The 112,783-nt window shown below is 64.6% G+C and carries 108 protein-coding genes, 1 pseudogene and 1 riboswitch (1 of these 110 cut by a window edge); of the genes and pseudogenes, 30 read left to right on the top strand and 79 right to left on the bottom strand.

Translation table 11 applies throughout. From position 1 onward, the window contains the following. Positions 1–1,165 carry the 3' end of an aminopeptidase N gene (pepN, locus tag ING15_RS11165; RefSeq protein WP_206454883.1) on the top strand. It extends 1,484 nt beyond the left edge of the window, so only the last 1,165 of its 2,649 coding nucleotides appear in the window; its start codon lies beyond the left edge, outside the window; the stop codon is at positions 1,163–1,165. A gap of 132 nt (positions 1,166–1,297) precedes the next feature. Further along, the gene (locus ING15_RS11160) at positions 1,298–3,661 is read left to right on the top strand and encodes a PAS domain-containing sensor histidine kinase (RefSeq protein WP_206454882.1); all 2,364 of its coding nucleotides are present in this window, start codon (positions 1,298–1,300) and stop codon (positions 3,659–3,661) included. Positions 3,662–3,674: 13 nt separating this feature from the next. Here ING15_RS11160 and ING15_RS11155 read toward each other — a convergent pair whose 3' ends face one another. The 30 genes from ING15_RS11155 to ING15_RS11010 form a co-directional block, all read right to left on the bottom strand. After that, positions 3,675–6,677, bottom strand: a complete 3,003-nt coding sequence (locus tag ING15_RS11155) for a bifunctional [glutamine synthetase] adenylyltransferase/[glutamine synthetase]-adenylyl-L-tyrosine phosphorylase (RefSeq protein WP_206454881.1) — start codon at positions 6,675–6,677, stop codon at positions 3,675–3,677. Then, entirely contained in the window at positions 6,664–8,076 is a 1,413-nt protein-coding gene (locus ING15_RS11150; RefSeq protein ID WP_206454880.1) for a sensor histidine kinase, read from the bottom strand. Before ING15_RS11150 ends, ING15_RS11155 begins: the two co-directional genes overlap by 14 nt. 268 nt (positions 8,077–8,344) lie before the next feature. Next, the gene (locus ING15_RS11145) at positions 8,345–9,061 is read right to left on the bottom strand and encodes a response regulator transcription factor (protein ID WP_269812747.1); all 717 of its coding nucleotides are present in this window, start codon (positions 9,059–9,061) and stop codon (positions 8,345–8,347) included. 142 nt (positions 9,062–9,203) lie between these two features. Beyond that, positions 9,204–10,724, bottom strand: a complete 1,521-nt coding sequence (locus ING15_RS11140; RefSeq protein WP_206454879.1) for a Do family serine endopeptidase — start codon at positions 10,722–10,724, stop codon at positions 9,204–9,206. 186 nt (positions 10,725–10,910) lie between these two features. Then, positions 10,911–11,402 (bottom strand): cytochrome c-type biogenesis protein, encoded by a 492-nt coding sequence (locus ING15_RS11135; RefSeq protein ID WP_206454878.1) that lies wholly within the window; start codon positions 11,400–11,402, stop codon positions 10,911–10,913. Between the two features lie 3 nt (positions 11,403–11,405). Beyond that, positions 11,406–13,391, bottom strand: a complete 1,986-nt coding sequence (locus ING15_RS11130) for a heme lyase CcmF/NrfE family subunit (protein ID WP_206454877.1) — start codon at positions 13,389–13,391, stop codon at positions 11,406–11,408. Next, on the bottom strand, positions 13,388–13,885 hold the full coding sequence (gene ccmE, locus ING15_RS11125; RefSeq protein ID WP_206454876.1) for a cytochrome c maturation protein CcmE: 498 nt from the start codon (positions 13,883–13,885) through the stop codon (positions 13,388–13,390). The genes ING15_RS11130 and ccmE overlap by 4 nt, the downstream gene beginning before the upstream one ends. Further along, complete coding sequence (gene ccmI / locus ING15_RS11120; RefSeq protein WP_206454875.1) at positions 13,882–15,378, bottom strand: c-type cytochrome biogenesis protein CcmI; 1,497 nt, start codon at positions 15,376–15,378, stop codon at positions 13,882–13,884. The genes ccmE and ccmI overlap by 4 nt, the downstream gene beginning before the upstream one ends. A 142-nt stretch (positions 15,379–15,520) precedes the next feature. Beyond that, positions 15,521–15,925, bottom strand: coding sequence for a hypothetical protein (locus ING15_RS11115; protein WP_206454874.1), 405 nt, complete (start codon positions 15,923–15,925; stop codon positions 15,521–15,523). A 101-nt stretch (positions 15,926–16,026) separates the two neighbouring features. Further along, complete coding sequence (locus tag ING15_RS11110) at positions 16,027–17,412, bottom strand: ATP-binding protein (RefSeq protein WP_206454873.1); 1,386 nt, start codon at positions 17,410–17,412, stop codon at positions 16,027–16,029. Further along, positions 17,393–18,064 (bottom strand): response regulator transcription factor, encoded by a 672-nt coding sequence (locus ING15_RS11105; RefSeq protein ID WP_206454872.1) that lies wholly within the window; start codon positions 18,062–18,064, stop codon positions 17,393–17,395. Before ING15_RS11105 ends, ING15_RS11110 begins: the two co-directional genes overlap by 20 nt. 617 nt (positions 18,065–18,681) lie before the next feature. Then, positions 18,682–18,888 carry a hypothetical protein gene (locus ING15_RS11100; RefSeq protein ID WP_206454871.1) on the bottom strand — a complete coding sequence of 69 codons (207 nt, stop codon included), beginning with the start codon at positions 18,886–18,888 and terminating at the stop codon, positions 18,682–18,684. A 33-nt stretch (positions 18,889–18,921) separates the two neighbouring features. Next, a complete protein-coding gene (locus ING15_RS11095) occupies positions 18,922–22,812 on the bottom strand; it encodes a baseplate multidomain protein megatron (RefSeq protein ID WP_206454870.1) in 3,891 nt (1,296 codons plus the stop codon). 3 nt (positions 22,813–22,815) lie between these two features. Next, a complete protein-coding gene (locus ING15_RS11090) occupies positions 22,816–23,247 on the bottom strand; it encodes an NlpC/P60 family protein (protein ID WP_206454869.1) in 432 nt (143 codons plus the stop codon). Continuing rightward, positions 23,244–24,134: a DUF2163 domain-containing protein gene (locus ING15_RS11085; protein WP_206454868.1), complete on the bottom strand. Its 891-nt coding sequence runs from the start codon at positions 24,132–24,134 to the stop codon at positions 23,244–23,246. Before ING15_RS11085 ends, ING15_RS11090 begins: the two co-directional genes overlap by 4 nt. Further along, a complete protein-coding gene (locus ING15_RS11080) occupies positions 24,131–24,772 on the bottom strand; it encodes a phage distal tail protein, Rcc01695 family (RefSeq protein ID WP_206454867.1) in 642 nt (213 codons plus the stop codon). The genes ING15_RS11085 and ING15_RS11080 overlap by 4 nt, the downstream gene beginning before the upstream one ends. A 3-nt stretch (positions 24,773–24,775) precedes the next feature. After that, positions 24,776–25,348, bottom strand: a complete 573-nt coding sequence (locus tag ING15_RS11075) for a phage tail tape measure protein (protein WP_408628690.1) — start codon at positions 25,346–25,348, stop codon at positions 24,776–24,778. A gap of 4 nt (positions 25,349–25,352) precedes the next feature. Then, the gene (locus ING15_RS11070) at positions 25,353–25,562 is read right to left on the bottom strand and encodes a rcc01693 family protein (protein WP_206454866.1); all 210 of its coding nucleotides are present in this window, start codon (positions 25,560–25,562) and stop codon (positions 25,353–25,355) included. 32 nt (positions 25,563–25,594) lie between these two features. Further along, positions 25,595–25,939, bottom strand: coding sequence for a gene transfer agent family protein (locus ING15_RS11065; protein ID WP_206454865.1), 345 nt, complete (start codon positions 25,937–25,939; stop codon positions 25,595–25,597). A gap of 2 nt (positions 25,940–25,941) precedes the next feature. After that, a complete protein-coding gene (locus ING15_RS11060) occupies positions 25,942–26,355 on the bottom strand; it encodes a phage major tail protein, TP901-1 family (protein WP_206454864.1) in 414 nt (137 codons plus the stop codon). Between the two features lie 132 nt (positions 26,356–26,487). Further along, positions 26,488–26,898: a DUF3168 domain-containing protein gene (locus tag ING15_RS11055; protein WP_206454863.1), complete on the bottom strand. Its 411-nt coding sequence runs from the start codon at positions 26,896–26,898 to the stop codon at positions 26,488–26,490. 339 nt (positions 26,899–27,237) lie between these two features. After that, entirely contained in the window at positions 27,238–27,570 is a 333-nt protein-coding gene (locus ING15_RS11050; protein WP_206454862.1) for a phage head closure protein, read from the bottom strand. Further along, complete coding sequence (locus tag ING15_RS11045; protein ID WP_206454861.1) at positions 27,570–28,127, bottom strand: head-tail connector protein; 558 nt, start codon at positions 28,125–28,127, stop codon at positions 27,570–27,572. The genes ING15_RS11050 and ING15_RS11045 overlap by 1 nt, the downstream gene beginning before the upstream one ends. Before the next feature lie 65 nt (positions 28,128–28,192). Continuing rightward, complete coding sequence (locus ING15_RS11040) at positions 28,193–29,443, bottom strand: phage major capsid protein (protein WP_206454860.1); 1,251 nt, start codon at positions 29,441–29,443, stop codon at positions 28,193–28,195. Between the two features lie 59 nt (positions 29,444–29,502). Next, the gene (locus ING15_RS11035) at positions 29,503–30,033 is read right to left on the bottom strand and encodes an HK97 family phage prohead protease (protein ID WP_206454859.1); all 531 of its coding nucleotides are present in this window, start codon (positions 30,031–30,033) and stop codon (positions 29,503–29,505) included. After that, a complete protein-coding gene (locus tag ING15_RS11030) occupies positions 30,030–30,371 on the bottom strand; it encodes a DUF6107 family protein (RefSeq protein WP_206454858.1) in 342 nt (113 codons plus the stop codon). The genes ING15_RS11035 and ING15_RS11030 overlap by 4 nt, the downstream gene beginning before the upstream one ends. Positions 30,372–30,527: 156 nt before the next feature. After that, on the bottom strand, positions 30,528–31,736 hold the full coding sequence (locus tag ING15_RS11025) for a phage portal protein (RefSeq protein ID WP_206454961.1): 1,209 nt from the start codon (positions 31,734–31,736) through the stop codon (positions 30,528–30,530). Positions 31,737–31,786: 50 nt separating this feature from the next. Then, the gene (locus ING15_RS11020; protein ID WP_206454960.1) at positions 31,787–33,007 is read right to left on the bottom strand and encodes a DNA-packaging protein; all 1,221 of its coding nucleotides are present in this window, start codon (positions 33,005–33,007) and stop codon (positions 31,787–31,789) included. 137 nt (positions 33,008–33,144) lie between these two features. Next, the gene (locus ING15_RS11015; protein WP_206454857.1) at positions 33,145–33,630 is read right to left on the bottom strand and encodes a hypothetical protein; all 486 of its coding nucleotides are present in this window, start codon (positions 33,628–33,630) and stop codon (positions 33,145–33,147) included. A 172-nt stretch (positions 33,631–33,802) separates the two neighbouring features. Further along, entirely contained in the window at positions 33,803–34,279 is a 477-nt protein-coding gene (locus ING15_RS11010; protein ID WP_206454856.1) for a YcgN family cysteine cluster protein, read from the bottom strand. 161 nt (positions 34,280–34,440) lie between these two features. Between ING15_RS11010 and ING15_RS11005 the strand changes: the two genes are divergently transcribed. From ING15_RS11005 to ING15_RS10990, 4 genes are all read left to right on the top strand, one after another. Continuing rightward, positions 34,441–36,594 (top strand): transglycosylase domain-containing protein, encoded by a 2,154-nt coding sequence (locus ING15_RS11005; RefSeq protein ID WP_206454959.1) that lies wholly within the window; start codon positions 34,441–34,443, stop codon positions 36,592–36,594. Positions 36,595–36,635: 41 nt separating this feature from the next. After that, positions 36,636–37,220 carry a DUF1214 domain-containing protein gene (locus tag ING15_RS11000; protein ID WP_206454855.1) on the top strand — a complete coding sequence of 195 codons (585 nt, stop codon included), beginning with the start codon at positions 36,636–36,638 and terminating at the stop codon, positions 37,218–37,220. Further along, positions 37,213–37,836, top strand: a complete 624-nt coding sequence (locus ING15_RS10995; RefSeq protein ID WP_206454854.1) for a DUF1254 domain-containing protein — start codon at positions 37,213–37,215, stop codon at positions 37,834–37,836. The genes ING15_RS11000 and ING15_RS10995 overlap by 8 nt, the downstream gene beginning before the upstream one ends. Positions 37,837–38,230: 394 nt before the next feature. Further along, positions 38,231–39,280 (top strand): hypothetical protein, encoded by a 1,050-nt coding sequence (locus tag ING15_RS10990; protein WP_206454853.1) that lies wholly within the window; start codon positions 38,231–38,233, stop codon positions 39,278–39,280. Between the two features lie 93 nt (positions 39,281–39,373). Here ING15_RS10990 and ING15_RS10985 read toward each other — a convergent pair whose 3' ends face one another. Genes ING15_RS10985 through ING15_RS10975 form a run of 3 tightly spaced genes read right to left on the bottom strand, consistent with a single transcriptional unit; the run spans position 39,374 to position 42,285 of the window. Then, the gene (locus tag ING15_RS10985) at positions 39,374–39,706 is read right to left on the bottom strand and encodes a DUF1491 family protein (RefSeq protein ID WP_206454852.1); all 333 of its coding nucleotides are present in this window, start codon (positions 39,704–39,706) and stop codon (positions 39,374–39,376) included. Positions 39,707–39,722: 16 nt separating this feature from the next. Next, complete coding sequence (locus ING15_RS10980; protein WP_206454851.1) at positions 39,723–40,433, bottom strand: peptidoglycan-binding domain-containing protein; 711 nt, start codon at positions 40,431–40,433, stop codon at positions 39,723–39,725. Positions 40,434–40,473: 40 nt separating this feature from the next. After that, positions 40,474–42,285, bottom strand: coding sequence for a sensor histidine kinase (locus tag ING15_RS10975; RefSeq protein ID WP_206454850.1), 1,812 nt, complete (start codon positions 42,283–42,285; stop codon positions 40,474–40,476). A gap of 421 nt (positions 42,286–42,706) precedes the next feature. On the opposite strand from ING15_RS10975, the gene ING15_RS10970 reads away from it, so the two are divergent. Next, positions 42,707–43,228, top strand: coding sequence for a DUF5330 domain-containing protein (locus tag ING15_RS10970; RefSeq protein ID WP_206454849.1), 522 nt, complete (start codon positions 42,707–42,709; stop codon positions 43,226–43,228). A 74-nt stretch (positions 43,229–43,302) separates the two neighbouring features. Next, positions 43,303–43,725 (top strand): SufE family protein, encoded by a 423-nt coding sequence (locus ING15_RS10965; protein ID WP_206454848.1) that lies wholly within the window; start codon positions 43,303–43,305, stop codon positions 43,723–43,725. A 35-nt stretch (positions 43,726–43,760) separates the two neighbouring features. On the opposite strand, the gene ING15_RS10960 is transcribed toward ING15_RS10965, so the two are convergent. Next, positions 43,761–44,261, bottom strand: coding sequence for a DUF6456 domain-containing protein (locus ING15_RS10960; RefSeq protein WP_206454847.1), 501 nt, complete (start codon positions 44,259–44,261; stop codon positions 43,761–43,763). Then, a complete protein-coding gene (locus ING15_RS10955) occupies positions 44,261–44,722 on the bottom strand; it encodes a helix-turn-helix domain-containing protein (protein WP_206454846.1) in 462 nt (153 codons plus the stop codon). Before ING15_RS10955 ends, ING15_RS10960 begins: the two co-directional genes overlap by 1 nt. A gap of 210 nt (positions 44,723–44,932) precedes the next feature. On the opposite strand from ING15_RS10955, the gene ING15_RS10950 reads away from it, so the two are divergent. The 7 genes from ING15_RS10950 (at position 44,933) to ING15_RS10920 (ending at position 51,679) form a co-directional block, all read left to right on the top strand. Then, a complete protein-coding gene (locus ING15_RS10950; RefSeq protein WP_206454845.1) occupies positions 44,933–45,400 on the top strand; it encodes a hypothetical protein in 468 nt (155 codons plus the stop codon). A 166-nt stretch (positions 45,401–45,566) separates the two neighbouring features. After that, a complete protein-coding gene (locus tag ING15_RS10945) occupies positions 45,567–46,781 on the top strand; it encodes an ABC transporter substrate-binding protein (protein WP_206454958.1) in 1,215 nt (404 codons plus the stop codon). Between the two features lie 204 nt (positions 46,782–46,985). Beyond that, positions 46,986–48,215: an ABC transporter substrate-binding protein gene (locus ING15_RS10940; RefSeq protein WP_206454844.1), complete on the top strand. Its 1,230-nt coding sequence runs from the start codon at positions 46,986–46,988 to the stop codon at positions 48,213–48,215. A 75-nt stretch (positions 48,216–48,290) separates the two neighbouring features. Further along, the gene (locus ING15_RS10935; RefSeq protein ID WP_206454843.1) at positions 48,291–49,055 is read left to right on the top strand and encodes an ABC transporter ATP-binding protein; all 765 of its coding nucleotides are present in this window, start codon (positions 48,291–48,293) and stop codon (positions 49,053–49,055) included. Then, positions 49,048–49,767 (top strand): ABC transporter ATP-binding protein, encoded by a 720-nt coding sequence (locus ING15_RS10930; RefSeq protein ID WP_206454842.1) that lies wholly within the window; start codon positions 49,048–49,050, stop codon positions 49,765–49,767. The genes ING15_RS10935 and ING15_RS10930 overlap by 8 nt, the downstream gene beginning before the upstream one ends. A gap of 6 nt (positions 49,768–49,773) precedes the next feature. Then, positions 49,774–50,661 carry a branched-chain amino acid ABC transporter permease gene (locus ING15_RS10925; protein WP_206454841.1) on the top strand — a complete coding sequence of 296 codons (888 nt, stop codon included), beginning with the start codon at positions 49,774–49,776 and terminating at the stop codon, positions 50,659–50,661. A 1-nt stretch (position 50,662) separates the two neighbouring features. Continuing rightward, positions 50,663–51,679 (top strand): branched-chain amino acid ABC transporter permease, encoded by a 1,017-nt coding sequence (locus tag ING15_RS10920; RefSeq protein WP_206454840.1) that lies wholly within the window; start codon positions 50,663–50,665, stop codon positions 51,677–51,679. 39 nt (positions 51,680–51,718) lie between these two features. On the opposite strand, the gene pbpC is transcribed toward ING15_RS10920, so the two are convergent. The 4 genes from pbpC to ING15_RS10900 form a co-directional block, all read right to left on the bottom strand. Continuing rightward, positions 51,719–53,788 (bottom strand): penicillin-binding protein 1C, encoded by a 2,070-nt coding sequence (pbpC, locus tag ING15_RS10915; RefSeq protein ID WP_206454839.1) that lies wholly within the window; start codon positions 53,786–53,788, stop codon positions 51,719–51,721. Positions 53,789–53,817: 29 nt separating this feature from the next. Beyond that, a complete protein-coding gene (locus ING15_RS10910; RefSeq protein ID WP_232845697.1) occupies positions 53,818–59,310 on the bottom strand; it encodes an alpha-2-macroglobulin family protein in 5,493 nt (1,830 codons plus the stop codon). A gap of 93 nt (positions 59,311–59,403) precedes the next feature. Then, a complete protein-coding gene (locus ING15_RS10905) occupies positions 59,404–59,841 on the bottom strand; it encodes an alpha/beta hydrolase (protein ID WP_206454837.1) in 438 nt (145 codons plus the stop codon). Positions 59,842–59,861: 20 nt separating this feature from the next. Further along, positions 59,862–60,809 (bottom strand): ring-cleaving dioxygenase, encoded by a 948-nt coding sequence (locus ING15_RS10900; RefSeq protein ID WP_206454836.1) that lies wholly within the window; start codon positions 60,807–60,809, stop codon positions 59,862–59,864. Between the two features lie 141 nt (positions 60,810–60,950). On the opposite strand from ING15_RS10900, the gene ING15_RS10895 reads away from it, so the two are divergent. Next, a complete protein-coding gene (locus ING15_RS10895; RefSeq protein ID WP_332873815.1) occupies positions 60,951–61,616 on the top strand; it encodes a nucleoside/nucleotide kinase family protein in 666 nt (221 codons plus the stop codon). A gap of 250 nt (positions 61,617–61,866) precedes the next feature. Next, positions 61,867–63,297: an amidase gene (locus tag ING15_RS10890; RefSeq protein ID WP_206454835.1), complete on the top strand. Its 1,431-nt coding sequence runs from the start codon at positions 61,867–61,869 to the stop codon at positions 63,295–63,297. A 135-nt stretch (positions 63,298–63,432) separates the two neighbouring features. On the opposite strand, the gene cobO is transcribed toward ING15_RS10890, so the two are convergent. From cobO to metH, 14 genes are all read right to left on the bottom strand, one after another. After that, entirely contained in the window at positions 63,433–64,071 is a 639-nt protein-coding gene (gene cobO, locus ING15_RS10885; protein WP_206454834.1) for a cob(I)yrinic acid a,c-diamide adenosyltransferase, read from the bottom strand. Beyond that, on the bottom strand, positions 64,068–64,526 hold the full coding sequence (locus ING15_RS10880; protein WP_232845696.1) for a GNAT family N-acetyltransferase: 459 nt from the start codon (positions 64,524–64,526) through the stop codon (positions 64,068–64,070). Before ING15_RS10880 ends, cobO begins: the two co-directional genes overlap by 4 nt. Then, positions 64,523–68,404, bottom strand: coding sequence for a cobaltochelatase subunit CobN (gene cobN, locus ING15_RS10875; RefSeq protein ID WP_206454833.1), 3,882 nt, complete (start codon positions 68,402–68,404; stop codon positions 64,523–64,525). The genes ING15_RS10880 and cobN overlap by 4 nt, the downstream gene beginning before the upstream one ends. Positions 68,405–68,416: 12 nt before the next feature. Beyond that, entirely contained in the window at positions 68,417–69,493 is a 1,077-nt protein-coding gene (gene cobW, locus ING15_RS10870; protein WP_206454832.1) for a cobalamin biosynthesis protein CobW, read from the bottom strand. Positions 69,494–69,538: 45 nt separating this feature from the next. After that, positions 69,539–70,063 (bottom strand): bifunctional adenosylcobinamide kinase/adenosylcobinamide-phosphate guanylyltransferase, encoded by a 525-nt coding sequence (gene cobU, locus ING15_RS10865; RefSeq protein WP_206454955.1) that lies wholly within the window; start codon positions 70,061–70,063, stop codon positions 69,539–69,541. 2 nt (positions 70,064–70,065) lie between these two features. Then, positions 70,066–70,833, bottom strand: a complete 768-nt coding sequence (locus tag ING15_RS10860; RefSeq protein ID WP_206454831.1) for a CbtA family protein — start codon at positions 70,831–70,833, stop codon at positions 70,066–70,068. Between the two features lie 96 nt (positions 70,834–70,929). Beyond that, on the bottom strand, positions 70,930–71,106 hold the full coding sequence (locus ING15_RS10855) for a CbtB domain-containing protein (protein WP_206454830.1): 177 nt from the start codon (positions 71,104–71,106) through the stop codon (positions 70,930–70,932). Positions 71,107–71,133: 27 nt separating this feature from the next. After that, positions 71,134–71,395, bottom strand: a riboswitch (cobalamin riboswitch). A 164-nt stretch (positions 71,396–71,559) separates the two neighbouring features. Then, entirely contained in the window at positions 71,560–71,709 is a 150-nt protein-coding gene (locus ING15_RS10850; RefSeq protein WP_206454829.1) for a hypothetical protein, read from the bottom strand. 67 nt (positions 71,710–71,776) lie between these two features. After that, the gene (gene minE, locus ING15_RS10845; protein ID WP_206454828.1) at positions 71,777–72,040 is read right to left on the bottom strand and encodes a cell division topological specificity factor MinE; all 264 of its coding nucleotides are present in this window, start codon (positions 72,038–72,040) and stop codon (positions 71,777–71,779) included. After that, positions 72,037–72,852 (bottom strand): septum site-determining protein MinD, encoded by an 816-nt coding sequence (minD, locus tag ING15_RS10840; RefSeq protein ID WP_206454827.1) that lies wholly within the window; start codon positions 72,850–72,852, stop codon positions 72,037–72,039. Before minD ends, minE begins: the two co-directional genes overlap by 4 nt. A 32-nt stretch (positions 72,853–72,884) precedes the next feature. Beyond that, the gene (gene minC, locus ING15_RS10835; protein WP_206454826.1) at positions 72,885–73,646 is read right to left on the bottom strand and encodes a septum site-determining protein MinC; all 762 of its coding nucleotides are present in this window, start codon (positions 73,644–73,646) and stop codon (positions 72,885–72,887) included. Positions 73,647–73,849: 203 nt separating this feature from the next. Continuing rightward, positions 73,850–75,007 (bottom strand): CaiB/BaiF CoA transferase family protein, encoded by a 1,158-nt coding sequence (locus ING15_RS10830; protein WP_206454825.1) that lies wholly within the window; start codon positions 75,005–75,007, stop codon positions 73,850–73,852. Between the two features lie 69 nt (positions 75,008–75,076). Then, entirely contained in the window at positions 75,077–75,901 is an 825-nt protein-coding gene (locus ING15_RS10825; RefSeq protein WP_206454824.1) for a ferredoxin--NADP reductase, read from the bottom strand. 309 nt (positions 75,902–76,210) lie between these two features. Next, the gene (gene metH / locus ING15_RS10820; RefSeq protein WP_206454823.1) at positions 76,211–79,996 is read right to left on the bottom strand and encodes a methionine synthase; all 3,786 of its coding nucleotides are present in this window, start codon (positions 79,994–79,996) and stop codon (positions 76,211–76,213) included. Positions 79,997–80,186: 190 nt separating this feature from the next. On the opposite strand from metH, the gene ING15_RS10815 reads away from it, so the two are divergent. Next, complete coding sequence (locus ING15_RS10815) at positions 80,187–80,462, top strand: toxin (RefSeq protein WP_206454822.1); 276 nt, start codon at positions 80,187–80,189, stop codon at positions 80,460–80,462. Beyond that, positions 80,459–80,734 carry a CopG family antitoxin gene (locus ING15_RS10810; protein ID WP_206454821.1) on the top strand — a complete coding sequence of 92 codons (276 nt, stop codon included), beginning with the start codon at positions 80,459–80,461 and terminating at the stop codon, positions 80,732–80,734. The genes ING15_RS10815 and ING15_RS10810 overlap by 4 nt, the downstream gene beginning before the upstream one ends. 127 nt (positions 80,735–80,861) lie before the next feature. Here ING15_RS10810 and ING15_RS10805 read toward each other — a convergent pair whose 3' ends face one another. The 5 genes and pseudogenes from ING15_RS10805 to ING15_RS10785 form a co-directional block, all read right to left on the bottom strand. Further along, positions 80,862–82,226: an aspartate aminotransferase family protein gene (locus ING15_RS10805; protein ID WP_206454820.1), complete on the bottom strand. Its 1,365-nt coding sequence runs from the start codon at positions 82,224–82,226 to the stop codon at positions 80,862–80,864. A gap of 473 nt (positions 82,227–82,699) precedes the next feature. Then, positions 82,700–83,380: a copper chaperone PCu(A)C gene (locus ING15_RS10800; protein WP_206454819.1), complete on the bottom strand. Its 681-nt coding sequence runs from the start codon at positions 83,378–83,380 to the stop codon at positions 82,700–82,702. A gap of 58 nt (positions 83,381–83,438) precedes the next feature. Next, positions 83,439–83,813 carry a hypothetical protein gene (locus ING15_RS10795; protein WP_206454818.1) on the bottom strand — a complete coding sequence of 125 codons (375 nt, stop codon included), beginning with the start codon at positions 83,811–83,813 and terminating at the stop codon, positions 83,439–83,441. A gap of 92 nt (positions 83,814–83,905) precedes the next feature. Continuing rightward, positions 83,906–84,178, bottom strand: a pseudogene (locus tag ING15_RS10790) (DoxX family protein); the annotation flags it as partial. Then, complete coding sequence (locus tag ING15_RS10785) at positions 84,169–84,534, bottom strand: HvfC/BufC family peptide modification chaperone (RefSeq protein ID WP_232845695.1); 366 nt, start codon at positions 84,532–84,534, stop codon at positions 84,169–84,171. The pseudogene ING15_RS10790 and the gene ING15_RS10785, both read right to left, overlap by 10 nt. Before the next feature lie 236 nt (positions 84,535–84,770). On the opposite strand from ING15_RS10785, the gene ING15_RS10780 reads away from it, so the two are divergent. After that, positions 84,771–85,322, top strand: a complete 552-nt coding sequence (locus ING15_RS10780) for a sigma-70 family RNA polymerase sigma factor (RefSeq protein WP_206454817.1) — start codon at positions 84,771–84,773, stop codon at positions 85,320–85,322. 2 nt (positions 85,323–85,324) lie between these two features. Continuing rightward, on the top strand, positions 85,325–85,963 hold the full coding sequence (locus tag ING15_RS10775) for an NrsF family protein (protein WP_206454816.1): 639 nt from the start codon (positions 85,325–85,327) through the stop codon (positions 85,961–85,963). Positions 85,964–86,029: 66 nt separating this feature from the next. Here ING15_RS10775 and ING15_RS10770 read toward each other — a convergent pair whose 3' ends face one another. From ING15_RS10770 to ING15_RS10725, 10 genes are all read right to left on the bottom strand, one after another. Then, positions 86,030–86,548, bottom strand: coding sequence for a DsrE family protein (locus ING15_RS10770; RefSeq protein ID WP_206454815.1), 519 nt, complete (start codon positions 86,546–86,548; stop codon positions 86,030–86,032). 119 nt (positions 86,549–86,667) lie between these two features. Further along, positions 86,668–87,828: a c-type cytochrome gene (locus ING15_RS10765; protein WP_206454814.1), complete on the bottom strand. Its 1,161-nt coding sequence runs from the start codon at positions 87,826–87,828 to the stop codon at positions 86,668–86,670. Continuing rightward, positions 87,812–89,104 carry a sulfite dehydrogenase gene (gene soxC, locus ING15_RS10760; protein ID WP_206454813.1) on the bottom strand — a complete coding sequence of 431 codons (1,293 nt, stop codon included), beginning with the start codon at positions 89,102–89,104 and terminating at the stop codon, positions 87,812–87,814. Before soxC ends, ING15_RS10765 begins: the two co-directional genes overlap by 17 nt. 74 nt (positions 89,105–89,178) lie before the next feature. Continuing rightward, positions 89,179–90,873, bottom strand: a complete 1,695-nt coding sequence (soxB, locus tag ING15_RS10755; protein ID WP_206454812.1) for a thiosulfohydrolase SoxB — start codon at positions 90,871–90,873, stop codon at positions 89,179–89,181. A 106-nt stretch (positions 90,874–90,979) separates the two neighbouring features. Beyond that, complete coding sequence (gene soxA / locus ING15_RS10750) at positions 90,980–91,822, bottom strand: sulfur oxidation c-type cytochrome SoxA (protein WP_206454953.1); 843 nt, start codon at positions 91,820–91,822, stop codon at positions 90,980–90,982. Positions 91,823–91,912: 90 nt separating this feature from the next. Then, complete coding sequence (gene soxZ / locus ING15_RS10745) at positions 91,913–92,236, bottom strand: thiosulfate oxidation carrier complex protein SoxZ (protein ID WP_206454811.1); 324 nt, start codon at positions 92,234–92,236, stop codon at positions 91,913–91,915. Positions 92,237–92,329: 93 nt separating this feature from the next. Continuing rightward, complete coding sequence (gene soxY / locus ING15_RS10740) at positions 92,330–92,785, bottom strand: thiosulfate oxidation carrier protein SoxY (protein WP_206454810.1); 456 nt, start codon at positions 92,783–92,785, stop codon at positions 92,330–92,332. Between the two features lie 16 nt (positions 92,786–92,801). After that, on the bottom strand, positions 92,802–93,263 hold the full coding sequence (gene soxX, locus ING15_RS10735) for a sulfur oxidation c-type cytochrome SoxX (protein ID WP_206454809.1): 462 nt from the start codon (positions 93,261–93,263) through the stop codon (positions 92,802–92,804). A gap of 148 nt (positions 93,264–93,411) precedes the next feature. Next, the gene (locus ING15_RS10730) at positions 93,412–93,999 is read right to left on the bottom strand and encodes a thioredoxin family protein (protein WP_206454808.1); all 588 of its coding nucleotides are present in this window, start codon (positions 93,997–93,999) and stop codon (positions 93,412–93,414) included. 30 nt (positions 94,000–94,029) lie between these two features. Continuing rightward, positions 94,030–94,764 (bottom strand): cytochrome c biogenesis CcdA family protein, encoded by a 735-nt coding sequence (locus tag ING15_RS10725; RefSeq protein ID WP_206454807.1) that lies wholly within the window; start codon positions 94,762–94,764, stop codon positions 94,030–94,032. A gap of 24 nt (positions 94,765–94,788) precedes the next feature. On the opposite strand from ING15_RS10725, the gene ING15_RS19855 reads away from it, so the two are divergent. The 3 genes from ING15_RS19855 (at position 94,789) to ING15_RS10710 (ending at position 96,881) form a co-directional block, all read left to right on the top strand. After that, positions 94,789–95,280 carry a thioredoxin domain-containing protein gene (locus tag ING15_RS19855; RefSeq protein WP_332873814.1) on the top strand — a complete coding sequence of 164 codons (492 nt, stop codon included), beginning with the start codon at positions 94,789–94,791 and terminating at the stop codon, positions 95,278–95,280. A gap of 27 nt (positions 95,281–95,307) precedes the next feature. Beyond that, entirely contained in the window at positions 95,308–95,667 is a 360-nt protein-coding gene (locus ING15_RS10715) for an ArsR/SmtB family transcription factor (protein ID WP_206454949.1), read from the top strand. Positions 95,668–95,783: 116 nt separating this feature from the next. Continuing rightward, positions 95,784–96,881 (top strand): YeeE/YedE family protein, encoded by a 1,098-nt coding sequence (locus ING15_RS10710; protein ID WP_206454806.1) that lies wholly within the window; start codon positions 95,784–95,786, stop codon positions 96,879–96,881. Position 96,882: 1 nt separating this feature from the next. Here ING15_RS10710 and ING15_RS10705 read toward each other — a convergent pair whose 3' ends face one another. Next, positions 96,883–97,794, bottom strand: coding sequence for an MBL fold metallo-hydrolase (locus ING15_RS10705; RefSeq protein WP_206454805.1), 912 nt, complete (start codon positions 97,792–97,794; stop codon positions 96,883–96,885). A 305-nt stretch (positions 97,795–98,099) separates the two neighbouring features. Further along, positions 98,100–98,468, bottom strand: a complete 369-nt coding sequence (locus ING15_RS10700; RefSeq protein ID WP_206454804.1) for a flagellar export protein FliJ — start codon at positions 98,466–98,468, stop codon at positions 98,100–98,102. 365 nt (positions 98,469–98,833) lie between these two features. Here ING15_RS10700 and ctrA point away from each other — a divergent pair, with 365 nt between their 5' ends. Continuing rightward, a complete protein-coding gene (gene ctrA, locus ING15_RS10695) occupies positions 98,834–99,529 on the top strand; it encodes a response regulator transcription factor CtrA (RefSeq protein WP_206454803.1) in 696 nt (231 codons plus the stop codon). A gap of 246 nt (positions 99,530–99,775) precedes the next feature. On the opposite strand, the gene ING15_RS10690 is transcribed toward ctrA, so the two are convergent. Together ING15_RS10690 and chpT are read right to left on the bottom strand one after the other, a co-directional pair. Continuing rightward, positions 99,776–100,156 carry a response regulator gene (locus tag ING15_RS10690; RefSeq protein WP_206454802.1) on the bottom strand — a complete coding sequence of 127 codons (381 nt, stop codon included), beginning with the start codon at positions 100,154–100,156 and terminating at the stop codon, positions 99,776–99,778. A gap of 129 nt (positions 100,157–100,285) precedes the next feature. Continuing rightward, a complete protein-coding gene (gene chpT, locus ING15_RS10685) occupies positions 100,286–100,912 on the bottom strand; it encodes a histidine phosphotransferase ChpT (RefSeq protein ID WP_206454801.1) in 627 nt (208 codons plus the stop codon). Positions 100,913–101,177: 265 nt separating this feature from the next. Here chpT and ING15_RS10680 point away from each other — a divergent pair, with 265 nt between their 5' ends. Continuing rightward, complete coding sequence (locus ING15_RS10680) at positions 101,178–101,765, top strand: DUF1134 domain-containing protein (RefSeq protein WP_206454800.1); 588 nt, start codon at positions 101,178–101,180, stop codon at positions 101,763–101,765. 231 nt (positions 101,766–101,996) lie between these two features. Beyond that, on the top strand, positions 101,997–103,148 hold the full coding sequence (locus tag ING15_RS10675; RefSeq protein WP_206454799.1) for a hypothetical protein: 1,152 nt from the start codon (positions 101,997–101,999) through the stop codon (positions 103,146–103,148). Between the two features lie 125 nt (positions 103,149–103,273). Here the strand turns inward: ING15_RS10675 and ING15_RS10670 are convergent, their stop codons facing one another. The 6 genes from ING15_RS10670 to ING15_RS10645 form a co-directional block, all read right to left on the bottom strand. Further along, the gene (locus tag ING15_RS10670) at positions 103,274–104,086 is read right to left on the bottom strand and encodes a TrmH family RNA methyltransferase (protein WP_332873813.1); all 813 of its coding nucleotides are present in this window, start codon (positions 104,084–104,086) and stop codon (positions 103,274–103,276) included. A 9-nt stretch (positions 104,087–104,095) separates the two neighbouring features. Next, positions 104,096–104,932 carry an S-formylglutathione hydrolase gene (gene fghA, locus ING15_RS10665; protein WP_206454798.1) on the bottom strand — a complete coding sequence of 279 codons (837 nt, stop codon included), beginning with the start codon at positions 104,930–104,932 and terminating at the stop codon, positions 104,096–104,098. Positions 104,933–104,935: 3 nt separating this feature from the next. Continuing rightward, positions 104,936–106,045: an S-(hydroxymethyl)glutathione dehydrogenase/class III alcohol dehydrogenase gene (locus ING15_RS10660; protein ID WP_206454797.1), complete on the bottom strand. Its 1,110-nt coding sequence runs from the start codon at positions 106,043–106,045 to the stop codon at positions 104,936–104,938. 236 nt (positions 106,046–106,281) lie between these two features. After that, positions 106,282–107,457, bottom strand: coding sequence for a DegT/DnrJ/EryC1/StrS family aminotransferase (locus ING15_RS10655; protein ID WP_206454796.1), 1,176 nt, complete (start codon positions 107,455–107,457; stop codon positions 106,282–106,284). After that, on the bottom strand, positions 107,451–108,098 hold the full coding sequence (locus ING15_RS10650) for an acetyltransferase (protein WP_206454795.1): 648 nt from the start codon (positions 108,096–108,098) through the stop codon (positions 107,451–107,453). Before ING15_RS10650 ends, ING15_RS10655 begins: the two co-directional genes overlap by 7 nt. Next, complete coding sequence (locus ING15_RS10645) at positions 108,095–108,700, bottom strand: sugar transferase (protein ID WP_206454794.1); 606 nt, start codon at positions 108,698–108,700, stop codon at positions 108,095–108,097. Before ING15_RS10645 ends, ING15_RS10650 begins: the two co-directional genes overlap by 4 nt. A gap of 264 nt (positions 108,701–108,964) precedes the next feature. On the opposite strand from ING15_RS10645, the gene ING15_RS10640 reads away from it, so the two are divergent. From ING15_RS10640 to ING15_RS10630, 3 genes are all read left to right on the top strand, one after another. Beyond that, the gene (locus ING15_RS10640; RefSeq protein WP_206454793.1) at positions 108,965–110,299 is read left to right on the top strand and encodes a DUF2793 domain-containing protein; all 1,335 of its coding nucleotides are present in this window, start codon (positions 108,965–108,967) and stop codon (positions 110,297–110,299) included. A gap of 38 nt (positions 110,300–110,337) precedes the next feature. Beyond that, entirely contained in the window at positions 110,338–110,580 is a 243-nt protein-coding gene (locus tag ING15_RS10635) for a transposase (protein WP_206454792.1), read from the top strand. A gap of 292 nt (positions 110,581–110,872) precedes the next feature. Continuing rightward, entirely contained in the window at positions 110,873–112,132 is a 1,260-nt protein-coding gene (locus ING15_RS10630; RefSeq protein ID WP_232845694.1) for an integrase arm-type DNA-binding domain-containing protein, read from the top strand. Positions 112,133–112,449: 317 nt separating this feature from the next. Here the strand turns inward: ING15_RS10630 and ING15_RS10625 are convergent, their stop codons facing one another. Further along, the gene (locus tag ING15_RS10625) at positions 112,450–112,665 is read right to left on the bottom strand and encodes a helix-turn-helix transcriptional regulator (protein ID WP_206454790.1); all 216 of its coding nucleotides are present in this window, start codon (positions 112,663–112,665) and stop codon (positions 112,450–112,452) included. Positions 112,666–112,783 lie beyond the last annotated feature (118 nt).

The following is a 112,783-nucleotide window of genomic DNA, read 5'->3' as shown; positions in this document are numbered from 1 at the left end:
CGGTCTCGTCGGGTCCAACGGCCAGGACAAGGACGCGGCACCCGTCCAGGGCGCCGGCGTCGAGGGTGCTGTTGTCCATCTCACCGAGGCGGAAGCGAGCGTCGTCTTTGAAAATCTGGGCGAGCGCCCCTACCTGTCGGTGCTTAGGGACTTTTCGGCGCCAGTGACGCTCGATCACGCCCAGAGCGAGGCCGACCGCCTTGCCCTTGCCCGTCTTGACCCGAACCTGTTCAACCGCTGGCGCATCCTCAACGATCTCGTCGGCGCGGCGCTGACAAAGGCAAGCCGACGGCCATCGTCAGCGACCCAAGCACCGCTGGCATCCGAAATCATCGATGCCATCCTCGGCTCGGCCGGAGACGAAAGCCTGGAAGCGGCATTCCGCGCCCAGGCGCTCGCCTTGCCTGGAGAGGCTGAAATCGCACGTATGCTCGCGGAGAACGTCGACCCCGACGCCGTTCACGCCGTCATCGAGACCGCACGGGGCGACGTGGGCAAGCGCGGCGCCGCCCTGTTCGCCCGCCTCCATGCCGACCGGGAATCCAGCGTGGAATTTTCACCCGATGCCGAGAGCGTCGGAAAGCGGGCTCTCGCCAACGCCGCTCTTGGTTATCTCGCCGCAGCAACCGGCGATCCCGGCCCGGCCGAAGAACAATATACGATCGCTGGAAACATGACCGACCGCCTCGCCGCCCTGACGGTCCTGGTGCATCGCTTTCCCGACACGCCAGCCTCTACGTCCGCGCTGAACGATTTCTACGACCGCTTCGAACGTGATGGTCTCGTCATCGACAAATGGTTCGCGATCCAGGCGACGATTCCAAGTCCGAAGGCCGTCGAGATCGTTGCCGGCCTCGCCACGCATCCGAAGTTCTCCCTGAAGAACCCGAACCGCGTCCGGGCGCTTGTCGGTACATTCGCCGCGGCGAACCAACTGGCGTTTCACCGGGCCGACGGCGCAGGCTACCGCTGGGTCGCGGAGCGACTGGTGGAAATCGACCGGCTGAACCCGCAGGTCTCGGCACGAGTTGCGACCACCTTCCGCTCCTGGCGGAGCCTGGAGCCAGCTCGCCGCGACAAGGCAAGTGCGACATTACGGCAACTAATTGAACTTAAAGACATCTCGGCCGACCTGCGAGATATCTTGGGACGATCTCTGCGATAAGCGATCTGTTCATTGACTCCTTAATCTTGTCGTAATTCAACTCTGGACAAGGTGATTCGCCTCTGATCAATTGGCGGTGATTCGGATGTGCGGCATGCCGAATCGTTGAGATGCGGTTACGAGGGGTTAGGCATGAGAGCGGACGCGTCAAACGCGCCGGCAGGGGGACTATTGTCCCGATTCGAGGCATTACTAACCGCCAAGACAGAGATCGCCGGACACGCCAAGATGTTGGCGGGTCCGACCTACCAGAGGCTCCTGCGCTCCGAGAAGGCGCTCCGCCGCACCATTCCCATCCTGATCATTCTGTTTCTCGCGATTGCCGCGATCGCACGCTTCGCGGCGCTCGTCGAAGAGCGCTTCGCCCTTGAAGAGAGCGCGTCGCGCGAACTCCAGATCGCGACGAAGCTGATGCGGACGGAAAGCCAGCTCGCCTACGCGTCCGATCCGAAGGTGGCAGACGCGAACGCGCTGCTGACGAGCGCCATTCCGGCCGCGCTGATCCGGCAGGGGCGCTTTGCCGTCGTCAGCAATGCCGGCGGGCTGATCACCGCGGTCATGCCGGGCTATGAGCACCTTCTCGGCGACGATCTGATGCTCTTGCTGGACGAGTCGCAGGCGCTGCTTATGTTCGGGCAGCGCGCTGGGGTTCAGCGTACGCGGTTCCAAGGCGAAGCCGCCTTTGTCGCAAGCGCCAATCTGGCTGGCGATCAGGGCACCGTCACCTTCATCCAGCCCGATGCCGACCTGCTTGCCGAATGGCGCAAATCGGTCTCGCTGAACGTTACCCTGTTTGCCTTCACCAGCATCATCATGCTGGTCATTCTCTACGCATATTTCCGTCAGGCGACGCGTGCCCAGGACGCCGACGCGCTGTATCTTGAGACTCATCGGAAGGTCGACACGGCCTTGTCGCGCGGCCAGTGCGGCCTTTGGGATTGGGACATCGCCCGCGGGCGAATGTACTGGTCGCGCTCGATGTACGAGATGCTCGGCCTGCAACCGACGGACAGCGTTCTTGCCTTCGGCGATGTCGCGCCCCTGCTCCACCCCGACGACGGCAACCTCCTGGATGTCGCCCGGAGCGTCGCCGCCGGCAAGATCACCAGCCTTGATCACAATTTCCGCATGCGCAGGAACGACGGCGCCTATGTCTGGCTCCGCGCGCGAGCCCAGGTAACGCGCACCGGCGAAAACGAAGTTCATCTGATCGGCATCGCGCTCGATGTCAGCGAGCAACAGGAACTCGCCCGCCTCAGCGACGAGGCCAACAAGCAGCTCAACAGTGCGATCGAGAATATCTCCGAAACCTTCGTCCTTTGCGACAATCGCAATCGCCTTGTCCTCTGTAATTCCAAATACCGCCAGACCTTCGGCCTCACCGAGGCGGACGTCGCTCGCGGGACCCCGCTCGACGTGGTTATGGCCAAGGCCCGCAAGCCGATTGATAGCCACACGGTCACCAGCCCGGCGTTCGCCGAAGGCGAACGCGCCTCGGAGGCTCTGCTCGCCGACGGTCGCTGGCTGCTTCTGTCGGAACGGCGCACCGCCGATGGTGGTTTTGTCTCCATCGGCACCGACGTAACGCAGCTCAAACTGCACCAGGCACGCCTGTCGGACTCCGAGCGGCGCCTGATGGCGGTCATTGACGATCTGTCCGTGGCGCGACGCGATGCGGAGAAGAAGGCCGTTCAACTGACCCAGCTGAACCGAAATTACGCCGTCGAGAAGGAGCGTGCAGAGGGCGCCTCGCGCGCCAAGACGACCTTCCTGGCCAACATGTCACATGAGCTGCGCACGCCGCTCAACGCCATTCTCGGCTTCTCGGAGATCATGCGTCAGGGCACATTCGGTCCGATCGGTTGCGAGAAATACGGGGAATACACCGAAGACATCCATCAAAGCGGCCACTATCTGTTGCGGCTCATCGACGACATCCTCGACATGGCCAAGATAGAGGCTGGGCGCCTCGTCCTCTCCCCGGAGCAACTCGACCTCACCCAGATCGTCGCGGAGGCCACCAAGATCATCGAGGTCCAGGCCGAACAGAAGACGATCCGCTTCGAGGGAAGCGCCCCGGACCAATTGTCGTTCCAGTCCGATCGCCGGGCGACCAAGCAGATCCTTCTCAATCTCCTGTCCAACGCCGTCAAATTCACCGACCCGGGCGGCACGGTTCGGCTGCGCGTGCGGGCCGTGGGCGAGACCGCCCTGATTACGATCTCCGACACCGGCATGGGCATTCCCCAGGCCGCGCTGGCCAGCCTCTGTCGTCCGTTCGAGCAGATCGAGAACGAATTGACCCGCAGCAACAAGGGGACGGGGCTCGGCCTCGCCATCGCCCGCTCGTTGGTCGAGCTGCAAGGCGGCCGCATGCGGATCAGTTCGTGCATCGATGTCGGAACCGTCGTCGCGATCCGCCTGCCGATCGCCCCGGCGCATTCATCCCATGCGCCGGCCAGGCAAGTCGAAGCGGCCGAGGCGCCCGCCGCCTGACCGGATCTGAGGCTCAGGCCCGGTGAAGCGCCGAGGCGGCTGCCTCGGTCTGCGCCTCTTTCGAAGTCGCGCCGGGCAGCAGCACATCGAACACGGTCCGGACGGCGGCCGCCGTCTCCGCCAGAAGCGGCTCCAGCCCGTCTGTCCCCTCAACCTCCAGCGCCCGAACCAGGCGGTCGGCGAGACCGGGCGGCAGATCCTTCACCCTCTGAACATCGCCTGGCCCAAGCCGCAGGATTTGAATGACGCAAGTGTAGCGGCGCATGGCTGCCGCCAGATCGCACCTTGCTTCGATACCGGCGGCAAGATCGGCCGCATCGAGAACGTCCGCGGTCGGCGCACCGACGAGGTCGAGATCGGCACGACCGGTCAGCAGCGCCCACTGTGCCAGGAATTCCAGATCGACCAGACCGCCGGATCGCAGCTTGAGATCGAGCGGCCCCTTGGCCGGCTTGTCGCGCTCGATGCGTCGGCGCATGTCGCCGACATCACGGGTCGTGGTCGCTTCCTCACGCGGTTGCGAAAGAATATCACGAACGGTCCGGGTCACCTCCGCGCAAAGCTCCGGATCACCGGCGATCGACCGCGAGCGCGTCAGCGCCATCCGTTCCCAGGTCCAGGCCTCGTCCAGCTGATAGCGGCGGAACGAATCGATGCGGGTTGCTAGCGGCCCCATATTGCCCGAGGGGCGCAGCCGGAAATCGACCTCGTAAAGCACACCCTCGCGCATCGGGATCGTCAGCGCCGCAATCAGGCGTTGCGTGAGGCGCGCAAAATAAAGACCGGACGATAAAGGCTTTTCCCCATCCGACTCCTCGACCGCTTCATCATGGTCATAAAGCAGGATCAGGTCGACATCGGAGCCAGCCGTCAGCTCGCGACTGCCGAGTCGACCCATGCCGAGCAGGGCGATTCGCGCGTCGGCGACATGACCATGCCGCATGGCAAAGGCTTCCGTGACGGCGTCCAGTGTCGCATCGAGCACGACGTCGGCAATGTTCGAGAAAGCCAGTCCCGCTTCGCCGACATCGACCACGCCGCTCAGCAACCGCGCCCCGACCAAGAACCGCTGTTCCGACGCGAAGATGCGCAGTCGGGCCAGCACGTCCTCGTAGCCATCGGCCTCGGTCAGGAACATCGCCAGACGTTCCGACATCAGGTCGCGGTCCGGCACCTCGTCGAAAAAGGCCGGATCGAGAAGCGCGTCGAAGACGTGCGGGCGCGCGGCGATCGTGTCGCGCAGCGCCGGCGCCGACGTGAGGATCAGGGCGAGAAGGTCGAGCACGCGAGGGTTGGAGGCGATCAGGGAAAAGAACTGAATCCCCGACGGTAGCCCCGCCAGAAACGTGTCGAAGGCGGCGACGGCTCCGTCGGGATCCTTCGCACCCGAAAACGCCTTCAGCAGCATCGGCAGAACCTTGGCGAGGCGTTCCCGCGCGGTCTCCGAACGGGTGGCGCGATAGCGTCCGTAACCCCATGAACGCACGATCCGAGCGACGTCCTCAGGACGGGAAAACCCGAGATTGCTCAGCCGGGCGAGTGCTTCCGGATCGTCCTCGCTGGCCAGCAATCCCTTGAATTCGGTTTCCTCGATCGCACTTGTCTCGCGGTCGCGTCCGTCGCTGAACAGCCACGTGTAGCGCCGGTCTACTCGGTTGAGCCGCTCCAGCAGAGCCTTCGAGAACGCCGCGCGATCCTCAAATCCGGCGAGGCGGGCGATGCGCTCGACCCCCTCTTCGTCCTCCGGCAAGGTATGGCTTTGCTCGTCTGCGACCATCTGGATGCAGTGCTCGATGCGGCGAAGAAACCAGTAGTCGGAGACGAGCTCGGCTTCGGTCCCGACCTCGATCCACCCCCCGGCGGCGAGTTCGGCGAGCGCCTTGTCGGTGCGGCGTTGGCGCAGCGCGGGCGCGCGCCCACCCGCGATCAGTTGCTGGGCCTGAACGAAGAATTCGACCTCGCGGATACCGCCACGCCCAAGCTTCACATTGTGCCCCGCAACGCCGACGTCGTCGAAGCCGCGATGTCGATCGATGCGGGTCTTCATCGCCTGGATGTCGGCGATCGCGGCGAAGTCGAGATATTTTCGCCAGACGAAGGGGGTCAATTCCTGAAGGAACGCTTCTCCCGCGGCGCGGTCACCCGCGATCGGTCGCGCCTTGATCATCGCGGCGCGTTCCCAATTGCGTCCGCTGCCCTCGTAATAGGTAAGCGCGGTGTCGACCGAGATCGCCAGCGGCATCGCGCCCGGATCCGGCCGCAGCCGCAGGTCGGTGCGAAACACATAGCCGTCGGCCGTGCTCTCGCCGACGATCCGCACCAGCCGGCGCACCAATTTGGACAATGTGTCCACCGCTTCCACCGGGTCGGCACAGATGCCGGCCGATTCCTCGAAGAAGACGATGAGGTCGACGTCGCTTGAATAGTTGAGCTCGCCTCCGCCCAGCTTGCCCATGCCGAGAACGAACAGCCCGCAATCCGTCTCCGGATCTTCCGGGTGCGGCAACACCAGCTTGCCGGAGCGATGGGCCTCGGCAAGACAGAACCGCACCGCGGCGCCGATCGCGGCCTCCGCGAGTTCGGACATGTCGGCGGTGATCTCGGCCGGTGTCGCGGCCCCGAACAGATCCCGCAGGGCAATCAGCAGCGACACCTCGCGCTTGATCAGCCGAAGCTCTTTCATCAGAGCGCTTTCGCTCTGATCCGTCGCGGGCCGTTTTCGCAACATTGCGATCCGATCGGCGATCCGCTCGTTCGCGTCTTGGCCGAACAACGCCTCCAGCCACTCGGGATGCTGCTGCATCTGGCTGTTGAGATACGATGAGAGGTCGAGCACAGCCCCGAGCTGTTCGGTCTCCGCGCCGCCTTCCGCGAGGAACGTCGCGAGCCTTGGGCACTCCCCTGCCTCGGCCGCCGCCTTCAGATCGGCGAGCCACGCCGCCGCCTTGTCCGGCTCCAGCGGCGCCAATCGGTGACCACCGCCAATCCCGAGACCTCTTGCCTCATCCTTCGCCATCCAGGAGCGTCTTTCCGTCCAGAGGAAACTCCAGGATCACTGTAAGGCCCGGAGCGGCATCCTCAAGCGTCAACGTCCCTCCATGCACGCGGGCGATCGCCTGAACCAGCGAAAGGCCGAGACCGGAGCCGGGCAGCGAGCGGCTCTGGTCAAGACGATAGAAGCGCTCCAGCACCCGATCGCGCTGCTCGGAGGGGATGCCGGGGCCATTATCCGAAACCGCCAGCCGGCAAAGACCGCCATTTTCGGTCAGGTGGATCGCGATCACTGTGCTGCCGTCGCCGGTGGCGTATTTCAGCGCGTTGTCGAGAAGATTGGACAGCGCCTGGGCTATCAGTTCCCGGCTGACCGAGGCGATCACCGGCGCGGGCGCGTCGACGACGAGGCGGGCGCCGGCCTCCTCGGCTAGGGGCTCGTAGAGTTCCGCGACGTCCGCAACGATAGTGGCGATATCGGCTCGATCCTTGATGACGGGATGCGAGCCGGCCTCGACCCGCGAGATCATCAAGAGCGCGTCGAAGGTGCGGATCATCTGGTCCGCCTCGGCGATCGTGCCTTCCAGCGCCTCGCGCGGATCGCCCTCCCCGGAGGCCGTCGTCAGCGCCGCCTCGGCGCGATTGCGCAACCGTGTCAGAGGGGTCTTGAGATCGTGCGCGATATTGTCGGAGACCTGCCGAAGCCCCTCCTGCAGAAGGGCGACCCGCGCCAGCAGGGTGTTGAGGTTTTCCGACAGACGATCGAACTCATCGCCCGCACCGGTCACCGGAAGCCGCTGGGTCAGATCGCCCGCAAGGATGCGGGCACTCGACACGGACATGCGGTCGAGACGCTGCAGGGCGCGGCGGCCGACCAGCAGCCACGCGAACAGTGCACCTGCGCCCATCAATGCGAGCGCCAGGATCAGCGCACTGCGTACGATCTGTCGAAAGCGTTCCTGTTCGGTCTGGTCGCGCCCGACGAGTACGCGCATGCCGTTCGGCAGGCTCACGACCTCGGCGAGCGCGAGATGGTAGCGATCGCCGGCATTCTCGGCGAAACGCTCATAGGCGAAGACATTATTGGTGAAACCCGGTTCGTCGAGAACGCCGGCCTGCAGGTTCTCGACATTACCGGCGATGATGCGGCCGGTCGCGTCGGTGACGAGATAGAGCGAAGCGCCGGGTTGGCGGGCACGGCGGTCGACCGTGCGCACGAGGCCGATGATCCCGTTGGTGCGGTAGACCTGCGCGAGGTCGCTGAGCTCCTCTGAAATCGCCGTGCGGCTCTGGCTCTCCAGTATTCCCGACGCCGTGGCGGTGACATAGAAGACGAGGACGATGGCGAATATGGCGAAAAGCAGCAGATAAACGGCCGACATGCGAACGGCCGTCATGCGCATCAGCGCCTTCAGTCGCTCCATGCCCCGAAACCTCTTATACCAACCCGCGGTGATAGGAATTCATTCGACCGCGATGATCGCCGATGCGTGGCGAGGAGCGGACGACGCACGATGCGGCGCATCGGGCGAGGCCCGCGACGAAGCCAGGCGCGGCGAGCGCCCGGCCTGCGGTGGGCTGAACGGTCTCGCCGGACGGCGTCGCACCGCTTGCCCAATGCCGCTCCCGGCCGGGCAAGCTCGTTCAGTTCCATCGAATAGGTCCCTATCACCGCAGCTTGATATTCCTGTCCTATTCGCCGGCACGCATGATGTAGCCGGAACCGCGAACGGTATGCAGCAGCGGCGAATCGAAGTCCCGTTCGATCTTCGAGCGCAGTCGCGAGATATGGACGTCGATGACGTTGGTCTGCGGGTCAAAATGATAGTCCCAGACATTTTCCAGGAGCATGGTGCGGGTGACGACCTGGTTGGCGTGTTTCATCAGATATTCGAGCAGGCGAAATTCGCGCGGCTGGAGCACAACCGTCTTGCCGGCGCGCCGGACTTCATGGGACAGGCGGTCAAGTTCGAGATCGCCGACACGGTAGCTGGTCTCCACGTCCTTGCCGCCGCGGCGCCGGCCGAGCACCTCAACCCGGGCCAGCAATTCTGAAAAGGCGAAGGGCTTGGCCAGATAATCGTCGCCCCCGGCCCTCAGTCCGGTAACCCGGTCATCGACCTGACCCAGCGCCGAGAGGATCAGCGCAGGCGTCCCGTCGCCCTTCTCGCGCAGACCCGATATCACCGAGAGGCCGTCACGCTCCGGCAACATGCGATCGACGATCAACACGTCGTAGGACCGGCTGTCGGCCATGTGGAAGCCGGTTTCGCCGTCGCCGGCGTGGTCTGCCACATGACCGGCCTCCCGCAGCGCCTTGACCAGATACGCCGCCGCCTCGCGGTCATCTTCGATGATCAGGATGCGCATGGATTCCGTCGATGCTTCAAGGGCCGTGGAAGAGGACATGATCGGCTCCCTTATCTGATCGATCTTGGGCAAAAGAAAAGCGGCGAAGGTGCAAAGGCAGCTCATTGCGAGCTGTCCGCCCCTCCGCCGCGCATCTGGAACGGGCCGGAAACCGGGGAAGGCCACCGACCCGCAGTAGGGATCAGCCCTTGTCGATCGGCAAAGCCACAAAGCGGTTCTGGTCGCCGTTCTTCAGCTGGAAGAGCGCGGCTTTCCGTCCGTTTTTGGAGGCATCCTCGATCGCCGCCTGAACGTCCTTCTGATTCAAGACGGGCTTGCCGTTGACGGTGACGATGACGTCACCCGCTTCGACGCCCTTGTCGGCAGCCGAGGAGTCCGGATCGACGTCAGTCACGACGAGCCCCTTGCCGTCCTCTGAAGGCACCAGCGTCAGGCCGTAGCCGGAAAGCGACGACGGATCGGCGGGCATCTGGCGGTTGCTGGAATTTTCGATCGACGAAGCCTCGTCAAGGCTTGCCAGATCGCCGAGTTTGACCGAGATGTCCTGGCTCTTTCCATCACGCCAGACAGTGATGTCCACGTCGCTGCCGGGCTTGTAGTTGCCGATTTTCCGGGCCAGTTCGCGTGGGCTGTCGACCGTCTGACCATCAACCGCGGTGATCACGTCGCCGGTTTCGATTCCGGCCTTCGACGCCGGCGTCTCGTTGTCCGGCAGCGTGACGATCGCGCCCTTGTCGCCGGCGAGACCCACCGCCTCAGCGATGTCATTGGTCACCGAAGCGATCTGGACACCCAGCCAGCCGCGCTCGACGTTGCCATCGTCGCGCAGCGACTGAATGACACTTTTGGCGACCGAGGCGGGAATGGCGAAGGCGATGCCGACATTGCCGCCGGACGGCGAGAAGATCGCCGTATTGACGCCGATGACCTTGCCGTCGAGGCCGAAAGCCGGACCGCCGGAATTGCCGCGGTTCACCGCCGCGTCGATCTGCAGGAAATCGTCATAGGGACCGGCACCGATATCGCGGCCGCGCGCCGAAACGATACCCGCCGTGACCGAGCCGCCCAGGCCGAACGGATTGCCGACGGCAACGACCCAATCGCCGATGCGAACCGCGTCGTCATCCCCGAACTCGACATAGGTGAATGTCTTGTCCTTGCGATCGACCTTGAGAAGCGCCAGGTCGGTCCGCTTGTCGGTGCCGATCAGCCGGGCGTCGTACTCCGTGCCGTCGTCCATGACGACGGTGTATTTGCTGCCGTCACCGACGACGTGGTTATTCGTGACCAGATAGCCGTCGTCGGAAATGAAGAAGCCGGACCCCTGACCCATCGCCTGGCGCGGCTGCCGGCGCGGACGCATGCCCTCGGGCATGCCGTTCTGGCCGGGGATGTCGAAGAAGCGGCGGAGCGGATGGTCTTCGGGCAGATTGTCGAAGGGGCTGGCCATATCCTGTTCGCTGGATGTCGTCGGCGAGATGTCCTGCGTCACGCGCACCGACACCACCGCCGGGGAGACCTTCTCGACCACATCGGCGAAGCCGAAGTTCTGGGCCGGCGCCTCGACCTGTACCGGCTGGGCGAATACCGGAACGGTGTTGGTGACAACACCTCCGGAAAAGGCCAGTCCGGCCACGCCGGCGGCCAGCGCACCGGCGATCAAACCGCCGCGCTTGGTCTTGCTTTTCGTCTCGTTCCGCATCGGAAACCCTTTCGCTAGGTCGTCTGAATCCCCGGCGAGCCGGCGTTCAAGCCGATCTCACCTTCGATGCGACCACAGATAGGGTGCTTGAGGTTACAGGAGCTTTTCGAGGGCGTGAAATCTTCGTAAGGTAGTCACGAGACGAGGAGCGCAGTCGCGCGCGCGCCCCGTTCCGGTGTCTCGTGCCTACCGCTCAGCCTTGACGACCTCGGCGATGGCGGCTTCCTCTTCGGCCGAAAGCTGCGGCGTGCCGCTTTCGCTCCGGCGATTGCGCAAGGCTGTCAAAGCGAATCCGATGCCGCCGAGCAGCAGGATGATCGGCGCGCCCCATAGCGCCAAGGTCGCCCAGTCGAAGCGCGGCTTGAGCAGCACGAATTCGCCGTAACGTGACACCAGATAATCAAGGACTTCCTCGTCGGTGTCACCGGCGACAAGACGCTCGCGGACCAGAAGCCGCAGGTCTTTGGCGAGATCGGCGTTGGAATCGTCGATCGACTGGTTCTGGCAGACCAGGCAGCGCAGACCCGCCGAAAGCTCCCGCGCCCGGGCCTCGAGCACCGGATCGCTCAACACCTCGTCGGGATTGACGGCGAAAGCCGGCCCGACTGTCAGCCCACCCGGCAGCAGAATGGCGAGCAGGGCTAAGACCGAAAGGAGACGCCGAACGTACCGGATCATGGCTCAGACCCTCGCCATCGCGGCCGTCCGCTTCCGGCTGCGCGCCGGCGCGCCGACCCGCAGCCGCCGGTCGGCCAGCGAGATCACCCCGCCCAGAGCCATCAGAACCGCACCGATCCAGATCAGTGTGATGAACGGCTTGTACCAGATGCGCACGACGGTCGAGCTGCCGTCTTCGGCCGGGTCGCCGAGCGCGATGTAGAGTTGAGAAAACCAACGGGTGTGGATTCCGGCTTCGGTCGTCGGCGCCTGCCGGGCCGGGTAGAAGCGCTTGGCGCTTTCCAGCACCCCGGCGTCGCGACCGTCGCGACTCAGCGCGAACGTGCCGAGCTGTTCCTCGTAATTTGGCCCCTGGCGTGGAGCGATGCCTTCGTATTGCAGCGTATAGCCGCCGGCTTCGACACGGTCGCCAGGCGCCATCGAAAGCACGTCCTCGGTCTCGAAGGCCGACACGGTGACAACGCCGAGCACCAGAACGCCGACGCCGAAATGGGCAAGAACCGTGCCGTAGGCCGACCGAGGCAAACCCTTCAGGCGTGACAGCCCCTTGCGCCAGCCTGCCTTGGCGAAGTTGGCTCGACTGTACAGATCCGTCAGGCTGCCGACCAGGAGCCAGACCGCAAGGCCGAAACCGAGTGACGCCAGAATCTTCGTGCCGGAGGTCACCGCGACAGCCACGATAACCGTGAACATGACCGCGCCGATGGCGAAATAAAGCCGCTGCGCAGCGGCGAGAAGATCGCCCCGCTTCCAGGCCAGCAGGGGCCCGAACGGCAGCGCGAACAGGAGCGGCACCATCAACGGCCCGAAGGTCAGATCGAAGAACGGCGCGCCGACCGAGATTTTTTCGCCGGTGATGACCTCCAACACCAACGGATAGAGCGTGCCGATCAAAACGGTCGCCGCCGCCGTGGTGAGAAACAGGTTGTTGAAGACCAGCGCGCCCTCGCGGCTGATCGGTGCGAACAACCCGCCCGACTCCAGCGTCGAAGCGCGCATCGCGAACAACGCCAGCGAGCCACCGATGAACAGGCAAAGGATCATCAGGATGAAGATGCCGCGCTCCGGGTCCGTCGCGAAGGCATGCACCGACGTCAGAACGCCCGAGCGCACCAGGAAGGTGCCGAGTAGCGACAGCGAGAAGGTCAGGATCGCCAAGAGGATGGTCCAGATTTTCAGCGCCGAGCGCTTCTCCATGACCACCGCGGAATGCAGCAGCGCCGTGCCCGACAGCCAGGGCATGAAAGAGGCGTTCTCAACCGGGTCCCAGAACCACCAGCCGCCCCAGCCAAGTTCGTAATAGGCCCAGTAGGAGCCCATCGCGATGCCCGCGGTCAGAAAAATCCAGGCGACCAGCGTCCAGGGCCGCACCCAGCGCGCCCAGGCCGCGTCGATCCGCCCGTCGATCAGCGCCGCGACGGCGAAGGAGAAGGCGATCGAGAAACCGACATAACCGAGATACAGAAGCGGCGGATGGATGGCGAGGCCGACATCCTGAAGAATCGGGTTGAGATCCCGCCCCTCCATCGGAGCCGGCGCAAGGCGAGCGAAGGGGTTGGAGGTGAACAAAATGAACAGGAGGAAGGCGCTGGAGATCCAAGCCTGCACGGAGAGGACGTTCGCCTTGAGGCTGGCCGGCAGGTCCCGACCGAACAGGGCGACGAGCGCACCGAAGAACGCCAGGATCATCACCCAGAGCAGCATCGAGCCTTCGTGATTGCCCCACACGCCGGTGACCTTGTAGAGCATCGGCTTCAGGGAATGGGAATTCTCGAAGACGTTGGCGACCGAGAAGTCCGAGGTCACATAGGCCGCCGTCAGGGCCGAAAATGAAATGGCGAGGAGCACGAAACCGCCGGTCGCGGTGACGGTCCCCGTCTCCATCAGCCGCGCGTCTCCCGTCCGCGCGCCGATGACCGGCAGCAGCGACTGGACCAGAGAGAGAGACAGAGCCAAAATCAACGCATACAGGCCAATCTCGACGATCATGAGCTCGCTCCGCTTTCCGTCTGCACGGGCGCAGGCTGCGGGTCGGACTTGACCATGCCCTTGCCTTCTTCCCACAAGCCACGCGCCTTCAGGTCGTCGACGACTTCCTTCGGCATGTAGTTCTCGTCGTGCTTGGCGAGCACGGTGTCGGCGACGAAGACGTTGTCTGGTCCGAGCGTGCCTTCGGTGACGACGCCCTGCCCTTCGCGGAAAAGGTCCGGCAGAAGCCCGGTATAGGTCACCGGCACGCTCTCGATCGTGTCCGTGACCCGGAATGTCACCTTTTGCGAACCGCCGCGCACGACCGAACCCTGTTCGACGAGGCCGCCGAGCCGGATGCGCTGCGAGGGCGCCGGTGCTTTGGCGACGATGTCACTGGGTGAATTGAAGAACGCCACCGAATCCGACAGTGCGGTCAGGACGAGGCCGGCAGCCGCGCCGATGACGATGACGATGGCTCCGATCGAATAAAGGCGTTTCGTTTTCCGTGTCATTGGGTCTGTGTCGCCTCCGCGTCCGTCAAGCCGAGTTCTTCTCCGAGAGCGGCGATTTCCCGGCCCGCGGCGGTGTCCGCCCCGAAATGCTGAAACGCCGTCCGCAGCGCGTCGCTCGCCTTCTCGCTCTGACCCAGAACCTTATAGGACCGAATCAGCCGCTTCCACCCTTCCACGTCCCGCGGGTTGGATTCCAGCCGGCTCGCCAGTTGCGAAACCATTCCCTGGATCATGGCCTGACGGTCGTCGGCAGACATCGCGGACGCTGCGGCCACGTCCGCCTCGCTCGGCTGAGGCGGCGCGGATAGCGTCGTCTGCGCCGGCGTCAGACCCAATGCCTCGCCGAGCGCGGCGATCTCCTGACCGGCCGCGGAACCGCGCGTGAAGGCGCCGGAGGCGGTCGCTAAAGCCGCACTCGCCTTCTCGCTGTCTCCCATAACCGCGTAGGACCGGATCAACCGCTTCCATCCGGCGAGATCATCCGGGTTTGCTTCCAGCCGGGCTGCCAGTTGCGAGACCATTCCCTGAATCATCGCCTGACGGTCGTCGGCAGACATTTCGGAGGCGGCAGCCATGTCGGCTTCGCTCGGCCCGTTCGCCTTCGGCTGGGCGTTCTGCGCGAGGCTGGCCGGTGGCGGAGCGGCGCCGGTCTTCTGGCGCGCGTCGGCGAGAGCCGCGTCGGCGATCTGCATCCAGGGCGCGTCTTTGGGGCTGATGTCGATAAGTTTCGCCCACGCGGCCTCGGCCTGCGCGTAATCACCTTCCTGGGACAGATCGAGCGCCAGGAAGAAATGCGCCGGCAGGTAATCGCCGTTGATCGTGAGCGCCTGCTCGAACGCCGCCTTCGCATCGTCCGTCACTTCACCGTCGGCGGCCCGCGTCAAGGCCTCGCCGAGGCCGCTCAGGCGAGATGCCGTGGGCTCGATAAGGCGAATGGCGTTCCCGAATGCGGTGGCGGCGTCGTCCGGACGGTCCAGTCGCAGATAGATCGGCGCGAGCACGTCCCAGCCGCGACCATCGTTTGGATTGGAACGAAGCTGTGCCTCCGCGGTGGCCACCAGGCTCTCGACATCCTGGCCCGGTAGCTGTGGCGGCGTTTGCCGCGTGGCGAGCGGCATGTCCGGCAGGCCGGGCACCCCGAATGTCATGTAAAGAGCCGCCGAGCCAAGCGGCACGGCGATCGCGATGAAGCCGATCGCGGCGATGACGCCCGGGCGCCTCCAGCCTGCAGCGCCGCCATCGCCGCCACCCTTCACGCGGCCCGCCGCCTTCAACAATCGCCGTCCGATCTCGGCCCGCGCGGTTTCCGCTTCACCGGCGGCAATGGTGCCACGCTCGACATCGGCATCCAGTTCGCGAAGCTGCGCGGCATAGACCTCCACATCGTGGTCGGCACGCGTGGCCGCCTCATCCGGGGAGGCGCGAAACAAGGGCCAAAGAGCCACCAAAGTCGCGGCAACGGTCATGCCAGCTGCGATAAACCAGAACGCCATGACATCCTTACACAGATCGCCGGGTATCGAAGCAAATGCCACGAATGGCCGACCGTCTCAAACCAGTTTCCGTCCGACGAGCCGTCTAGCAGACATCGGCCGATTTGCCCATTCACTTCGTCAGGAAGCGAATGCGATGGGATCAGGCGACCGGCTTCCAAAGCCCATTCGTGGTCTTGCAGGCGGTCCCAACGGCCTTGACCGGCTGAGCCTTGCCCTTGAACATATGGGAGTAGCCCCGACAATCCTGCGACCCGACACGGTAGAGCTGGGTCGGCACGACCTCGCCGCTATAGCCGCCCGCGGACCAGGGCACCGCCTGCCCCGGCAAGCCGTATTGCAACGCCTGGAATTCGGCCTCCAACGCTTTGGCGCGTGCGGCATCAGACAAGGATTTCGCCGCGTCGCTCTGGCCGATCAAGCCGCCGTCGAGCGCCTGGACGCCGGCTGAACCCGGAGCAAGCGATGCGCCACCGAGCCCGGCACTGAGACAGCCCGCCAAAGGCAGGATCAGGAAGGGAAAGACGAGCTTCAACACGATGCGCATGACGTTTTCATCCGAGTGCGGCAGCCCGATGGGACTGAAACGACAGGGTGCGGTGTTCGGAGCAATCCGCGTGCCGCAGTTCGTCGGTTCGGCCGTTGATGTCAAGCCGCACCGCCGCCCAAAGCGCGTGGCAGCACTATCGTCACCCGCAGGCCGCCGAGATCGGAGCGGCTGAATTCCAGCGACCCGCGATACTCGGCCACCATGTCGGAGACGATCGACAAGCCAAGTCCGCTGCCCGGCGTTGCCTCGTCGAGACGGCGGCCACGCTTTTTCGCCTCGATGATCTGTGCCTCGGTCAGCCCCGGCCCGTCATCTTCGATGATGGTCGCGAAGCGGTCCTCAGAAACCGCTTTGCCGGTCACTATGATCCGCCGCGCCGCCCATTTGCCAGCGTTCTCGAGCAGATTGCCGACGATCTCCTCGAAATCCTGACGCTCGCCGGCAAAGACCAGGTCCGCGGCCGAGACCGGATCGAATTCGAGATCCCGCGCTGGATTGAGCTTGGCGATCACCCGCACCAGCCGTTCCAGGGCCGGCCCGACCGGCGCGCGGAACACGGTCGCTTCGGTCTGGGCGGCGACCCGCGCACGATCGAGATAGTGCTGCACCTGTTGGCGCATCCGCTCCGCCTGATGGGCGACGACCTGTCCCTGCCGCCCCCCCAGCGAAGCGGCCTCGTTGACGAGCACCGCGATCGGCGTCTTCAGCGAATGCGCCAGATTGCCGACTTGCATCCGCGAACGCTCGACGATGCGTCGGTTGTTGTCGATCAGAGCGTTCATCTCGACGGCCAGCGGCTCGATTTCGGCGGGAAACTGTCCTTCCAGCCGTTCCGCCTTTCCCGTGCGCACATTGGCCAGCGAGCGGCGGACGGCGCCCAGGGGACTAAGACCGGCAAGAATGGCCAACACGTTCACGATGATCGTCCCCAGGCCGACCGCGCCGAGATAATAGACGAGCGTGCGATCGAAGTCTGCGACGTCGGCGGCGACGACGCTAGCATTGCCCATCACGCGAAAACGCGCGGCGTGGTTCTGCGCGTCGAGCACGACTTCCGTCTCGATGACTTTCAATTGCTCGCCGTCGAGGCCGCTGGCGTCATAGCTTCGGCGGTAGGCGGAATCGAAGGGAATATCCGAGGAGGGTTTGGAGGGAACCTCAAGAATCCCGAGGGAACTGGAGATCAATCGTCCCTTGGTGTTGTCGCTCGCGGGAAGCACCTCCCAGTACCATCCTGAAAGCGGCTGGGAATAGCGCAGATCGCCAAGATCGGGCGAGCCGGACAGATAGCCGGCGTCGCTGACCGTGACGCTGTTGACGAGGTTATAGAGCTGCGCCGAGAGCAGGTCTTCAAAGCCCCTCGTCGCGGTTCGCTCGTAAAGTGTGGAGATCAGGCCGCCGACGACGATCAGGGCCAGGACGGCCCACAGACTCGACAGGACGATGACCCGGACGGTGAGGGAGTTAGCGGCCCGAATGGCCATCGCTCATCCTGTAACCCTGCCCCCGGACGGTCTCGATCACATCGATGCCGAGCTTCTTGCGCAATCGTCCAACGAACACCTCGATCGTATTGGAATCGCGGTCGAAATCCTGATCGTACAGATGCTCGATAAGCTCCGTCCGGGAAACGATCTGGTCCTGATGATGCATCAAATAGTCGAGCAGCCGGTATTCGTGCGAAGTCAGTTTCAACGGCGTCCCGTCGAGCGACACCCGCGACGCCCGCGTGTCGAGACGGACCGGACCGCAGTGGATTTCGGACGAGGCATGGCCGGCCGTGCGGCGGATCAACGCGCGCATGCGGGCCAGCACTTCCTCGACGTGAAAGGGTTTGGTGACGTAGTCGTCGGCGCCTGCGTCGATCCCGGTGACCTTGTCGCTCCAGCGGTCGCGGGCGGTCAGGATCAGCACCGGCATGGTCCGGCCATCGCGACGCCAACGCTCCAGAACGCTGATGCCGTCCATGACCGGCAGACCGACATCGAGAATGACCGCGTCATAGGGTTCCGTGTCGCCGAGGAAGTGCCCCTCCTCGCCATCAAAGGCGCGGTCGACGACATACTCGGCGCCGGTCAGTGCCTCGGTCAGTTGCCGATTGAGGGTCTGATCGTCCTCGACCACTAGGATACGCATGCCGGGCCTCGTCTTCTCGCTCTCGTCTTATCCTGTCGAATCGCGGCGAACGCGCTCGAAGTCAACGCCTCCCCTCGCTCCGACAATACGGCAATCAGGGCCGTATCGTTACCGTCGTCTTGCGTGGCCTGCCACCCTCCTTGCCGGGGACAAGGAGCGTCACCACACAAACGGTCTGGCCGCCCTGCTCACGGCTGGAAACCGAAAGGACCTGTCCACCTGTCTGCGCGGCCGCTTGCTCTGCGGCTCCAGAGCAGCTCGCGGCGGCGGTTTCGAAAGCGCCCCCGCCGTTTCGACGTGGGCCCGGCTCCAACCTCAATCCTGGCCCCGGGGAGACATCCAGACCAAAACCCGAACCAACGGGGCGACCGGAAAAAGGGCTACCCAGGAGTTGAGCGGCAGCCGGCGCGGCCGCCGCCAGGGGAGCAGACCCGATGATCAGGATCGTCACTAGGCTGGCGAGGAGAGTGCGAAATATTGTCATTTCGGGTCCGGCTGGAGAATGGCGGCGCCGCCAATTCGAAATGGCGACCCCTGCCGTCCTAATGCATTGTCGCTGAACGACGAATGAATGGCGGACGACCGCGTCGGGCCGTCCGTCGCTTTTCGCGCCGTACCTAGCGGAGCGTCTTCTGCGCGGCCAGTCGCCCCAGGATCGCGACGACGGCGCCGATCGCCGCCGCGCCGTTGGTCAGCGATAGCGCTAGCATTTCGTGCGTGGCCGCGTCGATGTCCACGCCGAGGAGTCCGGCCATCGCCGCCCCAAACGCTACGAGCCCACCCCAGACGGTTCGCGACTGATACCACGGCTTTGCCTCGTTCATGCTCTGGTCCTTTCCTTGCGGTTGCGCCGGCGCTCACGCCGGTCGGGAAAAAATCGTCTGCCGGGCCGTCCCCGCGCCCCAGACCGGGCTGACCTGGGCAATGGTGACGACAAGCTCGGCGGGCAAAGCGCCGAAGGCGGCAGCCTGCTCCTCAGCGGTGAGCACCACCGCAGGCGTGCCGGGCTCGCGCTCCAGAACGGCACCCGATCCGTCGCCGATCTCGATGCGGTAGAGTTCCTGTTCCTCGCCGAGCGGCACGTCGGGGCCATCCCAATTGTCGCCACCGAGGCGGGTTCGCCGGATCCAGGACAGGGCCACCGCGCCCCCAGCATCGAAGCCGGCTTTCAGATGCACCGGGGACAGAGGCTTGACCGAGCGCTGGCCGAGCGTGGCGGTAAGTGTGGTCGTCGCGGGATCGTCCAGAGAGCGGCCGAGCGGCGAGACGCGAAAATCCATCTCGCGGCCGACATCCGATGTCGTCAGTCCGAGCGGCTCGCAGGCCGCGTCGAGCAAGACGAACGTGGACCCGGCTGGCGCACCCGCAGCCATCGCATCCTCGGTGCCGCCTTGGGCGCGCAGCAGATCCCGCAATTCGAAGACGCCCGGCGCGATCTCCGCCGCCGTCCCGAATTGCAGCACTTCCCATTCGCCTGAGGCACCCTGGACGGCGCAGAGATTGCCGCCGTCCAGAAGTTCCTCCCGGGAAATCGCGTAGACAGCGCCCCTGTCGAGCCGCAGCGTGATCGTGTTCCCGCGATCCAGACGTCCTTCCGGTCCCACCCTGAGCGCCTCGAGTAGTTCGCCCGTGATCGCCGGGCGGGTCGCCGTCGCTCGCTCCAGGAAAGCGCCGCCCTGCCGCGATGTCGCGATCGAATAGCCCGGCCAGGGCTTCGCCTGCACCGCGAACCGCACACCAGCGATGTCCTGCCCTCCATCGGGAAGCGGCAGGTCGAGGAGATGCACCAGTGGTCGCGAGGCAATCGCGGGAGCCGGCGGCCGCGGCGAAGGTGGAGGCTCCCCCTGATCGACCAGGGATCCCCGGCGCTCGGGCAGCCGCCGTGCCTCGATCCTTCGCGAAGCGCCCGTCTCGATACGGTTCACCAGCCAGGCGCCGGGGTGCTCCGCCAGATCCACCACATCCCCTGCCTCGAGGGACAGGAGCGAGGGCGCGACGGCGAATCGCGCCGTCTCGACCGCGCCGCCCGCCTCACGCAGCATCGCCGCGGCCAGGTCCTTCGCATGGGCCTCGTCGAGCACCACCGGAAGCTGGATGATATCCTTGCGGGGATGAGCAGCGCTGGCGCGTACCGCTTCGGCCGAACCGGGCTGGTAAGCCCGCGCCGGATCAAGGAACCCCAGCGTGATCTCCTCGGGTCGCTCGCTCGCCTCGCCGCGCCGCAGCTCGACATAGGGGCCGTCCTCGTCGGCGAAAATCCCGATCTCGCGGCTCGACCGCAGCGACGCAAGGGATCGGAAGATCAGTCGCCCGGCCGCGACATGCACGACGGTGCCGGTCAGTCGCAGCAGATCCTCGAGCATTTCGCGCGCTGTGCCGGGACCGGCGGCGACGTAACCGGTCACACAGGAATCGACGGCCGAGACGTCATAATCGGCAATGCCGTGGTCCTCCAATAGGGCCGCGATCAAGGCATCCGCCGGCGCGTTGGCCAGACGGCCGCTCAGCCAGTGGCCACGACGCCAATTGCCGCCGTCGCTCCACAGGTCGCCGCGCGTCGGAAATGCCGGATAGGGTCGCGCGTCCCAGGTCCACACATGGATCGCGGCCGGATCGACCATCCGGCCACCGTAGACCGGTGAAATCGGATTGGCGGCGGCCGAAAAGTCCGGCGATGCCGGGTCCCAATAAGCCAGCTGCGCTTCGAGAAACCGCCGCTGGGCGAGGTCGTCGCGGCCACCGGCGGAAAAATGCGGGACGAAGCTTTCCGACGATTTCGGGTCGATGAAGACATTGGGCTGGTTCGCGCCCTTGTCGATCGCCGGGCAGCCGAGTTCGGTGAACCACACCGGCTTCGACATCGGCACCCATGCTGATGTTCCGGCGATTTCGACCCCGGCGCGGCGCTCGACATGCGGGTTCGACCACCAGCCCGTCACGTCCTTGGCGCGGTAGACCCAAGGCTTGTCGGCCGCGCCGTCGGTGATCGGCGTGCGGATGCGGGCCGCCCGATCGGCGTCGCTGGCATAGGACCAGTCGTAATATTCACCGCCGCCGATCCCGGCCCGCAGTCCGTCCCGGTTATATTGCGAGGATGGTTCCGCCGGGTCCGCGTCGATGTCCCCGTCCCGCCAGTCGGCCAGCGGCAAATAATTGTCGATGCCGACGACGTCGATCGATGGTGCGGCCCAGAGCGGATCGAGATTGTAGAAGACGTCGCCGGAGCCATCCGCCGGCTGGTAGCCAAAATATTCGCTCCAGTCGGCTGCGTAGGTGACGATGGCTGTCGGCATCATTGCCTTGATCTCGCCCGCGATGGCGATCAGCCCTTCGACGAAGGGAAAACGACCGTCCTGATCGCGGATTCGCGTCAACCCGCGCATTTCGGAGCCGATGACGAAGGCGTCGACGCCTGCCGCTGCCGCGAGCGTCGCCTGATGCAGGATCATCCGCCGATAGGACCATTCGTCGGGGCCGGAATAGTCGACACCAGATGCCGTCAACGCGAAATGCGCTGGAGCAGCGGTTCCCAGGAAGGCCGCGGTATCGGCCCTTGCCGCCGCCGTGCCGTCGGCCGAGCCGGCGCGATCGGTGGCGATGTCGAGCGTCATCCGCCCGCGCCAAGGAAACGCCGCCTGCTCCGCGCCTCCATAGGGATCGGCACGTCCGTTGCCGGGTGGCACATCCATCAGGATAAAGGGGTAATAGGTCACCTTCAGCCCACGCGCCTTCAGGTCCGCGATCGCCCGCAGCACGCCCTGGTCGCTGGGCGTGCCGCCGAAGGCCGGTTCGCCATCGATGGAACTGACCAGATGCGCGCCAGCCCGGTCGACCGTGCCGGCGCGCCAGACCTCGGTTTCGTCGCGTTGGACGATCTCGACGCCTGCCCTAAGACGACAACGGCCAGCGCGCAGATCGTCGCCGAACCAGGACACCACCAGCGCGGCGCGCTCAAGCGACGGACAGAGCGCGCCGAGTTCATCGAGCGAGGCGGTCCAGTCGCTCGAACCGTGGAGGACGTTGCGGTTGACGACCCGATCCTCGCCCGCGCCGAGCCGTTCGCGCACCGGGACGGGATCGAGGCCGTGCTCACTGGCGCCGGGAATGATGGTGATGGCGCGAAGATCGGTTTCGAGGCCCCCGACCGGACGCAGGATCTCGCAGGAGATCTGCGGCAGGCGGTTGCCCCAGCGCTCCAGCGGCAGCCGCTCGAACACGATATAGGCAAGCCCGCGATAGGCGAGCGCGTTGCCGGCCCCTTGCCTGGCCTCGATCAGCGGATCGGCCTCTTGCGTTTCGTCGCCACGATAAACGCGGTGGACGGTGTCGGTAAGATCGAGCTCCTCGCCATCCGCCCACACCCGCCGGATGCCGGCGATCGGCCCTTCGCAAAGCCCGACCGCGACATTGCCATAGTAGCTGTAGGTGGTCGTTTCGATACGCGGGCCGCCGCCCTTGCCGCCCCGCCGTTCGGTCCTCGCGACCTCCTCGAAGCGCGTCGTCCAGATCACCTGACCGGCGACCCGCGCCGTACCGTAGACCCTGGCGATACCGGCGCCCTCGTCCGCCTCCATGATCCGGCTGTTGCCGAGCCTTGGCCCCTCGCTGCGGCGCGTGCCGCCGAACAGCGAGGCGTCGAGCGATGCCCCCGCCAGCGCGCCGGCCGCGCGACCGAGAACGGCGCCGAGCGGGCCGCCCAAGGCGCCACCGACAAGGCCGCCGGCCGCCTGCAGAAGAATCGTGGCCATGACCTACTCCGGAAAACGAAAGGCACCGGCGATCCGGCGGGTCCAGGCCTGCGGCATCGGCGAGGAAACCACCGCCGCGCCTTCATAGGCGTGGATCACCCGGCCGCCCTCGTCGAGGATGCCACAATGGGCCGACGGCGCGCCGATGCGCCAGCAAAACAGCACGACATCGCCCGGCCGGGCATCGGCGAGATCGACCGCGATCAGGTGCCGCCGCGCGGCCTCCAGCAGCCGGTCCGGGCCGCTCCGGATCGACCAGTCGACTCCGTAGGGACCGGGGTCCTCCGGCTCGGCCCCATAGAGTGCACGCCAGACGCCGCGCAACAGGCCGAGACAGTCGCAGCCGACGCCCTGCCGGCTGCCCTGATGACGATAGGGAGTGCCGAGAAAGGTGCGAGCCACTGCGAGCGCGCGAGACGGCGCAAGCTCGCTCATGGCACCACCGGCGAGCCGTCATGGACGCCGTCCGCCTTGGCCACCGCCAGCGCGGCGTCGCTACCAGGCATATGCGGAAAACCGCGAAAATTCGCGGAATTGGCGAAGCGGTCGCGGCAAGTAGAAAAGCGCTTGTCGCAGCCCTGGGTCAGCCGCAACCGGTCGCCCGGCGCGAAGCTCGCGTCGATCGACTCGGCGAGGGAAAGGCGAACCGTGCCGAGTCCGGTCTCGCTCGCAGCAACGATATCGGCCGCGAGCCCCACTGCGGCACCGTCGCGAAACGCCAGTCGACCGTGATTGAAGCCCTCCGGCGAGCCGCCGAGATCGCCGTCGACCAGGATCGTTCCCCCCTCCCCGCCATTGACTACGGTTTCGACGGAATAGGGCGGATCGGACGCTGGAAACCGGCAGCGGGCATCGCCGAACACCGCATCGCAGCGGCGCCGGTAGATGCGTCCGCGCACCCGGTCGAGCTGCGCCGCAACGCCGCGCAATTCGGCGGCGAACCCGGTCTCGCCATGCTTGACCTCGCCGAGTTCGGCGACATCCATCAGCACGAAGTCGGCGGGATTCTGCCAATCGACCACGAAGGTCTCGACCCGCGCCGCGTCGAAGCGGCCGGCGCGAATGTCAGCCTCGCCGATCGCCGCCGAAGACAGCGCGCCCTCGACCTCGCGCGTCGACGCGGCCAGCCCCAGCGTCTCTTCGGCCTCCCCACCGGTCAATCCGGTTGCCGCCTCGAAACGCGTCCCCGCAAAGGTCAGCGCCTCGTCATGATCGGTGAAGCCGAGAACCACGCCGTCGCGCCGCGTCAGGCGCCAGCAATGGGCCAGCGTCGTCGCCGGGCTCTCCAGACGACTCTCCAGCCCTGAGGGGATCTGCCTCATGGCCGCACCTCGATCAACGGAATGGACGGGATGTCGCCGGCCTCGAAGGCCGCGACATTGACGGCGAGCTGGTCCATGTCGAAGCGCACCGGCACGTCGAATTCGAAGCCGGCGGTGATCGACAGGCCGGCGGCCGGCGCCAAAGCCAGGGTCACCGCGCCGCTGGCAGTATCGACGTTGAAGTCCGTACCGGCGGCGAGTTCGGTGCCGTCGACGGCGATCCGAACGGTCCCCCGCACCGGTTTTTCGATCGGCCGGCTGTAGGCCGCGTCTCCGGTTCCGTAGACTTTCAGCAGCGGAAAGACCGTCGTCACACCGTCACCGGTTCCGATCATCTGATCGAAGGCGGTCGCCGCCTGCCCGTATTGCGACGAGCGCCAGTCGAGCGGGTCGCGGAACCGGAACCCGGTGAGCTTGCCGCGCCGCGCCTCGAAGAAGGTGAGCACGGCGGCAAGGTCGGCAAGGCTCCTGACGCCGGAGCCGGCATCGTAGCGCCGCGCCGAATGGCGATGGCGCTGGTTGCGGTGCTCGTAGCCGGTCGAAAGGCGCACGATCTCGGTCCGGCGCTCCGGCCCGCCGCTGGTGCCGAACGAGACGCGCAGCGGAAACCGTTCTTCGCTGAAGGCTTCGATGGCCATTTCCTACAACCCCCGCCGGCCACGGCTCGCGGCGCGCGCGAGCATCGCCTGGATCTGCGCCTCCGAGCGCTTGAAGCTGGCCGCGTCCGGCGTCGTCACATTGAAAACGATCGACGGTCCGGCACCCGCTGCCGGTGTCGCGACGCCGAGGGTTCCGTCGGCGCCGCGCTTCAGCGGCAGGATCGCCTCTGCCCCGGCCTCGCCCATCAGGCCAAGCTTGCCGCCGGTCGGAAAATAGCTTGGCGCCGCGACGACGCCGCCCTTGGCGAAGGGCAGAACGCCCGTCGGGACTGGCGCGGTCAGGGCACCGGTCAATCCGCCGACCGCCTTGCCGATGAAGCCCGACGCCATGTTGGTCAGCGGCCGCAGCGCCGCATCCAGCGCGATGGCGGAAATGCGCTGCCCGATCTGGCGCAGCACGCTGTCGAAGGATCGGCCGCCGGTGACGGCGCCCTTCAGCGCAGACGTGATCGCCGAGCCGAAGGCGTTCGCCCGCTGCGTCAGATCGCCCATCGCCCGCTCGAAGCCGCTTGTGTCGGCGACGATCGCGACGTTCAACGTCTCGTCCGGTTCCATCGGTTCACCTCTGTGCCTGTGATGTGCCCCGGTCGGGGAAGCGCCGCATCAGCGCGGCCAGATCGGCCCGTTGCGGCGGTATCGCGCCGCCGGCCGCGTTGAGGGGCGCCAGCGCGGCGACCAGCTCGCGCGGCGTCATCGCCCAGAAGGCCCGGGGCGAAAGCCGCAACAACCCGAGACCCGCGCCCATCGCTTCCTGCCAGGGGAAAGCCATGCCGGAGGCCCCTTGCGTTTCCGGCACGGCACTCAAGGGTTTGCGGGTGCCTCGATCGCCTCCTCCGGCTGTCCGAAGGCGGCCGAAAGCAAAGCCGCCGCAACCGCCGCCGCCCCGGCGGCCCCGCCATCGATCCGCATGGCCGCTACATCGGCTTCGCTGGCGTCCGTTCCGGCCCCGCGCAATCCGGCGGCAAGAATGCGCATCAGGTCGCGCGCCGACAGCCGTCCGCCGCCGAAGCGTTCGGCCAGCGCCGCCAGATTGTCGCTCGCAAAAGCGTCCTCGAGTTCGGCGAGCGCGCCGAGGGTCAGGCAGAGCGTGTGCTCACGCCCATCGATGATTGCGGAGACTTCGCCCCGCCGCCGGTTGACCGCCATCCTCACAGCACCGCGAAGGTCAGCGCGCCGGCGGACTCCAGCGTCGCTTCGAAAGTGACCTCGCCATTGTGCTCGCCGGCATATTCCAGCGCCGTCACCTGGAACGGACCGGTGATCGTGCCGAAATCCGGAATCACTGCCTGAAAAGGTGTAACGCGGCCGTCGAAGAAGATCTGCCTCAGCACCGCGTCGGAGGCTGCATCCTTGAAGATTCCCGCCCCCGATAGCGCGGCGCGCTGCACCCCGGCTCCGCCGAGCAGCTCGCGCCAGCGCCCGGCGCTTTCGGTGTCGGTGATGTCGACGCTCTCGGCATTGAACGCGATCCGCCGGGTTCTCAGCCCCGCCACCGCCGTGAAGCTGCCATCGCCATTGTCGTCGACCTTGAGCAGCAGGTCCTTGCCTTTCTGGGCGGCCATGTCGCGTTGTCCTTTCCCGCGCGGCCGGCGCACCGGCCAACAAAAAGGGCGGTCCCGAAGGACCGCCCAAAATCACATTTCACGCATAACGAACGCCGCGACGCGGACGCCCGTTGCTCAGTTTGCCGGCGATCAGGCCAGCGGTTCGGTCACCGCCCGAAACCGCAGGATGCCGTGATAGGTCGGCGCGTCCGGCTCCTGCCGGGCCTCTGCGAACTGGAGCTGGAGGTTGACCAGATGGTGCCCCTCCAGCGGCAAGGTCGCGTCGTTCAGCTTGCTCGCGACCTTGTCCATGATTTCATAGGTCTCGCGCTTGCCGCCGCCCTTCGCCCAGACATGCAGGGTCAGGATGTGCTCCGCCCCGTCCTCCGTCCCGGTCGACCAATCGACGACCGCCGTTCGGCCGAACGTCAAATAGGGAAAACTCGCTCGTTCCGGACGACGATCGAACACTTTTGGCCCGCCGAGCAAGGTCGTCAGGGCCGGGTCCGACGTCAGCGTCTGGAAGATCGTCGTCTGCAATTCAGCGCTGGGATGTGCCATGGCCAGTAATCCTCGCTCACCTTTCCTGACAGATTGATATATGGAGTGTAGCACCATCCCGTCAGGGGTACTCGTAGCGTTTTGGTTTAAATTTTCGCAACGTCGTCGTGAGTCGTTAACGGAGTGTCTCCGTCGGTGTTCCCGTCTTTCGCGTCCGGCTGGACACTTCGGCGTGTAGCATCGACCATGCCTCGGGAATGTTAAGGATTCGCGATGTCGAGGGTAGTGGCTGCACCAACGACGCGCCCTGGGCCCGCCTCCCCTCGTCCAGGGCCGCGCTGATCACGCGATGGGTGGCCGCGCCGAGGCGTAGGCGCTTGAGCCGCACGTCGATGCGCATCAGCGTTGCTCCTCGCAGCGGCACACGAGAAAGCGCCCGGTCTCGTCCGGATCATGCACCGAAAGAATGGCAAGGCGGCGCGGGCCCAGGCGGAATGCGCGGCCGCGCTCGACGTCGGTTGTCCAGCGGCAGATCACCCGATGGGTCACTACCGCCTCGTGCCGGTCGAAGCGCTCGCGAGCGACCACCGAGACCGGCTCGACATGCACCGAAAGCTCGCGCAGCTCCCGCCATGTGGCCGACGCCCCGCCCGCGCCATCGGGCGTGAGATCGGCGGCTTCCAGCACCGCGCGCTTGCGCAGCAGCGCCGGGTCGAGAAACAGCGGCGCCATCAGATCCGGACCCTGCGATACGGAGCAAGCAGCGACCGGGCCAGCGTGGGAAGGACTGCCGGCTGTTGGGAGAGATCGACGGCGGCCCGCAGTTCATACGACGCCGCCACGATGGTGCGCAGCGCCAGAAGCAGGTTCTCGGGAACCATACCGACCGCGAAGCCCGCCTCGAACTCGACTTCCACGCCGTTCGCCGCCGCCATCCGCACCGCTGGCGACAGCCGGATCGCCTCGATCCCGAGAACGCGCTCGACGATCGCCTCGCCCGGATCGAAAATGATCGGCGTGCCGTCCGCTCCATAGGCGGTGATCGACGTCACGCCGACGATCGGGCTCAGCCGGACTTCGGCCCATCCGTCGCCGGGAACCGGGTCGAGCGCCAGCCGAAACGTCCGCCGCGCCAGAACGAGACCGGTCGTCGCCTCGATGGTTTCGCGGGCGGCGCGGATCAGATTTGCGATCAGACCGTCCTCGTCGTCGCGGTCGATCCTGGCCCAGATCTTGATATCGGCGGCCGTCATCGGCTCGACGCCACCGCCAAGGTCGATCGTCGTCATCATTGTCTCCGGAAAGAGAACCGGCCGGGCAAGAACCCTGCCCGGCCGGTGCTGTCGGGGGATACTTAGAGAGAGAAGTCGAGGAACTTGGCTGCGTCGAAGTCCTGCACGCCGCCGCCGACGCGCTTGGTCGTATAGAAGAGGACGTAGGGCTTGGCCGAGTAGGGATCGCGCAGCACCCTCACCCCCTGCCGGTCGACGACGAGATAGAACCGGCCGAAATCGCCGAAGGCGATCGCCTTCGCTCCGGCGGCGATATCCGGCATGTCCTCGGCCTCGACCATCGGGAAGCCCATCAGCGTCGCCCGCGCGCCGGCTCCGGTCGGCGGCTGCCACAGATAGTTGCCGTCCGCGTCCTTCAGCTTGCGCACGGCCGCCTGCGTGCGCCGGTTCATGACGAAGCTGGCGTTCTGCCGATAGCCGGCCTTCAGCGCATAAACGAGATCGAGCACCGCGTCGGCGGCGGTACCCGCGGCGAAACCGCCCGCCGCACCGGTGGCGACGGTGCCGATCGAGCCCCACGCCCAGGCGCTTTCATCGACCGTCGGATAGGTCATGAAGCCCTTCGGTTTGGCGATGCCGTCGCCATTGACGAAGGCGGTGCCTTCCTGGGCCGCGAAAGCCTGTTCGACCTCCTCGCCGATCCACCGGTCGATATTGACCGCCGCATCGTCGAGCAGCGCGTTCGTCGCCGCCGGCATGGCGTAGAGTTCCATCGTCGGAAAGGTGAGTTCGGCGAGCTGCGGCGCCGTCGTCTGCGGCCGGGCGTCGGCTTCGCCCACCCAGCCGGTCTGCGCCCCGGAGATCGCGAAGGGCTTCTTCAGGACCGCGGCGGAGACGGTGCGAACCGTGGCGATGGAACGGACCGGCGAAATCGCTGCGAGGCGCCGGCCGATCTCGGTCTCCGTCTCGTCGGGAACCAAAAAGCCGCCGTCCGCCCCGGTCAGGCTCGACATCGCCTTTTCCTCGATCCGGCGCATGTCACGCTCGTCGCCGGCGCGGACATAGCGCTCGAAAGCCTGCTTGTGCTCGCTCGGACCGGCGTTCTGCCGACGCTCCGAACCGCCGAGCGCGGGGCGGGTCTCCTTCAGCACCAGCCGCTCGAAGCGCCGCTCCTGCTCTTCGAGCGCTTTGTTGATGCGATCGACCTTTTCCTCGGTGATGACGTCGGCGCTCATGCGCTTCTCGATATCGCCGAGACGCTCGTCATTGGCTTCCCGGAAGCTCTCGAAAGCCTCCATGAAGTCATGGAAAGCCGAACCGGCCTCGGGGCCGTGCGCCTTCGTCTCCGGCGCGGCGTTGGAAATGTCGCTCATGCGGTTCTCCGTTCTGCTTGGGATGGATGGTCAGCGGACTATTGCGTCGCGGTCGGCGCTCAGGCCGGGACGGCCCGCCGTTTCTGGCGGGGATAGCCTGATGCCGGCAGCCGCTCGTCCCGGCGGCGGGCGAGACCGGCCCGGCCGATGAGCCGCGCCCGTTCCTGCATCGGAAAGGTCACCAGCGAGATCTCCCACAGATCGATCGTGACGAGGCGTCTTCGGATCGGTCCGACCGCCCGCCGCGCCAGCTTGGTCTTGAAGCCGATCGACAGCCCATCCAGCGCCCCGGCCGCGATCAGCTCGGCCGCCTCGTGGCCGGCTTGCGTGCGAAGCGCGAGCCGGCCTTCGACATAGAGCCCCGTCCGGTCTTCGCGGATCAGCGTCCAGGTTCCGACGGGGCGGCCGGGATCGTGCTGCCAGAGCATGCGAATGCCGGACGCGCCGCGCGTTACGACGGATGCGGTGAAGGCGCCGGGCTCGATGACGTCGCCCGCAAGGTCCGCGTCGCCGAAGATCGCGGCGTAGCCCCGCAACCGGCCGGAGGCGTCGGGCCTGGCGAAGTCGAACGCCGAAGGTCCGGAGCTCATCGGTTCCTCCAAGGCGCCTTGTCACCGACGCTGAACAGCCCCTCCGCGAGGCGCGCGAGAATGCCGAGCGCCCACCAGGCGCAAAGGCTGGCTGAGGCCGACCCCATCAGCGCGAGCTCCATCGAGCTCAAGGTCGCGTTGAGCCCCAGATGCTCGGCGAGCACCAGGCCGGCCGGCGGGCCGAAGACCACACCGGTCACAATCCCTATGAGAAACCGCGACGCCGCCTCGCGCCGCCCCCGCGGCAACAAATAGGCCACCGAGATGGCTGACCCGGCGACGGCGCCGGCGATCTTTGCGACCCAAAGCGCCAGGGCCGACAGCGGCTCGGCGCTCATCGCAGCCGCCTTGCGCCGCGAGGGCCGCCACAAGGCTTCGTCCTGACAATCGCATAAGATGGCTGCATCGTTCGGTCACCCTGAAATATCGTGGTGAAACAAGGTCTTGGAGCGGAACCGATTGGTTGCCGCTCTTTTCTGGCGTTGATCCCCGGTTTACTCCTCGACGCCGTAGCCGACCGCCACGCGCTTTTCCGAACGCGACAGGAAGTCCGCCGCGCCGACCCGCGCCCAGAGCGCCTCACGCTCGGCGCTCAGGCCGTCCACCTGGTCGAGATCCACGCCGAGCCGAAGTTCGGGCGCCGCGAAATGGCCGCCGAGCCAATCGCCGATCGCTCCGCTCAACCGGCTGATCAGGGGCAGCACGGTCAGCCGGAAAAAGGCACGGTTCGCTTCGGCATAGTTCGCGTAGGTCAGATCGCCCGGTATGCCGAGCAGCATCGGCGGCACGCCGAAGGCAAGCGCGATGTCGCGCGCCGCGCCGTTGCGGGCCTCGATGAAGTCCATGTCCTTCGGCGATAGCGCCATCGCCTTCCAGTCCAGCCCTCCTTCGAGCAGCATCGGACGCCCGGCGCGCGCTGATCCGGCATAGCCGCTTTCGAGCTCAGCCTTGAGGCGGTCGAATTGCTCCGGCGCGAGATTGCCGCCGTCGGCCGGCTGGTAGACCAGCGCCCCGGATGGGCGCGCGGAATTGTCCAGCAGCGCCTTGTTCCAGCGCGATGCCGCATTGTGCAGGTCGAGCGCCGTCTGCGCTGCCGCGAGCGGCGAATAGCCGGCCATCTCCGCCAAAGGATGGAACAGGCGCACATGCAGGAGCGTGCTTGGCCGGCCGTCGCTGCCGTCTGCGGCGATGCGGCGGACCGAATGGCCGGCCCTGTACTCGTAGCCGACCGGCCATCCGTCGCGTCCTTCGATGATCCGCATCCGATCCGGGCGCAGCGAGTACAGCGCTTTGACCTCGCTCTCGAAGTTGGCCGCCTCGAGATAGGCGTTGCCTGACAGAAGCAGATGGCCGCACAACGTCTCGACGAGGCTCGGCCCATCCGTCCCGCTGTTCGGCCTGCGCATCAGATCGAGGATCGGATGCCGGACGACCTCATTGGGACCGTCATGAAGAACGAAGGGAATGGCCGCCGCGGTCTCCGCGATCAGTCGCACCGAACGGTAGACGATCGGGTTTTGCATGAAACCGAACCGCGCCAGCGCCTCATAGGACGGTTCGCTCCAGGCGCCGGGGTCGGCGGCGCCCGTGAACACCAGCGCGCCGCCGGCATAGCCGGCGCCCTTGCTTTCTCGTCCCGTGGCATTCCCACCCACGGGCGCGCGCGTCTCAGCACCGCCGAGCCAGCCGGCGATCGTCGTCATCAGTCCCATCGATGTCTCCAGATTGTCGTCTTCGGCGGCCGTTCGATGCTTTAGAAGCCACGAACCCGCGGTTCCCGCGTCGTTCCCATCAGGGCCGTTACCGCCCAGACCAGCGCGTCGAGCCGGTCGGGCGAGCGGCCGCCGGTCAGGCCATCGGGGCCGAAATCGGCCATTTCATCCTCGAGCTCGGGAAACCGTCCCGCATGGCGCACGCGGCCCTGTTCGTAAAGCGCCGCCACCGGCTCCGCCCGCACCCATTTGCCGCGGCTTGCCCGCACGGCCCGGAACGGCACATGCGGTGCGCAGGTCCGGATCACCGCCTCGACCATGTCGCCGCCCTGATTGACCTCGGCGATGATCCGGTCGGCCGCCAGCCGCTCGTAAAGCGCCACCGCCGCTCTCGCCCACTCATGCGGCTTGGAACCTCGCCGCGAGGCATCCGCGAGGACGTAGACGGTGCCGTCGGCGGAACTCCCGACCGCGACGATGCCACAGGCATCGGAGCGCGCCGTCGCCGTCGCCGGCGGGTCGATCGCCACCACGATACGCCGCAATTCCGGCGCCGCCCTGACCCGCGCGCGCTCGATCGCTTCCAGATCGAACAGCGCGTCCTCCCGCGCGTCGATCATCAGGCCTTCCAGTTCCTGCCGCCCGAGCCGGGAGCCGCCATAGCGGGTCTCCATCGCGGCCAGGAAGCCAGGCGCGAGATTGCGGACATTCTCCGCCGTTCGCATGTGGCTCGTCACCGTCGCCGGATCGGCGATCAGCCGCTTCAAGAGCGGGATCGGCCGCGGCGTCGTCGTGAACAGTGCCCGTGGCTGCTCGCCAAGGCGTAACCCGAACTGCAAATTGTCGAAACAGGCCTCCCCATGGGCCCATTTGGCAAACTCGTCGCCCCAGGCCGCGTCGAATTGGTAGCCGCGAAGCGCGTCCGGGTCCTCGGACGAAAAGATCTGCGCGATCGCGCCATTCGCGAAGACCAGCCGGCGCCGGCTCACCTCGAAAACCGGTCTCGGCCCAGTCGAGACAGCCATGAGGCCACTTTCCCCGTCGACCATCACCTCACGCGCATCGCCAAGCGTTTCGGCGATCAACGCGATCCGGCCGTGTGGCCGGCTGGCGAATGGCGCGTCGCCCGCCGCCATCGCCCGCACCCACTCCGCGCCAGCCCTGGTCTTGCCCGATCCGCGGCCGCCGATCAGCAGCCATTGCCGCCACGCGCCGGGCGGTGGCAATTGGGCAGGCCGCGCATAGGACGGCCACACCGGCATCGTCGCCCTGAGGACCGATGCACGGGTTTGCCGAAGAGCAACGCCTGTCCGATGCCAGAACTCGGGGTCCAATAGGTGTTGCTCGTCCTCTTCCGCGCCCTCTGCCCCCGTCTCGCCTTCGCGCTCCACAGCGGCCGTCATCCGGTCTCTGCCACTGCGCCGGCCTGTTCGCCGGCATCCCGCGTCTCCGACGTCGGGGCCGCCACATCCCTCCGCAAGACCGCCGCGTCGCCGGCGAACGCGCCCGTAGCGGTGTCGAACAAGGCCGGCCCCGCCCGCCGCCGCGCATCGAGGCTGCGCAACCGGTTCAACAATTCCTCGCGGAGTTGGGCCGTCTCGGCCTCGTCCTCCGCACCGCCCTGGGCGGCGAGCACTTCGAGCCGTCGCAATTCCAGAAGCTTTTCCAACGTGCGGGTCATTTGGACGAGGAGGTCGATGCGTTCCTTGGCCGCCGCGAATTCCCGCGTCCTGTCCGTTCCCGCGCCGGCGGCGCGTTTCGGGCGTCCGACCGCGGCCTGTGCGGGCGTCTCCTTTGCCGGTTTATTTTCCTTTATCGCGATTTCGAAGACGTCGATCTCGAGCATGAGCAGAGCCAGGAGCCGATCCGATGGCAGCTTCACCATGTCTCATCCCCTGTCGGTAGAGCACGAAATTCCTCTCCCTGAAGAGGATTCCGCATAGAAAAAGCGGCTGGGGTGAAGACCCCGCCGCCCGCAATTTCTCGACTGTATCTAAAAGCTAACAAAGCAGCGTGACGGTGTCAAGGAATATTTTCATATTTTCGCTCGAACCCGATCAAGCCGCATCGTCCATCGGGTTTTCCCCAGGCCACTCCGCCACGTACTCTTCGTAGTCCTCTAATTCCATTCCGACTTCGCTCACGGTGCGGTCGCGCACCGATATACCGGCGTCGTGTACGGTCTCTCGATCGCCGGAGACCAGATGATGCCACCAGTACAGATCGCGCCCCTCACCCACCAGGCGATAGGCGCAGGTCGGAGGCAGCCAGGTCAGTTCGCGTACTTTTGCCGCGTCGAGCGCGACGCAATCGGGCACGGTGGCTTGCCGGTTCTCGTAGTCGCGGCACCGGCATGCGTGCCCGTCGAGCAGCTGACATCCCACATTCGTCCACGCGATCTCGCCGCTATCCCAGTCTTCCAGCTTGTTCAGGCAGCAGCGTCCGCAGCCGTCGCACAGTGATTCCCACTCCTGCGAATTCATCGCGGCAAGCGGCTTCTCACGCCAAAAAGGCTTGTTGCTGAAATCACGCATGGGCGAAATGTCTGACCTTTCTCGCGACTTTTTCATGTGGTCTACGTATATGGGAACAACAGGGTTTTCTAAAGGGACGTGGGGAACCGGGGATCGTCGGCGACAGGCTTTGTCGTCGCGGCGATTGGCCGCCGGGTCCAGCCGATAGTGACAGGTTGAAGTTGCAGAACTCGTCGAACAGAACTCCCCGGCGCCGGCAGCCGTCGCGATTGATCGAGATCGATGCCTGGATCGATTCCAGCCTGTGGCGGTTTTTCCGCGCCTTTGCCGCATGGTGGGAAACGATCACGATCGTCTCGCGCAAGTTTCGCGCACGCGGCTTCAACCGATTCGTCTTCGAGGTCGCCGGAGAAGGCATGACATTGGGCCTGGCGGGCTTCGTCCTCCTTCTGGCGCTCGCACAACCGGCGATGGAGGTCACGGCCAAAGGACTGCCGCAGGAGACGGACTTCTCGGTCCTGTTCCTCGACCGCCACGGGGACGAAATTGGGCGACGCGGCGTGCTCCGGTCGGCGGCGGTGCCGATCGACGAGTTGCCCGACACGTTCGTCAAGGCAGTTCTGGCGACGGAAGATCGGCGATTTTTCGAGCACTGGGGCATCGATCTTTTCGGGCTCGGTCGGGCCCTATCGGAAAACGCCCGCGCTGGAGGAGTTGTGCAGGGCGGCTCCACGCTCACCCAGCAGCTCGCCAAGAACCTGTTTTTGTCGAATGAGCGGACCCTCGACCGCAAGATCAAGGAAGCGTTCATTTCCCTGTGGCTGGAAGCCAATCTGAGCAAGCGCGAGATCCTAGCGATGTATCTCGACCGCGCCTATATGGGCGGCGGCAGCTTCGGAGCCGCGGCTGCGGCGGAGTTCTATTTCGACAAGAACATACGTGACGTGTCGATGGCCGAGGCGGCGATGCTTGCGGGCCTCTTCAAGGCGCCCGCCAAATACGCTCCGCACATCAACCTGCCGGCCGCTCGCGCCCGCGCGAACGAGGTTCTGACCAACATGGTCCAGGCCAATTTCGTCACCGAGGGTCAGGTCGTGGCAGCGCGCCGGCAGCCCGCCGTCGCCGTCGACCGTTCCGTGACGCAGTCGCCCGACTATTTCCTCGATTACGCCTTCGAGGAGGTCCAGCGGCTCGCCCGCGACAGCGGCCTGAAGCAGCGCAATTTCGTTGCCCGCACCACGATCGACCTCCGGCTTCAGCAACTCGCGGACGAGGCGGTCGAATACCATCTGCGGCAGTTCGGCACGAAATACGCCGTGGAGGAAGCTGCGATGGTCGTGCTCGGCGACGATGGCGGCGTGCGCGCCGTGGTCGGCGGAAGGGACTACGGCATCTCGCAGTTCAACCGCGCGACGAGAGCCCTGCGGCAGCCGGGTTCCTCCTTCAAGGTCTTCATCTATGCCGCAGCGATGCAGGCCGGGATGAAGCCGGAAGACACCATCGTCGACAGCCCCGTCACCATCGGCAATTGGTCGCCGCAGAATTACGGCCGATCGTTTTCCGGCCGTGTGACGCTGGCTAATGCTCTCGCCCGCTCACTGAACGTGCCAGCCGTCAAGCTCAGCCAGAAAGTCGGCATGGATGCCGTCACCGCGACGGCGAAGGCCATGGGGGTCGAATCCCCCTTGCGCGGCGATAAGACGATGGCGCTCGGAACGAGCGAAGTCACCGTCCTCGATCAGGCCACCGCCTACGGCGTCTTCGTCAATGGCGGCATGGACTCTCGTCGTCATGCGATTACGCAGCTTTCGGCTGCCTCCGGGAAGACGCTCTGGGACGCCCGGAAAGATTTGCCGCCGCGCCGCCGTATCCTCAGCGAGGAAGCAACCAGGTCGATGAATGAGATGCTGGTGGGGGTCACCGAGCGCGGCACGGCCAGGCGAGCGCAGCTTTCGATGACTCGCGTGGGCGGCAAGACCGGCACGACGCAGAGTTACCGGGACGCCTGGTTTGTCGGCTACACCGGCAATTTCACGGCTGCCGTCTGGTTCGGCAATGACAGTTTCAAGACGACCAACAATTTGACGGGGGGCTCGCTGCCGGCAATGACCTGGCAGCGCTTTATGGAAGCCGCCCATCAAAACATCGAGTTGAAGCCGATCCCCTACATCGACAATCCCTTCCCCGAAGAAAAACGCGAGGTTGCCGCGATCGACGGCGACGCGCCGCCAGCCCGGGGCCCACAGACACTGAGGAAAGCCGCGGAGGACGTCCTGGCCGATATCGCCGAGCGGCTCGAAACCTTGTCGCAGCTTAAGCCCGAGCAACTCGCATCGGCGCGATCGGCGGCCGATGCGGCGCCGGCGCAGCAATAAGCCTCCCGTAGCCTAGACCTGTCGGACCGGATAATCGGCTTATGCGTTTCACTCTCCTCGTCCTGATTGCCCTCGCGATCGCGCTTGGCCTCGGTGGATGGTCAGCAAACCGGGCGCTTGAGGAATCTGCGGAGATCGGGACCGTCGCCGTGGGCCCCTGGGCCGCCAATCCGTTCGCGGGCTCTCCCGACGCCGATCCCTACGCCAAGGCGCGGCTGGCGCGCTTGGGCAATCTGACGCTGGGGATCGGCGAAGGGATTTTGTTCACGGCTGACCGCGATAGTTCGGATGCGCCGCTGCGCCGCCAGTGCCAATATCGAATCGCCGGACATACTCCACCGACCCGCATCTGGACGCTCGCTCCGTATACGCCGGAGGGTCGCCTGATCCAGCCCGGTGCCGGAAGGGCCGGTTGGCTGACATCCCACAATCTGATGCGGGCCGAGGACAATTCCTTCGCGGTCGCGATCGGCCCTATGGCGAGGGCTGGCAACTGGCTTGCAACCTCCGGCCGGGGACCGCTCGTCCTTGCGCTGGCGCTGTATGATACACCCGCCAGCGCGTCCAGCGGCGTCGACAGCCTGTCGTTACCCGATATCGAGTTGGAGACCTGCTTCGATGGGTAAGCTGCTTCTGGCCGTTATGATTGGTCTGGTGGGCGCCGTCATCGTCCACATCGCCGTGATCTTCGCCATGCCGCTCGTGGCCGGAAACAATGCATGGGCACGCTTCTCCAACCTTGGCCCGATGTACCAGATCGTCAGCGTGGAGCCCCTACGCAGCGCCGGATCGGACGCGATCGCGCCCGCGCTGGGATCCGACCGGCAGGATTTCGCCTTCGTCGACCCCGCTTTCGTGACCGCAAGCTGCCGCTTCTCGGTCGCGAAAGGGCCGGTTCGCATCCTTGCCAACTATGACGAGAGCCCCTTCTGGTCAGCCTCGATCTACGACAGGCGCGGCGACAATCTCTACAGCATCAACGATCGGTCGGCCGTTGACGGCATGTTCAATCTCCTCGTCGGGAGCAGGGAACAGATCGTCGAGTTTAACGCCGATCTCGGCCCGGACACCGAGGAGATCACGATCCCGGTAGAGCTCGACCTGAGCGAAGGATACATGACCATTCGTGTCCTGGTCGATGAGGAAAGCAAGCGCCCCTCTGCAAGAGCCTTCGTCAACTCACTGCAGTGCGAACCGATCGAACCGGCGGTGGCGAGCCGCCCGGACAATCGCGACAGCTAACCGGACTACCCTGTCCGGCCGCTCATGAAGCGATCATCACGATGGATGCTCTCTTATCGGGGTAGCATGGCTTGCCGGTCGAGGCATTGTTTCGCCGGTTCGAGCAATTCACGACGAATACAGGGCAAAAGGACGATCTTGCCCTTCGATTCCCGTGGGCGGATCTCGTTCCGCCAGCGAGCCGGGATCGGGCTACGCGGCACAAATTTTAGAATGACTGTCACGGTCCGATTCCCTTCTGACCGGCCGATTTCACCGGCACCGACGCGTTGCTCGCCGGTCTCCTTGCATGAGCAGACCCCAGGAGGGTTAACAGCTTGCTAAGAAATCTTGCGTAATTCTTCGCGGCGAGGAAACCATTGATCAACCATCCGGGAGTCCCATGAAGGAGGTCGTGCCGAGCATATTTCGATCGCTCGAAAAGGAGGCCGGCCAAGGCGGTTTCGACACGATCGTGACTGCCGCCGTCGCCAGCTTCGCGGCCCATCGCAACCCGAGCGAGCGGCAGGCGCACGAATTTGGTCGGCTGGTTGCCCCGGCCTGGGACAAGATCGACACCAAGACGAAACGCGCTCTCGCGGCGGCACTCTCCCAGTCACCGCGTGTACCGCGAACCATTGTCGAAAAGCTCCTCGCCGCCCCGATCGACACCGCGGCGCCCTTCTTGGTGGCGAGCCCCTGCCTGACCGCGGACGATATCGAGGTGCTCGCGAGAAGGTCGAGCCCGAAGCTGCAACGAATCCTGGGCCGTCGGCGAAAATCCGGAGAAGCGACGGACCGGCCGTCCGCCGAAGCAGCCGCCCCGGCCGCTGTGCCTGCCCCCACGATGTCCCCCTCTGGCGCGACGAAGAAGGCGGCAGCGAAGGCCGTCGTAGCCATCAAAAACAACGCACCGAGGCCACACACGGCCGAGCCGGCGAACGTCAGCGAGGCGCGCGCCGTGCTGCTTCGCCTGGCGGAACCCGGAAAGCATCTCGCCAAGCCGGCGGCCAGCGCCCCGACCACAGTCGTCGGTATCGTCGAAATGGCCCGGGCGGGATGCACGAATTTGGCATATGACGGCCTCGCGCTCATGCTGAAGGTCCCGGATTCTCGCATGCGGGAGATGTTCGACGATCCGACCGGCGAGATCCTCGCGGCGGCCTTGAAGGCAATCAACACGGGTCCCGCCGACGCCTTGACGATCATCATGCTGCTGAAACCGCGGGTCGGCCGGGACATTGCGGCCTTCAACGCGATGAAGTTCGCCTATCGCGACCTCGACGTCGATGAGTGTCGCGGTCGCTTCGGGCTTTCCTCAGCGCCCCCCGCACGCAATCCGGTCCTCCACCAACGCCAGTATGCGGACCTTGAACCACGAATCGAAGCCTCGGCCCCTCGCCCGGTCTTCGGCCGCCGTCGCGTGCTGCCGTCGCGAACCGCGCAAATCGGCGCCAAACGCTGACGCCTGACGGCTGCAAGATCGGCTGACGATCTCCGGGCACTGTTTTCGCGCCGGCGACCTGCCCGCAGCGACAGGCGGGTCCACCGATAAGGATCAACCCTCGACGATCTGGAGAAAGCTCGGCGCGTCATCCGTTTCGATTTCAACCACCCAGAAATCCGGGTCGAACCTGGCCTCACGCGCGAATCGGGCTTCAAGTGCCGCCTCGTCATCCACCGGTTCCGGCATGAACTGCCGGGTGCCGCTGTCGTCGCTGAGGCTTTGCACAGCCGGACTGAAGAGCTGGATCTCCCCGGCGCGGTTCCGCGTCACCACGAAGATCGCGCCGGCCGCACCGGCCCCCTTGCGGACCACGACGGCAAATCCGCCAGCGGCGAATAGGCGCCGGACGAGCTGCGCCACAAAGAGTTCGCTGGTTATGCGCATCGTTACGGCGCGGGCCTCAATCGACTGCGCCAATCTCGATCAGACGCTCGAGAATCCGAGGGTCCGGCGAACCGGTGACCTCCAGCCCCTCCAGAGCCTCGAAAGTGCGGATGGCTGCCCGTGTCCGCTCCCCGGGGATCCCGTCGGACGAGAGTTCGGCAACCTGCGCCGCCGTTAGACCGGCCTGGATGCGGCGGACGAGTTCGTCCTCGCTGAGCGCGGCAAGTCCGGATTCAGCCAACCCCTCGGGGATTTCCGCCAAACTATCGGTCATACCGGAGCTGCCACCCATCCGCTCATCGAGGCTGGCAAATTCGTCCGGTCGCCGCGACGGGTTGGGTGCATCCGCCGAAGCCTGTCTGATCTGCGCGAGCAGCAGCGGCGTTGCCGCGCCGTCTTTCGTCAGCCCATGCGCCCTCTGAAAGTCGCGGATCGCGGCTTCCGTCGCGGGGCCCGGCTTTCCATCGACAGGCGCGCGGTAGTGGCCGATTGCCGCGAGTCCGGCCTGAACTTCCCGAACGAGCGGGACCGGCATTAGCCCATGCGTGTTCGCCAAATGCGGACGCTCTGCACTCTCGCCATCGCCCCGCGTCGCCAGGATCGGGCTGGGATGCGGGCCGGCCTGGCCATAGATCGCATTGCTGGCCATTCCGGCGAACAACACGCCGAAGGCGGTTAGCCCGACAGAAAGCGCCGGACGCCGCCACATACTGGCTGCGGTCGCCATCACGCCTTTTTTTCCCAGCGCTAGAACACACCCGCCGAAGCTAGGCCGTGCGCCGCGTCGCGGGGGTTTTCGGTTGGGTTGTCGTTTTTGTACGGGCATCACTGAGTGCTACAATATTTTCCTTGAGAGTCTGTGACTTGTCCGCTTGTCGGGTGCAGTCGGTCGGCAGGCGCACGGTCACCATGGTGCCGATCCCGGGCTGGCTGCGAATGGTCATCGAGCCACCATGCAATTCCACCAGCCCTTTCACGAGGGAAAGCCCGAGCCCTGTGCCTTGGTAGCGACGTGCCGGCCCGGAAGACAGCTGGGTAAAGGGTCGGCCGAGCCGCTCGATATCCGCTGCGGCGATCCCGATGCCGGTGTCGCTCACCGAAAGCTCGATCGCTCCGGCATCGATCTGGCTCTCGAGCGTGATGACGCCCGAATCCGTGAACTTCACCGCGTTCGACAAGAGGTTCAGAAGTATTTGGTGACAGGCACGCTGGTCGGCGACGATCGTCTCGCCCTGGCAACTGGATCGCACGTCCAGCCGCAAGCCCTTGCGCCGGACTTCCTCGCGCACGACGCCGGCGGCGGTGATGACGGCTTCGTCCATCGAAAACGGTTCGGGCGCCAGTTCGTATCGACCAGCCTCGATCTTGGAGACGTCGAGCAGCGAGTTCACGACCGATAGCAGGTGCTGGCCCGATTGGCGGATGAGGCCGACATATTCCTTCTGCCGTTCGCTCTCGAACCCGCCGAAGAATTCTTGATCCAGAATATCGGAGAAACCGATGATAGCGTTGAGAGGCGTGCGAAGCTCGTGACTGACGGCCGCCAGGAACTGGCTCTTGGCGGCGGAGGATTGGTGCGCGGCTTCGAGCGCCGTCTGCAGTCCCTGGGTAACCTTGCCTTCTTCGACAGCGAGCGTCATCGCGATATGGACGAGAGGCACCGGATCATCGACCGCCGTGGCGACAAGGAACCGCATGACGGCCGGCACATATTGCCCGTCCGGACGCCGAAGCCGCGCTTCGACGCAGGAGCCGCGGCCGTCCGACTTGGCGTCGGCCATCGCCTTCAAAAAGGCGATACGATCGGCCACCAACACGCTGTCGAGGAGCTGCTGCCCTTCAAGATTCCCGTCATTTTCCGAAAACTGGGTACGCGCGCCCTTCGAGGCAAAGACGATCCTGCCCTCAAGGTCGAGGCTTAGCATCGCCGCACCGAATAGCTCGGCGGCATCGGCCATTGAATGAACGGATATGGGCGGATGCCCCCCCTGTACCGGGCGCTTCGCCCTCCTGCGGGCCACAATCGCAACATAGGCTAGGAGGAGCACGGCCGACGCGAGATCCGCAGGCTGGATCGTCGGTGCGTTCTCGGCCAAGAACACCGCCGTGCCGACAACGGTGGCCGCCGAGCCGGCGAGGCCAAGAGCCAGTTTGCGCCGTCCCCCGATGGCTGCCTCCCCCGGCGCGATCGCCAGCACCAGAAGCCATGCCGCGAGCGGGGCTTCGACCGCGTAGGCGACGAGCCCCAATGTTATGGAGAGAAGTGAGCCGGCAAGCCAGGCCACATGGTCCAGCGCGCCGGTTGCCGAGAGATAGGCGGCGGCGGCCAGAGAAAGGCTCGCGATGATCATCGGCGTCGCGACGGCGAGAGCACCGGCCTGAAGCACGGCGAGCACTGGCGAAGCCATCGCCATGAGGAGACCGGCGACAATGAGCGCGCCGATCGCTCGTCCCTGGAGCTGGCGCTCGCCTGGAACGAGGACCTTGGCCGCGACGAGCTCTTCCAGCCGTTCGCGAAGCTGTGACACGGCGCCGGCCGATGCCGCCACTGCCCGACCGTTGTTCGACGCCTCTGTCATACACGCACTCGCATTCGCCTCGCCGCGCGGGTCGACCATCATGAAAATGCCGGACCCAGTGGCTTGATCGCGATAATGCGGACCACCGTTTAAGGAAGCCATAAACCATGCCGCCCTCGGCGCCGCCTGCGGCCAAGATTACCGGCCCGCAGGCAGATTCGGACCTTGATGTTTGCCGTTATGGTTAACGCTTCGCGACTGGACCGTCGCGCTCGGCCTGAACAACCGCGATTGTAGGGCGAGCATCATCCGAAAGAAGCTGTGGACAAGCAGCGGGAGCGGCGACCCGTAAAGTTTGAATCAAACATGTCTCGCAGTTTGAACGCAGCCTTTGTCCCCCGCCGGCATTATGCCTTCACGAAACGCAACCGACCGGGCCGAGAGATCCGGCCCTCACCGGAAAGCGTCCAGAGGCAAATCGATGATCCGTTTCGTTCTGAAATCAGCGTTCTTCTTAGGCATCGTGGCGATGCTTCTCCCAGGCGACGGCCAGGTCGAAGAGACCCGCGAAAGCCAGATCGACATCTTTTCCACCTTTGCGGGCGCCCAGGCGGCGATCGCCGATCTGTCGAACTTTTGCGACCGGGCACCGGCAGCGTGCGATGCCGGTGGCGATCTCGCCCGGTTCGCTGGGGAGCGGATCGGAGACGGAATTGCCCTCGCCTACAATTTCATCGAGACCGAGCAAGATGGCAGTCCCGCCTCCGGGAATTCGGCGACGATCCCGCCCTCACCCTATCCGGACGCGATAGTCACCGGCGCGGTCGGCCGCGCCCTGTCGTCAGCATCGTCGCGCACAACGGCGGCGACGAGCCAGCCTGTCGCCATGCCGCGCCTCAATGGGCCGGCGAACGCGCGGCATACCTTGCTCCCCCCCGGCTCGATTCCCGGACCCGGGCCGCTGTCGCGTCTGCCGGTCCCGCGTTCGGCCCCCCGCACCTGACATCGGCATCCCGTAGCCTTATATCGAGTGTGCCGCCCGACAAGGACGGTACTTAAGGCCGATCGGGAGAAAGCATGCCGACGATCGAAGACATCACCGCCGATTTCGAGTTTCTCGACGATTGGGAAGATCGGTACCGGTATCTGATCGAACTCGGGCGATCGTTGCCGGCGATGCCGGAGACTGAGATCAACGACGCCAATAAGGTCCGCGGCTGCGTCAGTCAGGTCTGGCTGATCAGCCGCACCGACGAGGCGAGCCCGCCGCATCTGACGTTTCTCGGCGAATCAGACGCCCATATCGTTCGCGGACTCGTCGCCGTGGCCCTTGCGCTTTTCTCCGGTCGCACCGCGCCCGAGATCTTGGAGGCCGATGCCGAGGCGACGTTCGCGCGTCTGGGGCTGCAGGACCATTTGACGCCGCAACGCTCCAACGGCCTCCGTTCGATGGTCGCCCGAATCAAGGACGATGCGCGGCAGGCTCTCGCCGCCGCCTGAACCGCGCCGCTGTTCGTTTCGCTGGGCGCGGATAGTCACCGGCCATTGATCGATGGGCGGTAATCCTCCGTTCCCCATCGCCGGATGCGCGAAGAAGCGGACCGGGCGGCCCCGGCCAGCCCGTAATGGCGAGCCAGGACGCCAAGGCCTGCTTTCAGCAGAAGTTTGGCGGAGCGCGCTGGCCATTGCCGTTCCCGCTCGACGGTTTCCAGTCCCTTCAGGAAGCAGCAAATGTCGAGGAGAACGCCCGCGAGTTCCGGCCCGACGGCCTTGATCGCCGCATCGACCCGTTGCCGCGCGTCGATCGCCGAATCCGACAAATCGTCCGCGCCGCGCCGGCTCCCCTTTTCCCGGGGCTGGGCATCCCAACGTTGCGTGATTCCGGGCAGTAACTGACCGCGCGTGAAATCGACCCGCAGCCGTTCCCCGGCCAGCGTCTCCGCTTCGGCCAGGAACGGTTCGCCGCCCTTGCCGCGTCGCTGGGCCAGCCGGGCCAAAGGGGACTCGTTCGGATTGTGGCTTGCAAACGCCGCCATCAGGTGACTCCCCGCACACATCCGTGCTCGCATGCGTTGAGCGCCGCACGGACCGCGTGCGCGAGGCCCTCCAAGCGTTCGACGGCGGCATCGAACGCCTGATCGTCGCGTCGATCCTCGATGCGGCGAACGGCATAGGCGATTGTCGTGCGGTCACGCCCGAACCCCTCGGCCATCGCGGAGAGTGGAATCTGGAAGACAACATGGACCAGATACATGGCGACGTGCCGGGCCTCGCAGACGCTGGCGATCGCCCGGCCGGGCTGCTCGATTTCCCGGACGGGGATGGCGAAGAAGGCACCGGCGATTTCCCTTGCCAGCCGGCAGGTCCGCGCAACTGCCTGGCGATCGGTCTCGATGATGGGGCCTGCCTCGGCTTCCACCGGGTCGGCCTCGCCGCACGCGACGGGTGCCCAGTGGCCCGGTCGGGCGGAAACCCGGTCTGGGGATATGGATTGCATCGCGTTTCACCTCCTCCTGCTGGCCATGACCATCCGTCTTAAGCCACGGCTATCGATAGGGGAAATAATTCCTATTTTATTTCGCAATGACGCTCAAAATTGCTGTATTCAGAGCGTCCACAAACGATTTCACTAACTCCATTTAAAGGATTTTATCCCCCATACGCATAACTGCCGGACTCTTTGCGGACCACTCACCGGAGCGTCCGCATGGCCAGACATCTCGACCTTTCCCCTCTCACGGCGGCGCTCGAACAAGCCGCCCGCCGCCATGCCGAGGCTCGGCGGCGAGAGGCGCAGCGCGATCTTTCCCGGCTTGAACTCGCGATGCTGCTGCGCCGGTTCGGCCTCAAGCGGAAGTCTCTGTCCGACGCCGTGGCCATGGATGACGCCGCCAGTCTCCCCGAAGCGGAATCGGCTTCCTTGCGCGTCAGGCTCCGCGGCGAACTCGGCCTGCTGGCGCGCCTCGCCCGTCGTCGCGATCCGCGCTACGATATCAACCGGCACATGGCGGTCATGCGCCTTGCGCAATGGCTGGAGGGCAGCCGCCCCTGGCACGCGCGAGAAGAGATGTCCCCCGGGTCCGGCCGTTCCAGAAATCAACGCTTCCGCCGCGCGTCCGCCCGCGAATCAGGCAACCGACCACCGCGACAGCTCCAACGCCCAGCCTGCTCTTGATCTACGACGAACGGCTTAGATGACGGCCATCGGCATTCCTTGACAGGGCTCCTCTCGCTGCTTCACAACGACATCCAACCGCAAGGTCAGGTTATTGCTGCCGGCTCCGCCTCCGGCTGGCCTGATTGTTTGCGTTTTATGTGGGAGGATTATCGAAATGCGCATGATGAAATTGCTGCTTGCAGGCTCCGTCGCAGCCGCCGCGCTTGTGCCGGCCAGTGTGGGCGCGCAGGAAATCTCCAATGACGTGGTGAAGATCGGCATCCTGAACGACCAGTCCGGCGTCTATGCCGATTTCGGCGGTCAATCGTCGGTCACGGCGGCAAAGATGGCCATCGAGGATTTCGGTGGCGAGGTTCTCGGCAAGCCGATCGAACTCATCTCGGCCGACCATCAGAATAAAGCCGACATCGCCTCCAACATCGCCCGCGAATGGTACGACGTGCAGAATGTCGACGCCATCATGGAGCTGACGACGTCGTCGGTCGCCCTCGCCGTCCAGGGGCTGTCGCGCGAGAAGCAGAAGATCACCATTACAACCGGCGCGGCGACCACCGAACTGACCGGCAAGCAGTGCAGCCCTTACGGGTTCCACTGGGTATACGACACTCACGCCCTGGCCGTCGGGACCGGCGGCGCGCTGGTTAAGGCTGGCGGCGACAGCTGGTTCTTCCTCACCGCCGACTACGCCTTCGGCTACTCGCTGGAGGAGCAGACCGGAAACTTCGTCAAGGAAAATGGCGGCGAAGTCCTCGGCGCTGTTCGTCACCCGCTCGGCACCACCGACTTCTCCTCCTTCCTCCTCCAGGCCCAGAGTTCGGGTGCCAAGGTCATTGGCCTTGCCAATGCCGGCCTTGATACGGCCAATGCCATCAAGGGTGCCGCGGAGTTCGGTATCGTGCAGGCCGGGCAGAAGCTCGCTGGCCTGCTCTTCACGCTGGCCGAGGTCCATGGCCTCGGGCTCGAGGCCTCCCAGGGACTGAACCTCACCGAAGGTTGGTATTGGGATCAGAGCGACGAGAACCGCGAATTCGCTGATCGCTTCATGGAACAGACCCAGCGTCGTCCGAACATGGTCCAGGCCGGCACGTATTCGGCCGTGACCCAGTATCTCAAGGCGGTCGAGGCCGCTGGCACCGACGCCACCGATGCGGTCGCGGCGAAGTTGCATGAAATGCCCGTCGAGGATGTCTTCGCCAAGTCCGGCAAGGTGCAGGAAAATGGCCGGATGGTCTATGACATGTACCTCTTCGAGGTAAAGGCACCGGCCGATTCCAAGGGCGAATGGGATTACTACAAGGAAGTCTCCACCGTCCCCGGTAGCGACGCCTTCCTGTCAGTCGAAGACTCCGGCTGCGACGTCGCTAGCTTCAAGAACTGAGGCATTTGGTGCGGCCGGCGAGGCAAGGCTTCGGCACTTTGCTTCCCGGCCGCGCCGGCTTGGGCGCCGTGACTGCCCAGATCTATGTGAAATAGGCAAAGTTTGGGCTTGAAGTCCGGCGCATCGACCGATCCAATGGCACATGCGCATCGGACGCGCCGGGGAGGTGGCGACCGCGCTTTTGTTCATTGGGAGGACCGATCCATGACGACCAAGCGCCCCGTCGCGACAGCATTCGCCGCCAGCCTCGCTGCGGCTGTCGCCTGGCCGGCAACAGCCCAAGACGTGTCGGACGACGTCGTCAAGATCGGCATCCTCAATGATATGTCGGGCGTCTACGCCGACACGGCTGGCCAGGGCTCCGTGGCCGCGGCTGAGCTCGCTATCGAGGATTTCGGCGACACCGTCCTCGGCAAGCCGGTCGAACTCATTTCGGCCGATCACCAGAACAAGGCCGATGTCGGATCGAACATCGCCCGCGAGTGGTATGACGTGCAGAACGTCGACGCCATCATGGACCTGACGACATCCTCGGTCGCGCTCGCCGTCCAGGGTCTGTCGCGCGAGAAGAAGAAGATCACCATCACCACCGGCGGCGGCTCCACCGAGATCACCGGCGGACAGTGCAGTCCCTACGGTTTTCACTGGGCCTACAACACCCGCGCCTTGTCGCAAGGCACCGCCGGCTCGCTGGTCAGGGGCGGCGACGACAGCTGGTTCTTCGTCACTGCCGATTACACCTTCGGCGATTCCCTGCAGGGTGAGGCCACCAAGGTCATCGAGGCGAATGGCGGCCAGGTCCTCGGCGCCATCCGCCATCCCTTGTCGACCACTGACTTCTCCTCCTTCATGCTGCAGGCGCAGAGTTCCGGTGCCAAGGTCATCGGGCTCGCCAATGCCGGTCTCGACACGGCGAACGCGGTCAAGGCGGCGACCGAGTTCGGCCTCGTTCAGGCGGGACAGAAGCTCGCCGCCCTGCTGTTCACTTTGTCCGAAGTCCATGGGCTCGGCGCGGAGGCGGCCCAGGGCCTCAACCTCACCGAAGGATGGTATTGGGACCAGAGTGAAGAGAACCGCGCCTTCGCCAAGCGCTACATGGACAAATTCGGCAAGATGCCGAACATGATCCATGTCGGCACGTACTCGGCCGTTCTGCAATATCTGAAAGCCGTCAAGGAAGCCGGCACCGACGAGACCGAGGCAGTGGCCAGGAAACTTCACGAGATGCCGGTCGAGGATCTGTTCGCCAAGAAGGGCAAGGTCCTCGCCAACGGCCGCATGGTCTACGACATGTATCTCTTCCAGGTGAAGACGCCGGATGAATCAACTGGCCCTTGGGATTTGTACAAGGAGGTTGCGACCGTACCGGGAGACGTCGCCTTCGGAACGGTCGAGGATAGCGGCTGCGACCTTGCGAGCTTCGCCGCCAAATAGTTCGTCGACGGGGAGTTCGGCGACGCCGGCTCCCTCCCACCAGTATCCCGACCCCGACAGGAGATGAATGCGCCGATGAGCGTTTCCCCGCAGGAGGCGATTCTTTCCGCCCGCGGCCTCACGAAGGAGTTCTTCGGCTTCAAGGCCGTGAACGGCGTCGATCTCGACGTCCGCGAAAATACCATCCACGCCCTGATCGGCCCCAATGGTGCCGGCAAGACCACCGTCTTCAACCTCTTGACCAAGTTCCTGACCCCGACCGAAGGCAAAATCACCTTTCGCGGCAAGGACATCACCGGCCTCAAGCCCGCCGATGTGGCGCGGCTGGGGTTGGTGCGCTCGTTCCAGATCTCGGCGGTGTTTCCGCATCTGACGGTCCTCGACAATGTCCGCGTCGCGCTGCAGCGCAAGGCCCATCTCGGCACGCAGTTCTGGCGTTCCAGCAGCGCGCTCGACCGGCTCAACGACCGTGCCCATGAGCTGATCGCGGCCGTCGGGCTGGACGAATATGCCGAGCTCGACGCGGCGGAGCTTTCCTATGGCCGCAAGCGGGCGCTCGAGATCGCGACCACGCTTGCCCTCGACCCGCCGGTGCTTCTGTTCGACGAGCCGATGGCCGGCATGGGCGTCGAGGACATCGGCCGCATCTCCGACCTGATCCGACGCATCGCCACGGACCGCACGGTCCTGATGGTCGAGCACAATCTCAACGTCGTCGCCGACCTCTGCGATCGCGTCACGGTGCTGGCGCGCGGCGAAACCCTCGCCGAGGGCGACTACGAGGCAGTCAGTTCCGACCCGCGCGTGCGCGAAGCCTATATGGGAACCGAAGATGAGTGAGCCGTCCGGCGCCTCCCCCCTGCTCGAGGTCGAAAACCTCCACGGCTGGTACGGTGAAAGCCATGTCCTGCATGGCGTCTCTCTCGATCTCCACCAAGGCGAGACGATCACGTTGCTCGGCCGTAACGGCGCCGGCAAGACCACCACGCTGCGCGCGATCATGAACCTTCTGCCGAAGCGGGAAGGCACGATCCGCATCGCCGGCAAGGACATGATGAAGGTGTCGGTTCACAAGACCGCCTATGCCGGCATCGGTTACGTCCCGGAGGAACGCGGCATCTTTGCGACCCTGTCGGTCTCGGAAAACCTCATGCTGCCTCCGCGCGTCGCCGACGGCGGCATGAGTGTCGAAGAGATCTACGAGATCTTTCCCAATCTCGCCGAACGGCGCAATTCTCCCGGCACCAAGCTGTCGGGCGGCGAGCAGCAGATGCTCGCGATCGCCCGCATCCTGCGTACCGGCGTGAGGATCATTCTTCTCGACGAACCGACCGAGGGTCTGGCGCCGGTTATCATCCAGCGCATCGGAGACGTCCTCATGGAACTGAAGAAGCAGGGCATGACGCTGCTTCTGGTCGAGCAGAATTTCCGCTTTGCCAGGAAGGTCGCCGACCGCTTCTTTCTGATGGAGGACGGCCATATCCTCGAGAGTTTCCCGACGTCGGAACTCGATTCCAAGATGGACCGGCTGCATGAAGTGGTGGGGGTATAACGCCAAATGACCATGATCTTCGGCATTGCGCTCCCAGCCTTGCTCGGCCAGCTCCTGATCGGCTTCATCAACGGCTCGTTCTACGCCCTGCTCAGCCTCGGCCTCGCGGTGATCTTCGGGCTGCTGCGGGTCATCAACTTCGCCCATGGCGCCCAGTACATGCTCGGCGCCTTCACCGCCTATCTGATCCTGTTCTACACCGGCCTCGGCTTCTGGCCGGCGTTGATCCTGGCGCCGCTGATCGTCGCGCTGCTCTCGGCCATCGTCGAGCGCACCATGCTGTCGCGCCTTTATGATCTCGACCATCTCTACGGCCTGCTCTTCACCTTCGGCCTCGCGCTGATCATCGAAGGCACTTTCCGTTATTATTTCGGCGCGGCGGGCCAGCCCTACGCGACGCCGGCACTGCTGTCCGGCGGCACCAATCTCGGCTTCATGTTCCTGCCGAACTATCGCGGCTTCGTCGTCGTCGCCTCGCTGGTCATCTGCATCACTACCTGGCTGTTGATCGAAAAGACCAAGCTTGGCGCCTATCTGAGGGCCGCGACGGAAAACCCCCAGCTCGTCCAGGCGTTCGGCGTCAACGTGCCGCTGCTCTTGACGTTGACCTACGCCCTCGGGGCGGGCCTCGCCGGTCTGGCCGGTGTCCTCGCCGCGCCGGTCTATCAGGTCAGCCCGCTGATGGGCTCGAACCTGATCATCATCGTCTTCGCCGTCGTCGTCATCGGCGGCATGGGGTCGATCCTCGGGGCGATCGTTTCCGGCTATCTCCTCGGCATTCTCGAGGGCCTGACCAAGGTCTTCTATCCCGAGGCCTCGAACATCGTCGTCTTCGTCATCATGGCGATCGTGTTGATGGTCCGCCCGGCCGGGTTATTCGGGAAGGAAGCCTGATATGACCAATTCGCAAGTCACCAGCGTTGAAGCCAACGCGATCCGCGACGGCGAAGGCTCGGCTGAGGGGTCACCGGCACGCCGGGCTGGACAGCGCGACCTGTCGACCGTCGGCCTGATCGTCGCCGCCATTGCCCTTGCCGGGCTGATTGCCGCGCCGTTCTTCGTCTATCCCGTATTCCTCATGAGCGTCTTGTGCTTCGCGCTCTTCGCCACCGCCTTCAACCTCCTGCTCGGCTATGTCGGCCTTTTGTCCTTCGGCCACGCCGCCTTCTTCGGCGGCGCCGCCTATTTCACCGCCCATGCCGCCAAAGTCTGGGGCTGGGAGCCCCTGTCGGCGATCCTGCTCGGCGCCGTCGGCGCTGGTGTGATCGGCCTCATCGTCGGCTTCCTCGCCATCCGCAGGCAGGGAATCTATTTCGCCATGGTGACGCTGGCGCTGTCGCAGATGATCTTCTTCATCTTCCTGCAGGCGCCCTTCACCCACGGCGAGGATGGCATCCAGGGCGTGCCGCGCGGCCATCTCCTCGGCCTGATCGACCTCAACGACCCCTTGAACATCTACTATTTCGTGCTGGCGATCTTCCTGTTCGGCTTCTTCGCCGTCTGGCGCATCGTCAACTCGCCCTTTGGCCACATCCTCAAGGCGATCCGCGAAAACGAGAACCGCGCGATCTCCCTCGGCTATCGGGTGGATCGCTACAAGCTCGGCGCCTTTGTCATGTCGGCGGCGATTGCCGGGCTGGCCGGCTCGACCAAGGCCATCGTCTTCCAGATCGCAACACTCACCGACGTCGCCTGGCAGATGTCCGGCGAGGTCGTGCTGATGACGCTGCTCGGCGGCATGGGAACGATCTTCGGCCCGACCATCGGCGCGGCGCTCGTCGTCACCATGCAGAACTACTTCGCCACCTCTGATTTCCCGGTCACCGTCATCATTGGGATCATCTTCGTGCTCTGCGTCCTCCTGTTCCGGCGCGGCATCATCGGCGAGGCGATCCGGCTGCTGCGACGGTAAAGCAGCAAGCTCCCAAGCCGGAGCACTCGGCGAGGCGGGCTATTCCACGAACACCTGGCTGTGCGCGGCGGCACCCGCCGCGTCCACCACGGCGATATCGACGAAACCGAGCTCGTTTGCCCGCCAGTTCGACTGGCGCTCAAGCGCGTGGCGGATGACCGGGCGCCCGTCGACATACCAGGTGAAGGGCGGCTTGCCGTTGCGCACCTTGAGGAACAGGTCTCCGCCCTGCCCGCGGCCGAGACCGATTTCGACCCGCGCCGCGTTCGGCGGAAACACGATCTCCGGCTGCAGTCCGGCTTGCGCCAGTTCGGCCGCGCGCCCGACCCGCCGCATCGGCGGCGGCAGCCCGCCGCCGGCCGAGGCGAGAATGCCTGGCGGCGGACCCAGCAGCCGCGTCACCGGCCCGAGCCGGGCGAAGACGTCGCGCATCACCGGCGCGGCGCTGTCCTGGCCGACCAGCCCCGCCACCGGCGCCCCGTCCGGCCGGCCGAGCCACACCCCGACCACATGCTTCTCGTCATAGCCGACCGTCCAGGCGTCGCGGTAACCGTAGGACGTACCGGTCTTGTAGGCCACCTCGCCGGGGGAGCCCTTGGTCGTCGTCGTCGCACCGGCGAGGATCGATGTCACATACCACGCCGCCTGCGGCGACAGGATGCGCTTGCCCTGCCCGACCACCGCGTCTTGCTCGATATGCAGCGGCATCGCCACACCGCCATTGGCGATTGCGCCATAGATCCGCACCAGATCCTCCAGCGTCAGTCCCAGCCCGCCGAGCCCGATGGCGAGGCCCGGCAGCGAGCGATCGCCGAGTTCCGGCCGCGCGCCAGCCCGCTTCATGCGATGAACGAGCCGGGCCGGGCCGACTGCGCTGAGCAGTTCGACAGCCGGCAGGTTGCGCGACAATTGCAGCGCCCGCCGCGCCGTGATGACCCCCTCGAAGACGCGGTCGAAATTCTGCGGCGTATAGCCCGCAAAGCCGCCCGGCGAATCGTCCACGAGACTCTCGGGATGTGCCAGTCCGCGCTCGAAGGCGAGCCCGTAGATCAGTGGCTTCAGGGTCGAGCCCGGCGAGCGAAGCGCGCGTGTCAGATCCACGAAGCCCTGCCGCTCGCGGTCGAAGAGATCGGGTGAGCCGACCTGCGCCAGCACCTCGCCCGTCGCCGGATCGGAGACCAGAATCGCAAGGCTGACCGGTTTTTTCAGCGTCTTCGCCTTGTCCCGCGCATAGGCTTCCAGCCGCTCCTGCACGCCCTTGTCGATGGTCAGGCGAATGCGCGGCCTCTCCGGCTCTTCGCCATACAGACGCACCGCCGCGTGCGCGGCGAGCATCGGCAGGGCGCGCCGCCCGACCGGCATCGCCTCGTGCTCCGCCCTGGCTGTCTCCCTTGCGTCGAGAACCCCGAGCGTCTCCATCCGGTTCAGCACACGGTCGCGCGCCGCTTTCGCCCGCTCGGGATAACGATCCGGCCGGTAACGCTCGGGCGATTGCGGCAGCGCCACGAGCAGCGCCGCCTCCGCCGCCGTCAGCCGCTTCGGCTCCTTGCCGAAGAAGGACAGACTCGCCGCCCGCACGCCTTCCAGATTGCCGCCATAGGGCGCGAGTTGCAGATAGAGCGACAGGATCTCCGCCTTGCTCCGCGTCCGTTCCAGCGCGACCGCGACGAGCACCTGCTCGCCCTTGGCCGCGAGACTTCCCGTCGGCAGGCGGCCGAGCATCCGCGCGACCTGCATGGTCAGGGTGGAGCCGCCAGAGACGACGTGGCGATGGATCAGCGTTTCCCATGCCGCCCGGAGGAAGGCACGCGGATCAACCCCGCCATGGTCGGCGAAGCGCTTGTCCTCCCAAGCGAGCAACATGGCGAGATAGCGCGGATCGACATCGTCGGCCCCCGCTTCGAGCCGCCACCTTCCGTCGTCACTCGCGAATGCGCGCAGCAGGGCGCCGTTCCGGTCGACCACCTCGACTCCGGTTTGCGGCGCCGCGAAGGCCGCGATCCGCGCCGCGACCGCGCGTTCGAAAGCCGCGAGACCCCAGCCGATCGCGACGATCGCGCATAGCAAGAGAATGATCCCGGTCTGCGCCAAGCGGCGTTGCGGCGACATTGCTCAGCCTCCGGGCAGCGCCAAGGCCATCACCGTAGTGGGCCGACGACGGAAACCCGGCCTTCGTCGGTCCGGCCGCGCCGGCTGGGATCGTACATGTTCTGGATGAGGGCGGCGGGGTGGACGAAGGTTCCCGGCGAAACCGCGCGCACGACATAGGCGAAGCGCTGAGTCGCGGTATCGCCGCCGCGCTGATCGACCGCCGCGAGGAAGCGGTCGGCGCGGAACTCGGTATGGGCCGCCTCGCCGGTCAGTTCCAGCCAGTCGAGCGCCGCCACATCGCCGCCCCGCAGGATCGCCGGGTTGTCGATCTCGAAGCCGGCCGGAAGCGGATCGTCGATCATCAGCCGCGCCGGACCGCCGTCGATCGGTGTCATCTCCACGACTGCAACGAACCGTTCCCCCTGGGCGATTTCGGCAATATCCAACGGCTCGCCGTCCAGCGTGTAGTAGCTGCGAGCAATGGCGTAGCCGTCGGTGGACGCGGGCGGCGCGATCTTCGGCACCCCGCGCAATGTGATGTCAGCCTCAGCCGGCGCCATGCCGCGGTTGGCGACATCCAGACCCGACCCCAAGTCCTTGGCGTCGAAGACGGCGGAATAGGGTCCATCCACATTGCGGCCGGCGACCGTCAGCTTCGGCGGATTGCTGGCCAGCAGCGCGTGCGCGGCAAGCAGCGACCAGGCGTCCTCTTGGGTGCTGGTGTAGCCCTGGCGCTGGCGCGCGGCGTTGACCTGTTGCACGAGATCGTCGAACGACAGCCCCTCCACGTCGGTCTCCAGCCCCAGCGTCAGGACTGCGGCATCATCCCGTAATTGCGTCCCGTAGTCGGTGCGGCCAGAATTCACGGCAAGTCCCGCGAGCGCGTCTGTAATCGCCGCGCGGAACACCCGCTCCGCCCGCACCCGGTCGCCATAGAGCGCCAGCGCCGCCGCGATTTGCCCCTTGGCTAGCGGCGTCGGGAAATTCGACAGCTCGTTGTCCGAATAGTAGCGCAGGTCGCCGATCGCGGCCCGGCCGTTGCGCGCCAGCACGTAGGTGGCATAGGCGACCGGCCCCCAGTCCGGTGCGTCCGGCAGATAGGCGAGGCTGTTGCGCAGATTGTCGATCGCCTGCGCAAAGCGCTCCTCCGGCACCGTATAGCCGGCCTCGCGGGCGCGGGTCAGGAAATCGGTGACATAGGCGTCGAGCCACAGATCCCCGTAGTCCGGCCGCCACAGGCCGAAGCCGCCGTTCGACGATTGGTTGGCGAGGACGCCGGCGATCGCGTCGTCGACGCGCTTTGTAATGTCTTCCGTGCCGGTGAAACCGGCAAGGCCGGCGGCTAGGATGGTCCGATCCAGATAAACCAGCGGCATCGCGCGGCTGGTGATCTGCTCGGTGCAGCCATAGGGGTAGAGGTCGAGCGCCCGCACCACTCCGGCCACGTCGAAGCGCGCCGCGCCGGTGACGCTGACGGTCGCGGCCGCAGTGCCCGGAAGGAAGTCGTCGAAGAGATTCGCGCCGAGATCGAGCCGGCCGCCGCTGGCCGCCAGCGTCACGGTGCTCTTGTCGACGGTTTCCGGCGCGATCGAGCGAACCGGCAGCGCGAAGCTTTTCGCCAGGATCTCGCCCCCCGGCAGGGTCAAGGCAAGCTCGAGGCTGGCGTCGCCCACGGCTTCGGCCGTGACCGGCACCAGAAGCCGCTCCCTTGCGCCCTCGGCAAGATCGAAGCGCTCGCTCGCCTCTTCGCCGAGCGAGATGATGCCGCCTCCACCGGACAGAACCAGCGTCACTTCCCCGGTCGTCCCTTCCACATGCGTCACGTCGATCGCGACGCGGGAGCTATCGCCCGGCGCGAGGAAGCGCGGCTGGCTGACCGCCAGGACGACCGGATCGCGCACCACTATCTCGGCATTCGCCTCGCCGACGCCGGTCTTCGTCCAGGCCAGCGCCATCAGCTTCAGCGTGCCGTTGAAGTCGGGAACGTCGAGCGTGATCGTCGTCTTGCCGCCGTCTTCGACGGCCACGAGGCCGGAGAACAGCGCCACCAAGTCCTCCATTGGCGGCGGGCTCTGATAGCTCGCGCCCGCGTCGCCGCCCGAGCGCACGGTGCCGGGCGCGCCCTGCATGCGGTCGATGAGCTTGGAATAAAGATCGCGGATTTCGACGCCGAGCCGGCGCTTGCCGAAGTAATGGCCCGACAGTGACGGCGGCTCGAAACCGGTGATGTTGAGAATGCCGGCGTCGACCGCGGCCAGCGTCACATAGGCCGTCTCGCCCGGCTCGACGCCGTCGACCGCAATCGAAACGTCGACGCTTTGGCGCGGCCTGATCTTGTCCGGCGCCTCTAGCGAGACCGTCAGAGCACGATTGCCCGGATCGACGCTGGCATGGGCAAGGCCGATCGCTCGGCCGGGCATCCGCTTGGCGTCGATATCCATCGGCCGGTAGACGATGGCGGCGATATAGGCGCCTGGCCCCCATTCACGGGTGACTTCGAGCGTCACCTCGCCGCCATCGGCGTCGATTTCAGCGGTCTTGGTGGCGATGACGCGCTCGTCCATCACCAGCACTTCAGCCGTTCCGGCAAAGCGCGGTTCGATATGAACGGTCGCCGTGTCGCCGATGCGATAACGCGGCTTGTCGAGCGAGATCTTGGCCATGTCTGGCGTGTCGAGCGACGACGCCGCGACATACCAGCCCGCCTCGAAGGTAACGCTCGCCGGAACCGCCGCTCTGGCGGGATCGCGCAGGACAAACTCGTATTCGCCCCATTCCACCGGCAGCGACAATGCCGCTGGCTTTTCCGCCCCGATGTCGATCGACCCGCTGGCGACCCGCGCCAAGGTCCGCACCGGCTCGTAATTCCAGCTACCGCTGCTCGCATACCACTGGAACCGCGTCGTGACCTTGTTGAGCACCCACTCAGCGCCGGCAAGCGGCGTCCGCGCCCGGTCCGCATTGATCGCGATCAGGTCGAATCCCGCGTCGCCTCCCTCGCCGACCGACCGGTCGAAGCGCGGCTTGATGCCAAGACGCGGCTGCGCCCCGGCTAGCGGCAAGGTCAGCGTCCGCTCGACGGGACGGCCGCTGGTATCGACGACGCGAACCTGCAGCGAGGCCTCGAGCGGCTTCGTGGTCGCCGGCGGCGCGAAGGGGGCGAGCGCGATCGTGGCATTTCCGTCGGCGTCTGTCGTGGCGCCGTCGAAGGGCTGGCGCATGGCCGTCGTGTCGTCCTCGGCGAGGCCGAACCGATAACCATCGAAGCCCACGATACTTGTCCCGGCACTCAGCACCGCCTCGCCATTGACCTCCAATTCGCCGGCCAGCGCGCCGAACAGATAGCGCGCCGCGACGTCGATCGCCGGCGGCGCGGCAGGGTCGAGAATTTCGGCGGACGCGGTCAGCGCGAAGTCGATCTTCTCTGGCTCGAAATCCTCGACAATAAGGCTTTCTTCCGCGAGCGCCGGCTGCTTGGGATCGGTATGCAGCGCCACCTTCCAGATCCCGCGCATGGCGTTCCCGGGCAACTCGAGCCCGAAGGCGAACCCGCCCGCGCCTTCGTCAGCGACCTGCCGGCGACGGTATTCGACGCCATCCGGGCGGGTGACGATTTCCGTGAGCGTCAGCTCCGTGACGGCCTCGCCTTTGGCGTCACGCACCAGTCCGGTAAAGAATGCGGTCTCGCCGGTCCGGTAGATGCCGCGCTCGGATGTCAGGAACACATCGAGCGGACCGGCAGGCGGCCGGCCATCGACGCCTCGGTCTGTCAGATCGAAAGGCGACTGGGTGAGATCGAGAAAGACGAAGTCGGAACTGCCGTTTTCCGCGGTCAGCACCGCCGGTCGGTCGCCGCCGGTACCACGCAACAGCCCCGCCGGCAGCCGCGCATGGCCGGCCGCATCGGTTTTGGCGGAGCCGAGAATCTGATTGTTCGCGGCGACGAGCTCGAGTTCGACGCCGTCGATCGGTTCGGCGCTTCCGAGGGAGCGGGCGAAGACGTGAAAACCGTCAGCCGCGGCGAAGCTGGTCAGCCCGATGTCGCTGACCACGAACCACTGGGTGGCGAAACTGTCCTGATATTGCGGGCCGTTCTTCGCCTTGGCGGACAAGATGTAGACACCCGGCTTGATATCGGGCGCGATCGCCGACACCGGGATTGCCGTCGTCACTTCCTGGTTCGTCTCGCGGGCAACCGTCACGGTTCCCGTCCAGACGTCCTCGCCGCTGCTGCTTGCGACCTCGTCGATCTGCCAGTCGGAGAGCTGGCGCAGGAAGCGTTCGTCGCGGATCGCCCGCGACAAGGCCCGGTCGCCGATCCGCTGCAGCCGCGCCTCGATTTCGTCGGTGTTGATCGTCGTCACCGGTATCGTCGCCTCGCCGCCCGCCGGCAGAACGTAGGCGTTGGTGGCAAAGCGCACCGACGGATCGCGATCACGCACATAGACGACGGTTTCGACCGATTTGGTCAGCGCCTCGCCATCGGCCGAACGGATCCCCGGACGCGCGACGATGCGATAGCGTTCCCCATGCTTCACCCCGTCGACACAGATCTGCGAGCCGCTCGCCGATACCGGCAGCGTCTCGCCATTCTCCACGCGCACATAATCGCCGACATTCTCCGAGCTCGTCAGCGCGGCCGACAGGGCATCGGAGAAATTCAGGCAGATCCGCGGGTTGGCGGCATCGTTGTCGACGGCATTGTCGACGATCCGGAAGCCATGCTCCGCCACAACGGCATCGAGACGGGTACGGGCAGCGCTTGTTTCCCCGGCATCGAGGCTCCGCCGGTAGGTCTTGATCGAAAGTTTCCAGTTCTCCGCCGCCTCATAGGCTTGGCCGAGCGCTCGCAGCGCCTCCGCCCGTTCGTCATCGCTCGCCGCCGTCAAATAGGCGTTGATTGCGCCGAACTCGCGCAGCCGGTCATTGGTCGGCCGATCGCCATATTGTTCCGGACTATAGGCCAGCGCCGCCTCGGCGATACCCTGCCAGGCGCGATAGGCGAGCGGCTCGCGCCTCAGCGCCTCGCGCCAAAGACGAATGGCTTCGGGATAGGTCAGCGCCGCCCTGGCGCTTCTGGCGAGATCGTCGACCGTTTGATCGTCATAGGCCGCATCGCGTTCCTCGTCAGCGAGTTCGAGGCGCAGACGCTTCGCCTCGTCGATCGCCGCGCGCGGCAGGAAATCCAGCCCCGCGGCGCGTTGCTCGAGGCTGTTCTCGTCGGGCACGGCCGCGACGACCACCTTACCGGAAACGGCGCCCGCGACGGTCCTGAGTTCGCCGATCTCCTCTTTCAGGAAGCACCACTGGCTCTTGGTATTCAGCGTGAACGCCTTGCAGCGATCGTCGCCGAGACAAGCAGCCGTGCAACGGTCGAGATCGACATCCTTCAATATGTCGTAGTCGCGGCCGAAATAATCGGCGCCTTCGGTCGTGATGATGCGGCGCTCACCACTATCCTGGGCGAGCGCTGGCTGCGCCAGGAGGGCGATCACACTCAACGTGGTCGCAGCGAAAAATCCCTGAAGAATGCCGGCCATGCGCATGGTTTGGCTCCGCTCCGCAATGCTCCGACACGAAGCTTATGACGGAGCGGGGCGCCTTGCCAGAGGATTCCGCAGGGGCAGCCTCCCTCAACCTCGCAGCGCCGCGATAAGCCGCCGGGCTTCCGCGACCTCGCCCATGTTGATCGCGTGTCCGGGCTCCGGATAGAGCTTTGCCGTGACCTTGGCACGCCGGCTGCGTAGATGCTCCGCCGTCTCCCTGTCGAAGCCGGCCTCGGCGAGTGCGGCGAGGATCGTGCCGATCCGGTCAAGCGCGGCCGACAGAAACGGCTCGTTCGCCGCGATCGGCTCCATGAACGGGCGCGGATACCAGGCACCGCCCTCAGCCTGAGGCGCAAGATAGGCAATGCCCGGCAGGGCGATCGCCTCGCCGAGGCTGAGGATGTCCTCGGCGGTGGCGCCGCGCCCGTGCAGGCACAGCATGGCGCGCGTCGCTTCGGCGAGGGACGCGCCGGTATGTTTGAGCCCGTGTTCGGCGAGAAGCGCCGGTTCGTCCCGTTCTGTCATGGCCGGTTCCCTCTCCTGGCTCAGCCGAGCGGCTTCAAATTGGCCTCGATCTGCTCCCGCCTCGGCTCCAGGAATGGCGGCAGCGACAGGCTTTGCCCGAGGCTTTCCATCGGCTCGTCCACCGCGAAGCCCGGCCCGTCCGTCGCGATCTCGAAGAGGATGCCGTTCGGCTCGCGGAAATAGAGCGAGCGGAAATAATAGCGCTCGACCTCGCCGCTCGACGGCACGCGGAATCCCTGCACCCGTTCGGTCCATTCGTGCAACTCCTCGATATCGGCCGCCCGGAACGCCACGTGATGCACGCCGCCGGCGCCCTGCCCGGCCCGTGACAGGTTCGGCTCGACCGCGACATGCAGCTCCGCCGCCGGACCGCCCTCGCCCATCTCGAAGGCATGGACGCTTGCGCCGTCCGCCTCGTAGGTCCGCGTTTTGCGCATGTTCATGATCTCGGTGAGGATCGGTTCCGTCCGGCCGAGATCGGGAACCGACATGACGATCGGGCCGAGGCCGCGGATCTGGTGCGCCTCGGGCACGCTGCTGCCATCGCACGGGTTGGCGTCGCCCTTGCCGCCATCGTCGATGAGCCGCAGGCGCTGGCCTTCCGGGTCCTCGAAGTCGAGCGAGGCCCGGCCATCGAGTTCACGGGTGTCGCCCACGGCGACGCCCGCCTCGGTCAGGCGATCACGCCAGAATTCGAGGCTGTCGCGGCCGGCGACGCGCAGTCCGGTGCGCGAAATCGCATTGGTGCCGCGCCGCTCCGGCGCCGCCGGAAAATCGAAGAAGGTGATGTCGGTGCCCGGACTGGCCTTTCCGTCGGCATAGAACAGATGGTAGGCGCTGGTGTCGTCTTGGTTCACCGTCTTCTTGACCAGACGCAGCCCGAGCACGTCGGTATAAAAGCGCAGATTGCCGGGGGCGTCGGCGGTAATGGCGGTCAGATGGTGGATGCCCTTCAACGCGATGCTCATGGCCGTTGCTCCGTGCGGTTCAAATTCCTCGACGAAATAAGCGGCTTCACGCCCCCGATGAAAAGAGCCCGGTTCGTAACGAATCGTCTTCATATAGTGAACGGCCGTTTTCACATCCCGAACGAATAGCGGAGCGACGACGTGACTTCCTCCGATTGCACCACCCCCGGAGATCCGAAGCCGATCACGCCGGATGCTCTCGCGGACGTGATCGCGGCACGGCAAAAGCCCGGCCGCCTGATCGTCGCCATTGCCGGCTCGCCCGGCTCGGGCAAGAGCACTTTTGCCGAACGGCTTCGCGACCGCCTGAACGCCGCATCGCCGGGGTCGACCGACATTCTGCCGATGGACGGCTTCCATTTCGACGACGCCGTTCTCGCGGCGCGCGGCGACCGGCCGCGCAAGGGCGCGCCGCACACTTTCGATGTCGATGGGCTGGCCGTCATGCTCGACCGGCTGCGGGCCGGCGACGGCCGCGACGTCGCGGTCCCGGTGTTCGACCGGTCGATCGAGATCGCTCGCGCCGGGGCGCGGATCATCGCCGCGTCCACGCCCATCATCCTCGTCGAGGGCAATTATCTTCTCCTCGACGATCCCGCCTGGGCACCGCTGCGGCAGCGCTTAGACATGACGGTGATGCTCGCCGTGCCGGAGGCGGTTCTGGAAGCCCGCCTGGCCGAGCGCTGGGGTGGTTATGGCCTCGAAGGCGCCGCGCTTCGCGACAAGCTCAACGGCAACGACCTGCCCAACATGCGGCTGGTACTGGAGAAAAGCGTGTCGGCGGATTTCGTGGTGGCGAATTTTTAGGGCTGGTTGCGGTCGGGGCCTCATGTTGGCGAACGGCGCAGGCCGGATCGTGGGACATCAGGCATTCGGCATCTTATCGGAGCGTCTCAATCCGACCCATGTCTGCCATAAGCGTTGGTGTTGGACACTCCCGAAACCAGACCTTGTAAAGTGCCACGGGAATCAGAGATGCCTGTCGCTAAATCAGGATGATAGCGGCGTCAGAGTGCTGCCACGCGAAAATGCAGTGTCAGATTGCAGGAGTTAGACCGTGTCCAAGACGTCGCCATTGGAACTTGATCTAAAGCAGATATCGCAAGCAATCATCAACAGGCAGTGGAGTGCCCGCGAAGTTGTCGAGGCCTCGATATCTCGTGTAGAAGCGGTTGATCGCGATCTGCATGCCTTTTGTACACTGGATGATACGGCCATCGAACAGGCAGAAGAGACCGATCGCCGCCTCGCCGATGGGTTGCCCGTAGGCCCCTTGGCCGGCGTTCCCGTTGCCGTGAAAGACCTGATTTCCACTCGGGGCTTGCGAACGACTTTCGGTTCGCGCCTCTACGCCGACTTTGTTCCCGAGCAAGACGACATCGTGGTCGAGCGTCTCAAGGCGGCGGGAGCAATCATTGTTGGCAAGACGAACACGTCAGAGTTCGGCTACGGCGGCATCGGTCACAACCACGTTTTTCCCACGACGCGGAATCCCTGGAATACGGCACTGACGCCTGGCGGCTCCAGTGCGGGTTCGGCAGTTGCGGTCGCAGCGCGGATGGTTCCTCTGGCCTTGGGAAGCGACGGTGGCGGGTCGATACGCATCCCAGCGTCCTTATCTGGCGTATTCGGAATGAAGCCGTCCTGGGGACGTGTCCCACTGTTTCCGGGGTGCAGGGACGAACAGTATCCCGGTCAGTCTGGCTGGGAGTCGCTTGAACATGTTGGCCCGCTTACACGCACGGCCGCCGACGCGGCGTTTGCCCTCTCAGTCCTCAGCGGCCCATCTTCTCTCGACAGGCATTCAATTCCGTCTCAGGCTGAGGATTGGATTTTGAAAGAGCTCGGGGCGATGCAGGGCGCTCGCATTGCCTATTCCAGCGATCTTGGCTTTGCCGTCGTCGATCTCGAGATACTCGGTGCATTCGAGGATGCCATCGCGCAATTGAAGTCAGTGATAGGCTCTGTTGAATGCGCCTATCCCGCCGTTGGTAATACCGAAGGCCTTCTCGACACGCTCGTTGCTCTCGAAACGGACCGCGCCGGACTGAAGGGCATGGAATCTGATCGAGGTATCAAACTGGATGGCTGGATCGGAAGTATTCTCGACCGCACCTGGAGTGCAGATCAGTTCACTGCGGCGCTCATGGAGAGGAAGCGCGTCGCCAACATTACCGCTCAGTTCATGGGCGAGTTCGACTTCCTCCTGACCCCCACTACCGCCATTGCCGCTTTCGCCGCGGACACATACGGCCCTGCGGAAATTGCGGGGCAATCGCTTCCGCCGTCCGCATGGGTTCCTTTTTCGGCCCTCGCAAACTTCACTGGCCTCCCGGCTGCCTCGGTTCCCATTGGCTTTACCGCCGATGGCCGCCCAATCGGGCTCCAGATCATGGGACGACATCTGGACGACAGGGGAGTGCTTTCCTTGTCTGCTGTGATCGAGACGCTCTTTCAGCATGACCGCTGGCCTGGCCCACCTCTGTGAGCCTGCCGTAGTCAGGATAACCTTTGCAAAACGGCCGCTATGCGGCCTGTTGGCTGGAAAGCCGTCCGGCTGGTTTCCACCCAAAGCCGTAATTCAAAGCGGACACCTGTATACCAAAAGCCGACCCTTAACCCCCTAAAACTCGATCCCGACCTGCGCCTTCACGCCGGATCGGAACGGGTGCTTGATCATCTCCATCTCGGTGACCAGATCGGCGATCTCGATCAGTTCGTCCTTGGCGTTGCGGCCAGTGACGACGACATGCTTCATCGCCGGCTTGCCCTTGAGGAAGTCCACCACCTCGGCGATGTCGAGATAGTCGTAGCGCAGGACGATGTTGAGCTCGTCGAGCAGCACCAGCTGGTGTTCGTCGTCCATGATCAGCGCCTTCGCCCGCTCCCACGCGGCCTTGGCGGCGGCAATGTCGCGCTGGCGGTCCTGGGTCTCCCAGGTGAAGCCGTCGCCCATCGCGGTCATCGTCACCTGGTCGGGAAAATGCTCCAGCACCTTGCGCTCGCCGGTCTCCCACTTGCCCTTGACGAACTGCACGATGGCCACCTTCATGCCGTTGCCGAGCGCCCGGAAGACGAGGCCGAAGGCGGCCGTCGACTTGCCCTTGCCCTTGCCGGTGTGGACGATCAGCAGGCCCTTCTCGATCGTCTTGGTGGCGAGGATCTTGTCGCGCGCCGCCTTCTTCTTCTTCATTTTCTCGGCATGGCGGGCGTCGAGATCGTCCTCCGACATTCCGTCCGTGATTTTGGCCTTGTCCGTCATTTCCCCATCCCATCGTCTGCCATCGGCGACCCCGCCAATTTCTTTGCGTAAAAGATCCGTTCTTCGCCCGCCGGATAGTTCGGCAGCCGACCGAACGGACGATAGCCCATCGCCTCGTAGAACCCCGGCGACTGGAAGGAATAGGTATCCACCCAGGCGCTGTGGCAACCCTCCGCCAGCGCGATCGTCTCGGCCTGTTCCAGCAGTCGCCGGCCCAGCCCCCGCCCCCGCCAGCGCTCGGGCACGGCAACGGTCTCGATCGACAGCCAGTCCCAGTAGAGCTTGCCGATCAGGCCGCCGTCGACGCCCTCATCATCGCTGAGCGCCAGCATGACGAAGCGCGGCGCGTAAGCGAATTTGCCCCGCGTCGCGGGTTCGGCGAGCGGCGCCACGATCCGGCTGTGCGCGTCCGTATCCGACATTTCGATGCGCTCGATCGTCACCACGCCGGTCATGGCGAGCGTCCGTCGATGCCACCGAGATGGGCACGGGCCGAGTTGGAGCGGGGCGACCACAAGCCGCGGTCGATCGCCTCGGCGAGCCGGTCGCTCATCTCGCGATAGGCGTTCGGGTTGTTCTCCAGCATGAAGGCGCGCAAATCGTCATCGGCGACGAAGGCCTGATAGACCGCATCGAAGTGATGATCGCGCACCGCCCCCGTCGTCGCCGAGAAGGCGAAGAGATAGTCGACCGTCGCGGCGATCTCGAAAGCACCCTTGTAGCCGTGCCGCATGATCCCGGCGATCCATTTCGGGTTGACGACACGGGCTCGGACGACCCGGCCGATTTCTTCCTCCAGCGTCCGCACGACCGGCCGCTCGGGCCGCGAGTGATCGTTGTGGTAGACGACCGGCCGTGTGCCGGAGACATGCTCCACCGCCGCCGTCATTCCGCCCTCGAACTGGTAGTAGTCGTCGGAATCCAGAAGGTCGTGCTCGCGATTGTCCTGATTCTGGACCACCGCCTCGATGCCGGCAAGCCGCGTCTCGAAACTCGTGCGCTCGGCCTCGCCTTCGGCATCCGCCCCGTAGGCATAAGAGCCCCAGACGAGATAGCTTTCCGCCAGATCAGCTTGTGTCTCCCAGCCCTTTTCGTCGATCAGCGCCTGCAGCCCCGCCCCGTAGGCACCGGGCTTCGATCCGAAAATCCGGAAGCCGGCGCGCTTGTCCGCCTCCTCCGGCGACTGCCCCTCCGCCACGAACGCCCGCCGCTCGGCCGCCATCCGCGCGGCAATCGGGTTGTCGCCGGCCTCCTCCTCCAGCGCGCCGATTGCCCGGACCGCCCGGTCGAACAGCGCGATCTGGTCCGGAAAAGCGTCGCGGAAGAAACCGGAAATGCGCAGCGTCACGTCGACCCGTGGCCGGCCGAGTTCGGCCAGCGTCACGATCTCGTAGCCGGTGACGCGCCGGGAGGCCCGGTCCCATACCGGCTTCGCCCCGACCAAGGCCAGCGCCTGCGCGATGTCGTCGCCGCCGGTGCGCATGTTGGACGTGCCCCAGGCGGTGAGCCCGATCGAACGCGGCCAGTCGCCATGGTCCTGGAGGTGACGGATCACCAGGAGTTCGGCCGATTTGCTTCCGAGATACCAGGCGGCCTCGGTCGGCACCGCGCGGGTATCGACGGAAAAGAAGTTACGGCCGGTCGGCAAAACGTCCGCCCGTCCCCGCGTCGGCGCGCCGGACGGCCCCGGCGGCACGAAGCGGCCGGAAAGCCCGGCCAGCAGCCCGGCGATCTCGGCCGGCCCCGAGCCCGTCACCGCAGGCTTCAGCCGCGCCGTCACATCCGCCATCACCGCGCCTGTGGAGTGCCATTCCGGGTGCGGCGCGATCTCGCCCCCGGCGAGCTGTGTCGCCAGCAGTTCGATGCGCTCCACCGTGTCGCCCTGCGTCCGCCAGGAGTCTGTGGACAGGCTGTGGAGAACCTGTGGACATGGTCCCTCCCACGGCGCCGCCATGTCGCAGTCGAGCGGGTCGAACGGCGCCGAACCCGCTCCCAGCAGATCCGCCGCGATCGCCCGGTGCAGCGACGCATCGCCCGGCTCCGTCCCGCGCGGCAGCCGCGCCAGCGCCACGACGAGATCGGTCAACAGCCGTCCCTCCGGCGCCTGGCCGAAGACGTGCAACCCGTCGCGGATCTGCATTTCCTTCAGGTCGCAGAGATAGGCGTCGAGCTTTTCCAGCGCCGTCTCCTCGGCGTCCGTCGCGCCGATCCCCGCGTCGCGGTCGAGGCCGATGTCGCGTACGAGATCGAGGATGCGCCCTTTCAAGAGCGTCAGACGCCGGGGGTCGGTGCCGGCCGCCTCGTAATATTCGTCGACCAGCGCCTCCAGATCCCGCAGCGGCCCGTAGGTTTCCGCCCGGGTCAGCGGCGGCGTCAGATGATCGATGATGACGGCGCTGGTCCGCCGCTTGGCCTGGGTGCCCTCGCCCGGATCGTTGACGATGAACGGGTAGAGATGCGGCAACGGCCCGAACACCGCCTCGGGAAAGCAGGTCTCCGACAACGCCAGCGCCTTGCCCGGCAGCCATTCGAGATTGCCGTGCTTGCCCATATGGACGACTGCATCCACCTCATATGCGGACCTGAGATAGGCGTAGAGCGCCAGGTAGTTGTGCGGCGGCACAAGGTCGGGCGAGTGGTAGGTTTCCTTCGGATCGATGTTGTAGCCGCGCGCCGGCTGGATGCCGATCAGCGTCTCGCCGAACCGCGCCAGCGGCAGTGCGAAGGCCGCCTCGCCGCGATGCGTCACCACGAATGGATCGCCCTCCGGCGCACCCCAGCGTTCCGTCACCGCCGACCGCACGGCCTCGGGCAGTCCCGCGAAAAACCGTCGATAGGCCGCAATCGACAGCGTCTCGCGCACCTCCCGCATCGCGGTTCCGGCATTGGTCGGCCCGGCCATCAGATGATCGATCAGCGCGTTGCCGCTCTCAGGAATATCCGCCACCGGATAGCCCGCCGCCGCCATCGCCTCGAGTACCTCGATCGTCCCGGCCGGCGTGTCGAGCCCCACCCCGTTGCCGAGCCGCCCGTCCCGGTTGGGATAGTTGGCGAGCAGGATCGCCACACGCTTTTCCGAAACAGGTTTCCGCCGCAGCCGCGCCCAACGGGCCGCGAGCTCGGCGACGAACGCCACGCGGTCGGCCATCGAGCGGTGCGCGACGATATCCGTCTCGGTTAGCGCATCCCATTCGCCAGCCGATTTGAAGGCAATGGCGCGCGACAACACCCGCCCGTCAACCTCCGGCAACGCAACGCTCATCGCCAGATCACGGGCCGACAACCCTTGCGCGGATGTCTTCCAGCTTTCCGCCGACCCGCTCGCCAAGACTGCCTGCAAGACGACGGCGCCCTGTTCCTCCAGCACCGTCGGAACGCGGTCTCCGCCCGGCGAGGACACCGCGAAGCCGGTCAGATTGACGACGACGTCGGGAGCCCGGTCCGCGAACAATGCCCGCACCGTCTCGATCGACACCGGGTCCTTCAGGCTGGAAACGAACACCGGCAGCACATCCAGCCCCCGCTCCGCCATTTCCTGCGTCAGCGCCTCCACCGGCTCGGTCTGCCCGCTCTGCACCAGCGCCCGGTAGAACACGATCGCCGCGAGAGGCTTTCCCTCCGCTTCGTCATCCCGGCCTTGAGCCGAAATCCATTCCGAGCCGTCTTCGCTGCCGTCGCGGTCCAGATGCGTATCCACATTTTGAGGCACGGGTCCCAGCTCAAGGCCGAGATGACCAAGGGATGGCGCCTTCGGGAACGAATGGTCGGAAAAGCGGGATACGCCGGCACCAACCTCCAGCACGCCGGCCTTCAGCAGCGGCTGCGCCTCGGCCGGCCACTCGCCGCCGCCAAGGATTGCGCCGCAACCCTCCAGGAACTTCCCGGCATTCGCCGCCCCGCCCTCGACCAGATAGCGCCAGAGCCGGTCGCGCTCGGCGAGCGGGATCGTGGTGTAGTGGTCGAGCCCCTGATCCGGCTTGTCGTCGCCGGGCAGCACCACGAGCTTGGCTCCCGCCGCCTGCGCGTTGGCAAGCAGCGCGTCCAGCCCGTAGGGCCAGTACGCCGCGCCGCCGAGCAACCGCACCACGACGAGCCTGGCGTGGCGCAACGTTCGCTCGACATAGGCGTCGACCGACATCGGGTGCTTGAGGCGCAGCAGGTTGGCGAGGCGCAGCGTCGGCGCCGCATCGCCGAGGCGCCGGGCCGCCGCCGCAAGGCTGGCGATCTCCGTGTCGGCCGCCGACAGCACCACAATATCGGCCGGCGACTGGCCGAGGTCGACCGCTTCGCCGCCGTCGTCGATCGTGCCTTTCTGGGCGAGAAGAAGATGCAAGGAAAGCGCCCGCTACTCGGCGGCTTCTTTTGCCGCGCTCTCAGCCAACGCCCGAATCTCGGCCTCGATCCGCACCGCGTCGAGGCCGTCGTGAAGCCCGATGACGACAAGACGCGTGGCCCGGGTTTCGCCGGGTGCCCAGGCGCGGTCGAAATAGGTGTCGATCCGTTGGCCGACCGCCTGCACGACCAGCCGCATTGGCTTGCCCGGCACGTCGGCAAAACCCTTCAGCCGCAGAATGTCATGGGCCGCGATCAGTCTGGACAGTCCCTTCGCGAAGGTCGCTGGGTCGGGGACGGCGCCGGCATCGACGACGAAGCTCTCGAACTCGTCGTGGTCGTGCGCCTCGCCCGCATGCTCCTGCTCGTGATGCGACTTGCGCGCGGCGATGAGGTCTTCCGTGCCGGCCGCGATGCCGAGCAGCACGTCCGCCGGCAGCTTGCCACCCTCCGCGGTCACGATCTTCACCCCGCGCGCGCTCTTTTGCCGGATCTCGCGCCGCACCCGCTCCAGTGTCGGAGCGTCAACCAGATCGGCCTTGTTGAGGACGATGAGGTCGGCTGCCGCGATCTGGTCCTCGAACAGCTCCTCCAACGGATTATCGTGGTCGAGGCTCTCATCCGCCACCCGCTGGGCCGCGACTTTTTCCTCGTCGTCGGCAAAGCGGCCGTCGGCGACGGCCGCCGTATCGATGACCGTGACGACCCCGTCGACGGTCACCCGCGTCTTCACCTCCGGCCAGTTGAAGGCCGCGACCAGCGGCTGCGGCAAGGCGAGACCCGAGGTTTCGATGACGATGTGATCGGGCACGCGATCGCGCTCCAAAAGCTTGGTCATGGTCGGAATGAAGTCGTCGGCGACGGTGCAACAGATGCAGCCATTGGTCAGTTCGACAACGTCGTCCTCGCTGCAGGTCTCGATCCCGCAGCCCTTGAGGATGTCGCCATCGACGCCGAGATCACCGAACTCGTTGATGACCAATGCGATTTTCCGACCCCCGGCATTCTGCAGGAGGTTGCGAACGAGCGTCGTCTTGCCCGCACCGAGAAAGCCGGTGATGACGGTGGCGGGAATTTTCTGGCCCTGCATGGGTGCCTCCATTGTCGCGATCATCTCATTCTTGGCGGTCGGCGATCAGCCCTTCAATATCATCGGCAGGCCGGCGGCGACGAAGATGACCTTTGCCGCGACCGCCGCAACTGTTTGGTGCAACCGGCCCGCGTGATCTCGAAAATCACGGGCCATCTCGTTCTCCGGCACGATCCCGAGCCCGACCTCGTTGGAAACGAGGATCACCGGACCTGGAAGCATCGCGGCGAGGCAGTCGACCAGCGCCTGACATTCCACCGCGACCGCCCGTCCCTCCATCATGAGGTTGGTCAGCCACAGCGTCAGGCAATCGACGAGGAGCACCCGCTCCGGCCCGGCTTCGCACCGGATCGCGGTCACCAGATCGAGCGGCACTTCAACCGTTCGCCAGCCGTTGCCCCGCCGTACCCGGTGCTGGCTGATGCGCGCCTCCATCTCGGCGTCGAAAGCCCTGCCCGTCGCGAGATAGACGGGAGCAAGACTGCTTTCTTCGGCCAGCCGCTCGGCAAGGGCGCTTTTGCCGGAGCGGGCTCCGCCAATAATGAGAGTGACACCATCGCCGAGCGCTATACTCACACCGCGCGAGTCCCGAATCGGTCCATCACGAAGCCGACGCTGAGCCCCAGCAGAACCCAGAACGCCGCCGTAGTGGCCAGCGAAATGACCGCGAACTCCGCCGCAAGCGTTGGCGGAACCGGGCTCGCAAGGTCAAGCGGGTGCGGCGCGCCGACCACATGCGGCACGGCAAGCATCACGATCGCGGCCAATGTTGCCCATAGCTCGCGTCTAAACACCAGAAGGTAAAGCGCTCCTGCGGTCAACGTAACGACTGCGGCCCACCAGACTTGCCGCTCGAACAGATCGGCGGCCGGCATCGCCGGCAGTTCCGGCGGCAGTCCGAGCGCGGGCGCCAGACCCACGGTCGCAAAGCCGGCCAAACCCCATAGAACGCCATTCGACCGGGCGATTGCGCGGCCGGTGAGCAGGCTGACCGCCGCCAGGATCAGCGCGAAGCCACCACCCGCCACGATATTCGCTGACAGCGTGCCAAATAGGCGGTTGCCGTCGAACGAAGATGCGCCCGCCTCTTCGCTGCTCGCCCCGACTGCCGGCTCGTGGTAATTGGCGAGCACCAATTCGCCGCCGAACAACGCCGACATTTGCCGGCGTTCCGCCGAACCGCCGAGATCGGGACTAACCGCCTCGTGTCCCGGGGCACCGCTCTCATATTCCTCGGCTTGGAGAATTAGCGGGACCACGCCGGCATATTGAACCGGGGTCATCACGACACCGACGAAAAGGCCAGCAACCAGCGCGGCCAACAGGAATCTGACAATCATAGCGGTATCCCTTCCGCGCCGAGGTGCTCGGGCGGCTTCGATCAATACGACAAAGCAAAAGCCCGGTCCGCGCCATGGCGGCCGGGCAAACAAAGCTTAGTGGCAGGGGAATCCGTAGGAATGCCGCACATCGTGCGCCGTGTCATGCACCGCCGCCGAATGGGCGAAACCGATGCCGAAGACGAAAAACACTCCGAGAACCAGCGCCGCGAGTCCGGTCGCGATACGCGTCGGTGCATCGGTATGCGCGATGCTGTGGGTAGTGGTAGTCATATCAACCTCCGTGACGGCCGCGAAATGCGGCGGGTTACAAGGCCGGCAGGTCTCCTGGCTCACGGGTCGTCGGTCGTCGCCTCGCCTTCCCGAAGCCTAAGCTTCAGTGGCTTTCCGATTCGTTCCTCGATGCGCATGGCATTTTCAGCACGAATCGGCGGTGAAGACCTCGCCGCTCTACAGTCGCGGGGTCGGCTGCGATGAGGGCCCCCTGCTTGGGTCGGCCCGTCGCATTCCCTCTTCGCCCCAGCCGCTTGGCAGCCGGGGAACCGTCCTTCGACCGGATCGGGCGTTTCTCGCGCCCTCCCGATCAATTTGTCACAGTAGCGATCGGCGTCTATGGCGCAAGCGATTTCGCGTCCGCCCGAACAGGGTCTCCGAAACGCATTGCCGCCCGGCCGCGCAATGCGAAGCCGGACCGCTCGATCGTGTTCGACCGAAGGAAGCCTGGCGTCAGCGCGCGGCGGCCTGCTCGCAGGCTTCGACGTGCTTGGCCAACGCCTCGGTCGAGAGAATGGCGCTGATCGTGCGAATGTCGCGGTTCTGGAACTTCGGCGTCTGCTGCAGTTCCTTCAACCGCTCCAGGAGGGTTACTCGGCTCATGCTGGTCTCCTTTTCCTGTCGGGAGTCGCCGCGATCAGGGGCGGCGGACTCATTGGGCGAGATGCCGTCAGGCCGCCCGCACGCTTGCGGTCGTGGGGATCTCGATGTCGACCTCGAGGGTCGAGACCTGTTCGCCACGATCCATCTTGACGCTCACCATGTCGCCGTCGAGCTGCACATGTTTTGCGATGACGGCGAGAATTTCCTCCCGAAGCTGGGCGACGAGATCGGAGTGCCCGACCGACGCCCGCTCATGCGCAAGCAGGACCTGCAGTCGTTCGCGCGCCATCGGCGCCGATGTCTGTTTGCTGAAGAAACTGAAAAGACTCATGCCGCCCTCCGCCCGAAGAGTTTGCCGAACAGGCCACGCCTTTCGCCCGGTACCGTCATCGGCACCTGTTCGCCGGCAAGGCGGCGAGCGGCGTCTCTGTAGGCGAGAGCCGGCGCGCTGTGATTTTCGCCGAGTGTCACCGGCGTTCCGAGATTCGACGCCCGCAACACGTCCATGCTCTCGGGGATGATACCGAGGAGCGGGATCGACAGGATGTCGAGAACGTCCTCGACCTTCAGCATGTCGCCACGCTCGGCACGGGCGGGGTCGTAGCGGGTCAAAAGCAGATGTTTCTCAATCCGCTCGCCACGCTCCGCCTTGGCGGTCTTGGAATCGAGCAGCCCGATGATCCGGTCCGAGTCACGCACCGACGACACTTCCGGATTGGTGACGACGACCGCGACGTCGGCATGACGCATGGCGAGCGTTGCGCCCCGCTCGATGCCGGCCGGGCTGTCGCAGATCACCCAGTCGAAGGTCTTTTTCAACTCTTCCATCACCTGCTCGACGCCTTCGGCCGTGAGGTTATCCTTGTCGCGCGTCTGCGAGGCCGGCAGCAGGTAGAGCGTCTCGAGTCGCTTGTCGCGGATCAGCGCCTGCGTCAGCTTGGCGTCGCCCTGGACAACGTTGATGAGGTCGTAGACCACACGCCGCTCGGCTCCCATGACGAGATCGAGATTGCGCAGGCCAACATCGAAATCGACGACCACCGTCTTCTCGCCACGCTGCGCCAACGCCGCGCCCAGCGCGGCGGTGGAAGTCGTCTTGCCGACGCCTCCCTTGCCAGAGGTCACCACGATTACTTTCGCCATCTCGCTCTCCTGCTTCCCGGCCGCTTGCAGCCTCAGCCCAGAATTTCCGCCTTGATCGTATCGCCTTCGAGCCAGACCTGGACGGCCTGGCCACGGTACTTCGGCTCCATGTCCTCGGCCGTTTTGTAGAGGCCGTCGATCGCCACCAGCTCAGCTTCGAGCTTGCGGCAAAAGATCCGCGCCGAACCGTTGCCGACGGATCCCGCCATCGCCCTGCCCCGAAGTGTTCCGTAGACGTGGATCGAACCGCCGGCGACAACCTCCGACCCCGACGCCACCGATCCCAGAATGGTGACGTCGCCCTCGGGAAAGATCACCGACTGGCCGGAACGCACCGGTTCCGTGATAATGATCGAAGGCATCGCCTTGGCCGGCTGCGGTTCAGCGGTCTGCGCGGTTGCCGGTTTGCTCGCCGCCTTGGATTTCGTCGATTCCGTCTTTTTCGGCGCGGACTCTGCCACCGGTGGTTCGAAATCAGCAGCGGGCCTGCCGCCCTTCATCGCAGGCGGCATGCCGAAGCCAAGCAGTGACGCGCGCGCCCCCTCGATTCCCATAATCCGCACACTGCGCTCGCCGAGTTCGCCGATCAGTTCCTTCAACTGCGCCTGGTCGATATCGAGCCCCTCGACGTCGAGCACGATCGGCCGCCCCAGAAAAAAGCCGGTGGAGCGGGCCGCAAGATCGTCGAGCCGGGCCAACCAGGCGTCGAACGGAAGTTCCGGCGCGAGAACGAGGGCGAGGAACGAGCGGCCCTTCAGGCGAATCGGACGGGTGTCAGTCAGGGTCTTGGTCATCTCGGTTAATTTTCGGTTGCTACGGCGATCTAAGCGGGATGGGGTTAACCAGTGCTTAACGCGCGGAGCCTGCGCAGGGCTGACCCGGGCCGCCCGTCGTGGAGACCAAATGTGTCGATCACGAGATCGCTACATGGCCTAGCCGAAGCATGCAGCTGGAGTGCGCGCCACGACCGGCACCTTCCTCGCGACGGCCACCTTGCCTAATCTGCCAGCTTATTTCGCGCCGTGAGGCCGAAGCGCGCGCTCTGATGCTCGCCGAGCTTCGGCGCCGGCCGGCCCAAGGAAAGATCGGCGTTCCCAAAAACAATCGGAGTGCGAACACCGGCAACGCCTTGTGGCGCGACCTTCATGTTTCGATGCAGGATTTGCGGGTCGGCGAAAACGTCCGCGACATCGTTGATCGGTCCGGCCGGCACCCCGACCGCCTCGAGTTTCGCCAGGAGGTCGTCGCGCGTCCACGCGCCGATCGCCGCCGTCAGGATCAGCGTGAGCGCGTCGCGGTTCGCGACCCGCGCCTCGTTGGTCCGATAGCGTTCGTCCGTGGCCAGATCGCCCAATCCGAGCACGCCGCAGAACCGATCGAACTGGCGGTCATTGCCGCAGGCGACGATGAGGTGGCCGTCGGCGACCGGAAAGACCTGGTAGGGCACGATATTAGGATGGGCGTTGCCGAGCCGCCGCGGCGCGACCCCGGTCGCGAAGTAGTTCAGCGCCTGGTTGGCGAGGACTCCGGCCATGCAGTCATAGAGCGCCATGTCGACGAACTGGCCGCGGCCGGTCCGCTCGCGAGCGGCCAGCGCCGCCTGGATCGCGATCGTCCCGTACAGCCCGGTAAAGATGTCGGCGAAGGCGACGCCGATCTTCTGCGGCTCGCCGTCCGGCGCTCCGGTCAGGCTCATGATTCCGCCCATGCCCTGGATCATGAAATCGTAGCCGGCCCTGCCCGCATAGGGGCCGTCCTGGCCGAATCCGGTGACCGAGCAATAGACGAGGCCCGGATTGACGGAATTGAGGCTGTCGTAGTCGAGGCCATATTTCTTCAGGCCGCCGACCTTGAAATTTTCGATCAGAACGTCCGCCTCGGACGCCAATTCGCGGACCAGCGCCCGCCCCGCCTCGGTGGAAAAATCCGCCACCACCGAGCGTTTGCCGCGGTTGCAGGCGTGGAAATAGGCCGCCGTCCGCTCGCCGTGCCGGTCGATGAAAGGAGGTCCCCAGCCACGCGTATCGTCACCCGCCGGACTCTCGACCTTGATGACGTCGGCACCAAGATCGGCCAGCGTCTGACCGATCCACGGTCCGGCCAGGATGCGCGCGAGTTCCAGGACCTTCAGGCCTGTGTGGGGAGATTGGCTCATGCAGCCGCCGTGCCTCTGCACATCTCTCCTGTCAAGCGATTGGCGTTGGCAGCCCGCGAATGTGTAGCCTCAATCGACGAAAGCGCGCTCCACGACATAGGTCGCCGGCTTGCTGTTGGCGCCTTCCTCGAAGCCGCGCGCGTCGAGCAGCTTCTCGGTATCCTTCAGCATCGCCATGGAGCCGCAGATCATCGCCCGGTCATCGGTCGGATCGAGCGGCGGAATGCCGAGTTGGTCGAACAGACGACCGGTCTCGATCAACGTGGTGATCCGGTGGCGGCGGGTTTCGCCCTCCCGCGTCGCGCTCGCATGAAACAGCAGCTTGTCGCCGATGAACTCGCTCATCAATTCGTCCGATCGGGCCGCCGCGACCAGATCCCGCCCGTAAGCCAGCTCGGCCTCGAACCGGCAGGTCTGGGTCAGGATCACCTGATCGAGCTTCTCGTAGGTTTCGGGATCGCGGACGACGCCCGCAAACGGCGCGATCCCCGTGCCGGTCGAGAACAGGAACAGCCGCTTGCCGGGCTTCAGCGCGTCGAGCACCAGCGTGCCGGTCGATTTCTTGCGCATCAGCACGGTATCGCCGACGGCAACCTTCTGCAGATGCTCGGTTAAGGGACCATCCGGCACCTTGATCGAGAAAAACTCCAGTTCCTCGTCCCAAGACGGACTGGCGATCGAATAGGCGCGAAAAACCGGCTTTTCCGCATTGGGCAGACCGATCATGACGAATTCGCCCGAGCGGAACCGGAAGCTCTGCGGCCGGGAGATGCGGAACGAGAACAAGCTGTCCGTGTAGTGCGTCACCGACGTAACGGTCTCAGCGAAGACGCCTGCCGGAATGGGAAAGGCGGTTTCCGGCGCACGTTCCATCTGGAGAGCGAGAGAACTCATCGGGTTTCGTCCTTTTCCATTCGCAATCGGCGCGTTGCACCACTCACAGCGATCCGCCCATCCGGCGTAAGCGCTCGCGCCCGTCTGCCGCCGGCTCTTCCATCCCGTTTGTCGGGAGAAACGGTTGCCGCACCGCCCGCGACCTCGCCGCCTCACTGATCGTCACGACAGTATATAGTCCCTACGATACCGTATCGCAGCGTCGTGCGTTCCAAATTCCCGCTCGCTTGTGAGAAATTTTCGCGCTGGGTACGCTGCAAAGGTGGGTTGGGTCTCCACGGCGATCGTCATGTATCCGGATTGTCCCGCCTATTCGGCCGCCTCCGCCCGCGGCGCTTCCGCCGATTTCGGAACATAGTTCAGCACCGGCGCCAGCCAGCGCTCGACCTCGCCGACGGCCATCCCCTTGCGACGGGCGTAGTCCTCGACCTGATCGCGCTCGACCTTGGCGACCCCGAAATAATACGAATCGGGATGCCCGATATAAAGGCCCGAAACCGACGATCCCGGCCACATGGCGTAGCTTTCCGTCAGCTTCACCCCGATCTTCGCTTCGGCCTCGAGCAGCCGAAACAATGTCGCCTTCTCGGTATGATCGGGCTGGGCGGGATAGCCAGGCGCCGGCCGAATCCCGGCATAGGGCTCGCCGGCTAGATCGTCCGGCGAGAACGCCTCGTCGGGCGACGTGCCCCAGAACTCCCGGCGCACCCGCTCGTGCATCAACTCCGCGAAGGCCTCGGCGAAGCGGTCGGCGAGCGCCTTGACCATGATCGAAGCATAGTCGTCATTCGCCTTGGCGAAGCGATTGGCGATTGCCTCCTCCTCGATCCCGGCGGTCACGACGAATCCGCCAATATAATCGGCCTTGCCGGTGTCTTCCGGGGCGACGAAATCCGCCAGCGCCAGATTCGGCCGGTCGCCGCGCTTGGCCAGTTGCTGGCGGAGCGTGAAGAAGGTCGCGATCTCGTCGTTGCGGTCGTCGCCGGTGTAGAGCCGGATGTCGTCGCCGACGGCATTGGCCGGCCAGAAGCCGATGACTGCTTGGGGCCGGAACCATGTCTCCGCGATGATCTGCTTGAGCATCGCCTGCGCGTCGGCAAACAGCGAACGCGCCGCTTCCCCCTGCTTTTCGTCTTTCAGGATCGCCGGATAGCGGCCCTTCAGCTCCCAGGCCTGGAAGAACGGCGTCCAGTCGATGTAGCGCGACAACTCCTCCAGATCCCAGTCGGTAAAGACCCGGGTGCCGGTGAAGGACGGCACCGTCGGCTCGAACGCCGCCCAGTCGGACCGGAAGGCGTTGGCGCGGGCCTTGGCGAGCGGCAGGCGCTGCTTGTCGCGCTCGCCCTTTTCGTGCGCCTCGGCGACCTTGCGGTATTCCGCCTGAATCCCGTCGACAAAGCCGGACTTCGCCTCCGCCGACAAAAGGTTGGAGACGACGCCGACGGCGCGCGAGGCGTCGTTGACGTGGACCGTCTGGCCGCGGTCGTAGCGCGGATCGATCTTCACCGCCGTATGCACCCGGCTGGTCGTCGCGCCGCCGATCAGCAGCGGAATATCGAAACCCTCACGCTCCATCTCGGAGGCGACATGCGCCATTTCGTCGAGCGATGGCGTAATCAGGCCGGACAGGCCGATGATGTCGACCTCTTCCCGACGCGCGGTCTCGAGGATCTTCGCCGAGGGCACCATGACACCGAGATCGATGACCTCGTAATTGTTGCAGGCGAGGACGACGCCGACGATGTTCTTGCCGATGTCGTGGACATCGCCCTTGACCGTCGCCATCAATATCTTGCCAGCGTTCTTCCGCCCCTCGCCGCCGTTCAGCCGCTTCTCCTCCTCCATGTAAGGCAGCAGAAGCGCCACCGCCTGCTTCATGACGCGCGCCGACTTGACCACCTGCGGCAGGAACATCTTGCCGGCGCCGAACAGGTCGCCGACGATGTTCATGCCGTCCATCAGCGGCCCTTCGATGACGTGCAGCGGGCGCTCGGCTGCCTGCCGCGCTTCCTCGGTGTCGGCGTCGATATATTCGGTGATGCCGTTGACCAGCGCATGGGCGAGCCGTTCGTTCACCGGCTTCTCGCGCCAGGTCAGATCCTTCGCCTTCGCCTCCTGGCCGCCTTGCCCGCGCCAGCGCTCGGCCAGATCCAGAAGCCGCTCGGTCCCGTCGTCGCTGCGGTTGAGCACGACGTCCTCGCAGGCCTCACGCAGTTCCGCATCGATGGAGTCATAGACCGCCAGTTGACCCGCATTGACGATGCCCATGTCCATCCCCGCCTGGATGGCGTGGTAGAGAAACACGGCGTGCATCGCCTCGCGCACGGCCTCGTTGCCGCGGAACGAGAAGGACAGGTTCGACACGCCGCCCGAGATGTGGACATGCGGAAGGGTCTCGCGAATCTGGCGCGTCGCCTCGATGAAGTCGACGCCGTAGCCATTGTGCTCCTCGATGCCCGTCGCGACCGCAAAGATGTTCGGATCGAAGACGATGTCCTCCGGCGGAAAGCCCGCCTCTTCGGTCAGGAGCTTGTAGGCGCGCGTACAGATCGAGACCTTGCGCTCGATCGTGTCGGCCTGACCCTTTTCGTCGAAGGCCATGACGACGACGGCCGCGCCATAGGCGCGCACCAGCCGCGCCTGTTCGAGAAACGCCGCCTCACCCTCCTTCATCGAGATCGAGTTCACCAGCGGCTTACCCTGGACGCATTTCAGCCCCGCCTCGATCACCTCGAACTTGGAGGAATCGATCATCACCGGCACCCGCGCGATGTCGGGCTCGGCGGCGACGAGATTGAGGAACTCGATCATCGCCTGCTTGGAGTCGATCAGGCCCTCGTCCATGTTGACGTCGATGATCTGGGCGCCGTTCGCCACCTGATCGCGGGCGACATCGAGCGCGGCGGCGAAATCGCCGGCTGTGATCAGCTTGCGGAATTTCGCCGAACCGGTGACGTTGGTGCGCTCGCCGACATTGACGAATGGAATCTCCGGCGTCAGCGTGAACGGCTCCAGCCCGGACAGGCGCATCAGCGGCTTGGTCTCCGGCACCTGGCGCGGCTGATAGCCGGCCACTGCCTCCGCCAACGCCTTGATGTGATCCGGCGTCGAGCCGCAGCAGCCACCGACGACGTTGACCAGCCCCTCCTCGGCAAAGACGGCGACCTCCTTGGCCATCGCCTCGGGGCTCTGATCGTATTCGCCGAACTCGTTCGGCAGACCGGCATTCGGATAGGCGCAGACGAGCGTATCCGCGACACCGGAAATTTCCGCCAGATGGTCGCGCATCGCCGCCGCGCCAAGGGCGCAGTTGAGCCCGATGGTGAAGGGCCTCGCGTGGCGCAGCGAGTGCCAGAAGGCGGTCGGCGTCTGGCCCGACAGCGTGCGGCCGGAGAGGTCGGTGATCGTGCCGGAGATCATCAGCGGCAGGCGCACGCCCTTTTCCGCGAAGATCTCCTCGCAGGCAAAGACCGCCGCCTTGGCGTTCAACGTGTCGAAGATCGTCTCGATCAGGATCAGATCGGCGCCGCCGTCGATCAGCCCGCGCAACTGCTCACCATAGGCGATACGCAGATCGTCAAACGAAACCGCACGATAGCCGGGATTGTTGACATCCGGCGACATCGACGCCGTACGGTTCGTGGGGCCGAGCGCGCCGGCGACGAAACGGCGCTTGCCGTCGGCCTGTTCGGCGCGGATGGCGGCGCGGCGAGCCAGCCGCGCGCCGTCGCGATTCAGTTCGTAGACCTCCGCCTCCATCTGATAGTCGGCCTGGGCGATGCAGGTCGAGGAGAAGGTGTTGGTTTCCAGAATGTCAGCGCCGGCGATGGCGTAGGAATAATGGATCTCCTCGATCGCCTTGGGCTGCGACAGGTTGAGCAGGTCATTATTACCCTGCAAATGACATTCGCAGGAGCCGAAGCGGTGACCGCGAAAATCATCCTCACTGAGGCCAAGCAGCTGGATTTCGGTGCCCATCGCACCGTCGAGCACGAGAATGCGTTCACCCGCCGCCTTGCGCAGCGCCTCCGCGGCCTCCGCCGGCGACCGGCCCTCGGTCAGCGGCCCGAAGAGTTGGTCGAGTGTGTCGGTCATGGCGTCGTTGATCCCGGTTTCTCGCCCCGCAGATCACATAAAGATATGCTTATGTCAACAAATCATCGCGGCCGTCCCTTCGCCTGGATCACGAAGAGCTGGCGCTGGGACCATCATGAAGAGGAGGAACGGAGAGGAGTCTTTCTGCGGCGTCTTGCAAGAGAATATATATTCCAAGCATATTTGCGGTATGACAATCGAGTGGAATCCGGAAAAGAATGCGGCGCTCAAGGCCCGCTACGGCTTTGGGTTCGAGCGTGTCTTGGTGGCGCTCAGCGAAGGGGCGCTTGTCGAAAGACGTGCCCATCCAAGCCGCACGCGCTATGCGCATCAACAGCAACTGCTGGTTCTGATCGATGACTACATATGGGTAGTGCCCTTCGTGGAGCAGGACGGCGGCATCTTTCTGAAAACGATGTTTCCGAGCCGCAAGGCAACCCGTATCTTTATGAGGAAAAAATCATGAAGCGACCCGAGCCGAAGCCGATCATCAGCGACGACGAGCGCGAGGACTACGAGGCGAGCGAAAATGGCGAGTGGGTGTCCGTTGGCGATATCGAGACACAACGGGCGTTTTGGGTCGACATGGCGCGGGCCACGCTCGACGGCAAGCGACGGCGCATTTCCATCGCCATCCCCGAGCGCGATCTCGCTCGGCTCAAGACCCGGGCGGCCGAAAAAGGCATGCCCTATCAGACGCTGATCAACTCGATCCTGCATGAGTATGTCGAGAGATAAGCGCGCGCCGACCCCGCGATGGTAGCTCGCACGGGCCGGAATGGGTACCCACCCACGGCCGGGATGACACGCGAAATGGAGGATGACGACGCGGGGAGATCGCCGGTGACCTCTCCGCGCCTCCCCTTCACAGGCTCGCCTGCAACTCGTCAAGACTGCGGCGCGTCGTCTCGACGATCATGTCGATATGCGCCGCCTCGATGATCAGCGGCGGGCAGAAGGCCAAGGCATCGCCAATGGCGCGCGAGATGACGCCGTTCTTCTGCAGGATGGCGAAGCCACGTGCTGCGAGGTCTCCCGGCGGCTGCAGCGCGGTCTTGGCCTGCTTGTCGGTCACGAGTTCGATCGCCGCGATCAGCCCGACGCCGCGAACCTCGCCGACCAGCGGGTGATCCTCCAGTTCGCGCAGCCGGCGCTGCATGAGCGTTCCCATCTCGCGGGCGTTGCCGACAAGATCGCGCTCCTCAATGATCTTGAGGTTTTCCAGAGCCACCGCCGCCGCCACCGGGTGACCGGACGCCGTAAAGCCGGTACCGAGCGTGCCGATCTCGGCCGACCGGTCGGCGATCGGCCCATAGACCTTTTCGTTGATCAGCAGCGCGGAGATCGGCAGATAGGAGGAGGACAGAGCCTTCGACAACGTCATGATGTCCGGCTCGATCCCATAGGTCTGCGAGCCGAACATCTCGCCCGTGCGGCCGAACCCGCAGATCACCTCGTCGGCGACCAGCAGGATATCGTGCCGCTTGAGCACGGCCTGGATCTTCTCCCAATAGGTGGCCGGCGGCACCACGACGCCGCCCGCGCCCATCACCGGCTCGCCGATGAAGGCGGCTATGGTCTCCGGCCCCTCCGCCTGGATCATTGCTTCGAGGTCCTCGGCGCAGCGGGTGGCGAAATCCTCTTCGCTCTCCCCGTCGCGGCCCTCGCGCCAGTAATGCGGACAGGTCGTGTGCAGTACGCCCTCGATCGGCAGGTCGAAATCGCGGTGGTTGTTGACGAGACCGGTGAGGCTGGCTGAAGCCAGCGTGACGCCGTGATAGCCGCGCATCCGGCTGATGAACTTCTTCTTCCGCGGCTGGCCGAGCGCGTTGGCTCGATAGCGCACCAGCTTCATCATCGTGTCGTTGGCTTCGGAGCCGGAATTGGTGAAATAGGCCTTCGACATCGGCACCGGCGCCATGGCCACCAGCTTCTCGGCGAGTTCGATCGCCGGCGTGTGCGATTTGTGGGTGAAGGTGTGGTAGTAGGGCAGCTTGCCCATCTGCTGCGCCGCGGCGTCGACCAGGCGCTTTTCGCCGAAGCCGACGGCGACACTCCACAGCCCTGCCATCGCCTCGATATAGCGGTTGCCGTCGGTGTCGGTGACGTAGACCCCATCGCCCTTGTCGATCACCACCGGGCCGTTCGCCTCGTGCTTGCGGGCATTGGTGTAGCTGTGCAGGTGGAATGCGATGTCGCGCGCCTCGATCGAGTTTGGCTGGACGGTCATGGGGCATCACTCCGGTTGAACAACGGTTCGTCGATGCCGGCTCTCGATCCGGCATGGGAACGCTCGTTCGCTGTGGTGCGCCGCCGCAAGGCCTTTGGTCAACCGACCATACGAAAATTCTGGGGCCACCGGTCGCAAGTCGGGATATCGGTGACCGAGCGAATGGTCAGCCTTGCGCAAGCTACGAGGGCTACCCATCTAGGAATGGTGCAACGCGTCCCTGACACTCAGGTCGATGCGCCTAAGGCCTTTAGCTTCCCGTCCGACCACGGATGTACTGGCGAGTCGGGAGGCAAGGGCCGCACAGTCTCGCAAGAGACGCGGAGCCGCCGGGAGAAATCCAGGCGGCTTTTTCGTTTGTCGCGGCTTGAGAGTCGTTCACTGCTCCGGGCTGCGCGATAACGCATTGCCGGGAGCCGCTAAGACTCTCGGCAATGCTGATGTCTCGGCCGAAGCCCGGATGCCCGGGACCGCTACTTCTGTTTGGCTTGCGTCGCGCCGGCGCTCAGCACCGGCAACGAGACGTCGACCGTACCAGCGCGCTCGAAGCTCAAGGTCACGGGGATATTCGCGCCTTCCTCGAACGGCTCGGCGACATCGAAGAACATCAGGTGGTTTCCTCCCGGCCTCAACGAAACCGCCTCTCCCGGCGCGATCGTCAAACCGTCCGTCAGGGCGCGCATTCGCATCACCTCGCCCTCCATCGCCATTTCGTGGAGCTCGACCCGGCCCGCCGCGGGTGACGACACCGAGACGAGCCGATCGACGTCCGTACCCGAATTGACGATCGTCAGATAGCCGCCAGCGACCTTGGCACCGGGCAGCATGGCGCGGGTAAAGCCGCCGTTGACGACAAGGCCGCCGACCGCCTGCGACGACGCCGACGACATGGGCTTTGCCGTCCCGGCGCTCTCCCGCATCGCCCCGTGGTCCACTCCGCCGTGCATCCCCTGCTTCGCGGCTTCGGCGGAACCGCCGGTTTCCGCGACAAGCGTCGGCGCGGGCTGGCCTGGTTCGGTAGCGGGGACCGCCGTGACGGCGACGCCGCCCCAGGCCGTGGCATCGACAGGCGCGACATCGGCATGGGCGTTGGACAATGGGAGGCAGACGACGAATGCCGCCGCCGCGAACACGCGGCTGATGAGAATGGTCATGATAGTCTCCTGAAATCAGGTGAGCGCGAGTCAACGCGCGACAAAGTGCGGATCGGCTTCAGGAGGTGGTAGGAGGACTTTGTCCGGCGCGCGCGAACAGGGCCAGCGGTCTGCGATCCGTCGCGACGGGGGAGCCCGGCAGATCGACGGAGGCGGTGTCACGGAAAACGGGATGCGCCGCGAGCGGGATCCGGGCGTCGCCGGCGATCCAGGTATGGCAGCAGGCGGCCGCGAGGCACGGACAGTCGACCATGCCGGCAGCGCCACTGGAGGAATGTCCGGCCGTCCCCTGTTCCGTACAGATGATCACGCCGGATCCAGCGCCTGGCGCCGCCATCGCACCCTGCGCCATACCGCCGACGAGCAGCTGGATCAGCAGGACCAACAGCCCGAGCGCGGCAAAACCGCTCCGCTCTCGGCGCAGCGCCCTCATGCGACCATACTGGCTGACGGGATGGACATGCTACCTGCTAACATGCTCGGGCGATGACCGTCATCCGGAAAGGTGAGGGAGACAATAGCCGATTAAGACCGTCGGGGTCGCCTTGGCCGGCCGGCATGCGAGCGCGGCGTCAAAACAGCGTCGACGGCGAGTCGTCCGCCACCGAAGACGACAAGCGCCAGAGACATCGCCGCCCAGGGCAGATGAAAATTCGCCCAACCGTCCGGGATCGTCAACTGGATGACCGCGGTCATCACCAGCAGCCCGAGTGCCGCAAAACGGGTGCCGAGACCCAGCACCAGCAGAATCGGCAGGACGATCTCGGCGAGACCGGAAAGATGGGCACTCACGTTCGGGATCGAGCGCGGCCATCACCGCGATGTCGAGCACCGGCGCTTTCGCGGTGTGATAAGCCTCCGAGACCGCGACCTCGATCCGTGTGACGGTCGGCGAGGTAAGGAACGGTGTCCGCTGGCGCGAACGAGGCGACGAATGCCGGAAATTCGCCCCCGTATTCCAGCAACACCGGCGAGCCCGGCTTCACCGCCTGAACGAACTCCGGCGCCATGCCGCGAAAAAAGTCGTCTCCGACGAGTTGCCTGGGGCCCGGGAATCGCTTGCCGAGCGCCTCGATCAGCGAAACATGCAGTTGTTGCGATAGACGGCGAAACGTCTCGCATCGGGCGCGCCCCGCGGCGTTGTCAGGCCTCAAGGCACGGATGGCGCCTGCCTCTCATTTCACCGTCACGTTGGAGGACCATCCCGGCCTCCCTGCGGAACTACCCTTCGTGGGAAGGCCTCGCCTCGCCTCCTGCTTTTCGCGCCCCTGTCATCGCGTGTTACGCGTCCTCGGCTGTCACCATGATGTGAATAGGCTTGAGAGCGGGCGGGCGAAAACTTTGCAATGCTACGAAACGTCAGCACCGTCCCATGCGAAGGACCAACACGATGCCAGTCCCGCCAGCCGATTTCGGACGACTGGACACGCTTTTGACCTCCGCGAATGCGGGTGATGAAAAAGCGTATCGCCGGTTTCTCGATGAGGCCGCGAAAATCCTGCGCGGGTTTGCCAGGCGTCAGGCACCGGCAAGTGCCAGCGGCTTCGACCCGGAGGACCTCGTGCAGGAAATCTTGATGGCCGTCCATATCAAGCGCCACACCTGGCGAGAGGGTGAACCGGTGGCTCCGTGGCTATTCGCGATCGCCCGTTACAAGGCGATCGACGCCTATCGGCGGCACGGCCGCAGGATGAATCTCGACATCGCGGACTTTGCCGACAAGCTCGAGGATCCGGCGGCCGGCCCGACCGCAAACAGGCTCGATGTCACCAAGGCTTTGCGGCTGCTCGCCGGGCGTCAGAAAGAGGTCGTCGCCGCACTGTCGCTCGAGGGACGTTCGGTCGGCGAAACCGCGAACCGGCTGGGTGTGACGGAGGGTGCGGTCCGGGTGGCATTCCATCGCGGCCTGGCATCGATCGCCGCGAAATTTGGACAGGCCTGACCATGGACACGCAGACGCTTATCGAAACACTTGCATCCGACCATAAACGCAAAGCGCGCCAGCAAGGGCCGTCGTGGTTGTTCCTTGCGGTGCTCGCGGTCGGAACGACCGGAGTCCTCTTCTTCGCCGTGATCGGATTACGTCCGGACCTGGCGCATGCATTGGAAACCGCGCGATTTCTGTCCAAATTCACCATCACCGGCACTCTGGCGGCCACTGCCTTCCTGGCCATGCGGGCGTCGGCGCGTCCAGGCGTGTCGATGCGGCGGTCGCTGGAGTGGCTGTTGCTTCCCGGCAGTCTTCTGGCGCTTTCCGTTGCGGCGGAATTGGCCGCGCTGCCGCCGAATCTGTGGGCGGCCAACCTGTTCGGAACGAATTATGTGATGTGCGTCATCGCGATCGTTTCGCTGGGTACGCCGCTACTGATCATGTTCCTGTGGGCGCTGCGCCGACAGGCACCGACACGGCCGGCCCTCGCCGGCGCGATAGGGGGGCTCGCCGCAGCCTCGGTCGCCGCCCTCTTCTATACCGCCCAGTGCCCCAACGATTCTCCGCTCTTTGTCGCGGTCTGGTATCCCTCCGCTTCGCTGATCCTCGTCACCGCCGGGACGATCGCGGGGCAACGGGTCTTGCGCTGGTGAAACCCAGAAGGACTTGGTTCTATCGCTGTAGCGCGCGCTCCGGCGGTGCGCCCTTCCCATGGTCGCCTAAGGCTTTACGATCGTATAGCCCGCCTGGTCGAGACGCATGAGTTCGGCGACCCCGGCCACCACGATATCCGCATATTCGACGATCTCCGGCCGGACGCCTTCCGCCCGCTCCAGCGAGTCCAGCGTGTTGCCGCAGGCCGCGAAGCTGACATTGGGCATGCTCTGATCGAACGCCTTCAGGCGATCGAGGACCGGGGACATTCCAGGGCGCAGCATCGTCATGCCCGGCCCGAAAACGACGATCCGGATATCGACCTCTTCCGCTTGATCCGAAAAGAAGCGGGAGACGTTGGCCGCAATGTCGAGGGCCGAGCGCATCACCGCCTCATCGCCAACGGACACCTGAAGGGCCAGTCTTTGCGTGGCGAAACTGATCTCGTCTTCCGCTCCCTGGGCCCTCGCCGGCATTGTCCAGCCGCCCGCCAGCATCGGCATCAGGGTGAGGCAGAGCCCCACCGCGATCACCTTGATGGCGGACAGGATTGGGGCGGAATACAACAGGCGGCGACAGCGCATGACGGCCTCCTCCGGCTGGGTCGGTTTCAGCCGACGATACCTCGCGATGACGATGGCCGCACCATCTATCCCTGCACCGCGAGATATTCCACGCTTGCCGCGCCCCTTGGCCGCGGCGGTCAGTCGACGTTGCCGCCGGCCGGCCCCTCGCTCTCGCCGTCGGCTGTGTCCGGCGTTACATTGAGGACCTGGGCTCGCATCGTCACTTTTGCTGGCTCCGGCTTGCAGTCGCTGACGCAAGGGTCGCTTTGCTGATAGTGCGCTTCCGCCTCACGGGTATCGGGGATGAACCCGTCCACATTCGGCATCTCGATCGTGGTGAAATTCTCGTTCGACAGCTCGAACTCTTCATCCGTGACGATGTCGTTAAGATAGAGCACATAGGCGGTCAGCGCATAAACCTCGTCGTCGCTAAGCGAACGCGCATTGCCGAACGGCATCGCCCGACGGACGTAATCATAAACCGTCGAAAGGTAGGGCCAGTAGGAGCCGACCGTCTTTTCCGGCCGTTGCCGGGTCAAGGTATCGTACCCGCCTGCGAGCACCGGCCAGCGACCGCGTCCCTCGCCAAAGTCACCGTGGCAGGACGCACATTGCTCCGTGAAGATCGGTTCGCCCTCGGCAACCGTGCCCCGACCGACAGGCAGCCCCTTACCATCGGGCCTGATGTCGATATTCCACGCGGCGACCTCCGCCTCCGTAGCCGGTCGGCCGAGGCTGAGTGGTCCGCCGGACGGCGCGGCGTCGGCGGATGCCGCCATCGCCGCCTTGTCCGCCTCGTCCCCGGCCGATTTTGTCTCCGGCTGGGCAGGCTCGGGCGTCGAAACCTCCGCCTCGGCGACAGCTTCGCCACCATCAGGATTCCCGGCATCAGCAGCTGCGGCGGTTTCGTTCGAGAACGTCGCCAGATAGGCGATCACGTTGTCGCGGTCATCTTCCTTCTTGAGGCCGGCGAAACCCATCTTGGTTCCGCTCACGAAGCCCTTGGGGTCAGCGAGAAACTCCGACAGGGTCGCTTCCTCCCAGAGGACACCGCCTTCTCCGGCCTTCGTCATCGCTGCGGAATATTTGTAGTCGGAAAGACCGCCGGCGGTCCGCCCGAACAGCTCGTTCAACTCGGGACCGATTTTGTTCGCGGCCCCCTCCCCGACGGCATGACATGCCCGGCATTTGTTGAAGACTTTCTTGCCAGCATCGGCATCGCCGGCGGCGAAGGCCGGAGCCGCCAGCACGCCAACGATTGTGCCGGCCAAAAGCAGGCGCTTAGGAAACTTCGACATTTTCGAGCGCTCCGTCGGTTTGCAGCCACCAGGTCTGGATGCCATTGTTATGATAGATCGAGTTTTCGCCGCGCGCGGAGCGCAGCTCGTCCTTGGTTGGCTGCACGAAGCCCTTCTCGTCGATCGCGCGCGACTGCAGGAACAGCTCCGAACCGTCCCAGTCGAAATCGAGATAGAACCGATGCACGGCCATCGGCAGGCTCGGCCCGTCGATCCGCGCTTCGATCCAGTTCCGACCGCCGTCGAGCGACACGTCGACACGCTTGATCCGGCCGTTCCCCGACCAGGCGAGGCCGGTCACGACGGTACGGCCTCGACCATGCGTGATCGGCGCCTGCGGGCTGGGATTGGTGATGACGGATTTCACGTCCATCGCCCAGGTAAAACGTCGCGCCTCGCCATTGGCGAGAAGGTCGGTATATTTCGAAGTTTCCTCGCGCTGCTGCCAGGGAGCATCTCCGACCTCGAGGCGGCGCAGCCACTTGACCCACATGTTGCCCTCCCAGCCGGGCACCACGAGACGAACCGGATAGCCCTGCTCGGGACGCAGCGCCTCGCCGTTCATCTTCCAGGCGACGAGGCAGTCGTCGAGCGCTTTCTCCATCGGGATCGAGCGGGTCATCCCCGAGGCGTCCGCGCCCTCCGCGAGCAGCCAGGAACCCGCGGCCTTCACCCCGGCTTCCTCCAGGAGGTAGCGGAGCGGGGTTCCCGTATACATGACGCAATGCACCATGCCGTGGGTGAATTGACAGCCATTCAACTGCGAGCCGCGCCATTCCATACCGGTATTGGCGGCGCATTCGAGGAAGTAGATCCGGTTCTCACGCGGGAAGCGCTTCAGATCCTCCATCGTGAAGACCAGCGGGCGATCGACCAGTCCGTTGATCATCAACCGATGCTCTTTGGGCGCGATCTCGGCGATGCCCGCATGGTGGCGCTCGAAGCAAAGGCCATTCGGCGTGATGATCCCGTCGAGTTCATGCAGCGGCGTGAAATTGACCGAACTCGTCGCGTCCGCCGTCAGCCACGAAACATCACGCCGCACAACCTCGGATTCGTACTGCGAAGGCATGCCGTAGGGCCGCGCATCGACGCCATCGCCGAGATACCGGTTCCAGTCCTGCACTTCGGTAATCGCTGGGTCGCCACCCTCGGCGGCAGAGGCACGACGGCCTCCGATACCAGCCAGCGCCGCAGCGCCGCCGAGCGCCAGGCTTCGCTTCAGAAAGCTTCGACGGGAGGCCCCGTCTCCTGCCCTTTCGGGACCGTCGATCATGATTTTTCTCCGAATATCGATATATTCAATAATTAGAATATATCAGCGCAGACCTTGCCTGTCGATAAGCGAGTTCAACCTTTCAGTTGAACGCTTCGGTTCGGTTCAAGCGAAACCGTGGGGTTCTTCGTCAGATAGCCCTCGACGACATCCCAGATCGGCGGACCCTCCGTTCCCTCGTTGACCGACGCCCATCCGGCGACCACGTATTCCCGGCTCGCCTCGATCGGCGTGTCGGTCTTGAGGATCGTCATGTCCGAAATGCGCGAGCCAATCTCTTTGGTCGGGTCGATGCCAAATCCCATTCCGCCGACGCGCACCATGTCGCCACCCTGCTGGTAATAGGGATCGCTGTTGAAGAGATTGTCGGCAACATCCTCGAGGATGGTCTTCAGCGTCTCGCCGGTCATATTGCTCCGGTAGACGGCGGGATAGGTCATGGCGCAGACGTTGTGGACGTCTTCCATGGTGATGTCGCTTCCAGCCGGGAGGGAGGTGCCCCACCGGAAGCCCGGCGACAGGGCGATTTCCGCATCCCGCTCCTCGAGCAGCGCCTCGCAGATCAGATCATCCCATGTGCCGTTGAAATTGCCGCGGCGGTAGAGCAGGCTTTCGGTCCTGCCGACGACGCGTTTCAGTTCCGCCTCGTAGGGCTCACGCACCGAATCGATGATGGAGGCCATCTCGAGATCTGGCGTGATGACATCCGAAAAGACCGGAATCAGGCGGTAGCGGAAATCCTTCAAGCGCCCATCCGAAATGTCCAGATCCAGGCGACTGAGGAATTTGCCGTTCGAGCCCGAGGCGATGAGCATCGTCTTGCCGACCATGAAGGGCTCCGGCAGCGCGTCATGCGTATGGCCCGTCAGGATAATGTCGATACCCTCGACGCGGGAGGCCAGCTTTCGGTCGACGTCGAAGCCGTTGTGCGACAACAGCACGACGAGATCGGCGCCCGCCGCCCTCGCCGCCGCGACGTGCTTGACGATCTCCTCGTCGCGAATGCCGAAGGACCAACCGGGAATCAGCCATGACGGATTGGCGATCGGCGTATAGGGGAAAGCCTGTCCGATGACGGCGATCTTTGACCCGCCCCGCTCGAACATCTTCCAAGCCTCGAAGGCCGGCTCGTCCCATTCATTGTCGAAAATATTCGAGCCGAGGAACGCGAACGGCAACCCCTCGATGGCGTCGTTCACCCGCTCAGTGCCATAGGTGAATTCCCAATGGCCGGTCATCGCGTCGGGCTTCAGCGCGTTCATGGCGGTGATCATGTCGGCGCCGGAGGTCTTGTTCGCTGTATAGCTGCCCTGCCAGGTATCGCCGCCGTCGAGCAGAAGAACGTTGTCCTCGCCGCGCTCGGCGCGCGCGCGCTTGACGATCGTGGCCGTGCGATCGAGTCCGCCCATCTTGCCGTAGCGCCCTGCCAGCGCCGCGAAGTCTTCCGCCGTCAGCGCATAGGCCTCGGGCGTGCTGGGATCGATATTGTAGAGCTTGAGGAAATCAGCGCCCGTAACATGCGGAGGCTGCCCCACGGCCTCGCCAACGCCGATGTTGACGGCTGGCTCGCGAAAGAACACCGGCTTGAGCTGGGCGTGAATGTCCGTGATGTGAAGGATGGTGAGATTGCCGAAATCGGGCGCCCCGAGTAGGTCGTCCTCGCTCATCAGCTGCTGCGCGGCCGCGCGGGACCAGCGGCCCGATAATCCTGAGCCGGTCAGCGCCGCCAAGGCCACCGTGGCCGTCAAAAACTCGCGTCGTGAAAACATAGCTTGTCCTCATTCCGAACCGCGCAGGCGATCCAGACTCGTCAACTCATATCGGAAAAAGAAGGCGCGAAGGGCGCCCCTTGGACGCCCCCGCTACTCTTTATTGTTACTGCCGAACCGCGGGCGTTTCGACCGATAGGCCGCTACCACGCCAGGCGGTGTAGACTTCCAGCGCCATCAGCTCGTCGGAGAACGCCTTCGGCTGCTCGGCACGGGTGTCGCGGATACAGCCGCGGAACCGGTTCTGAATGGAAACCAGATTGGACTGCTTCAAACGATAGGTCGGGAAGCCGTTGGTCTGCCCCTGGCTCAGATGGTCGGCCCGAATGTACTGGCCGCTATTGGCTTCATGGCAGGACGCGCAGGAGAGGTTCAACTGGCCCGTACGCAGATAATACCGATCCTTGCCCTTCTGCCACCAATCCATCATTTCACCGGCGGCCAGATCGATCTCGACCGGGATGCCGAGCGATTGATGCTTGATGTAAGCCGTCAGATCCTTCTGGTCCTGAACGTCGAACTTATAGGGCTCCGCCTCCATCCGCTCGGTCCGGCAGGCGTTGATCTGAAGTTCGATATCGAAGGGCTTGCCGGCGTCGGCGTTCCATTTCGGATAGTTGGCACCGACGCCCTTCATCGACTCGGCGGCATCGTCATGACAGGAGGCACACGACTTGCCGGCGGCGCCCTCAACGGTATTCCATATCTCCGCGCCCCGCTCCACATTGAGCATGCCTGGATTCTCGAAACTGTCCGATTCGACCTGACGGGTCTCAGCCTCACGATAGAGCCAGCCGGATTTCACCTGCTCGAACGGATGCCCTTCGGGCTCGGCCGGTGCCGGTGCGACAACGGTCATTTCCTTACCGTCGATACTTAGTTTCTCGTCGACCGGCTCGGCCACGGCGCCCGAGACCAACGCGAGGCTACCGAAAGAGACGACACTCATCAGTGCGATGGCAGTTTTTTTCACGCGATTCTCCTCCCGATTACAGTGATCGATGGGCGGCCGGCCGGCTTCAACAAGCCGGCCCGGTCCTTATTTGACCTCGATCTTCTGCTCGTCCGTGTAGGTCTCACCATTGTCGTCGACCCAAGTGAACTTGAACGTTCCGCTCTCCGGCACCTTGGAGGTGAACTCGAAATAGGGGTTCGCCGAGACCGCGGGCTTGATATCGGTCTCGAAGACCTTCGCTCCGTTGAATTCGGCGGTGAACTTATTGATGATCTGACGCGGGATCACGTTGCCTTCTTTGTCCTTGCGCTGGCCAGATTCCATATCATGACTGATCAGTGTCTTGATCGTTACGACCTCGCCGGCCTCGGCGCTTTTCGGGACCTTCACTCGGGGCTTTGATGCCATGTTCTCTCTCCTCCGACGCTAGCGGCTCTCTGGGTCTTCGCCCGGCCGCGCCTCGTTCGATTTCTGATTCGGTGAGTTCGCCTTATCAGGCGGTCAGCCGCCGCAACCGCCGATCGTCACCTTGACTTCCTTGCGATCGGAGTAAGTCGAGCCATCGCTCAACTTCGCAACCGCGATGATATTTTGCGTCTTGGCGAGCCGAATGCGCGTCGTCGCCACCGCCGAACCACTCATCGGCGTGAAACGGAAGGTCGCAACCTCGGGATCAGGGTTTCCGTCGGCGAAGATCGTGACGGATTCCACGTACTCGCCTTCTGTCATCGGACTCTCAACCTCAACCGAGATCGGCACGGTGTTGCCGTTCTCGGCAATTTCGGGGGCGGTCAGCGAAATCTTTCCGGTCTGCGGCTCGGTGCCGCCCGTCAGGGTCGCCAGGGCCTTTTCCGTCTCCTCGGGAGTGGCGAATGCCCGCCCGGGCGCAAACGCGACCAAACCGGCCGCCGCCGCGCCAGCGGACAGCGCGAACATGTGTCGTCTCGTAACATTCATCTTTTTCAACCTTTCACTATTCGCCGTTCAGCGTACCCAGATAGGCAACGACGTCCTCGACCTCTTGCGCCGTCAGGATCGTTTTGCCCTTAAATTTTTCAGCGACGTTCACGCCGACATCGAGCGTGTAAAAGCCCGGCATGACGGTTTGCTCGCCAAACACCTGCTTGGCATTGGCGACGATCGCCCGAATCTGTGCCGGCTCCCAGCGCGTCGCCACGCCATCCATCGCCGGACCCACGGTGCCGTGGAAAAGCTGCCCCGAAAGATCCTTGTTCGCGTGGCAGGCCAGGCAATTGCCAAGACTGCGATCCGCGAAAATCTCGCGCCCTTTCTCCGGGTCACCGGGCTGCCCGGCCAAAGATTCCGTGACCGCCATATCCGTGAAGGCCACGTCGGTGGGCGCCGTCTCTGCGGCATTGGCCAGCGGTGCGGCCGTTACGATCAAGGCGAGACTTAGCGCGAGAGAACGCGTCATGAACAAGGCTTCCTCCGATTGCCGGCCTTTCCGGCCGATCTGCTGCGATTCTGGAGATCAGCTTAGGCGATCCCGTTGGAAGAATGCAAGAATTGTTTTTTTTGAATATTTTTGCGATTGCTCAACCAGACTTGCTGCACCGCAGCAATCAATTGGCCGGCTGAGCATCGACAATGCCTTTCTCTACCAGCCTGCGTGCATGGTACTTTTGGAAGTGCTCATCGGTGTCATAGCCCTTGGTCCTAACCCACTCGAACATGTTGAGAAAGGTCTGCTTACCGAACAGGCCTGGCATTATTGCCACCGCGGCCTCGCCGGCCGTCCCCTCTTCTGGCACTTCCTCCGGCATAAAGAGAATAGTTGGCGTGAACACGACCGACCAACGGCGGCCCGCACTCTTTTCCGTCAGCGTTTCGCCGTCGAGGTCGGTCACTTCCTCGTCGCCGAACAGGTTGTACTGGACGACCTTGAAATTCGTCTTGATGTAGTCGCGGACCTCAGGGTCGGTCAGCAGCTCCTCATGCATCTTCTTGCAGTAGATGCAACCGCGCTGCTCGAAGACCAGCACAAGGCGTTTGCCCTCGTCCTTGGCGGCCTGGATGTCGTCGGCGACGTCCTTGAAGGTGAGAGAGAACCAATCCTCCTTGTGGAGACCGTCGTCACCCATCTCCACCGCGTTCGCGCTGCCGGCGAGAACACCGGCGAAGACGCCGATGATAAGCAATTGCCTGAACATGCTATCCTCCTCTGTTAGCGGGGCCGTCGATCAACCGATCGTCGCAAAGCCCGGAAAGGTTTCCAAAAGCCAATAGGATATCGTCGACATCTGCCCCGTCGCGAACAGGATTCCTGTGAACACTAGCAGGCCTCCCATCACCTTTTCGACCGTGGCCATGTGAGGGCGCATACGCGCGGCGAAATCCAGAAATCGCGTCGCGAACGCCGCGGCGATCAAAAACGGCACACCGATCCCGACCGAATAGGTCGCAAGCAACGCGGCACCGCGCAGCGCGGTGTCCTGAGAACTGGCGACGAACAAGATCGCCGCGAGCACGGGGCCGACGCAGGGCGTCCAACCGAACGCGAACGCAAGGCCCATGACATAGGCCCCGATCGGCCCGGCCGGCTTCCTGGCAACCTGGACCCTCGCCTCGCGATACAGTAATCCCAGCCGGAGCACGCCGAGGAAATGCAGTCCCATCACGATGATGATCACCCCTGCGATGACGGACAGGATATCGAACCATTGCGCGACGGCTTGGCCGACGATGCTTGCGGTCGCACCAAGTGCGACGAAGACGGTCGTAAAGCCTGCGACGAAGGCGGTGGATGCCAGCATGATCTGGCGCGCCACTGCCGGCTCGGCGCCGCGTTCGCGCACCTGATCGAAGCTGAGACCCGCCAGATACGCAAGATAAGGGGGAACGATCGGCAGCACGCAGGGCGAGATAAAGGACAGGAGCCCCGCCAAGAGGGCTGCGCTGAATCCGACATCGAGCATTTGGGCGTTTCCAAGGACGATCGTATGTTCGGGTATCCGAAGGCGGTCGTCTGCGCCATATTTGGAACCTTATTTATAGATAGAAGGATGCATATGTTTCCATCTGTTGTAAATGTCCCTTTCGGCTTGTGGCTTCGGCGGCTGCCGCTTGTCGCCGGAATTGTTCTCGCCTTGCTTGGCTCGGCGACGATCGGCGGTCAGGCCGCCACGCTCTTGATGTTGGAGCAACCCGGATGCGTCTGGTGCAAGCGCTTCAACGAGGAGATCGCTCCGGCCTATGCCAAGACCGCGGAAGGTCAACGCGCGCCGCTCCGCCGCATCGACATCACCGAGGATTGGCCGGACGACTTGAAGAACATTCGCTCGGAGCGTCTGACCCCGACCTTTATTCTCCTCGACAACGGGGTGGAGATTGATCGCATGGTCGGGTATCCCGGGGATGTGTTCTTCTGGGGGCTCTTGAACGACATGCTGGCAAAGCTGCCCGATGACGACATGGCTGCGTCTGTACAATAACCGAGGCGGACGACTGAATTGGTCGAGATAACGAGCTGGGCCGTACCGGGCTTCGACAACCAGACGTCGAGCGAGGAGACCGACGCCTTCTTCGAGCAGGCCAAGAAGGCCAGCGACCTTTTGAAGGCGATGTCGCACGAAACCCGCCTGATGATTCTGTGCCTGCTCGCGGAAGGCGAACGCTCCGTCGGTGACATCGAGGCGATCTTGTCGATGCCGCAGGCGGCGGTTTCGCAACAATTGGCGCGGCTCCGTCTCGACCGGCTGGTAACGACGCGTCGCGAAGGTCGCACGATCTATTACAACCTCGCCGATGACGAGGTTATGCCGCTGATCGGAACGCTTTACGACCTGTTTTGCGCCCGCGTCCGCGGGAAAACACGATAAGTTGCCGCCGGCGTGAAGTCCGCACCTTCGTGAACAGGGGACGCTTGCGGGTGGGCATGGTAAGCCTTAGCCTTTGACGCGGAAGCGCATCGGATGCGCATTGGGAGAGCACAGACATGCTCGTGGAAAGCGGCTTCGCGCTGCCGCTGGCGGGATTGATCGCCGGTACGGCGATGGGCTACGTCGCGAGGCGCTATCATTTCTGTACGATGTCGGCGCTCGAACGGCGCTGGTATGCTGGTGACGACAATGGATTGCGCGCCTGGGGCTTGGCGATTCTGGTAGCGATCGTGCTGAGCCAGGCTCTTGCCGTCGCCGGTGTCTTCGAGCCGAGCCACAGCTTTTACATGAGCCCCGCTTTCGGCTGGACGGGCGCGATCCTCGGCGGCGTCGCCTTCGGCTTCGGAATGGCACTCGTCGGCACATGTGGCTTCGGTGCCTTGGTGAGGCTTGGCGGCGGTTCGCTGCGCGGCCTCATCGTGGTCGTCATTTTGGGGCTTTCGGCTCTCGCTGCGCAGCGAGGTCTCGTCGCGGCCGGTCGCGTCGCCCTGGTCGATTCCCAAGCTTACGATCTGTCCGCGTTGGGAGCACCCGACCAGTCGCTCGGCTCGCTCGTCAGCGCCCTCACCGGCCGTGATATGACGCTGCCGGTGACGGCCCTGGTGGTCGCATTGCTCGGTCACTGGATTTTCAGATCGTCCGCGTTTCGCTACGATCATGGTAAGATCATCGCCGGCGTGGGGATCGGCACGGTTGTCGCGTTCGGCTGGGCGGCGACCTCCTGGATCGCGGCCCGGTCATTTGATCCCGTGCAGATCGAAAGCGCATCCTTCGTGGTGCCGCCGGGCGATCTCATCCTGCAGATCATCGCCGTGACAGGCAGCCTGCCGGACTATGGCGTCGGCCTCGTCCTCGGAGTTGTGGTGGGTGCCGCGGCCGCCGCAGTGCAACGTCGCGACGTGCGCTGGGAAGCCTGCGACGATGCGCGGGAACTCTCGCGGCATCTGGCTGGGGCTGCGCTGATGGGCGTCGGCGGTGTGTTCTCGCTCGGCTGCACGATCGGCCAAGGCATTTCGGCCGCTTCGCTTCTGACGATTTCGGCGCCGGTCGTGCTGATCTCGATCGCGATCGGCGCGCGGCTGGGTCTTGCCTACATCCTGGAAGGTTCCATCCGCTATGCGTTCATGCCCATCGAGCGCGGGCCGGCGGAGTGAATTAGACCGCCGGAACGAACCGGAAGGCTGCCCCGTCCACCTCGACACGTCCGATCCCGCCGTCGGGCAGATGGAAGCCGACGAATTGCAGTTTCTCCGCCGCCAGCCGGTCGAGCAGCCTGCGCCGTGTCGACGCCCCCTCCTCTGGGTCCTGATCCGCACCCCAATGCCAGTCTGGACGGGCGAAGGACACCGGGTCGTTCGAGATGGCATCGCCGACGACCACTGCCGGCTCGTCGAGAGCGTGAATCACGAAGGCCGTGTGCCCAGGTGTATGGCCGGGCGTCCCCATCGCCTCGATTCCCGGGATGATTTCCGTGCCGGGCTGGAACCGCTCGGACCGTTCCTCGATCGCGTCGAAGCGGCTGCGGGCGCCGACGACGAAGCTCTTGCGATCGTCCGGCGCGGCAGCAAGCGTTTCCTCGGCGCGCCAGAAGTCCCATTCCGTGCCGGAGATGTGAAACGCCGCCTGCGGGAAGACCACTTCGTCGAAATCGTCGACGACGCCCCAGATGTGGTCGGGATGAGCATGGGTGAAGACAACGTCGGTGATCGCACCGGGATCGAGGTCCGCGGCCGCCAGGCTTTCGATCAGGCGACCCGCCGATGGCATGAAATTCGGCCCCGACCCGGCATCGAAAAGGACGAGGCGATCCTGCAGACGCACGAGGGTCAGATTGCAGGGTGGCGTCAATTCACCGGACTGGATGAAAGCCGCTCCCTCCAAAGCCTCGAGTTCGGCCTTGGGAATATCGGGCAGGACGAAGTTGAGCGGCAGGACGAGATTGCCGTCGCTGACCGTCGTCAGCGTTCCACCGTCTGTCGACGCGAAGGCATTTCCCGCGACGGTTGGCAGCAGCGGTGCCGCGAGCCCCGCGAGCAATGCCCGATTGAAGGTTCGACGGCTGATCATTGGCTCTCTTCCACGTTTCCGATGGGCCAGGACAATGGCCGGGACCGTATATTCTCACAATCGAATATGTTTTCAAAGCCGCATTGGCGGCGCGAAACGTGCCACAGGGCAGTCTGCCCGGCTCGCGCGAGCGTCCGCCGGGCGTATTGCGGCTCGAATCTCGCGGGCGACGGGACGCGCGCGGACGGCGGGATGGTCGGACGCGATGTGAAAACGGCTCCCCCGTCGAACAATGCGACGGCTGCAACGGCATTAGGCAAGGCGCAACCGAGCGGACGCCGGTGTCCGCGAGGTGGTCAGGTGCCCTAGCCGACGGCCTCGCGCCGCGCTTCTAGCTCCTCCCGGCTCCCGTCGCGCTGCTCCAGCTTTTCCGAATGCAGCAGCTCGGCCTCGGCCTCCTCCAGCGCCAGCCGCGCGGCGTTCGTCTGGACCTTCAGATCCTTGACCGAATTGGTCAAGTTGTCGCGACGGGCTCGGGCCGCCTTGGCGAAGGTGGGATAGGCGAAGTGTTGGACGTCACTGATGCCGGCTTTCTTCTCCTCGTTGACGATCTGATTGTCGAGTTCAGCCGCCATGCGGGCGAATTCGCCCATCATCAGTTCGAGTTGCTCGAGTTGGCGGCGCTTTTCCGCGACCTTGAAACGCGCCAGTCGCACCAGGTTGTCACGCTTCATACTCAAATCCCTAGCTGACGGCTCCGCCTGACGGAACACCCATGAACAATGCACTCGACGGGTTTCAGGCAAGCCTCGGGAGCTATGCGTCTTAACCGTCTGTTTACGCGCACCGTTAATCATAGGGGTGAGGATTTAAGGCCGGGTAAACCGGAATGACCCATTTCGCGGCACCCTGCGGGGATCGCAAAAATGGGTTCACGGAAAAGACTCTGCCTCGAACCAATCCGCAGATGCACTGCGGTCCGATCCATGAAGGATCAAGAGTATTTGTTAACCATTGCCTGCCATTTTTTGGCCGAATTTAGACAACGAGAGCTTACCGAATATCCAAGTTCGGCGCGGCTGGCTGAGAGGAATTTCTGATGCGCGTTCTTTTGATCGAAGACGATAGCGCCGTCGCACAGAGCATCGAGCTCATGCTGAAATCGGAAAGCTTCAACGTCTATACAACCGACTTGGGCGAGGAGGGGGTCGATCTTGGAAAGCTCTACGATTACGATCTGATACTGCTCGATCTCAATCTTCCCGACATGTCCGGCTACGAAGTACTGCGCACGCTGCGCCTGTCCAAGGTGAAGACGCCGATCCTGATCCTGTCGGGTATGGCCGGAATCGAGGACAAGGTCCGCGGTCTCGGCTTCGGCGCCGACGACTACATGACCAAGCCCTTCCACAAGGACGAACTGGTGGCGCGGATTCACGCGATCGTCAGGCGGTCGAAGGGCCATGCCCAGTCGGTCATCCACACCGGCGACCTGACCGTCAATCTCGATGCCAAGACAGTCGAGGTGGCGGGTCAGCGGGTGCATCTGACCGGCAAGGAATACGCCATGCTGGAGCTTCTGTCCCTGCGCAAGGGCACGACGCTGACCAAGGAGATGTTCCTCAACCACCTTTATGGCGGCATGGACGAGCCCGAACTGAAGATCATCGATGTCTTCATCTGCAAGCTGCGCAAGAAGCTTGCGACCGCCACCGAGGGCAAGAACTACATCGAAACGGTGTGGGGACGCGGCTACGTACTGCGCGAGCCGGAAGAGGCACGCGGCGCGGCCTGAACGCAACGAATTCCAGTTGGCAAGCCGGACGACCCGCCCGGATCTTCCGCGGCGGGTCATTCATTATAGATGGCATCTCGCCGGCCAGCGCCCGCCTCGCGCTTTGCGCGGAATGAGGAACAGCGGGAAACGGATCGCCGCTCGCGTTCCGCGCCGAATGACGGCGATCGATCACCTTCATTAAACGGCGTCGCATCGATCCTGTGTCATCGTCATCTCATCATGCCGCTAATACTTATGCCGGCATCACGCCGCGGCAGACGACTCGAGATACGGCTCAATCCATGAATGAAGCGCATCGCGCTCGAACGGCTTGTAGATGTAGTCCGTCGCCCCGGCGCGCTTGAGACGGGTCATCAACCCGAGGTTGGCGTCGACGATCGAGGCAAGGATGACGAGATTCGTGCCCTTCGCCATCCGACGCATCTCGTCAACGAGTTCGGGGCCGGCACTGTCACTGGGACAAGCCGCGACGATGGCGATGTCCGGCAGTCCGTTCTGCTTGATCCATTCGCGCGCTTCATCGGCGTTCGCGACGCTTTCGACAGCGAGGCCGAACTGCAGGAGGATACGGGAGGCGATCTTCCGGATGACCGGCGCGTCGTCGACGATGAGACAGGTTTGCATAGCCTGACAACTCCGCTTGGCTCGCCTCGAGCGATGTGTCGAGGTCGATCGTGACGGAGTTGTAGCCCAGCGTGTTTGCCGTTTCGTTCAGAAACAAGGGTAAAAATGCATGAAGCCGATCACGCAATTTTAGGAGACGCGAAACACCACCGAGGCATCGTTCTTTTCATGGACGACCGTCAGACCCGTCTCCTTCGCCAGAAACAGCGTGTAATAGGGCTGTATCGCCTGGGCATCCACAGCCTCCTGGGCGGCATCGCCATTGAGGAGCGCGAGCAGGCGCGGCTGGATGCGAATTCGCTCGCCGGATGCGCGGACACTGGCCCGGGGCGGATCGATCGCCTCGATGTCCACCCGGACCTCGCCGCCGCGACTGATCGATGCACTGGCCAGCACCACGAGATTGAGGATGATCTTGGCGAAGTTCTTCGCCGCATATCCTCCCTCGCCTTCCCAGACGAGGGTCGCCTTCTCGTGGTCCATATATCCCATCGCCGCTGTCCTGGCTTCGTTGAGATCGATGGTCGCGGTCGGCGAACCCGCAGACCCGAAAGCAATCCGCGCGAACTGGAGTTTGGCCACGGCCGATTTGAGCGAGTGACGAACCAGCTCCATCGACTCGCGGTCGTCGGGCATGTCGTCCAAAAGTTCCAGCCCGCTCTGAATACCGAACACCGGCGAGATGATATCGTGGCAAAGCTTGCTGGACAGAAGTGCGGCGAGATCAGCGGCGGAGAGTTCTGGGAGGGTCGTCATTCAAGGTCCGTTTCGATCGAGACAGGGGGACGCGATCACGGCGAATCACCCGTCCCATTTCGATACGAAGCATGATTTCAAGCGAGACTCCCGTCAACCGATGGCGGCTCGCCAATCCGCGAAGAGAAATTTGATGGGGGCGCCTGGGCGTTAGGCAATTGAAAAGCATGTTTTGTTCAAATGCCGGGGAAGTCGCCCGCAAGGGGCGCCATGCGGACCTGGCCCACATCGCCGGGAGCACCCGCTTACTCGAAAGGAGCCGATCATGAACGGTCTTATCCGGACGGTCCGCAATTTCGTCTTCGCCACGGCCGTGGTGCTGGCGTCGGGCCTCGTTCCGGCCGCCCCCGCTCTGGCTCAGGCGAATCCGGCCGGCTACAGCATGGACGAGGTCATCCAGACCGGGCATCAATTCTTTGGCACGACGTCGGGGAGCCTTGCCCAGCTCATCGAGCGGGCCTTCCAGAGTTACGGTCTGCCCAACGGCTATATCCTTGGAGAGGAAGCGGCAGGCGCCTTTTTCGGCGGGCTGCGATTTGGCGAGGGCACGCTCTTCACCAAGAATGCCGGCCAGCACCGCATCTTCTGGCAGGGCCCCTCCCTCGGCTTCGACGTCGGCGGCGACGGCGCGCGCACGATGATGCTGGTCTACGACCTGCCGTCAGTCGAAGCGGTGTACGGCCGTTTCGGCGGAGTGTCCGGCAGCGCCTATCTGATCGGCGGACTGGGCATGACGGTACTGACGCGCGACAATATTGTGCTTGTGCCGGTCAAGACCGGTGTCGGCGCGCGGCTCGGGGTCAATCTGGGTTATCTGAAGCTGACGCCGATGCCGACCTGGAACCCGTTCTGACCGGCGCGCAGAGCATCTGTCCGAAAAGTGGATCCGATTTTTGGATCATTTCGATGCTCAATCAAAGTGTTAGAGCGTCCTTTGTGCGTCCGGATAGGCGCACGGCGCTCTAAAGTCGTTGCCTGAAGAGCATACCGGGGTGGCAAAAGCCGCCAAAAAAATCCGCGGAGGCGGCACCAATAGCGACTTCTGCGTTATAGGTTCTTTCGGCAGTTCCATGCGAAGGACCCCATGATCGCCACCGGCCTGACCTTTCTCCTCGGCTTTTTCGCCGCGACGCTGTTCGCGCTTCTCGTTGCTCCGGTGATCTGGCGTCGCGCCAAACGGCTCGCGCGGCGCGAGTTTGAGGCAACGATCCCGTCCAGCGTGAACGAAATTCGCGCCAGCTTCGATCATGTTCGTGCCGAAGCGGCGCTCCGGTCCCGGCAACGGGAGATGGATGCGCTGGCGATGCGCGACAAGGCCGCGCTGGAGCGGGCGGACGCGGGACGCGTGGCGCGCGAGAACGCGGAATTGCGCGCACGCAATCGCGGTCTCGCCGAGACGGTGGCGCAGCAAGAGGCCGACCTCAAGGAGCTCGCGGCGGCGCTGGAGTCGCGTGAGGAAGAATACGGCCGTCTGGAAGGGCAGTTGCGTGAAACGAGACTGGACCTCGAACGAAGCACGGACGAAGCGGACGATCTTGCCGAACGCTTCCGCGAACTGAGCCAGATCGCTGAAGAACGAAAGATCGACATCCTGACGCTCGACAGCAAGCTGGAGAGGGTATCCGACGATTTGCGGTCGACCGAACGGCGCGAGAGCGAAAAGCAGAGCGTCATCGAGCGGCTTCGGGGCGAGTTGAATACGCTCGAGGGCCATCTCCAAAGGGAAAAAGTCGCCGCGCGCAAACTGGAGGAAAAAGTAATCCGCCTGACGGCACGCCTGGCCGATCTGGAGGAGCAGACCTCGGCCGGCGGTCCGCGCCCGTTCGGTTTTCTCCCTGAAGTGCGCGTGATCGGCCTAGCGGCCCAGGATTCGCCGGATGCCAAGGATGGCCCCCTGAATGGGGGGCTGTCTGTCACCACCGAACCCGAAGCCCGCGAGGCGACGGTGGCTTCGTCCCAGCCGACGATCGGCCAAAACGTCCGTGATGCGCTCGATCTGCCCGAGCACCCGCTCGGCGAGGAGAATCTCGAAGAGGAGGACTTGCGCCAGCGTATCAGTGACATTGCGGCGCGCGTCGTTCATTTGACCGCCAAGGCCGAGGGAGCCGGCTCGCCGATCGACACAATTCTCGACGCCGGGAAAGTGCCGTCGTCCTCCACGGAGCCCGAAACGAAACAGGTCACACTGGCCGACCGGGTCCGCCGTCTGCGCGCCAGCGACCAAGCGACCGGATAGGCCCCGGCCACGATCGGCATCCGGGAGCCTCGGACCGAAAAGTCGAAACTGGCTTTTGGATCATTTTGATGCCAGACCAAGAATGTTGGCGCCTGTCTTGTGCGTCCGGATGGACGCACAGCGCTCTATCGTTGGCGATTGCCATACAGGCCGGACAGCACGATCGCGGCGGCGGTGGCCACGTTGAGGCTATCGACGTCAGGCTCCATTTCGATGCGGACCGTCTCCATCCTTTCCATCAGCTCCGCTGAAAGCCCCCTTCCCTCGGCACCAAGGAATAGCGCCATCGGGCCATCGGAAACGAACTCGCGAAGCGTGATCCCCTCTGCGGGCGAGAGCGCAATGGTGCGGTACCCGGCGTCACGGCATAAGCTCACGAGATCCGTGCCGGCGCCCACCCGCGACCACGGTATCGTCAACACCGTCCCGACCGAAACCCGGATCGCCTTGCGGTAGAGCGGGTGGCAAGAGGTTGTGTCGAGCAGGACGGCGCCTGCGCCGAAGGCGGCGGCGTTGCGAAAGATCGCGCCGACATTGTCGTGATTGGCGATACCGACCGCCACCACGACTGGGCGGCCAAGCGCCGCGGCGGAGGCTGCCAGCTCGGCGGGCGTTGACCTGACGCCTTCTTCCTCGCCATGGGCGAGAACGCCGCGATGCATGGGAAAGCCGGCGATCCGGTCGAGAACTTCGCGCTCCGCGACATGGATCGGAACTCCCCGCGGCACGCGTGACAAGAGGTCGCTCAGCCCGGCCAGACGGTTGCGAAGGACAAGCAGCGCGGTCGGCCGGAATTGACGCGAGCTCAAGAGCTGGTCGAGGACGACCGTGCCCTCGGCGATGAATCCGCCCCGGCCGGTCAGATCCCGATCGCGGATGTCGCGAAACACCGCGATGCGCGGATCTGCCGGGTCGTCGATCGCGATGGTCTCCGGCACCGGACCGCCTCACCCCAGCCTGGCGGCGTGCCAGCGCAGATGGTCTTCCATGAAGGTCGAGATGAAATTGTAGCTGTGATCGTAGCCGGGCTGCCGCCGCAGCGTCAGCCCGATCCCGGCCTTCGCGCAAGCTGCTTCCAGCAGTTCCGGCCGGAGCTGCTCGGTGAGGAAATTATCGGTCATGCCCTGGTCGATGAACAGTTCCTCAACCCGCGCGCCCTCCTCGATCAGCGCGACGGCATCGTGCTTGCGCCAGCCCGCGCGATCGTCGCCGAGATACATCGCCAGCGCTTTGTGGCCCCAGGGCACCTGGCTCGGCGCTCCGATCGGCGCGAAGGCCGAGACGGCCCTGTAGCGATCCGGATAGGTCAAGCCGATGGTGAGCGCGCCGTGGCCGCCCATCGAGTGCCCCATGATCGACTGCCGTGCTGGATTGGCCGGAAATTCGGCGGCGATCAGCGCTGGCAGTTCCTCCGTCACATAGCTCCACATGCGATAGTGCTTGGCGAAGGGCTCGCGCGTCGCGTCGACGTAGAAGCCCGCCCCCAGGCCCGCGTCATAGGCCCCGTCCGGGTCGTCCGGCACGTCTTCGCCGCGCGGGCTCGTGTCCGGCGCGACGAAGATCAGGCCGAGTTCCGCGCAAGCGCGGCGATACTCGCCCTTGTCCATGACATTGGCATGGGTGCAGGTCAGGCCGGACAGATACCAGACAACCGGGAGCTTCGTTCCGACCTCGTGCTCGGGCACGAAGACGGCGAAGGTCATATCTGTGCCGGTTGTCTTGGAAGCATGGCGGTAAACGCCCTGTATTCCGCCATGGGCCTTGCTCGTCGAAACGGTTTCCATGGCTCAGAACACCACGACAGAGCGGATCGACTTGCCCTCGTGCATCAGGTCGAAGCCCTTGTTGATCTCGTCGAGGCTCAGCGTATGGGTGATCATCGGATCGATCTGGATCTTGCCGTTCATGTACCAGTCAACGATCTTCGGCGTATCGGTGCGGCCCCGCGCGCCACCGAATGCCGAACCCTTCCAGACCCGGCCGGTGACCAGTTGGAATGGCCGGGTCGAGATTTCCTTGCCGGATTCGGCGACGCCGATCACCACCGACACGCCCCAGCCGCGGTGACAGGCTTCGAGCGCCTGGCGCATCACCATCGTGTTGCCGGTGCAGTCGAAGGTGTAGTCGGCGCCGCCCTCGGTCAGTTCGACAAGGTGCTGAACGATATCGCCTTCGATCTCGTTCGGATTGACGAAGTGGGTCATGCCGAAGCGTGTCCCCCACTCCTTCTTGTCGTTGTTGATGTCGACGCCGATGATCTTGTCGGCGCCGACCAGCCGCGCGCCCTGGATGACGTTGAGCCCGATGCCGCCGAGGCCGAAGACGACGACGTTGGCGCCCGGCTCCACCTTCGCCGTATTGACCACGGCGCCGACGCCCGTCGTCACCCCGCAGCCGCAATAGCAGGCGGTCTTGAACGGCGCATCGTCGCGGATCTTGGCGACCGCGATCTCCGGCAGCACGGTGAAGTTGGAGAAGGTCGAGCAGCCCATGTAATGATGGATCGGCTGGCCCTTGTAGCTGAAACGTGTCGTGCCGTCCGGCATGAGGCCCTTACCCTGGGTCGCGCGGATCGCGGTACACAGATTGGTCTTGCCCGACAGGCAGGACTTACACTGGCGGCATTCCGGAGTGTAGAGCGGGATGACGTGATCGCCCGGCTTCACAGACGTCACCCCGGCGCCGACTTCCCGCACCACGCCCGCTCCCTCGTGGCCGAGAACGGACGGAAACAGCCCCTCGCTATCCAGCCCGTCCAGCGTGTAGGCATCGGTGTGGCAGATTCCCGTCGCCATGATTTCGACGAGGACTTCGCCGGCCTTCGGGCCTTCGAGATCGAGTTCGACGATTTCCAGCGGCTTTTTGGCTTCGAACGCAACGGCGGCGCGAGTTTTCATCTGCGAATCTCCAAACTGTCGGTGCCGCGTCCCTGCTAGACGTTTCGCGCCGCGATGGAAATCCGGCAGAGCCGAAAATCGCGGCTCCGCTCTTCGCGCCTTGCGCAGCGAGTATGGAGAAGCACGACCGAAGTCAGAACCGTTCGCGCCACCAGCGCGGAAAGACGCTGTGCCAGGGGTGTCCTTCATCAAACGGGCGGCAAGCCGTCACAGCCACGTCCAGGCGACCGGACCGATCAGCGCATCGCTTGGCGGAAAACGGTTCGCACCGTGTCGCATGTCTTAGCCATCTCGTCCTCCGTCAAGGTCGGATGAACAAGGAACATCAGGCTGGTTTCGCCCAGTTCGACGGCATTCGGGAGCCGTTGCGCCGGTGCCAGGCCCGCGTCGACGAACACTTTTTCCCGGTAGACTTCCGGGCAGCTTCCCGAATAGCAGGGGACCCCGGATGCGACGATGGCGTTCATGGCACGGTCGCGGGACCAATCGCTCTTCAACGCCTCAGGGCGGATAAACGAATAGAATTTGTACCACGCATGCTCGACGCCGTCGGGCACGGCGGGAGTCCGCAACGCACCGATTTCCCCGAACGCGGACGAGAGAATTTCGGCATTGCGCTTGCGGGCCGCATGCCAATCTTGCATGCGCGAAAGCTGGATGCGGCCGATCGCGGCCTGCATTTCCGTCATGCGCCAGTTCGTGCCCCAACTTTCATGCAGCCAGCGGAACCCCGGCGGGTGCTGGCGACGATGGACCGCGTCATAGCTCTTGCCATGGTCCTTGAGCGACCAGATCTTTTCCCACAACGTGTCGTCATCGACGGTGACCATGCCGCCCTCGCCGCCCGTGGTCATGATCTTGTCCTGGCAGAAGGACCACGCGTTGACGTCCCCGAACGAACCGACCGGGCGGCCGTCGATGCTGGCGCCGTGCGCCTGCGCGCAATCTTCGACCAGCGCGAGGTCGTGCGCATCGGCAAGGGCGCGGAAACCGTCCATGTCGCACGGCCAGCCGGCGAGATGAACGCACAGGATCGCCTTGGTGCGGTCGGTGATCAGCGGCGCCACTGTGTCGGGCGTGATGTTCTGCGAGTTGCGGTCGATGTCGGCGAAGACCGGCCGGGCGCCCGCCATCGCGATGGTGGAGGCGGAGGCGAGATAGGTCCGCGGCGTACAGATGACCTCGTCGCCCGCGCCGATCCCGAGTGCCGGCCAGATGGCGTCGAGCGCCAGGGTGCCGTTGGCCATGGCAACGGCATGGCTCGTCCCGGCCCAACCGGCGAATTCCCGCTCGAATTCCCGCCCCTCGTCGCCGGTCCAGTAATTGACCCGATTCGATTTGAGCACGCGGGTGACGGCGTCGGCCTCCTCGTCGGTGAAGCATGGCCAGGGAGAAAAAGGAGTGTTCAGCAATGTCCGCTATCATCCATTCGTTTGGCCAGGGCACGCGCCGGCGAACCGGCCACCGTTATATCAGCCGGAACGTCCCGAACAACCGCTGAACCGGCACCGATTATTGCGCCCGCGCCGATTCGAACGCCATTTTTCAAGGCAGACCCAATGCCCACCCACGCGCACTGTTCCACCGTGACGTTGCCTGCCAGATGTGCCCCCGGTGAGATATGCGCGCCAGCCTCGATCGCGCAGTCATGATCGATGGTCGCTCCGGTATTGAGGATCGCGGCATCACCAATTCGCGCGCCGATATTGACCACGACACCGGCCGCGGCAAAAACACCTTGCGCGATCACCGCATTGCGGCTGACGACGGCGGACGGGTGAAGGACGGAAGGTGTCTCGAAGCCGGCCTGCAGCAACCGGTGAAACAAAGCAAGGCGAACCCGGTTGTCGCCAACAGCGGCGATCGCGGCTGGCCACTCGTCCTTCGTCGATTCGAGCGCGTCCAAAGGACCGAGGACCGGGAACAGATCGGCTTGCACCGTCACCACGCGGTCGTCGAGGAAGGCGACGCGCTCGAATCCCATGACCAGCGCCGCGTCGGCCACCACACGGCCATGTCCTCCGGCGCCCAGAACGAGCAGCGTGCGATTCACTTCGAATCCCTTCCGGCCTCGCCACGGAAGAGCGGCATCGTCGCCTCGCCCGGAGCGGAAACTCCCGATCCGCCAAAGACCTTGAGCACGGTCATCCAGAGAATCCTGAGATCGAGCGGCAAGGAGCGGTGGTCGACATACCACACGTCGTATTCGAATTTCTGCTCCCAGGACAAAGCATTGCGACCGTTGACCTGCGCCCAGCCGGTAATTCCCGGCCGGACCTCATGGCGGCGCGCCTGCTCGGGCGAATACAGCGGAAGATAGGCCATCAGAAGCGGGCGGGGCCCGACGAGGCTCATCTCACCCTTCAGCACGTTCCACAGTTCCGGCAATTCGTCGAGACTCGCGGCTCGCAGAAACCGGCCAAAGGGCGTCAGCCGCTCGGCGTCGGGCAGAGCGCGCCCATCTGGTCCGACCGCGTCCAGCATCGTGCGAAACTTCACCATCTCGAACGGCTCACCGCCGAGGCCCGGCCGCATCTGCCGGAACAGGACCGGCGCACCGAGCTTCAGCCGCACGAGCAGGGCCACCAGCGCGAGGACGGGCGAAAGCATCGCCAGAGCGAGCGCCGATACCAGGATGTCGAAAAGCCGCTTCATCGTCTCTCTATCGCATTCGCCGGTGACGTATTCCGGCGGTTGTTTAACCCCTAATGGCGATTTCAAAAAGAGGTGAGTGATTTCGCTGGAGGGCATCTTTGATCTTCGTCAGATCCCGGCAATTCGACGGAACCACAACCATTCGAATTGCTCACCTCTTTTCAGGAAACGCCACTTAGGCGCATGGCGAGCCGCCCGCCATTTTCTCCCCGGTCGCGGGAGCGCGATTAGACTGATGCCGCAACGATCACGCGGGACGCCATCATGGAAAACAGCGCCAATCTCTCTTTGCCCTTCATCCTGCCTTCGCAGGCACAAAAGCACGTTACCCACAACGAGGCGCTGCGCGCCCTCGACGCGCTGGTGATGCTTGCTGTCACGAGCCGCACATTGTCCGCTCCGCCCGCCACTTCCGCCGAAGGCGAGCGCCACATCGTCGCCACCGGCGGAACCGGCGCCTGGATCGGGCGGGACGGCGCCGTCGCCGCGTTTCAGGACGGTGCCTGGGTTTTCTTCACTCCGCGCGACGGATGGCTCGCGTGGTGCGCGGACGAGGCCGATCTACTGGTTTACACGGCCGATACGTGGGTTTCGACAGGCGCCACCGCCAGCGAATTTCAGAACATCATGCTGCTGGGCGTGAACACCGAAGCAGATGCGACGAACCGGCTGGCCGTCGCCGCCGACGCGACGCTGCTGAGCCACGCCGGTGGGGACCACCGGCTGGTGATCAACAAGCAGACCGAGGCCGACACGGCCAGCCTCGTGCTTCAAACCGGCTTTTCCGGCCGGGCCGAAATCGGATTGGCGGGCGACGACCGTCTGTCCTTCAAAACGAGTGCGGACGGTCTCGCTTTCGTCGAGGCGATGAGCCTCGACGGCCTGACAGGCAAGCCCTCCTTCCCCCAGGCCAATTTTCTCGAGGACTACGCCGTCAATCTGTTGCAGGACAGCGGGCGCTTCGCCGGCAACGCGGTTTCGGCGACGACCGTCGGCGCCTTCGCCTTCCCGGCCTATCTCAGCCTTTACAACGGCGCGGCGGCGGCAGGGCTCGGCAAGTTCGTCCATAACAACACCGACTATGGCGGGCCGGCCGGCCTGCTCGCTCCGCAGGTGAAGGACCTCCTCGACATGATCCGCGATGCCGCCTATCGCCGCTACGGCGTCGAGTTCTGGGTGGCCGAGATCACCCACGGCGCGGGAACGGAGGGCTCGCTCACGGTCGGGGCGACGACCGGCTATCTCAACTGTTTCAGCGCACAGATGGCACGGCCGCCAAAATTGACTTTCCACGCCTATTTGCGGGCCGTGGACGCCGACATTCTTCTGCACCGTTTTGACGGACAGACGCTTTACAAGAACGGCGAGGCGAACACCGCGTCGATCGCCATTTCGCCAGCCGACGGCTGGGTGTCGGTGACCGTGCAGGACGCCGTCGACCCGCGCACCTCCTATGGTTACATGCCCGCGACCTTCGGCGTGTATGCTCAGGCACAGGGCAATCGCTGGCTGCTTGCCTGCCCGGCGCTGATGGGCGGAATCACCAAAATCGACGACGATGTCGGCGTTGTCGCCGCGTTCAACGCCTGGACCGCATAACCCGGTCCTACACCGCGCCGCAGCCTGCCGTTACGCAATTGGCGGCGCTAGAATACCGGTTCCACGACAAGGACATCCTCGTGACTGCATGCGGCCGCATCCGCATGCACCGAAAGAAAATCAACATCTCAACCGATATGGCGGCCCAAAGGCTCGGCATCAAAGAAGTCGACGACGGCATTTGGATCGTCAGCTTCATGCACTACGATCTCGGCTTCTTCGACAATAAGGAGGACTGCGTCGAGCCCGTCAAAAACCCATTCGCCCCGGAGAAACTGTAAACAATCTCTCCGGTATCAAATGTAAACCATCTGATGAGAATGGACCCAGAAAAGAGTGGCGCGCCCGAAAGGATTCGAACCTCTGACCCCCAGATTCGTAGTAAGGGTGTCCGGTCTTTCGGCGCACCGCTATCGTTCGATAATCGATCTTACGTTTGACATAAACACCTGATTTCTATATTATATTCGTACAATTTCGGGATTTTGCGTAGTCGACCTCGCAGACTTTCACAGCAAAGTTCCGCAGACTAATCGCAGACTAATTCTCGGTGCGGTCATGACAGAGCGGTCGATGCTGATCACGGACAAGGCGCTGGCCAAGCTGCCCTACGCCTCTTCCGGTCAATACAAAGTCAACGATACGGAGCTGAAGGGCTTTGTTCTTGTGGTTGGAAAACGCACAAAGACCTTTGCCGCCCAAGGAGCCTTTTGGCGCGATGGGATGAGGGAGTTCGCCGCCCGAAAGAAGATTGGTGAAGCAGGCGAAATCACCTCCCGAGACGCCCGCTGCAAGGCGAAGGAAATTCTGGCCAAGATCGCGCGTGGCGAACGCCCCGATGATGAGCGTTCAGTTAAGCGTGGCGCTATCGCGCTGCGAACCGCCTGGGAGCGCTATCGCGACGGACACATGATTCGTAAGGGCCGGAGCGCCGGGACGATTGAGAACTATCGCGACCACATGGAACGGCTGTTCAAGGACTGGCTGGACAAGCCGTTGGCTCGCCTCGGACGCCAACCAAATCTTGTCGCCGAACGGCACGAGAAGATCACGAAGGAACATGGCGCTTACATCGCCAACGGCGCGATGCGGAGCCTTCGGGCCGTCTATAATCACGCCTGCAAGACCAATCTCGATCTTTCGAAGGTGAACCCGGTGACGGCGGTCGACTGGAACGCCGAGCGCCGCCGCGATACCGGTATGGGCGCGGGTCCGTTGGCCGGGTGGTTTGTCGAACTCTCCAAGCTCGAAAATGCCGTCCGGCGGGAGTTTCACCTGCTGACCTTGTTGAGCGGGTCCCGTCCGACCGCTTTGAAGAGCATCAGGATTGAGCATATCGACTTGCGGCGCCGGCTCCTTCACATCCCGAAGCCCAAGGGTGGTGAAGAGAGAGCGTTCGACATCCCACTGTCACGGCCGATGATCCGTTGCGTGATCCGGGCACTGCGCGTGGGTCGGGTTGCCTACCCAGACCAGGCGGGCTTCTGGCTTTTCCCGGCCGACAGCAAGTCAGGCCACCTGGTTGAACACAAGGAGGACCGCGACGATCTTTCCAAGTGGGGCAACGAACTCCGCCAGACGTATCGGACGCTCGCGCAGGCTGCCGGCATACCGCAGCTCGACATTCATCTCCTCATGAACCACTCGTTGCCAGGAGTGAACGCCGGGTACATTACGCGTGATGGATTGCTTGGCGACCACCTGCGAAAGCAACAGGCACGAATTTCGCAAGTCATTCTCGATGCCGCGGGCAACGGGGCAGAAATCGCTTGGTTGCGCCGATCGAGACAAGAGGATGCGGTCGCTCCGGGGGGGCTCAAAGCTGCTGCCTGAACCGTCCCACGGGACCTCTGCATAGTAACACCGATTAACATCAATCCCCAGACGAGGTCGTCTCCTCAATTCGACGCCGAAATCTGCGCCAAACGTTCTGACGAGGGACAATCACAGGCATCTCGACGCCAGAATCGGAGTCGAACTTATAGTCTATCAATTTGATTTTATTGATAAATATTGCACTGCGGATAACGTCAGGTACCCGCAAAATTACCCAATCCAAAATCATACCGGCGGTTCGATTCCGTTTTCCACAGGAAATTGGATCGCATGATACAGCCCGTACCATCGTCCTGCCACCTCGCGCATCCGGCCTATCTGACGTCACCGTTTTCTCGCCTCGGCCTCCACGATACGGGATCTTCGATCCAGCGATCGATATCGGACTCCCGCCACCCGGCTCCGTTGATGCTGATCCTGATCTGGGCCGGGAACGTGCCCTCGGCGATCTTGCGGTAGATGGTTGAGCGAGACAGGCCCGTCCGGGAGAGGACGGTATTCAGGCGGACGATACGGTCTGGTGCGGGCATGGATGCAATGCCTCCGGCTGGCGGTTTCTGACGGCTCTTTGTCCAGTCAGGGCAGGCCCTTGCCGGGGCGCAAGAGGGTTCGGGGAATCGTCGCGGCGCCGGATGGAAACGGCGGCAC

It is taken from the genome of Aurantimonas marina (assembly GCF_017183135.1).
Classification (GTDB): Bacteria; Pseudomonadota; Alphaproteobacteria; order Rhizobiales; family Rhizobiaceae; genus Aurantimonas; species Aurantimonas marina.
This window is presented reverse-complemented; position numbering and strand designations above follow the sequence as displayed.

Excerpts from the sequence above, each read along its gene's own strand:
- ccmI (WP_206454875.1), bottom strand. The coding sequence starts at position 15,378 with ATGGCGTTCTGGTTTATCGCAGCTGGCATGACCGTTGCCGCGACTTTG.
- ING15_RS10625 (WP_206454790.1), bottom strand. The coding sequence starts at position 112,665 with ATGCCCGCACCAGACCGTATCGTCCGCCTGAATACCGTCCTCTCCCGG.
- soxY (WP_206454810.1), bottom strand. The coding sequence starts at position 92,785 with ATGAATGTTACGAGACGACACATGTTCGCGCTGTCCGCTGGCGCGGCG.
- ING15_RS10925 (WP_206454841.1), top strand. The coding sequence starts at position 49,774 with ATGACCATGATCTTCGGCATTGCGCTCCCAGCCTTGCTCGGCCAGCTC.
- chpT (WP_206454801.1), bottom strand. The coding sequence starts at position 100,912 with ATGACGACCCTCCCAGAACTCTCCGCCGCTGATCTCGCCGCACTTCTG.
- ING15_RS11150 (WP_206454880.1), bottom strand. The coding sequence starts at position 8,076 with ATGGAGCGACTGAAGGCGCTGATGCGCATGACGGCCGTTCGCATGTCG.
- ING15_RS10980 (WP_206454851.1), bottom strand. The coding sequence starts at position 40,433 with ATGGCGACCGCAGCCAGTATGTGGCGGCGTCCGGCGCTTTCTGTCGGG.
- minE (WP_206454828.1), bottom strand. The coding sequence starts at position 72,040 with ATGAGTCTTTTCAGTTTCTTCAGCAAACAGACATCGGCGCCGATGGCG.
- ING15_RS10805 (WP_206454820.1), bottom strand. The coding sequence starts at position 82,226 with ATGACCGTCCAGCCAAACTCGATCGAGGCGCGCGACATCGCATTCCAC.
- ING15_RS10640 (WP_206454793.1), top strand. The coding sequence starts at position 108,965 with ATGGAAAACAGCGCCAATCTCTCTTTGCCCTTCATCCTGCCTTCGCAG.
- soxC (WP_206454813.1), bottom strand. The coding sequence starts at position 89,104 with ATGATCGACGGTCCCGAAAGGGCAGGAGACGGGGCCTCCCGTCGAAGC.
- ING15_RS10900 (WP_206454836.1), bottom strand. The coding sequence starts at position 60,809 with ATGAGCATCGCGTTGAAGGGCATCCACCATCTGACCGCCATTACCGCC.
- ING15_RS11095 (WP_206454870.1), bottom strand. The coding sequence starts at position 22,812 with ATGGCCACGATTCTTCTGCAGGCGGCCGGCGGCCTTGTCGGTGGCGCC.
- ING15_RS10975 (WP_206454850.1), bottom strand. The coding sequence starts at position 42,285 with ATGACAGAGGCGTCGAACAACGGTCGGGCAGTGGCGGCATCGGCCGGC.
- ING15_RS10905 (WP_206454837.1), bottom strand. The coding sequence starts at position 59,841 with ATGACAGAACGGGACGAACCGGCGCTTCTCGCCGAACACGGGCTCAAA.
- ING15_RS11000 (WP_206454855.1), top strand. The coding sequence starts at position 36,636 with ATGCGTTTCACTCTCCTCGTCCTGATTGCCCTCGCGATCGCGCTTGGC.
- ING15_RS11145 (WP_269812747.1), bottom strand. The coding sequence starts at position 9,061 with ATGTCCTCTTCCACGGCCCTTGAAGCATCGACGGAATCCATGCGCATC.
- ING15_RS10965 (WP_206454848.1), top strand. The coding sequence starts at position 43,303 with ATGCCGACGATCGAAGACATCACCGCCGATTTCGAGTTTCTCGACGAT.
- cobO (WP_206454834.1), bottom strand. The coding sequence starts at position 64,071 with ATGACGGACAAGGCCAAAATCACGGACGGAATGTCGGAGGACGATCTC.
- ING15_RS10935 (WP_206454843.1), top strand. The coding sequence starts at position 48,291 with ATGAGCGTTTCCCCGCAGGAGGCGATTCTTTCCGCCCGCGGCCTCACG.
- ING15_RS11090 (WP_206454869.1), bottom strand. The coding sequence starts at position 23,247 with ATGAGCGAGCTTGCGCCGTCTCGCGCGCTCGCAGTGGCTCGCACCTTT.
- ING15_RS11085 (WP_206454868.1), bottom strand. The coding sequence starts at position 24,134 with ATGAGGCAGATCCCCTCAGGGCTGGAGAGTCGTCTGGAGAGCCCGGCG.
- ING15_RS11115 (WP_206454874.1), bottom strand. The coding sequence starts at position 15,925 with ATGCGCATCGTGTTGAAGCTCGTCTTTCCCTTCCTGATCCTGCCTTTG.
- soxZ (WP_206454811.1), bottom strand. The coding sequence starts at position 92,236 with ATGGCATCAAAGCCCCGAGTGAAGGTCCCGAAAAGCGCCGAGGCCGGC.
- ING15_RS10700 (WP_206454804.1), bottom strand. The coding sequence starts at position 98,468 with ATGAAGCGTGACAACCTGGTGCGACTGGCGCGTTTCAAGGTCGCGGAA.
- soxX (WP_206454809.1), bottom strand. The coding sequence starts at position 93,263 with ATGACGCGTTCTCTCGCGCTAAGTCTCGCCTTGATCGTAACGGCCGCA.
- ING15_RS10910 (WP_232845697.1), bottom strand. The coding sequence starts at position 59,310 with ATGGCCGGCATTCTTCAGGGATTTTTCGCTGCGACCACGTTGAGTGTG.
- ING15_RS10645 (WP_206454794.1), bottom strand. The coding sequence starts at position 108,700 with ATGAAGCGGCTTTTCGACATCCTGGTATCGGCGCTCGCTCTGGCGATG.
- ING15_RS10775 (WP_206454816.1), top strand. The coding sequence starts at position 85,325 with ATGGACACGCAGACGCTTATCGAAACACTTGCATCCGACCATAAACGC.
- ING15_RS10800 (WP_206454819.1), bottom strand. The coding sequence starts at position 83,380 with ATGACCATTCTCATCAGCCGCGTGTTCGCGGCGGCGGCATTCGTCGTC.
- metH (WP_206454823.1), bottom strand. The coding sequence starts at position 79,996 with ATGACCGACACACTCGACCAACTCTTCGGGCCGCTGACCGAGGGCCGG.
- ING15_RS11025 (WP_206454961.1), bottom strand. The coding sequence starts at position 31,736 with ATGACGACGATCGCCGGCTGGCTCGGCGGTGCTGAGACGCGCGCGCCC.
- pbpC (WP_206454839.1), bottom strand. The coding sequence starts at position 53,788 with ATGTCGCCGCAACGCCGCTTGGCGCAGACCGGGATCATTCTCTTGCTA.
- ING15_RS10940 (WP_206454844.1), top strand. The coding sequence starts at position 46,986 with ATGACGACCAAGCGCCCCGTCGCGACAGCATTCGCCGCCAGCCTCGCT.
- minD (WP_206454827.1), bottom strand. The coding sequence starts at position 72,852 with ATGGCGAAAGTAATCGTGGTGACCTCTGGCAAGGGAGGCGTCGGCAAG.
- ING15_RS11110 (WP_206454873.1), bottom strand. The coding sequence starts at position 17,412 with ATGGCCATTCGGGCCGCTAACTCCCTCACCGTCCGGGTCATCGTCCTG.
- ING15_RS11055 (WP_206454863.1), bottom strand. The coding sequence starts at position 26,898 with ATGGCACATCCCAGCGCTGAATTGCAGACGACGATCTTCCAGACGCTG.
- ING15_RS10825 (WP_206454824.1), bottom strand. The coding sequence starts at position 75,901 with ATGAGTTCTCTCGCTCTCCAGATGGAACGTGCGCCGGAAACCGCCTTT.
- ING15_RS10660 (WP_206454797.1), bottom strand. The coding sequence starts at position 106,045 with ATGAAAACTCGCGCCGCCGTTGCGTTCGAAGCCAAAAAGCCGCTGGAA.
- ING15_RS10705 (WP_206454805.1), bottom strand. The coding sequence starts at position 97,794 with ATGATCAGCCGTCGAACCTTCAATCGGGCATTGCTCGCGGGGCTCGCG.
- ING15_RS11140 (WP_206454879.1), bottom strand. The coding sequence starts at position 10,724 with ATGCGGAACGAGACGAAAAGCAAGACCAAGCGCGGCGGTTTGATCGCC.
- ING15_RS11070 (WP_206454866.1), bottom strand. The coding sequence starts at position 25,562 with ATGGCTTTCCCCTGGCAGGAAGCGATGGGCGCGGGTCTCGGGTTGTTG.
- ING15_RS10960 (WP_206454847.1), bottom strand. The coding sequence starts at position 44,261 with ATGGCGGCGTTTGCAAGCCACAATCCGAACGAGTCCCCTTTGGCCCGG.
- ING15_RS19855 (WP_332873814.1), top strand. The coding sequence starts at position 94,789 with ATGTTCGGGTATCCGAAGGCGGTCGTCTGCGCCATATTTGGAACCTTA.
- ING15_RS11060 (WP_206454864.1), bottom strand. The coding sequence starts at position 26,355 with ATGGCCGCCCAGAAAGGCAAGGACCTGCTGCTCAAGGTCGACGACAAT.
- ING15_RS10930 (WP_206454842.1), top strand. The coding sequence starts at position 49,048 with ATGAGTGAGCCGTCCGGCGCCTCCCCCCTGCTCGAGGTCGAAAACCTC.
- ING15_RS10970 (WP_206454849.1), top strand. The coding sequence starts at position 42,707 with ATGATCCGTTTCGTTCTGAAATCAGCGTTCTTCTTAGGCATCGTGGCG.
- ING15_RS10725 (WP_206454807.1), bottom strand. The coding sequence starts at position 94,764 with ATGCTCGATGTCGGATTCAGCGCAGCCCTCTTGGCGGGGCTCCTGTCC.
- soxA (WP_206454953.1), bottom strand. The coding sequence starts at position 91,822 with ATGAGTGTCGTCTCTTTCGGTAGCCTCGCGTTGGTCTCGGGCGCCGTG.
- ING15_RS11015 (WP_206454857.1), bottom strand. The coding sequence starts at position 33,630 with ATGGTGAAGCTGCCATCGGATCGGCTCCTGGCTCTGCTCATGCTCGAG.
- ING15_RS11040 (WP_206454860.1), bottom strand. The coding sequence starts at position 29,443 with ATGAGCGACATTTCCAACGCCGCGCCGGAGACGAAGGCGCACGGCCCC.
- ING15_RS10675 (WP_206454799.1), top strand. The coding sequence starts at position 101,997 with ATGATCGCCACCGGCCTGACCTTTCTCCTCGGCTTTTTCGCCGCGACG.
- ING15_RS11065 (WP_206454865.1), bottom strand. The coding sequence starts at position 25,939 with ATGGCGGTCAACCGGCGGCGGGGCGAAGTCTCCGCAATCATCGATGGG.
- ING15_RS11050 (WP_206454862.1), bottom strand. The coding sequence starts at position 27,570 with ATGGCGCCGCTGTTTCTCGACCCGGCGCTGCTGCGCAAGCGCGCGGTG.
- fghA (WP_206454798.1), bottom strand. The coding sequence starts at position 104,932 with ATGGAAACCGTTTCGACGAGCAAGGCCCATGGCGGAATACAGGGCGTT.
- ING15_RS10795 (WP_206454818.1), bottom strand. The coding sequence starts at position 83,813 with ATGAGGGCGCTGCGCCGAGAGCGGAGCGGTTTTGCCGCGCTCGGGCTG.
- ING15_RS10850 (WP_206454829.1), bottom strand. The coding sequence starts at position 71,709 with ATGAGCCGAGTAACCCTCCTGGAGCGGTTGAAGGAACTGCAGCAGACG.
- ING15_RS11135 (WP_206454878.1), bottom strand. The coding sequence starts at position 11,402 with ATGATCCGGTACGTTCGGCGTCTCCTTTCGGTCTTAGCCCTGCTCGCC.
- ING15_RS10920 (WP_206454840.1), top strand. The coding sequence starts at position 50,663 with ATGACCAATTCGCAAGTCACCAGCGTTGAAGCCAACGCGATCCGCGAC.
- ING15_RS10860 (WP_206454831.1), bottom strand. The coding sequence starts at position 70,833 with ATGATTGTCAGATTCCTGTTGGCCGCGCTGGTTGCTGGCCTTTTCGTC.
- ING15_RS11155 (WP_206454881.1), bottom strand. The coding sequence starts at position 6,677 with ATGGCGAAGGATGAGGCAAGAGGTCTCGGGATTGGCGGTGGTCACCGA.
- ING15_RS11080 (WP_206454867.1), bottom strand. The coding sequence starts at position 24,772 with ATGGCCATCGAAGCCTTCAGCGAAGAACGGTTTCCGCTGCGCGTCTCG.
- ING15_RS10810 (WP_206454821.1), top strand. The coding sequence starts at position 80,459 with ATGAAGCGACCCGAGCCGAAGCCGATCATCAGCGACGACGAGCGCGAG.
- ING15_RS10680 (WP_206454800.1), top strand. The coding sequence starts at position 101,178 with ATGAACGGTCTTATCCGGACGGTCCGCAATTTCGTCTTCGCCACGGCC.
- ING15_RS11030 (WP_206454858.1), bottom strand. The coding sequence starts at position 30,371 with ATGAGCGCCGAGCCGCTGTCGGCCCTGGCGCTTTGGGTCGCAAAGATC.
- ING15_RS11035 (WP_206454859.1), bottom strand. The coding sequence starts at position 30,033 with ATGAGCTCCGGACCTTCGGCGTTCGACTTCGCCAGGCCCGACGCCTCC.
- ING15_RS10950 (WP_206454845.1), top strand. The coding sequence starts at position 44,933 with ATGGCCAGACATCTCGACCTTTCCCCTCTCACGGCGGCGCTCGAACAA.
- ING15_RS10955 (WP_206454846.1), bottom strand. The coding sequence starts at position 44,722 with ATGCAATCCATATCCCCAGACCGGGTTTCCGCCCGACCGGGCCACTGG.
- ING15_RS10710 (WP_206454806.1), top strand. The coding sequence starts at position 95,784 with ATGCTCGTGGAAAGCGGCTTCGCGCTGCCGCTGGCGGGATTGATCGCC.
- ING15_RS10730 (WP_206454808.1), bottom strand. The coding sequence starts at position 93,999 with ATGTTCAGGCAATTGCTTATCATCGGCGTCTTCGCCGGTGTTCTCGCC.
- ctrA (WP_206454803.1), top strand. The coding sequence starts at position 98,834 with ATGCGCGTTCTTTTGATCGAAGACGATAGCGCCGTCGCACAGAGCATC.
- ING15_RS11010 (WP_206454856.1), bottom strand. The coding sequence starts at position 34,279 with ATGCGTGATTTCAGCAACAAGCCTTTTTGGCGTGAGAAGCCGCTTGCC.
- ING15_RS11160 (WP_206454882.1), top strand. The coding sequence starts at position 1,298 with ATGAGAGCGGACGCGTCAAACGCGCCGGCAGGGGGACTATTGTCCCGA.
- ING15_RS10855 (WP_206454830.1), bottom strand. The coding sequence starts at position 71,106 with ATGACTACCACTACCCACAGCATCGCGCATACCGATGCACCGACGCGT.
- ING15_RS10780 (WP_206454817.1), top strand. The coding sequence starts at position 84,771 with ATGCCAGTCCCGCCAGCCGATTTCGGACGACTGGACACGCTTTTGACC.
- ING15_RS10945 (WP_206454958.1), top strand. The coding sequence starts at position 45,567 with ATGAAATTGCTGCTTGCAGGCTCCGTCGCAGCCGCCGCGCTTGTGCCG.
- ccmE (WP_206454876.1), bottom strand. The coding sequence starts at position 13,885 with ATGACACGGAAAACGAAACGCCTTTATTCGATCGGAGCCATCGTCATC.
- ING15_RS11100 (WP_206454871.1), bottom strand. The coding sequence starts at position 18,888 with ATGAACGAGGCAAAGCCGTGGTATCAGTCGCGAACCGTCTGGGGTGGG.
- ING15_RS10995 (WP_206454854.1), top strand. The coding sequence starts at position 37,213 with ATGGGTAAGCTGCTTCTGGCCGTTATGATTGGTCTGGTGGGCGCCGTC.
- ING15_RS10985 (WP_206454852.1), bottom strand. The coding sequence starts at position 39,706 with ATGCGCATAACCAGCGAACTCTTTGTGGCGCAGCTCGTCCGGCGCCTA.
- ING15_RS11130 (WP_206454877.1), bottom strand. The coding sequence starts at position 13,391 with ATGATCGTCGAGATTGGCCTGTATGCGTTGATTTTGGCTCTGTCTCTC.
- soxB (WP_206454812.1), bottom strand. The coding sequence starts at position 90,873 with ATGTTTTCACGACGCGAGTTTTTGACGGCCACGGTGGCCTTGGCGGCG.
- cobW (WP_206454832.1), bottom strand. The coding sequence starts at position 69,493 with ATGCAGGGCCAGAAAATTCCCGCCACCGTCATCACCGGCTTTCTCGGT.
- ING15_RS10765 (WP_206454814.1), bottom strand. The coding sequence starts at position 87,828 with ATGTCGAAGTTTCCTAAGCGCCTGCTTTTGGCCGGCACAATCGTTGGC.
- ING15_RS10815 (WP_206454822.1), top strand. The coding sequence starts at position 80,187 with ATGACAATCGAGTGGAATCCGGAAAAGAATGCGGCGCTCAAGGCCCGC.
- ING15_RS10690 (WP_206454802.1), bottom strand. The coding sequence starts at position 100,156 with ATGCAAACCTGTCTCATCGTCGACGACGCGCCGGTCATCCGGAAGATC.
- ING15_RS10830 (WP_206454825.1), bottom strand. The coding sequence starts at position 75,007 with ATGAGCCAATCTCCCCACACAGGCCTGAAGGTCCTGGAACTCGCGCGC.
- ING15_RS11075 (WP_408628690.1), bottom strand. The coding sequence starts at position 25,348 with ATGGAACCGGACGAGACGTTGAACGTCGCGATCGTCGCCGACACAAGC.
- ING15_RS11045 (WP_206454861.1), bottom strand. The coding sequence starts at position 28,127 with ATGACGACGATCGACCTTGGCGGTGGCGTCGAGCCGATGACGGCCGCC.
- ING15_RS10630 (WP_232845694.1), top strand. The coding sequence starts at position 110,873 with ATGCTGATCACGGACAAGGCGCTGGCCAAGCTGCCCTACGCCTCTTCC.
- ING15_RS11105 (WP_206454872.1), bottom strand. The coding sequence starts at position 18,064 with ATGCGTATCCTAGTGGTCGAGGACGATCAGACCCTCAATCGGCAACTG.
- ING15_RS10880 (WP_232845696.1), bottom strand. The coding sequence starts at position 64,526 with ATGACCGGCGTGGTGACGATCGAGCGCATCGAAATGTCGGATACGGAC.
- minC (WP_206454826.1), bottom strand. The coding sequence starts at position 73,646 with ATGACCAAGACCCTGACTGACACCCGTCCGATTCGCCTGAAGGGCCGC.
- ING15_RS11020 (WP_206454960.1), bottom strand. The coding sequence starts at position 33,007 with ATGCCGGTGTGGCCGTCCTATGCGCGGCCTGCCCAATTGCCACCGCCC.
- ING15_RS10770 (WP_206454815.1), bottom strand. The coding sequence starts at position 86,548 with ATGCGCTGTCGCCGCCTGTTGTATTCCGCCCCAATCCTGTCCGCCATC.